94 protein-coding genes, 3 tRNA genes and 1 pseudogene (2 of these 98 cut by a window edge) are annotated in these 115,343 nt (G+C 49.3%); 50 read left to right on the top strand and 48 right to left on the bottom strand.

What is annotated here, in order from left to right:
- From H6F72_RS07570 to H6F72_RS07540, 7 genes are all read left to right on the top strand, one after another.
- Positions 1–1,287: the 3' portion of a TrkH family potassium uptake protein gene (locus tag H6F72_RS07570; protein ID WP_190433368.1), read on the top strand. 48 nt of this gene lie to the left of the window's left edge; only the last 1,287 of its 1,335 coding nucleotides appear in the window; its start codon lies beyond the left edge, outside the window; its stop codon occupies positions 1,285–1,287.
- Positions 1,288–1,404: 117 nt separating this feature from the next.
- Positions 1,405–2,100 carry an NAD-binding protein gene (locus H6F72_RS07565; RefSeq protein ID WP_190433367.1) on the top strand — a complete coding sequence of 232 codons (696 nt, stop codon included), beginning with the start codon at positions 1,405–1,407 and terminating at the stop codon, positions 2,098–2,100.
- Positions 2,101–2,179: 79 nt separating this feature from the next.
- Positions 2,180–2,653 carry a hypothetical protein gene (locus tag H6F72_RS07560; protein WP_190433366.1) on the top strand — a complete coding sequence of 158 codons (474 nt, stop codon included), beginning with the start codon at positions 2,180–2,182 and terminating at the stop codon, positions 2,651–2,653.
- A gap of 81 nt (positions 2,654–2,734) precedes the next feature.
- Entirely contained in the window at positions 2,735–3,442 is a 708-nt protein-coding gene (locus tag H6F72_RS07555) for a hypothetical protein (RefSeq protein ID WP_190433363.1), read from the top strand.
- Positions 3,443–3,459: 17 nt separating this feature from the next.
- Entirely contained in the window at positions 3,460–4,671 is a 1,212-nt protein-coding gene (locus H6F72_RS07550; RefSeq protein ID WP_190433361.1) for an anhydro-N-acetylmuramic acid kinase, read from the top strand.
- A gap of 35 nt (positions 4,672–4,706) precedes the next feature.
- Positions 4,707–5,156 (top strand): hypothetical protein, encoded by a 450-nt coding sequence (locus H6F72_RS07545; protein ID WP_190433359.1) that lies wholly within the window; start codon positions 4,707–4,709, stop codon positions 5,154–5,156.
- Between the two features lie 467 nt (positions 5,157–5,623).
- The gene (locus H6F72_RS07540; RefSeq protein ID WP_190433358.1) at positions 5,624–7,102 is read left to right on the top strand and encodes a serine/threonine-protein kinase; all 1,479 of its coding nucleotides are present in this window, start codon (positions 5,624–5,626) and stop codon (positions 7,100–7,102) included.
- A gap of 11 nt (positions 7,103–7,113) precedes the next feature.
- Here the strand turns inward: H6F72_RS07540 and H6F72_RS07535 are convergent, their stop codons facing one another.
- From H6F72_RS07535 to H6F72_RS07505, 7 genes are all read right to left on the bottom strand, one after another.
- Positions 7,114–7,995, bottom strand: coding sequence for a universal stress protein (locus tag H6F72_RS07535; RefSeq protein WP_190433356.1), 882 nt, complete (start codon positions 7,993–7,995; stop codon positions 7,114–7,116).
- 403 nt (positions 7,996–8,398) lie between these two features.
- Positions 8,399–8,593, bottom strand: coding sequence for an NblA/ycf18 family protein (locus H6F72_RS07530; RefSeq protein ID WP_190433354.1), 195 nt, complete (start codon positions 8,591–8,593; stop codon positions 8,399–8,401).
- 457 nt (positions 8,594–9,050) lie between these two features.
- Positions 9,051–9,815 carry a PP2C family serine/threonine-protein phosphatase gene (locus tag H6F72_RS07525; RefSeq protein ID WP_190433352.1) on the bottom strand — a complete coding sequence of 255 codons (765 nt, stop codon included), beginning with the start codon at positions 9,813–9,815 and terminating at the stop codon, positions 9,051–9,053.
- 34 nt (positions 9,816–9,849) lie between these two features.
- Complete coding sequence (locus H6F72_RS07520; protein WP_190433405.1) at positions 9,850–11,556, bottom strand: AarF/ABC1/UbiB kinase family protein; 1,707 nt, start codon at positions 11,554–11,556, stop codon at positions 9,850–9,852.
- 120 nt (positions 11,557–11,676) lie between these two features.
- Positions 11,677–12,003 carry a DUF6825 family protein gene (locus H6F72_RS07515; RefSeq protein WP_190433350.1) on the bottom strand — a complete coding sequence of 109 codons (327 nt, stop codon included), beginning with the start codon at positions 12,001–12,003 and terminating at the stop codon, positions 11,677–11,679.
- Between the two features lie 73 nt (positions 12,004–12,076).
- Positions 12,077–13,720, bottom strand: coding sequence for a serine/threonine-protein kinase (locus H6F72_RS29635; protein ID WP_199298947.1), 1,644 nt, complete (start codon positions 13,718–13,720; stop codon positions 12,077–12,079).
- Positions 13,721–13,889: 169 nt separating this feature from the next.
- Positions 13,890–16,625, bottom strand: a complete 2,736-nt coding sequence (locus H6F72_RS07505) for a CBS domain-containing protein (protein WP_190433348.1) — start codon at positions 16,623–16,625, stop codon at positions 13,890–13,892.
- Positions 16,626–16,857: 232 nt separating this feature from the next.
- On the opposite strand from H6F72_RS07505, the gene psbZ reads away from it, so the two are divergent.
- The 5 genes from psbZ (at position 16,858) to H6F72_RS07480 (ending at position 19,941) form a co-directional block, all read left to right on the top strand.
- Positions 16,858–17,049: a photosystem II reaction center protein PsbZ gene (psbZ, locus tag H6F72_RS07500; protein ID WP_190433339.1), complete on the top strand. Its 192-nt coding sequence runs from the start codon at positions 16,858–16,860 to the stop codon at positions 17,047–17,049.
- A 68-nt stretch (positions 17,050–17,117) separates the two neighbouring features.
- Complete coding sequence (gene ribH, locus H6F72_RS07495) at positions 17,118–17,717, top strand: 6,7-dimethyl-8-ribityllumazine synthase (RefSeq protein WP_190433337.1); 600 nt, start codon at positions 17,118–17,120, stop codon at positions 17,715–17,717.
- Positions 17,718–17,846: 129 nt separating this feature from the next.
- Positions 17,847–17,918 (top strand) — tRNA-Gly (locus H6F72_RS07490).
- 342 nt (positions 17,919–18,260) lie between these two features.
- On the top strand, positions 18,261–18,671 hold the full coding sequence (locus H6F72_RS07485) for a hypothetical protein (protein ID WP_190433336.1): 411 nt from the start codon (positions 18,261–18,263) through the stop codon (positions 18,669–18,671).
- A gap of 4 nt (positions 18,672–18,675) precedes the next feature.
- Positions 18,676–19,941, top strand: a complete 1,266-nt coding sequence (locus tag H6F72_RS07480; protein ID WP_190433335.1) for a glutamate-5-semialdehyde dehydrogenase — start codon at positions 18,676–18,678, stop codon at positions 19,939–19,941.
- 100 nt (positions 19,942–20,041) lie between these two features.
- Here H6F72_RS07480 and H6F72_RS07475 read toward each other — a convergent pair whose 3' ends face one another.
- The gene (locus H6F72_RS07475) at positions 20,042–20,869 is read right to left on the bottom strand and encodes an acyl-CoA desaturase (RefSeq protein WP_190433334.1); all 828 of its coding nucleotides are present in this window, start codon (positions 20,867–20,869) and stop codon (positions 20,042–20,044) included.
- Positions 20,870–21,013: 144 nt separating this feature from the next.
- Here H6F72_RS07475 and H6F72_RS07470 point away from each other — a divergent pair, with 144 nt between their 5' ends.
- A complete protein-coding gene (locus tag H6F72_RS07470) occupies positions 21,014–22,246 on the top strand; it encodes an aminotransferase class I/II-fold pyridoxal phosphate-dependent enzyme (RefSeq protein ID WP_370527460.1) in 1,233 nt (410 codons plus the stop codon).
- On the opposite strand, the gene H6F72_RS07465 is transcribed toward H6F72_RS07470, so the two are convergent.
- The 3 genes from H6F72_RS07465 to H6F72_RS07455 all read right to left on the bottom strand — a co-directional run bounded on the left by H6F72_RS07465 (position 22,243) and on the right by H6F72_RS07455 (position 25,257).
- Complete coding sequence (locus tag H6F72_RS07465) at positions 22,243–22,413, bottom strand: hypothetical protein (RefSeq protein ID WP_190433332.1); 171 nt, start codon at positions 22,411–22,413, stop codon at positions 22,243–22,245. The two genes, H6F72_RS07470 and H6F72_RS07465, sit on opposite strands and share 4 nt — an antisense overlap.
- Before the next feature lie 231 nt (positions 22,414–22,644).
- Complete coding sequence (locus H6F72_RS07460) at positions 22,645–23,841, bottom strand: Coenzyme F420 hydrogenase/dehydrogenase, beta subunit C-terminal domain (RefSeq protein WP_190433331.1); 1,197 nt, start codon at positions 23,839–23,841, stop codon at positions 22,645–22,647.
- A 117-nt stretch (positions 23,842–23,958) separates the two neighbouring features.
- Positions 23,959–25,257 (bottom strand): tellurite resistance TerB C-terminal domain-containing protein, encoded by a 1,299-nt coding sequence (locus H6F72_RS07455; RefSeq protein ID WP_190433329.1) that lies wholly within the window; start codon positions 25,255–25,257, stop codon positions 23,959–23,961.
- A 281-nt stretch (positions 25,258–25,538) separates the two neighbouring features.
- Between H6F72_RS07455 and H6F72_RS07450 the strand changes: the two genes are divergently transcribed.
- Complete coding sequence (locus H6F72_RS07450) at positions 25,539–26,405, top strand: 6-carboxytetrahydropterin synthase (protein WP_190433327.1); 867 nt, start codon at positions 25,539–25,541, stop codon at positions 26,403–26,405.
- 52 nt (positions 26,406–26,457) lie between these two features.
- On the opposite strand, the gene H6F72_RS07445 is transcribed toward H6F72_RS07450, so the two are convergent.
- Together H6F72_RS07445 and H6F72_RS07440 are read right to left on the bottom strand one after the other, a co-directional pair.
- Complete coding sequence (locus H6F72_RS07445) at positions 26,458–27,447, bottom strand: PrsW family glutamic-type intramembrane protease (protein WP_190433326.1); 990 nt, start codon at positions 27,445–27,447, stop codon at positions 26,458–26,460.
- A gap of 89 nt (positions 27,448–27,536) precedes the next feature.
- Positions 27,537–28,481: a class I SAM-dependent methyltransferase gene (locus tag H6F72_RS07440; RefSeq protein ID WP_190433325.1), complete on the bottom strand. Its 945-nt coding sequence runs from the start codon at positions 28,479–28,481 to the stop codon at positions 27,537–27,539.
- A gap of 156 nt (positions 28,482–28,637) precedes the next feature.
- On the opposite strand from H6F72_RS07440, the gene H6F72_RS07435 reads away from it, so the two are divergent.
- From H6F72_RS07435 to H6F72_RS07420, 4 genes are all read left to right on the top strand, one after another.
- Positions 28,638–29,528 carry a tRNA (5-methylaminomethyl-2-thiouridine)(34)-methyltransferase MnmD gene (locus H6F72_RS07435; protein ID WP_190433324.1) on the top strand — a complete coding sequence of 297 codons (891 nt, stop codon included), beginning with the start codon at positions 28,638–28,640 and terminating at the stop codon, positions 29,526–29,528.
- An 88-nt stretch (positions 29,529–29,616) separates the two neighbouring features.
- A complete protein-coding gene (gene mug, locus H6F72_RS07430) occupies positions 29,617–30,174 on the top strand; it encodes a G/U mismatch-specific DNA glycosylase (RefSeq protein WP_190433323.1) in 558 nt (185 codons plus the stop codon).
- Positions 30,175–30,308: 134 nt separating this feature from the next.
- Positions 30,309–31,667, top strand: a complete 1,359-nt coding sequence (locus H6F72_RS07425; protein ID WP_190433322.1) for an ATP-binding protein — start codon at positions 30,309–30,311, stop codon at positions 31,665–31,667.
- Entirely contained in the window at positions 31,660–35,931 is a 4,272-nt protein-coding gene (locus H6F72_RS07420; RefSeq protein WP_190433321.1) for a WD40 repeat domain-containing protein, read from the top strand. The genes H6F72_RS07425 and H6F72_RS07420 overlap by 8 nt, the downstream gene beginning before the upstream one ends.
- A gap of 22 nt (positions 35,932–35,953) precedes the next feature.
- On the opposite strand, the gene H6F72_RS07415 is transcribed toward H6F72_RS07420, so the two are convergent.
- The 3 genes from H6F72_RS07415 to H6F72_RS07405 all read right to left on the bottom strand — a co-directional run bounded on the left by H6F72_RS07415 (position 35,954) and on the right by H6F72_RS07405 (position 40,867).
- Positions 35,954–37,648, bottom strand: a complete 1,695-nt coding sequence (locus H6F72_RS07415; protein ID WP_190433319.1) for a serine/threonine-protein kinase — start codon at positions 37,646–37,648, stop codon at positions 35,954–35,956.
- A 44-nt stretch (positions 37,649–37,692) separates the two neighbouring features.
- On the bottom strand, positions 37,693–39,873 hold the full coding sequence (locus tag H6F72_RS07410; protein ID WP_190433316.1) for a BamA/TamA family outer membrane protein: 2,181 nt from the start codon (positions 39,871–39,873) through the stop codon (positions 37,693–37,695).
- A gap of 472 nt (positions 39,874–40,345) precedes the next feature.
- Positions 40,346–40,867, bottom strand: coding sequence for a DUF2062 domain-containing protein (locus H6F72_RS07405; protein ID WP_190433314.1), 522 nt, complete (start codon positions 40,865–40,867; stop codon positions 40,346–40,348).
- A gap of 267 nt (positions 40,868–41,134) precedes the next feature.
- Here H6F72_RS07405 and H6F72_RS07400 point away from each other — a divergent pair.
- Positions 41,135–41,216: transfer RNA gene (locus tag H6F72_RS07400), tRNA-Leu, on the top strand.
- Between the two features lie 76 nt (positions 41,217–41,292).
- Here the strand turns inward: H6F72_RS07400 and H6F72_RS07395 are convergent.
- Positions 41,293–43,875 carry a type II CAAX prenyl endopeptidase Rce1 family protein gene (locus tag H6F72_RS07395; protein ID WP_190433312.1) on the bottom strand — a complete coding sequence of 861 codons (2,583 nt, stop codon included), beginning with the start codon at positions 43,873–43,875 and terminating at the stop codon, positions 41,293–41,295.
- 374 nt (positions 43,876–44,249) lie between these two features.
- On the opposite strand from H6F72_RS07395, the gene H6F72_RS07390 reads away from it, so the two are divergent.
- The gene (locus H6F72_RS07390; RefSeq protein WP_199298946.1) at positions 44,250–45,665 is read left to right on the top strand and encodes a glycoside hydrolase 100 family protein; all 1,416 of its coding nucleotides are present in this window, start codon (positions 44,250–44,252) and stop codon (positions 45,663–45,665) included.
- A gap of 66 nt (positions 45,666–45,731) precedes the next feature.
- Here H6F72_RS07390 and H6F72_RS07385 read toward each other — a convergent pair whose 3' ends face one another.
- Genes H6F72_RS07385 through H6F72_RS07375 form a run of 3 tightly spaced genes read right to left on the bottom strand, consistent with a single transcriptional unit; the run spans position 45,732 to position 48,602 of the window.
- On the bottom strand, positions 45,732–47,132 hold the full coding sequence (locus tag H6F72_RS07385) for an NAD(P)(+) transhydrogenase (Re/Si-specific) subunit beta (RefSeq protein WP_190433311.1): 1,401 nt from the start codon (positions 47,130–47,132) through the stop codon (positions 45,732–45,734).
- The gene (locus H6F72_RS07380; RefSeq protein ID WP_190433308.1) at positions 47,129–47,422 is read right to left on the bottom strand and encodes an NAD(P) transhydrogenase subunit alpha; all 294 of its coding nucleotides are present in this window, start codon (positions 47,420–47,422) and stop codon (positions 47,129–47,131) included. Before H6F72_RS07380 ends, H6F72_RS07385 begins: the two co-directional genes overlap by 4 nt.
- A 4-nt stretch (positions 47,423–47,426) precedes the next feature.
- On the bottom strand, positions 47,427–48,602 hold the full coding sequence (locus tag H6F72_RS07375; protein ID WP_190433306.1) for a Re/Si-specific NAD(P)(+) transhydrogenase subunit alpha: 1,176 nt from the start codon (positions 48,600–48,602) through the stop codon (positions 47,427–47,429).
- Between the two features lie 1,071 nt (positions 48,603–49,673).
- Here H6F72_RS07375 and H6F72_RS07370 point away from each other — a divergent pair.
- The 10 genes from H6F72_RS07370 (at position 49,674) to H6F72_RS07325 (ending at position 56,919) form a co-directional block, all read left to right on the top strand.
- Positions 49,674–50,207, top strand: a complete 534-nt coding sequence (locus H6F72_RS07370; RefSeq protein WP_190433304.1) for a DUF2808 domain-containing protein — start codon at positions 49,674–49,676, stop codon at positions 50,205–50,207.
- An 82-nt stretch (positions 50,208–50,289) separates the two neighbouring features.
- Positions 50,290–50,427 carry a 50S ribosomal protein L34 gene (gene rpmH / locus H6F72_RS07365; protein WP_190433302.1) on the top strand — a complete coding sequence of 46 codons (138 nt, stop codon included), beginning with the start codon at positions 50,290–50,292 and terminating at the stop codon, positions 50,425–50,427.
- A 41-nt stretch (positions 50,428–50,468) separates the two neighbouring features.
- Positions 50,469–50,843 (top strand): ribonuclease P protein component, encoded by a 375-nt coding sequence (gene rnpA / locus H6F72_RS07360; protein WP_190433300.1) that lies wholly within the window; start codon positions 50,469–50,471, stop codon positions 50,841–50,843.
- On the top strand, positions 50,843–51,241 hold the full coding sequence (locus H6F72_RS07355; RefSeq protein WP_190433298.1) for a PH domain-containing protein: 399 nt from the start codon (positions 50,843–50,845) through the stop codon (positions 51,239–51,241). Before rnpA ends, H6F72_RS07355 begins: the two co-directional genes overlap by 1 nt.
- 189 nt (positions 51,242–51,430) lie before the next feature.
- Entirely contained in the window at positions 51,431–52,570 is a 1,140-nt protein-coding gene (gene yidC, locus H6F72_RS07350; RefSeq protein WP_190433296.1) for a membrane protein insertase YidC, read from the top strand.
- 43 nt (positions 52,571–52,613) lie between these two features.
- Positions 52,614–53,141, top strand: coding sequence for a R3H domain-containing nucleic acid-binding protein (locus tag H6F72_RS07345; protein ID WP_313930135.1), 528 nt, complete (start codon positions 52,614–52,616; stop codon positions 53,139–53,141).
- A 94-nt stretch (positions 53,142–53,235) separates the two neighbouring features.
- A complete protein-coding gene (locus tag H6F72_RS07340) occupies positions 53,236–53,739 on the top strand; it encodes a DUF177 domain-containing protein (RefSeq protein WP_190433292.1) in 504 nt (167 codons plus the stop codon).
- A 27-nt stretch (positions 53,740–53,766) separates the two neighbouring features.
- Positions 53,767–55,290, top strand: a complete 1,524-nt coding sequence (locus tag H6F72_RS07335) for an AAA family ATPase (protein WP_190433290.1) — start codon at positions 53,767–53,769, stop codon at positions 55,288–55,290.
- A gap of 97 nt (positions 55,291–55,387) precedes the next feature.
- Complete coding sequence (locus tag H6F72_RS07330; RefSeq protein WP_190433288.1) at positions 55,388–55,849, top strand: SH3 domain-containing protein; 462 nt, start codon at positions 55,388–55,390, stop codon at positions 55,847–55,849.
- A gap of 140 nt (positions 55,850–55,989) precedes the next feature.
- A complete protein-coding gene (locus H6F72_RS07325) occupies positions 55,990–56,919 on the top strand; it encodes a peptidoglycan-binding protein (protein WP_190433287.1) in 930 nt (309 codons plus the stop codon).
- Positions 56,920–56,960: 41 nt separating this feature from the next.
- On the opposite strand, the gene H6F72_RS07320 is transcribed toward H6F72_RS07325, so the two are convergent.
- The 4 genes from H6F72_RS07320 to lipA form a co-directional block, all read right to left on the bottom strand.
- A complete protein-coding gene (locus H6F72_RS07320; protein ID WP_190433285.1) occupies positions 56,961–57,416 on the bottom strand; it encodes a Fur family transcriptional regulator in 456 nt (151 codons plus the stop codon).
- Between the two features lie 192 nt (positions 57,417–57,608).
- The gene (gene sigC, locus H6F72_RS07315; protein ID WP_190433283.1) at positions 57,609–58,856 is read right to left on the bottom strand and encodes an RNA polymerase sigma factor SigC; all 1,248 of its coding nucleotides are present in this window, start codon (positions 58,854–58,856) and stop codon (positions 57,609–57,611) included.
- Between the two features lie 503 nt (positions 58,857–59,359).
- Entirely contained in the window at positions 59,360–60,295 is a 936-nt protein-coding gene (locus H6F72_RS07310) for an NAD(P)H-dependent glycerol-3-phosphate dehydrogenase (RefSeq protein WP_190433281.1), read from the bottom strand.
- Between the two features lie 10 nt (positions 60,296–60,305).
- Entirely contained in the window at positions 60,306–61,211 is a 906-nt protein-coding gene (gene lipA / locus H6F72_RS07305) for a lipoyl synthase (RefSeq protein ID WP_190433279.1), read from the bottom strand.
- Positions 61,212–61,318: 107 nt separating this feature from the next.
- Here lipA and H6F72_RS07300 point away from each other — a divergent pair.
- Positions 61,319–61,392, top strand: a tRNA-Pro gene (locus tag H6F72_RS07300).
- 23 nt (positions 61,393–61,415) lie between these two features.
- Here the strand turns inward: H6F72_RS07300 and hetR are convergent.
- From hetR to H6F72_RS07285, 3 genes are all read right to left on the bottom strand, one after another.
- On the bottom strand, positions 61,416–62,342 hold the full coding sequence (gene hetR, locus H6F72_RS07295; RefSeq protein WP_242016827.1) for a heterocyst differentiation master regulator HetR: 927 nt from the start codon (positions 62,340–62,342) through the stop codon (positions 61,416–61,418).
- A 480-nt stretch (positions 62,343–62,822) separates the two neighbouring features.
- A complete protein-coding gene (gene patX, locus H6F72_RS07290) occupies positions 62,823–63,044 on the bottom strand; it encodes a heterocyst-inhibiting protein PatX (protein WP_190433277.1) in 222 nt (73 codons plus the stop codon).
- A 198-nt stretch (positions 63,045–63,242) separates the two neighbouring features.
- The gene (locus H6F72_RS07285; protein WP_190433274.1) at positions 63,243–65,108 is read right to left on the bottom strand and encodes an FAD-dependent oxidoreductase; all 1,866 of its coding nucleotides are present in this window, start codon (positions 65,106–65,108) and stop codon (positions 63,243–63,245) included.
- A 116-nt stretch (positions 65,109–65,224) separates the two neighbouring features.
- Between H6F72_RS07285 and H6F72_RS07280 the strand changes: the two genes are divergently transcribed.
- Complete coding sequence (locus tag H6F72_RS07280; RefSeq protein WP_190433272.1) at positions 65,225–66,271, top strand: zinc-dependent dehydrogenase; 1,047 nt, start codon at positions 65,225–65,227, stop codon at positions 66,269–66,271.
- Between the two features lie 97 nt (positions 66,272–66,368).
- Here the strand turns inward: H6F72_RS07280 and H6F72_RS07275 are convergent, their stop codons facing one another.
- The gene (locus H6F72_RS07275; protein WP_190433270.1) at positions 66,369–67,193 is read right to left on the bottom strand and encodes a DNA adenine methylase; all 825 of its coding nucleotides are present in this window, start codon (positions 67,191–67,193) and stop codon (positions 66,369–66,371) included.
- A gap of 239 nt (positions 67,194–67,432) precedes the next feature.
- Here H6F72_RS07275 and H6F72_RS07270 point away from each other — a divergent pair, with 239 nt between their 5' ends.
- Together H6F72_RS07270 and H6F72_RS07265 are read left to right on the top strand one after the other, a co-directional pair.
- Positions 67,433–68,044 carry a peroxiredoxin gene (locus H6F72_RS07270; protein ID WP_190433268.1) on the top strand — a complete coding sequence of 204 codons (612 nt, stop codon included), beginning with the start codon at positions 67,433–67,435 and terminating at the stop codon, positions 68,042–68,044.
- 122 nt (positions 68,045–68,166) lie between these two features.
- Entirely contained in the window at positions 68,167–68,700 is a 534-nt protein-coding gene (locus H6F72_RS07265) for a peroxiredoxin (protein WP_190433267.1), read from the top strand.
- On the opposite strand, the gene H6F72_RS07260 is transcribed toward H6F72_RS07265, so the two are convergent.
- From H6F72_RS07260 to H6F72_RS07245, 4 genes are all read right to left on the bottom strand, one after another.
- Positions 68,697–69,710, bottom strand: coding sequence for a DnaJ C-terminal domain-containing protein (locus H6F72_RS07260; protein ID WP_190433266.1), 1,014 nt, complete (start codon positions 69,708–69,710; stop codon positions 68,697–68,699). The two genes, H6F72_RS07265 and H6F72_RS07260, sit on opposite strands and share 4 nt — an antisense overlap.
- A 249-nt stretch (positions 69,711–69,959) precedes the next feature.
- Positions 69,960–70,391: an Hsp20/alpha crystallin family protein gene (locus H6F72_RS07255; RefSeq protein WP_190433265.1), complete on the bottom strand. Its 432-nt coding sequence runs from the start codon at positions 70,389–70,391 to the stop codon at positions 69,960–69,962.
- Positions 70,392–70,534: 143 nt separating this feature from the next.
- Positions 70,535–71,098, bottom strand: coding sequence for an AAA family ATPase (locus H6F72_RS07250; protein ID WP_190433264.1), 564 nt, complete (start codon positions 71,096–71,098; stop codon positions 70,535–70,537).
- Positions 71,082–72,371 carry a glucose-1-phosphate adenylyltransferase gene (locus tag H6F72_RS07245; RefSeq protein ID WP_190433263.1) on the bottom strand — a complete coding sequence of 430 codons (1,290 nt, stop codon included), beginning with the start codon at positions 72,369–72,371 and terminating at the stop codon, positions 71,082–71,084. The genes H6F72_RS07250 and H6F72_RS07245 overlap by 17 nt, the downstream gene beginning before the upstream one ends.
- Before the next feature lie 348 nt (positions 72,372–72,719).
- Between H6F72_RS07245 and H6F72_RS07240 the strand changes: the two genes are divergently transcribed.
- Positions 72,720–73,307, top strand: a complete 588-nt coding sequence (locus H6F72_RS07240) for a hypothetical protein (RefSeq protein WP_190433262.1) — start codon at positions 72,720–72,722, stop codon at positions 73,305–73,307.
- On the opposite strand, the gene H6F72_RS07235 is transcribed toward H6F72_RS07240, so the two are convergent.
- From H6F72_RS07235 to H6F72_RS07225, 3 genes are all read right to left on the bottom strand, one after another.
- Positions 73,297–75,141 carry a tetratricopeptide repeat-containing serine protease family protein gene (locus tag H6F72_RS07235; RefSeq protein WP_190433261.1) on the bottom strand — a complete coding sequence of 615 codons (1,845 nt, stop codon included), beginning with the start codon at positions 75,139–75,141 and terminating at the stop codon, positions 73,297–73,299. The two genes, H6F72_RS07240 and H6F72_RS07235, sit on opposite strands and share 11 nt — an antisense overlap.
- Positions 75,142–75,144: 3 nt before the next feature.
- On the bottom strand, positions 75,145–75,474 hold the full coding sequence (locus H6F72_RS07230; RefSeq protein ID WP_190433259.1) for a CU044_2847 family protein: 330 nt from the start codon (positions 75,472–75,474) through the stop codon (positions 75,145–75,147).
- A 137-nt stretch (positions 75,475–75,611) separates the two neighbouring features.
- Positions 75,612–76,424 carry a C39 family peptidase gene (locus tag H6F72_RS07225; RefSeq protein WP_190433257.1) on the bottom strand — a complete coding sequence of 271 codons (813 nt, stop codon included), beginning with the start codon at positions 76,422–76,424 and terminating at the stop codon, positions 75,612–75,614.
- A 193-nt stretch (positions 76,425–76,617) separates the two neighbouring features.
- Between H6F72_RS07225 and H6F72_RS07220 the strand changes: the two genes are divergently transcribed.
- Together H6F72_RS07220 and H6F72_RS07215 are read left to right on the top strand one after the other, a co-directional pair.
- Complete coding sequence (locus H6F72_RS07220; protein WP_190433255.1) at positions 76,618–78,090, top strand: glycoside hydrolase family 13 protein; 1,473 nt, start codon at positions 76,618–76,620, stop codon at positions 78,088–78,090.
- A 259-nt stretch (positions 78,091–78,349) separates the two neighbouring features.
- Entirely contained in the window at positions 78,350–80,749 is a 2,400-nt protein-coding gene (locus H6F72_RS07215) for a GAF domain-containing protein (protein WP_190433252.1), read from the top strand.
- Positions 80,750–80,923: 174 nt separating this feature from the next.
- Here H6F72_RS07215 and H6F72_RS07210 read toward each other — a convergent pair whose 3' ends face one another.
- From H6F72_RS07210 to H6F72_RS07200, 3 genes are all read right to left on the bottom strand, one after another.
- Complete coding sequence (locus tag H6F72_RS07210) at positions 80,924–81,340, bottom strand: fasciclin domain-containing protein (protein ID WP_190433242.1); 417 nt, start codon at positions 81,338–81,340, stop codon at positions 80,924–80,926.
- A gap of 97 nt (positions 81,341–81,437) precedes the next feature.
- Positions 81,438–82,418, bottom strand: a complete 981-nt coding sequence (locus tag H6F72_RS07205) for an ABC transporter ATP-binding protein (protein WP_190433240.1) — start codon at positions 82,416–82,418, stop codon at positions 81,438–81,440.
- 65 nt (positions 82,419–82,483) lie between these two features.
- Positions 82,484–86,401 (bottom strand): DUF2157 domain-containing protein, encoded by a 3,918-nt coding sequence (locus tag H6F72_RS07200; protein WP_190433238.1) that lies wholly within the window; start codon positions 86,399–86,401, stop codon positions 82,484–82,486.
- A gap of 723 nt (positions 86,402–87,124) precedes the next feature.
- Here H6F72_RS07200 and H6F72_RS07195 point away from each other — a divergent pair.
- The gene (locus H6F72_RS07195; protein ID WP_190433236.1) at positions 87,125–87,331 is read left to right on the top strand and encodes a hypothetical protein; all 207 of its coding nucleotides are present in this window, start codon (positions 87,125–87,127) and stop codon (positions 87,329–87,331) included.
- A gap of 116 nt (positions 87,332–87,447) precedes the next feature.
- Here H6F72_RS07195 and H6F72_RS07190 read toward each other — a convergent pair whose 3' ends face one another.
- Positions 87,448–88,866, bottom strand: a complete 1,419-nt coding sequence (locus H6F72_RS07190) for a cell wall metabolism sensor histidine kinase WalK (RefSeq protein ID WP_190433235.1) — start codon at positions 88,864–88,866, stop codon at positions 87,448–87,450.
- Between the two features lie 229 nt (positions 88,867–89,095).
- Between H6F72_RS07190 and H6F72_RS07185 the strand changes: the two genes are divergently transcribed.
- A complete protein-coding gene (locus H6F72_RS07185; RefSeq protein WP_190433233.1) occupies positions 89,096–89,434 on the top strand; it encodes an RNA-binding protein in 339 nt (112 codons plus the stop codon).
- A gap of 140 nt (positions 89,435–89,574) precedes the next feature.
- Positions 89,575–89,763 carry a 30S ribosomal protein S21 gene (gene rpsU / locus H6F72_RS07180; protein WP_190433231.1) on the top strand — a complete coding sequence of 63 codons (189 nt, stop codon included), beginning with the start codon at positions 89,575–89,577 and terminating at the stop codon, positions 89,761–89,763.
- A gap of 87 nt (positions 89,764–89,850) precedes the next feature.
- Here the strand turns inward: rpsU and H6F72_RS07175 are convergent, their stop codons facing one another.
- The gene (locus tag H6F72_RS07175; RefSeq protein WP_190433229.1) at positions 89,851–93,060 is read right to left on the bottom strand and encodes a glycoside hydrolase family 15 protein; all 3,210 of its coding nucleotides are present in this window, start codon (positions 93,058–93,060) and stop codon (positions 89,851–89,853) included.
- A gap of 882 nt (positions 93,061–93,942) precedes the next feature.
- Here H6F72_RS07175 and H6F72_RS07170 point away from each other — a divergent pair.
- The 4 genes from H6F72_RS07170 to H6F72_RS07155 all read left to right on the top strand — a co-directional run bounded on the left by H6F72_RS07170 (position 93,943) and on the right by H6F72_RS07155 (position 98,719).
- Positions 93,943–94,683, top strand: a complete 741-nt coding sequence (locus H6F72_RS07170) for a hypothetical protein (protein ID WP_190433227.1) — start codon at positions 93,943–93,945, stop codon at positions 94,681–94,683.
- A gap of 505 nt (positions 94,684–95,188) precedes the next feature.
- Complete coding sequence (locus tag H6F72_RS07165) at positions 95,189–95,953, top strand: WecB/TagA/CpsF family glycosyltransferase (protein WP_190433225.1); 765 nt, start codon at positions 95,189–95,191, stop codon at positions 95,951–95,953.
- A gap of 44 nt (positions 95,954–95,997) precedes the next feature.
- Positions 95,998–96,810 (top strand): cell division ATP-binding protein FtsE, encoded by an 813-nt coding sequence (ftsE, locus tag H6F72_RS07160; protein ID WP_190433223.1) that lies wholly within the window; start codon positions 95,998–96,000, stop codon positions 96,808–96,810.
- A gap of 199 nt (positions 96,811–97,009) precedes the next feature.
- Positions 97,010–98,719, top strand: a complete 1,710-nt coding sequence (locus H6F72_RS07155) for an ATP-binding protein (protein WP_199298945.1) — start codon at positions 97,010–97,012, stop codon at positions 98,717–98,719.
- On the opposite strand, the gene H6F72_RS07150 is transcribed toward H6F72_RS07155, so the two are convergent.
- The 3 genes from H6F72_RS07150 to H6F72_RS07140 all read right to left on the bottom strand — a co-directional run bounded on the left by H6F72_RS07150 (position 98,716) and on the right by H6F72_RS07140 (position 104,381).
- The gene (locus H6F72_RS07150) at positions 98,716–99,843 is read right to left on the bottom strand and encodes a sister chromatid cohesion protein PDS5 (protein ID WP_190433222.1); all 1,128 of its coding nucleotides are present in this window, start codon (positions 99,841–99,843) and stop codon (positions 98,716–98,718) included. The two genes, H6F72_RS07155 and H6F72_RS07150, sit on opposite strands and share 4 nt — an antisense overlap.
- Before the next feature lie 74 nt (positions 99,844–99,917).
- The gene (locus tag H6F72_RS07145; protein ID WP_190433221.1) at positions 99,918–101,831 is read right to left on the bottom strand and encodes an ABC transporter ATP-binding protein; all 1,914 of its coding nucleotides are present in this window, start codon (positions 101,829–101,831) and stop codon (positions 99,918–99,920) included.
- 93 nt (positions 101,832–101,924) lie between these two features.
- A complete protein-coding gene (locus tag H6F72_RS07140) occupies positions 101,925–104,381 on the bottom strand; it encodes a response regulator (protein ID WP_199298944.1) in 2,457 nt (818 codons plus the stop codon).
- Positions 104,382–104,715: 334 nt separating this feature from the next.
- Between H6F72_RS07140 and H6F72_RS07135 the strand changes: the two genes are divergently transcribed.
- Complete coding sequence (locus H6F72_RS07135; protein ID WP_190433219.1) at positions 104,716–105,318, top strand: 5-formyltetrahydrofolate cyclo-ligase; 603 nt, start codon at positions 104,716–104,718, stop codon at positions 105,316–105,318.
- Positions 105,319–105,339: 21 nt separating this feature from the next.
- Here the strand turns inward: H6F72_RS07135 and alaS are convergent, their stop codons facing one another.
- Positions 105,340–107,970, bottom strand: coding sequence for an alanine--tRNA ligase (gene alaS, locus H6F72_RS07130; RefSeq protein WP_190433218.1), 2,631 nt, complete (start codon positions 107,968–107,970; stop codon positions 105,340–105,342).
- Positions 107,971–108,372: 402 nt separating this feature from the next.
- Here alaS and H6F72_RS07125 point away from each other — a divergent pair, with 402 nt between their 5' ends.
- The 3 genes and pseudogenes from H6F72_RS07125 to H6F72_RS07115 all read left to right on the top strand — a co-directional run bounded on the left by H6F72_RS07125 (position 108,373) and on the right by H6F72_RS07115 (position 111,282).
- A complete protein-coding gene (locus H6F72_RS07125) occupies positions 108,373–109,407 on the top strand; it encodes a diguanylate cyclase (RefSeq protein WP_190433216.1) in 1,035 nt (344 codons plus the stop codon).
- Between the two features lie 405 nt (positions 109,408–109,812).
- Positions 109,813–110,133, top strand: a pseudogene (locus H6F72_RS30120) (IS4 family transposase); the annotation flags it as partial.
- Between the two features lie 234 nt (positions 110,134–110,367).
- Complete coding sequence (locus H6F72_RS07115; protein WP_190433207.1) at positions 110,368–111,282, top strand: hypothetical protein; 915 nt, start codon at positions 110,368–110,370, stop codon at positions 111,280–111,282.
- 45 nt (positions 111,283–111,327) lie between these two features.
- Here the strand turns inward: H6F72_RS07115 and H6F72_RS07110 are convergent, their stop codons facing one another.
- The 3 genes from H6F72_RS07110 to H6F72_RS07100 form a co-directional block, all read right to left on the bottom strand.
- Positions 111,328–111,996 carry an endonuclease III gene (locus H6F72_RS07110; RefSeq protein WP_190433205.1) on the bottom strand — a complete coding sequence of 223 codons (669 nt, stop codon included), beginning with the start codon at positions 111,994–111,996 and terminating at the stop codon, positions 111,328–111,330.
- A 38-nt stretch (positions 111,997–112,034) separates the two neighbouring features.
- Positions 112,035–112,286 carry a hypothetical protein gene (locus H6F72_RS07105; protein ID WP_190433203.1) on the bottom strand — a complete coding sequence of 84 codons (252 nt, stop codon included), beginning with the start codon at positions 112,284–112,286 and terminating at the stop codon, positions 112,035–112,037.
- 80 nt (positions 112,287–112,366) lie between these two features.
- Entirely contained in the window at positions 112,367–113,362 is a 996-nt protein-coding gene (locus H6F72_RS07100) for an alpha/beta fold hydrolase (RefSeq protein WP_242016826.1), read from the bottom strand.
- 342 nt (positions 113,363–113,704) lie between these two features.
- On the opposite strand from H6F72_RS07100, the gene rd reads away from it, so the two are divergent.
- A complete protein-coding gene (gene rd, locus H6F72_RS07095) occupies positions 113,705–113,869 on the top strand; it encodes a rubredoxin (RefSeq protein WP_190433202.1) in 165 nt (54 codons plus the stop codon).
- A 127-nt stretch (positions 113,870–113,996) separates the two neighbouring features.
- On the opposite strand, the gene H6F72_RS07090 is transcribed toward rd, so the two are convergent.
- Positions 113,997–114,590, bottom strand: coding sequence for a PEP-CTERM sorting domain-containing protein (locus tag H6F72_RS07090; protein ID WP_190433200.1), 594 nt, complete (start codon positions 114,588–114,590; stop codon positions 113,997–113,999).
- A gap of 420 nt (positions 114,591–115,010) precedes the next feature.
- On the opposite strand from H6F72_RS07090, the gene H6F72_RS07085 reads away from it, so the two are divergent.
- Positions 115,011–115,343, top strand: partial view of a serine/threonine-protein kinase gene (locus tag H6F72_RS07085; RefSeq protein ID WP_190433198.1) — the 5' end (the start) only. 1,089 nt of this gene lie beyond the right edge of the window; only the first 333 of its 1,422 coding nucleotides appear in the window; it begins with the start codon at positions 115,011–115,013; the stop codon falls past the right edge of the window.

Genomic DNA, 115,343 nt, shown 5'->3' with positions numbered 1-115,343 from the left:
ATAGGAACGTTCCTGTTAATGCTGCCTTTTTCAACCAGCAGCGGCAACTGGAATGATTTTATTGTGGCTCTGTTTACGTCTACATCGGCTGTTTGTGTCACGGGCCACATTGTGGTGGATACAGGCATTTATTTTTCTACAACGGGGCAAGTGATCCTGCTCGCCTTGGTGCAGATTGGCGGGTTGGGCTACATGACCGCCACCACATTTCTCTTGCTACTTTTGGGAAGACGGTTTGGCCTCAGAGACAAAATTGCTCTACAACAGGCGCTCGATCGCCCTGGCATGCAAGGAGCCGCTCAAGTTCTGCGCTCTATCGTTGCCCTCACCCTGATCTTTGAACTCACGGGCGCTTTTTTATTGCTCGCTGTTTTTGTTCCAGATCACGGTTGGAGCAAGGGATTATGGCTCTCTATTTTTCATAGTATTACTGCTTGGAACAATGCTGGATTTAGCCCCTTTAAGGACAACCTAATTGGCTATCAATCTTCGGTGTTATTGAACATCATTATTCCAGCCTTAATTATCTTTGGTGGTATTGGCTACGAAGTGATTTTTGAGTTATTTCTGTGGTTGCGCGATCGCTTGTCCAGAAAACCGGAAAAAATTGTCTTTTCCTTAAATTTCAAAGTTGCAACTAGTACTACAGTCATTCTTTTGGTCATTAGTACGATTGCTATATTTTTTACAGAGTTAGGAAATCCAGCGACCCTCGGAGCAATGGATCTCAAGACTAAGATACTCGCAGCTTGGTTTCAAGCCGTAACACCGCGTACTGTAGGTTTCAATACCGTTGATATTGGCAGAATGACGACTGCCAGCTTATTTATCATGATCGTCCTCATGTTTATTGGAGGTAGTCCAGGCGGTACCGCAGGTGGCATTAAAACTACTACTTTACGAGTTTTAACTAGTTGTACTCGAGCGATCTTACAAGGCAAAGAAGAAGCGACTTTATATGAGCGGCAAATTCCTGTTTCGCTCATTCTCAAAGCAGTGGGAGTTTCGGTTGGTTCACTCGCTGCCGTCATGATTATGACTACTTTAATTGCTATCACTGACACACACGTAGAATTTATTCAAATTCTGTTTGAGGTGATGTCAGGTTTTGGCACAGTTGGCCTCTCCACCGGGATTACGGCAGGTCTTTCCACCTTTGCCAAATTGGTCTTAGTTGCCAGCATGTATATCGGTCGAGTTGGGGTATTGCTGCTAATCGGCGCAATTTTAGGTGATCCCAATCCGAGTACTATCCGTTATCCAGAAGAAAATTTACTCGTAGGGTAGGTTTCTGTAACAAAATAGGGTGGGATTTCCAGAACAGATTTGCACCCGAAATCTTGATAATTTAAAGAGTTATGGATTCTAAATCAGATTTTGGCGCTTAGCGCCTGAGGTTAATTCGTGAATTTATCCTATCTGAGCTTCTTTCGCAGCTTACGAACCGAGAATAAGCAATTTGCTGTCATTGGTTTGGGGCGCTTTGGTCGAGCTGTTTGTGCATCTCTGCATCGTATGGGGTACGAAGCGCTAGGGATTGACTCGGATGAAAAGCGGGTGGCTCAGATTCTGACTGACCAGCTAGCAGCTCATGCAATACAGTTAGATTCAACTGAGGTTGCTGCCCTGAAAGAAGCAGGGGTTTTTGAGTTCGATACCGTGATTGTCGCGATCGGCAATTATGTGGAGGAAAGCGTGATCACCACCATGAACCTGAAAGAGGCTGGAGTACCTCATGTGGTCGCCAAGGCTTCTTCCGAAATTCATGAAAAGCTGCTGCGAAAAGTCGGCGCAGATCATGTGGTTTTTCCAGAGCACGAAATGGGCTGTGCCTTGGCGCGATCGCTGACGAAACCAGGTATCCTCGATCGCTTCGAGCTTGATCCCGACAACAGCATCGTGGAAGTGATTGTTCCTGAAGACTTTGACAGTAAAACGATTTCCGATCTGAGGTTGCGGAGTCGTTTTGGCCTCAACTTGCTGGCAGTTAGCTACAACGGCAAGTTTGAGATCAACCCCGAACCCAACCGCCGCCTCCGCAAGGGGGAAGCAATGGTGGTGATTGGTTCCAATAAGGGAATTGATCAATTACCAATCTAACTTCAAGTTCTGATGGCATTGCATCTTCAAGCGGGTCGGGAAGAATAGAGAGCATTGCTCCATTTTTGCCACCGACATCATGCTTGTATTTTTTATGCACGGAGTTGCCACCCGCAACGTGCAGTATGCCGATTCCTTACAGAGCTTGATTCGAGAAGAGTTTAGCCAACAACAAGTAGCTTTGCCGCTCTTTTATGCGAGCTTTTGGGGTGATGTCTTAAATGACGTTGGCAAACTCTGGAATGCGGTGCATCAAAACTTGCAAGCCTTTCAATCAGCCAATCCTCAGGTTGATGCTCAAGCCGTATTTCGCTATCAAAACTTCAGAAAGGGCTTCTTTTCTGAATTTGTCGGTGATGCTTTCACCTATCTCAATTCAGAGCGCGGCATCAAGATTAGAAAATTAATTGCGGAACAGCTCTCTGATTTCATCAGCCGTAATCCAAACGAGACAGAGCTACACATCGTTTCTCATTCGCTTGGTACGGTTGTTTTGTGGGACGCTTTATTCTCTGAAAGATTTCATTCGGACGATCCAGCCTTTGAGATTTGATCGCTGATTCAGGGGCATCACAGCTCCGATTTTCAGTCGGAATCTTCTCAGCAAAAACTGCAATTAAAAAGCATCACCACAATGGGTTCTCCCATCGCTTTCTTTAACATCATGCTGGGCATTCAGCCTGAACAGGTGAAAGCTTTAGTGAGCCAATATAGCGATCGCGGCTTGAGATGGAGCAATCTGATCCATGCTTCTGACGTCATCGCTTATCCTTTGCAACCCTGCCTTAATCCAGACTTGTCTTGGAAGCTAACCCTTCAGGATCACTATTTGCAAACTGAGGCCAACCCTACAGAGACCGCTGTCCGGAATTTTGTCAGCTCGGATCTGGTCAATCGAGTTGCTAAGGTGGCAGGCTTAGTTAATCCTGGTGTTCAAATCGCGATCGACCACGCTCCGATGGTGGCAGGGGTAGGAGATGCCCACATTAATTACTGGAGCTGCCCTGAAGTGGCCCGTTTAGTTGCTGATAATCTTCTGGTAAGCTCACCCAAAGCCCCAGGAACATCCAGCTTGATGCAAACCGCGATCGCCCAGCTCCAACAAGTTCCTGGCATGACTCATAATTTCATCCCAGTAGGTCAGTTTTTGGAGGAAACCCTCTCAGAACTAAAGTTTAGAGATCGCAGTGGTAGCCTACAACTTACAAAAAACCCTGCTGGCGTGCATCATGTTTGTGTTCTTAACGCTCAAAATGTGGCTCAATTTAGAGGATATGTCGGCTGGCTCCATACTTCAGGCTTGAAGCAAGCTGTGGAGTTTATTAGAAGCAGTTGTTGCTAAGGTTCAGGCCCGAACGCATGATGCACGTAATTGGTTTAATGAGCGGCACCTCCGTAGACGGTATCGATGCTGCCTTAGTCGAAATTTCTGGCTTAGAAACCGACTTGCAAGTCAAATTGCTAGCTGGAGCGACTTACCCCTATCCCGAAATTTTGCAATCGCAAATCCTAGCGGTGGGTGCAGGCAAACCAATATCAATGGCAGAATTTGCCGCCCTAGATGACGCGATCGCCACGCAATTTGCTCAAGCCGCCTTAGCCGTTCAAGCAGGTCACACTCCAGCAGATTTAATTGGCTCGCATGGGCAAACCGTCTATCATCGACCACCAAAAAAGGATCAAAGAACAAACGACAAAGTTGTTTCTTCCTCACCGCTTGGCTACAGTCTCCAACTCGGTCGGGGAGCCGCGATCGCTCACCTGACTGGAATTTCTACCGTGAGCAATTTTCGGGTGGCTGACATTGCTGCGGGAGGACAGGGAGCGCCGCTGGTGCCACGGGTGGATGCTTACTTGTTGGGGCACGCTACCCAGAGCCGCTGTGTACAGAATATCGGTGGCATTGGCAATGTCACTTATTTACCAGCCAGAAGTACAGCTAACTGGGAGCAGCAAGTTCGAGGTTGGGATACAGGCCCTGGCAATATGCTGCTGGATTTGGCTGTGCAGCAACTTTCTCAGGGAGCTAAAACTTACGACCAAGACGGAGCTTGGGCTGCTACCGGAACCCCTTGCCAAGTTTTAGTCGAGCAGTGGCTCCAACAAGATTTTTTTCAGCAAGCACCACCCAAATCAACCGGACGGGAATTATTTGGACTGGATTACCTGAAGGACTGCTTTGCTGATGCTGGACGTTATCAGCTGAGTGATGCTGATTTTCTCGCCACCTTAACGGAACTTACTGCACGTTCGATCGCTCATAGTTATGGGGCTTTTTTGCCACAGCTTCCTGATCAAGTGCTCCTTGGTGGAGGTGGCAGTCGCAACTTGTATCTCAAGCAACGATTGCAAGTGCATTTGCCTTCTGCGTCCGTGATCACCACCGATGAGGTTGGTTTAAGTGCAGACTTTAAGGAGGCGATCGCCTTTGCTGTGCTCGCTTACTGGCGACACCACGGCATACCCGGAAATTTGCCACAAGTTACGGGGGCGGCAAAAGCGATCGCTCTAGGGGAAATCCACCTTGTGGCGACCTCTGGGCGTGATAGCATAGAGTCCCATCCGCATTAGCATGGCGAAACGCAATACAAGTAAGGAATAGCGCTGTGGCTCACACCTTTCTAATGGAGGCAGGACGCTGGACGCTACAGGGCAATTGGCTGGAGCGTGATGGGTTGCCGATCTTGGTTAAAGGCAAGACCTTAGTCGGCTGGAGCCGAGATAATTGGTACACAATGGTGACCAAGTTGGTATTTCCAGGCTCCGAACGCGAAGATATCTCACTACAATATCGGGGCCGCTTAGATGCGGGAGAGCGGCAATATACCTTTGTGCTCCAACACAGCTTGCTGGGGCGGGTCGAGGGCGAAGGCTGGATTGCACCGGAGTCCATTGTGCAACGGTATTGGGTTCTCGGCGACCGCCAGCGGCGTAGTGGGTTTGAAACCCTACATTGCCTCGATCCAGAGCGGTACTATCTCTCTAGCGGCATCATGGCAGGTCACTATCTCACTAGCACGATGGAAGTCACACTAGAGCGGCAACCAGAGCAGTAGCTGCTGTCTCACAGGTCTATTGGCTTGGGTACTCTTAAGTGATAATCCTTTACTTGAGCTTTTAATGAAGCAAGACCGCCAGCCGACTCCTGACTGTAACTAAGCCTCTGCTAGAGAAAAGGCTCAGACCGCTAGAATAGCTTTACGTAAGCTTTACGGAATTTCTAACTCCTTCTCGGTAGGTAAGTGCAAACTACTGAGCGGTCAGCAACTTTGCGCCTGACCCAGGTAGTTTTATTGAGCCTGCTTGAATTCTCAACCGCAAGATTAAGAGATGTCTGCCCTCTTCTCAAGGGTTGGCTTCCGTATCTTTAAATTTACTCAAAGACTAATAATCCTAGTGTATGCCTGTGATTGGTAAGCCGTGGCAGAAATAAGTTACGTTCCTGTTGATTTAACTCAAAGTCGTCAGTTGTGCTGCAACCGGCGCAGATCTACTGGCACCGCGAGAAACGGAGTTTCAATCGATGTCAGACCCTAATCTAGGCCGCTTATTAAACGACCGTTATCAACTAGCAGAGTTGATTGGTAAAGGCGCGATGGGCCGAGTGTATCGGGCTCAAGACGTTTTGCTGGGAGATGTACCAGTTGCAGTAAAGTTTTTGGCCCGCACCCTCCTCAACCAGAAAATGCGGGATCGCTTCAAAAGTGAGGCTAGGACTTGTGCGTTGCTGGGGCAGAAAACCATGCACATCGTGCGAGTCATGGACTATGGCGTTGACGATGATGAAGTGCCCTTCTACGTGATGGAGTATTTGCAGGGAGAGAGCTTGAGCGATGTGATTCGGACGCGATCTCTAGTTCTACCTCGGTTTCTCAGCATATCTCGCCAAATTTGTCTGGGTTTACAGTGCGCTCACCACGATGGAGTAATTCACCGGGATATCAAGCCCGGGAATATTCTCGTGAGTCATGACACGAGTATTGGAGAACTTGTCAAAATCCTAGATTTCGGGATTGCTCGCCTCTTGCAAGCCGATAATGGCCAAACCAACTCTTTCATGGGCACGCTGGCTTACTCTTCGCCAGAGCAGATGGAGGGCAAAGAGCTAGATAACCGCTCTGACATCTATAGCTTAGGCATCATGATGTATGAGATGCTAACGGGCCGCTTGCCGTTGCAGGCTGAAACTCATACCTTTGGTAGCTGGTACAAAGCTCACCATTTTCAACTCCCGCGCTCATTTGATGCCATTACCCCTAGCCTGAAGCTGCCTAAAGCATTAGAAAACCTGGTGATGAGCTGCTTGGCTAAATCCCCGAGCGATCGCCCTCAGAGTGCAGCAGAAGTTCTCAAAGCCTTAGAGCCTTTAGAAGAACGCTTTGGCCCCGGCAGACAGATGGGCCATCGGATTGAAGCTGTGCTCTCAAAGTTTCAAGGGGTCACTGATAGCAAGCGCCAAGACTCAGTCTCCCCCGATGAATTCTGCAAACTTACTTCTTGGCCGAAAAGTAAACCCCTGGCTGAAATCGTTTTTGCTCAACCGTTGAAAACCAGTGATGAGGTTTTGGCAACCCTATGGATGATGATGCCTAAACAAGAAATTCAGCGGCGGTTACTAGCAACCCGGTATAACCAGTTCTTGTTTATGCTGGCTCCTCATCCGATGCTGCTGTGGCTGACTGCCCTGCATAATCGGGAGCATGGGCCTCGCTGGTTACCTTGCTACTTAGACTTAAAAACGCCACAAGGCCAACAAATGACTCGTCTACTAGCAGAAAATGGCTTGTATCGCCTGTTGTTTTTTGCCTTGGAAGAACCTCAACGATGCGTGACTGTGATGAGTTCTAAGATTGCTGACTTACAGCGCGATCGCTTGCGAGAATGGGCTGATATTAGCCGAACTTTTGTCTCCACTGCCCAACCCAATAATACTAAGACTCTCCTCAAGCAAGAACTTGAGAAGGTCAAGCCCAAAATCTTAATGAAACTGGAGGAACGCTAACAGTTAACGACTCAAGGACGGGTGGGGGGAAAAAATAATACTGGATGCCAACTGCGCCGCAAGATTTCCCCGGCAAAGCTAGGAGCTGACCATTCAATTAAGCGGCCTAGACTACCCGATGATATGGCGATCGCACTGATATCAAACGAGGATGCTACTTCCAGAATCTGGGTCACTGAGTTGCCTGAGCGTACCTCAGTCTGCACTTGCAGATTCAGGTTGGCTAAAGCTGCTTGAGGTGCTGCCAGCAGTTCAGCAATTTCTTGATCCTGATTGCTCTTTCTCAGTTCTTTACGGCCACTATCACTGACTACCCAGCAAAGCAGACACTGCTCTAAGGCTTTAGTGGGTTGGTTTTGGCAGTGCTGCTCAATTTGTTGAACTAAATACTTAGCGGGGTCGCTGCCATCATAAGGCAACAACAAATAGCGAAATAAATGGCGACAGCGCAAGTCTAGTTCTTCAGAGGTATAGGCCGAAATCAGTTGGGGGCGTAATACCAGCAAAGGCGTCTTGGTTCGCTGCGCCAAGCCAACTGTCGTGCTACCAAAGAGCTTTTCATTTAATAAGCTACGGGTTGGGGTACCCAAAATGATGACATCTGCCTGGTGGGTTTTAGCGACCTTGAGAATCGTGTCGCTCGCTCGTCCTGACTGCACTTCAACTTTAACTTCAACTCCATCAGGCACCTGCTGTAAGGCCACTGCTAAGCGATCGCGAGCTTGATTGACTTTTTCCGTGTCTTCTCGCGGAATCTCGCCTTCTTCCCACAGCGCTGTCACATGCAAAAACACAATCTGTTGCATTCCCCCAGCGGCTAAGCTAGGCACAAAGTTAGCCAAGCGCTGAATGTTGTCGGAGAAGTCGGTGCAAATTAAAGGACGTTGGAACATAAGTGAGGAGGTGAGAGGATCTGAAGCGCAACTCTCCTAATTAAGCACTTAACTCCAAAGACATCCAATTAAATTTGTGAAAACTTTAGCGGTTAAGTCTGACTCGCTCAAAATTTTGGCCAAGCTAGATCAGCTAGTTTTTTCTAATTCTGGTAGCAAAGCTTTGGATATGGCTGGCTGACTCAGATAAATTACGTTCTCAAGCAGTTATTCTTACGAGCCACATAATCTGACTGAAACAACGCTGTTAATTGAAACTTATAGCTCTGGATTGGTCAACTAAAATTAATGCTTGAGTTTTTTGAGCTTGGTAAAGCGGGTTCGACGCCCCACGACCCCAGCTTCTTTCCCACATTGGAACAAAGCAAGAGATAGAGGTCGCCCTACCGCGACGAGGCATTAACTACACTTGAGGACCCGGTTCCAAGCCCCACTGATGCTTCAGGAAGTGCTTATACATGGTCTCACGCATCATCATTTGCTTGTAGAGGTCAATCAGGAAGTTCTGAGCCTGCTCACGGCTCATTTGTTGAACCTGAGTTTCAAAGGAGCGGATATTGAATTGTTGTTCGAGAGAAAGTTCGATGGGCTGGTTCATATGTAACTCCAAAGTAAGAGAGAGGAGAGTACAGCGAATCTGGAAAAGCAGTATTGCTCTGTGGGCTACTTATTCTCTTCAACTGCTTTACCTGCAAATCCAGTCACCCTGTATTAAAAAAGATAACAATTGTTTGACAAAGTGCACATACCCCTACTGAGGTAACTTAGCTCTAATGTTAGCTATCCCTGACGAAGTAGGTTTTCCAGGATACACATACCACCTCCTACACCAAATAACGGGTTGGAGTATTTTTATCAGGTTACAAATTGTAAAAATGCTCAAAATGAACTAACTTTGTGATAAAGCTTAACTCAGAGAACGCCTAAAACAGCAACCGATGCCCACGTCTTAGCCCAAAGGTCGAGTGGATGGGCGATCGCGGCGATCGCAAAGCTAGACAAATCCTTATTTGCCCTAACAAAAATTTCCTTTAAAGCTGAGTAAATCTGAAGCGTTACGAACCCTGAGTCGGTGGGTCGGGATGGCTGAAGCCATCAAGAGTCACTAGTACTACGGTGATGTTGTCCCGTCCACCCTTATCTTTTGCAGCGTTGACTAGTGCTGCTGCTGCCTTCTCTGAGGCTCGGATTGCCTTGAGGTGCGCAGCGATCGAGTGGTCGGAGAGTTCTTCGGTAAGGCCATCACTGCACAGCAACAGACGATCGCCCGGTTGTACTTCTAGAGCTTGAATATCCATCTGGCGTAAATCTTCACGCCCTAAACACTGGGACAAAACATGTCGCCAAGGATGATTTCGCGCCTGCTCTGGAGTCAAATCCCCCCCTTTCAGAGCTTTGGCAACCCAAGTGTGATCCTCTGTGATCTGCTCAATTTTGGGGCCACGCAAACGGTAAAGCCGGGAGTCACCAATATGGGCGCACCAAGGTTGCTCGTCGCCATCTCGAAAGATCACCACAACCACAGTTGTTCCCATATCAGAACGTTCTGGGTGACTTTGCTGGTCTTGCAAAATGGCTTGGTTAGCCTCTAGCAGTGCTGCTTCCAGTAAGGCGGGTGACGAATCTAGCGAAGGCCAATATTGCTCTAGATAAAATTGAATTGCTTGAGTGGCAATGCGGCTCGCTTCCTGACCGCCAGCATGCCCTCCCATGCCATCCGCCACAATAAAAAATCGACCCTCAGGGTCAATGTAGTAAGCATCCTGATTTACGGAACGAAGGAGTCCCGGATCGGTCAGACCCGTGAAGAGGCGTTTCATAAATTGGCTGCTTTTACCTGAAAGTCAAAAAACATTACAGCATCCGATCAAAGCGATCGAGGCGCATCAACAGGCGGATCAGGGCAAAGGCGAGGGCGGCAGCACCAACAGCAACCAGCAACGCCAGCCAGACATGACCGCTAACATACAAGATTGTGGCTGAAAGTGTAAAGGCACTGACCAACAACGTGTAGTTAGTTCCTATATTAACGCTGCTGAGACGGCGAATGACCCGATCCGTTTCAGTGGAGCGAACCCGGACTCGTAAATCACCCCGTTCCAGTTTTTCTAGCGTATCTTCAATGCGGCGTGGTAAGCCAAAAGCCGTGCTGCCCACTTGAGCCGCTTGACGACCTAATTCGCTCAGGATGCTGCTTTCTGGAGAACTATTGCCATTAGACATAATCTGCATCGCAAAAGGTCTTGCGACCTCCATGAAGTTAAAGTCTGGGTCTAACCCTTTACCCACTCCTTCAAGTGTAGAGAAAGCTCGCATCACAAAGGTGAAGGTAGCTGGAAAGCGAAAGGGCTGGTCGTAAGCAATCTCGTACAAGTCGTCACTGATGTCACTGACCGATTGATTCTCAAACGGTTGATCCATAAAGTGATCCAGCATGTACTGAACCGAGCGGCGCACAGGCCCCATGTCATCCACTGGAGACAAAGCGCCCAGTGCTACCAAAGAAGTCACCACGCGATCGGCATCTTTTTGAGCAATGCCAAAAAACGTATCAAGTAGCTTCTCGCGAGTAATGGGCTGAATGCGGCCCATCATGCCGAAATCGTAGAAGATTAACGAGCCGTCGGGACTAACGGCAATATTACCGGGATGCGGATCGGCATGAAAAAAGCCATCATTTAGCAGTTGTTGCAGATAAGCTCTTGCTCCCAATTGCGCTAAATTCCGGCGATCGAGCCCTGCCGCTTCGATGGCTTCATAGTGGCTAATTTTGATGCCAGGAGCATATTCTAGAGTTATTACCCGGGGAGAAGTGTAACGCCAGTAAACCCGTGGCACAGACACCCAATCCTCGTTGCGGAAGTTACGCCGAAATGTATCCGCGTTACGCCCCTCGTTGAGGTAATCGATTTCTTCCCAAAGAATCCGACAACACTCTTCGTAAATGCCTAGCCAATCTCGGCCTCGACCCCACTCCGGATGGTTTTGGAAATAACGGGTAATCCCTTTGAGAATTTGTAAATCGATTTCAAATAACTGCCGCAAAGCTGGACGTTGCACTTTAGCGACGACTTCTTCGCCAGAGTGCAACTGGGCTTTATGGACTTGGCCCAAGCTAGCCGCTGCCAGGGGAATCGGGTCAAAGCTACGGTAAAGCTCATGCACCTGTTTCCCTAAGTCCTTCTCAATAATGGCTTCAACTTGCTCGTAGCTGAAGGCAGGCACTCGGTCTTGGAGCTTGGACAACTCCTCAACGTATTCAGAGGGAAACAAATCGGCTCGCGTTGAGAACAACTGTCCGATTTTAATAAAGGTTGGCCCCAAATCTAGCAGGGTTTCTCGAATCCAAATTGCTTGATTTCGCCGTCTGACTGCCTTTTTAGCTTCAGTCATACCCCCGCGGTAGCTCCAAGCTTTGTCGTTGAGCCACAGCGAGGTCAGCAGGGTGAGAACAAAAGACCAAATGTCTACAAAGCGACGACGACGAGAGTACTTGTCGCGGCTCCAACGGTAGACTTTTTCCTTACGGGTGCCTCGGCGGAGCCACCCTGTAATCGTCATGTGCTCCTTAGATTCCGGAAGACTAAGAGGATCATCAAAAAGGGCAGACACTTGGATTCCTAAATCAGCTTTTAAATTTGGCAGCCTGAGCAAAGAGAGGGAAAGCAGAATGCTTCAACCTTAAACGGAACTACTCCGGTAGGTTTTTAACTCGGAGCGCAGTTGAGCAATTTCAGCCCGTAGCTCGTCAATGGTAGCCTGCAAGTCAGTGGGTTGAGAGCCTTGAGGCACGATCGCGGTGGTGGTACGGGCTCGCATCACAATCTCTTCTTCTCGCTGAGCCCGTTCTAGAACTTGTTCGGTAAACTGGCGCAGGTGCTCTCGCTGCTCAGCATCAAACTTGCCTAGCTCACTCAAGGCGTTCGTCAGTGAATGTTCTAGCTGCTCACCCAAAGTTTCAGCCAAGGCTCTGCCAACGAAAAAGGCGTGAACTAGCGGATTACTCATGGGAAAATCTCTGCGGGTGTCCGCAAAGATTATAACTTGCTTATTCAATATCCTGCCTCGACCTCAGGGCTGGCTAAGGAGACGGTGCTGGAGGTTCCGGTGCGGCTGGAGGAGCAAACGAGGAAGTAGGGGCAGCGGAGTTATCACTAGGGGGTTCTGGCTCAGGAGCGGGTTCAGGATTATTCGCAGGCGGTTGTGGCTCTGGCTCTACGGCTGGCTCAGGAGCTGGAATAGGGTTGGCTTCTACCGGAGCGGGAACTGGGCTGGGATCTGGAACTGGATTTGGTGCAGGATCTACCTCTACAGGACTCGGAGCAACTTCTACATCTGGAGGGAGAGACGGTGTAGGAGCTAGGTCAAGTGGCGAATCAACGGGTTCGGGTGGAGTTTCATCCGCAGTCGGCTCTGATTGCTCTAAAGGAGGCGCAGCGTTGTCCTGCGGAGCACCTCGCTCAACTGGCACATCTGAAGGCACAGAGGTGGGCACCTCCTGCCCTGGCCAAGCTCTCTCTGGAAAGGATTGATCGTTTTGTAAGAAAGTTGGGCCTGCTTGACCACCACTGATCCGGAGAACTAAACCAAAAGCAACGCCAACGCAGGTGGCGATCGCTGCGGCTCCTAGCAGTGCCTTGGGGAAGGGCGAGTGAGCTGGAGCTGGCTTTGGAGGTGGAGCTTTTCTAGAAGGCGCTGGCGTTGCCGCTGCTTCATTCGCTGCTACAGCCGTAGCCGAGGTGGGAGTAGTTACTGGGGGAGCAACCACTGCTGGAGCAGGGCTATGTCGAGGCACTACTGGTAGAGTGGCGCTGGTGACTGTGGCGGGAATGGGCTGAGGTTGAGAATTGGCGCTAGGTGGGGCTGGGGGCAATTTACTGGCGTGAGCGGTTTCGGAGGCGGAGGTAACAAAATTGCTATTGGGCAAGAGGGCAAACCACTCGGCTATAGTTTGAGGTCTTGCCTCAGCTTCCATCTCCATACCGCGCAGAATAGCTTGTTCTACAGCCGTACTAAGGTGGGGCTGGGATTGCCGCATGTCGAGTAAAGGAATGCGATCGCGTAAAGGAGCGGCGATCGGTGCTTGCCCTGTGACTAAGCTGTAGAGTGTGGCTGCTAAAGCATAGATATCAAGTGCAGGGGTGCGTTTACCTTGAGGCAGATATTGCTCGATTGGCGCATAGCCCGCCGACAACATGCCCGTATGGGTTTGAGTTACCCCTGGAGTAAATTCGCGAGCAATACCAAAGTCGATCAGCACTACAAAGTCGGTATGTTCGCGGCGAATAATGTTGTGAGGTTTCACGTCCCGATGCAGTAAGCCTGCTTGGTGCACTACATTTAGGGCTGCGCCAATCTGCCGAATGTAGTGAATCGCTTTAGCTTCGGGTAGGGCACCTTCGGACTGCACAATATCAGCTAAGGTATCGCCGGGAATGTAGTCCATCACAATGAAGGACAGGCCACCCTCCTCAAAAAAGTCGAACACGCGCACAATGTTGGGATGCTGACAGCGGGCTACACGGCGGGCTTCAGCAATGAATTGTTGTTGAAACTGGGCGAAGTCTGCATGGCGACGCAAATTCTCGTGTAAAACTTTGATGACGACAGGCTGGTCGAAGTAGGCATGGTGCGCCCGATAGGTGATGCCAAAGCCACCTTGACCCAGGATGGCCTCAACGACGTATTTGCCGTTTTGCAGAACTGTTCCAGTCGCCAAGTTCATAGGTATTAACTACCAATTTGTCCACTTATGCTAGCGCCTTGCGAGAAATCTGAGACTTCAATGGCAGAAAAAGCGCATCCTGCCCAAGCCAGATTTTTAGACGCAGTAACGAATTTTTCGTGCCTAATTTTTAACCGAATTCAGTTAGCTTAGCGTACTCGAAAAATTTTTAATCTAGAGGATAATGTTGAGCCAAAAATGCGATGGCTGAGTCGCGATCGCCAATCACACCATCTAAGGTAGCAGCCGTCAAGTCGGACAGGATCTGCTTAAACTGGCGGCTCGGCTTGTAACCCAACGCTTTTAGGTCATTACCATCTAGCAGCGGTTTCACCTGAGCCCAGCAGATTAAGTAACGCCAAATCAGCTGCCGAAGGGCACGAGGCGATCGCGCCGCAATCAAGATTAGAGTTGAGCGATCATATTGGCTCAGCAATTGCACAACTTGGCTAGGCTTTTGAGGTTTTGTTAAATGGCTTGCTAGGTCAGCTTGTGTGGTAGCAAGTTGTTGCAAAGCCTCAATGCTATTAACAGGTAGTTGCAGATTGGCGGCAATCTTACCCCGGTACTCTGGCGCAAGATCAGCAATCAACACCTCTAACAGCATTTGCCAATGAACCAGCGTATTTGAGGAATCGAAGCGCCGCAACCAACGACTCATCAGGCGGATCTGGTGCCAAAGCGCTGGCGTTAAAGTCAAGGTCGGATGAATGCAGCGCAAGGCTCCTAAATGGGACAGTAACTGTAAAGCTGATTGCCAATAGGGAGCAGCCAGAACGTATTTGAGTTCGCTTTTCAATCGGGTTTGTAGCGCTGGTGCCCGACTGTTTTCGTCTTGGACGCGATCGTAAACACCACTCTCGATCGCATGGCGAATATAACCTTCAGTTTGGGGGTCAATCTCGAATCCTAGCCGCACTGCAAAGCGTACTGCTCGATAAATCCGGGTGGGATCTTCAATAAAGCTGTTGGCATGGAGGACACGGATTTGGCGCGATCGCAAATCCAGCAAACCTCCAAAGAAATCAAGCAATTCACCCGACCGGGGAGCCGTAAGGCGAATGGCGAGGGCATTAATCGTGAAGTCACGCCGATAGAGGTCTTGCCGAATTGAACTGGCTTCCACCTCTGGGTTTGCCGCTGGGTAGGGATAAAACTCGGTGCGGGCCGTGGCAATATCTACCCATAGAGAATCTAATTCTGGGTCTTTGTGCCATAACAAAGCAGCAGTTTGAAATTGCCCATGAATGTCGAGCCGAGCCTGCGGATATTGCTGCTGTAAAGCCCGGGCTAGCTCTACGCCCGCTCCCTCTTGCAGCGCTCGGTGGTAGCCATCCACTACCAAATCAATATCATTGAGCAACAAAGCGGCTTCTGGGTCAGCCAGCAGCAGATCCCGCACTGCCCCTCCCACGAGATAAAGATGCCAGCCCCTCGCTTCAGCTTGTTGAGCCGCCACCGCTAGAACAGACCACAACTGCGGCACCAAACGAGCTTTGAGCTGTTCTTGCAAAGGTGCCCGCAGGGGAATTCCTTTGTCTCCAGGCACCACAACGCTAGTCGGGCGTTGCATCTGGTGGAGTTGGCGCAACACATCGGTGCGAGTGACAATACCCACTAACTGGTTCTCTTCCAACACAGGCAGACGGCCAATGTCATAAGTCACCATCAATGACTCAATATCTGGTAGCAGCGTCTCTGGCGTAATCATTTTTAAGTTGGTAGTCATGTAGCCCTTCACGGGGGCATGACCAAAGCCGTGATGCAGCGCAATATCTAGATCCCGCCGAGAAATGATGCCAACGAGTTGGCCTTGAGCATCGACCACCGATAAACCAGAATGACCGTAGCGCAACAAAATTCTCTGCGCCTCATTGATAGTAGTCTCAGGCCGAATGGTGCGCACAGGTGAGGACATCAGTTCGCGAGCCGTGGGAGACTGAGGAATTTGTTGCTGCAACCCTGCTCGTAGTTGTTGCAATACTGACTCCGGGTTCGCTCCTCGTAAAGTTAGCGCTGCCGCCTTTGAGTGGCCACCCCCACCCAGCGGCTTGAACAGCTCGTTCAGGTCAGTGCCCTCAATTTGCGATCGCCCAATCACGCTTAAGCGAGTGTCGTCGAGATCAGTTTCTTCTCGGTCTCCTGGGTCTACCGCCCGGACGGGATAATGAGCGGCTAACAGCAGGGCGTCGCTTTCTGTAAGTTCTGTGATCCGAGAAGCCAAGCTAGACAAACCAGGAATATACGCTCCAGGTTGCAAGAGCACCCAAGCGACCCGATGCCCTTGGAGCTCCTCAGTTTGCAGCCCGTCTAAGGCGATCGCAAACAACTCCTGTAACTGCGGTGACAGCCCCGGATCGATGTACTCCGCGATCATCTTCAGGTTGGCTCCCTGCTCCATCAACCAAGCCAAAGCCAGCGCATCCCTAGCGGTTGCGTGGTCATAAGTCAGCGAACCCGTATCCACATGCACTCCCAAGGCCATCACGGTTGCCTCGGCAGGAGTCAGCTGCACAGCTTGCGCTTGTAGTTGCTCAGCAATCAACGTTGAGGTCGCCCCGACTGGCTCCACCTGAAAGGAAGTTGCTGGAATATCGCTCTCCGTGTTTAGGTGATGGTCGTAGACCGTAATCTCTATATCTGGCAGGTCTAACCACTCAGCAGTCTTGCCAATGCGATCGCGCCGTTGGGCATCTACCACGGCCAAAGAGCGAATCTGCTGCGGACTGACCGATCGCCGTTCAATCAAAGGATATTCATCTCGGTGCAAAGCCAGAAAGTCATGCACCGCCGGATGCGAACCACCACTCAGCACAATCCGTGCCCCTGGTTGTAACCGAGTCAGCCCTACTGCCGCGCCCAGCGTATCAAAATCTGCGGTTGTATGACACAGAATTAAATCCATTTGTCTTGCTTCCAGCGCTGATCGGCAGTGACTATAAATGAACGGCTTTGGCCGCCCCACGTAACCCCGCAAAGCTAATTTGATGTAGTACTTACGATGTTTCTTCAATCGTGGCAGAGAAAGTGCCGAGAGGGGATGAATTTCTGGTAGCGTACTACTCAGGACTGATCAAAAAATTGTCTAAATTCAGCGACAGGTGTAAACCAGTCCACTGCTGTATTGGGAGAAAAAAATGTTTTCAACTCTGTTCCAGCTCGCCTTAGTTGCCTTGGTTGGGTTGTCCTTTGTGATGGTTGTGGGTGTCCCAGTAGCCTATGCTTCTCCTCAAAATTGGGAGCAATCTAAGCGATTGATCCTACTAGGTTCTGGGCTTTGGTTTGCTCTCGTGCTGCTCGTTGGACTACTGAACTATTTAGTGGTTTAGGTTGCCCGCAGATTCAATCCAGCCCCAGAACCCGATTTACCCAACTCACCAGATATCTACAGGCAGCCATGGCAGTTTTTGAGGGAACCTTTACTCAGACAGAACCCCTACGTTTTGCAATTGTGATCGGTCGGTTTAATGACTTGATTACAACCAAGCTGTTAGAGGGCTGTCAAGATTGCTTGAAGCGCCACGGCGTTGATCCAAACCCGCACGGCACTCAAGTGGATTATGTCTGGGTGCCAGGTAGTTTTGAGGTCCCCCTGGTTGCTCGTCAGTTAGCGTTGGCTAATCGGTACGATGCAATTATCTGCCTAGGAGCAATCATTCGGGGCCAAACCCCTCATTTTGACTACGTGGCTGCTGAGGTATCCAAAGGCATTGCTAACGTCGGGTTGCAGACAGGAGTGCCAATCATCTTTGGCATCGTTACCACAGATACTATGCAGCAAGCTTTAGAGCGCGCAGGGATCAAGAGTAATAAAGGTTGGGATTATGCCATGAATGCGCTAGAAATGGCTAGCTTAATGCGCCAGCTGCGCTCTGGAGACGGGATTGTCCCCCAAAACTCCCAGGTCTCTGGCACGACCTCAACTCAGACATTACCTGCGGCTCCAAGCAATACCCTCGCTCCCAGTTTGCATAAAGAGCAAGAGCGGCTGGGTTAAGTATAAGTTCTGCGGAGGGTGAGCCGATCGCATCTGATTGTGACAACAGCCGCTAACTTTCTCAACATTTCTTTCCAAAAAGTGTTGACAAACACATTCAAATCTGAGAAATTATTATCAGTGCGGCTTGCGGGCATAGCTCAGTGGTAGAGCGTCACCTTGCCAAGGTGAATGTCGCGCGTTCGAATCGCGTTGCCCGCTTTGAAAAACAGATAAAAATCAAGAAACTAGCGTTAGTTTCTTACCCTAATCTGGCCTGAGAAATTAAATATCTTCTTGGTTTCTTGGAAACTTGTACCAGTAGATACACCATAAGGTTTATGCCAGTAGGTATAACTCTAGTAAGATTTGCGTCAAATCTGACGGTGATAGGATTTAATGAGTAGCTTAGTCAGTAGGTGTTTTGACCTGAACTGCTCAGGTCGGTCCATCTCATTACAATTACGCTTCTAAAACTACTGAATTATGGCACTCAGTTGTAGCTAAGTAGTTTGAAACTTTAAGTAACTTTTGTCTTAACTATCTTTAACTCTATAGCTGCTTGTGCAATCCCAAAAAGCCCAAAAGATTGAGTTAGACACAGATTACCCATGCCCTTGCCGCCGTCGGGGTCGCCTCTTGCCTATTACTCTGACGGAGGCTTTTGGCTGCAATCGATGTCAGCAGATTTTTGTGGTTGAAGAGAGTGGCTACGTCATTGAGCAACTTTCAACCACCTATCCCTATAAGCGGGCTTGGCGCTGGAGTGGCCAGCAGTGGAACATTGCTCACTCCGGTTTACGTGAAAGCTACTTGCCATTAGCCCTAGGCATTGTAATCGTCTTGCTAGTGCTTTGCTTGCCAATGGCGCTCCATTCGCCCTCAAACCCTAGTAATATTATTCTCTGGGCGGTAGTAATGGTGCTAGCTGCGATGTTGCCAGCGTTTATTCTATGGCTAGCTTATAGACGTTAGCTCAATGTCACCTGATTCTTCTAGTTCCCTTGTTGATCCATTAGCCGGAGTTCATCGCGCTTACCAAGCTTCTCTCGACTTGACTACGACTCAAGGAGCCGATCGCAGTCGAGCAGTGCAAGCTATGGTCCAAGTTTTGAAGCGCTATCAAGACGATATTTTAGAAGCCAATACTTTAGATCTGGAGGCTAGCCGGGAGATGGCAGTGCCAGATCTAATTTTGGAGTGGTTGAAGCTTACTCCAGAACGGCTGCAAGCCACGATTCAAACTTTGCAGAAATTGGCGGAACTATCAGACCCGATTCGGCGAGTCATGAGTGCGGCTTACCAAATTCCTCATTGCCAGACTTATAGCCAGTTGGTGCCTTTGGGCGTGATTGCGCTGGTGTATGAAGCGTTTCCAGATTTAGCTGCGATCGCTGCTGGACTTTGTATTAAAACCGGGAATTGCTTAGTCCTGAAGGGCGGCAGTGAAGCGAGCCATACCAATATTGTGATTGCCCAAGCTCTACAATCAGCCATTTACGACGCTGGCTTACCGGAAGGGTGCCTAGAATTATTGCCTGCCGAGCAAGGAGCCTCGGTGCGAGATTTAATCACGCAAGATCAATATCTCAACCTAATCATTCCCTACGGTCGTCCTAGTTTGGTGCAGCAGGTGGTGCGACAAGCCACAGCCCCCGTGTTGCGATCGGCGATGGGTAACTGCTATCTCTACTGGTCGCCTTCTGGCAGCATAGAAGCGGCTCGCTGGATGATTTTAGATAGCCATCAAAGTGAACCTGATGCGGTCAATGCGATCGAGAAGGTGTTGATTCATCAAGACCAAAATCGTTCGTCCCTAATTATGCTCTGGGACAGCTTGCGAGAAAAAGGCTTTACCTTAAGAGGCAGCCCTGAGCTAGCCGCAGAACACCCAGATCTACTGCTGTCTGAAGATCGCGAATGGAGCCAAGCTTACCTGGACAAAGTAGTGGCGTTTAAGACAGTGAGTAGTATTGAAACCGCGATCGCCTGGATTAACCAATACAGCAGTGGCCATGCAGATTGTTTGGTTACTGAGTCTTACCAGGAGAGCCGACAGTTTGCTTTAGGTGTGAATAGCGCTTCAACCTATATCAACGCCTCCCCTCGCTTTTCACGCAATCCCAAGCAAGGCGATGCGGTGTTCTTGGGCATGTCTAATCAAAAGGGTCATCGTCGTGGCTTAATTGGCTTAGACACGCTGACAACGGTGAAGCATATTGTCCAGGGAAATGGACAGTTTTAACGTCTCACTCCCAAACTAAAGTGGGGCCGCCCCTCAGAGCAACCCCACATCCTCAAATCTGTAGTTTCAACAGCAGCAGTTTTGCTAACCGGAGTTAAGACTAAGCGGCTTGAGCTTCCTTAGGAGGAAGCTTCACCTTTGAAGCCAGACCCAAGGTTTGCAAAAGCTGAATCGTCATCCAGGTCATATCAATTTCCCACCACTGGAGGCCGTGACGAGCGGAATATTGGTAAGCATGGTGATTGTTGTGCCAGCCTTCGCCATAGGTCAGGAGGGCCACCCACCAGCAGTTGGTAGAGCGATCGTCAGACTCATGACTCCGATAACCAAATTTGTGCGTTGCGCTATTCACAAACCAGGTGCAGTGATACACCAACACCAAGCGGACAAAAATGCCCCAGACAACAAAAGGCCAGCCGCCGATGAGATAAAGCACAACTCCTAGGGCAAACTGCACCAGAAGAAAGTAGTCGTCCAAAAACTTGTAAACTGGATCGCCAGAAATATCTTTGGTCAAACGCTCAACTTCGCTTTTGGCTGGAACTTTATGCAGCATCCAACCCATGTGGCTCCACCAAAATCCCTCGTTTGAGTTGTGGTGGTCCACCGCTTCGTCTGAATGCGCATGGTGATGACGGTGCAGGCCAACCCACTCAATCACACCGCCTTCACAGGCTAAGCTGCCACAAAATACGAAGAAGTATTCTAACCATTTAGGGGTTTGGAAACTCCGGTGCGTGACTAAACGATGCCATCCTAAAGTAATTCCTAACCCACCAGTCACCCAATGGAGAAACAGAGCAACACCCACGGCACCCCAGCTAAAGGTGCCAGGTACAAAGGCGAAGAGTGCCCCAATGTGGATTGCCCCCATGAACAAAATAATGGGCCAGGCTAAGGGAGGTTTGGTTGCTTGTGCAATAGTCATGCGGTAATCTCAAAACGAACTTTGATGTCCAATCTGCGCGACAATAAACTTTACATCTGATAAAGGTTAACCAGCTGACAAAGAAAAAACATCAGCCTGGAGGGCTACCAGATCCTACGTATGTCTCCGGAGGAGAACGAAAGCGTGACCAGCAGTGTTGAACTGTTACAGAAAGCAGAGCAAGCACTACTCCAGATTTTTTCTGGAATTGACTCTCAGGTCAAGAAAAATCTGAAACGAGTCTTAACATCGTTCTACCATCATCGCGTAGGAACGCATCACTTTGCAGGTGTTTCTGGCTACGGACATGATGATTTGGGGCGGCAGACGTTAGATCAAGTATTTGCTGAAGTCATGGGAGCCGAGGCAGCAGCGGTGCGGGTGCAGTTTGTCTCTGGTACCCACGCGATCGCCTGTGCCTTATATGGCGTGCTGCGTCCGGGCGATGAAATGCTCGCTGTGGCAGGTGCGCCCTACGATACTTTAGAAGAAGTGATCGGCCTGCGGGGTCATGGTCAAGGCTCGTTGCGCGAGTTTGGTGTGGATTACCGCCAACTAGAACTCACGCCAGAAGGTGCGATCGATTGGCAAGCTTTGGCCCAGGCGGTGAGCGACCGCACTCGCCTAGTGTTGATTCAGCGCTCTTGTGGTTACTCCTGGCGCTCTAGCTTGGCGATCGCCGATATTGAAAAAATTGTCCATTTGGTCAAGCAGCAAAATCCCAACACCGTTTGTTTTGTGGATAACTGCTATGGCGAGTTTATTGAAACCCAAGAACCCACTGCCGTTGGTGCAGATTTAATGGCAGGGTCGCTAATCAAAAATCCTGGCGGCACCATTGTCACGGCGGGAGGTTATGTTGCGGGTCGGGCTGATTTGGTAGAAGCTGCCACTTGTCGCCTGACTGCACCAGGAGTCGGCAGTTCCGGTGGAGCTACTTTTGATCAAAACCGTTTGCTATTTCAAGGCTTGTTTCTAGCCCCTCAAATGGTTGGGGAAGCAATAAAGGGCAATCACTTAACGGCTCATGTCTTTCAGCAACTCGGTTATCCAGTAAATCCTTTACCAGAAGCGCCACGACGGGATGTGATTCAAGCGATTCAACTTGGATCACCGGATAAACTGATTGCTTTTTGTCGCGCCATCCAAAAACATTCACCCATCGGATCTTATCTAGATCCAGTACCTGCGGAAATGCCAGGTTATGAAAGCCAACTAGTTATGGCAGGTGGCACTTTTATTGATGGTAGTACTTCCGAATTTTCTGCTGATGGACCGCTGCGTGAGCCTTATGTGGTGTTCTGTCAGGGTGGAACTCACTGGACCCATGTGGCGATCGCGCTTGAAGCGGCCATTGAGGCGGTTGGCCCCGCTTAGGCGACCCCAGCAGCGGGACGAAAGGAAAACTCGACAAACAAGCGACGGCAAGAAAACAGCGTATAGCCATCCACGGCCATGAGAGAAATGCTGTCTTCGTAGCACTCCACCACCCGATATTGCTTGCCGTTTCTAGAAACTAAAAGCGCGCCCGTCTGAAGTTTCATTTCTTAACAACTGCTAATGATTGGTAACTAAAATCATTTATTTCTTAGTGTACTTAGTATGACTGGATACGACTTTACAAAGTTGGCATTTCTGTAACGAATTTATCAATTTATATAAATTGAGTGTAATGTTTTAACCTTTACTTAAAATTCTTAAGCTAGAGAAAACAGAAGCCAAGAGCAGAGATTGTTCTGACTCCTGGCTTCTAATTCCTGGCTCCTATTTTTCTCTCATTCTGGCAACTTGTACTGCCCTACGATTCGCTTAGCGTACTCCGGTACATGAGCTTCCAGCTTCTCCGGATGTTGGCGCTTCAAATATAGATAGTTACGGGTAAAGTGCGAATCGATGGAGAAGCGAGCGTATTCCAAGCCTTTCGGGCCAATTCTTTCGATTACCACACCCATCAGCTGAGCTGCCCACATGGGTAACGTAACGCCTTTATCATAGGCGGGAATGCTTTGCTGCACTGCGTTACGGCGATCGCCTTGGGACATTACAGGCTGCGTTTCAATCTGGTCATGCACCAAATCCAACATTTCTTGGCCGCGATCGTTCCGTACTACAATCCACTGCCAACCAAAGGGAGCACCCATATAGCCCACAACTAAATCAGCTAAAGAGTTGACGTAGTCGAAGCAGCTCATGCAGGAAGGCGCGAACACATCCTTAAGCTGATTGGTTTTGAGGCCAAAGAAAGGGACTTTTTCAATTGAGCCATCTTCATGCTTGAAGTGGACTCGGAAGTCTTGCATGAACTCGTAATGAACCACCGTTTCCGGCGATCGGCTGGTGGTTTCTAAGAACTTCTGCAAACCTGCGCGGGTGACGTTGTCTACACAAGGCGTTCCCAGCACATAGAGCTTTTCGAGGCCGAGTTGCTTTTCCACCGCCCGCAGCGCTTGGATCTGGCAACCCACACCAATTACTAACAGTCGCTTCATGCCCGACTGCTCGATCTGCTCCAGTACGGAGAGATTTGGAGACAACGTGGGTTTGTTGACTCGTGCCGCCAAAATTTCCTCAGGCGTACGAGCGATTACAGGTTTGGGTTGAAAGCGGTCTTCGTCGGTGTTTTGCACGCAGACCACACCTTCCACAAGGCCACGATTCAGCATCTCGATCGCGATCGTGCTGACAATGCCTGTCCATTGGGCACCCTCGATCGGCTCAGTTTTGCGGGCAGCCATCATGTCTTGGTTGACGCCGAAGTACCACTCGTCTTGGTTCTCTAAGTCACGGCTGCGTCCGTGGATTTCAACCTCTAGCTCAGCAATCTGCTGATTGATAAAGGCACAAGCTTCTTTGACGTAATGAACGTAGTAGGTATCACACAGGCCGCACTCACTACAGAGTTCCTTGGCAGGACGACGGCTAGAAGGTTTGAGGGCTTTAGCTTTTTGGTGAGGACGGACAGAGGCGGTCATGTTATGGCAGCTAATGAATCACAAGCGTAAAGTCTGCTTAAGGTAGCTTAATGCTTTCTTGTGGTTGCCGTTAAAGGATGGTCATGAAACTTTAAGCAAGTCTTGAAGCAAGCTCTGCTATTCGGCTAGAAGGTCTTCGTAGGTTTTGATCAGTTGCTTAACTGCTGGTAAATATTCAGAGGCGATCGCGGGTGGGCTAGAACTTGGCTCCACCACCACATCGCCCACGGTATCCAAGGCTCGTTCATTGATCGAGTCAATCAACAGCTCTGGCATCATAATGTTGGCTTCAGCAATTTGCTTAATGGCAGCGCTGGCGTTTTCCTGTTCCGCGATCGCCTTTAGCACTTGAAACTCAGCCATCGGCAGTTGTAGCAGAAATTCAGTCCACTCAGAGGGTAAAGTTTCCTCGCGGGGTGGTCGGAAGGGAAGGATCGCCCCTTTTTTGTTAGCACTTTTGCGCTTGCGACTGGAAGAGGTTTGAGGTTGAGCGGGTTGAACCTCGTAGGTTTCCGCTTGCAGCTTCAATAGGTTGAGGGTGGCGAGTTCTTCTTCTAAGCTTTCTTTTTGATTGCGTCGTTCTAAGATTTGGGTTTCCAACTGCTCTAGTTCTTTGTGCAGCGAGATTACCTGAGTTTGTAACTGTTGCATGGCAGCTTGGAGCGGATGAGAACTCGCATCTTCTTGCTGTTTCTCAGCTTGCAAAACCGACAGAGATTGGCTGACCTCTAATTTGCGCTGTTCTAACTGTTGAATTTGAGTTTGCAGCCCGTAAACTTCTGGTTCAAGTTGCTGTTTTTGTTGTCGTAGCAGCAGCAGAGCTTGGTCGAGCGAAGCTTCTTGTTGGCGTTGTTCTAGGACTCGTGTTTCTAGCTGGACGAGTTCTGCTCGCCAAGTTACCAAGTTTGCTTCTGTTTGTTCCTTGAGCGTGTCAATGCTAGAAAGCGATCGCTTTAACTCCAATTCTTGCCGTTCTAGGGCTTTGACTTGAGATTGCCGTTGGTTGATTTGCTCTAGTTGGTGTTGTTCTTGAGCATTTAGGGCATTTAACTTCCAAACCAATTCTTCTTTGTGGTTCCAATAATCCGCAAGTTGCAGCTTGGCTTGTTGTGCTTGAGCTTGCAGCGAACTGAGGTGGGCTGCGACTTCCTGCCGTTCGTCAGTTAAATCTAATAGTAGGTCTTGTAAATCTTCACCCTGCCGCTGCAACGCCCGAATCTGAGTGTTGAGAAATGCCAAAGTACTTTTGGCTTGGGAACTGCGGCGATTTTCTACTACGACCATTGCAACCAAGGCAGCAGGCAGCGTGATCAACCCACTGGAAAAGGCTTTTCCCATATGTCGGTTGGTCAAAAAGCTGAGGCCAAAGCTGATACCAAATGCAACAGACCCAACAAGGAACCGATTGTTGACCATAGCTCACTGCGATCGCGCGTCTTAGTTACCTGGATCTGGTTGAACCAGTTCACACTAGTTTAGTTGTGGGGAAGTATATGCGATCGCCCCTTTAATCTCTCAGAAAATTGACTGATTGGACAGGAGATTGTGGCGATCGTTTTTATCTCTTTCAAAGGGAATGTTAGAGCAGTAAGGCTGTTCTAGAAGCAGTAAATACCCAAAATCCTTAAGAAAATTAGTTTATTCTGAAAGGAGGCTGGTTTACGGAACTTAACACAACATCTCCCTCCCCTGTGCCCATGAAATGCATTATCAATCGTCGAGCTGAGTTCTCAGCAAGCCATCGTTACTGGCTGCCTGAACTAAGTGAGGCGGAAAACACAGAGCAGTTTGGTCTCTGCGCCCGTGCTCCTGGACATGGACATAACTATGTCTTTTATGTCTCAATGGCGGGTGAACTCGACGAGTACGGCATGGTGCTGAATTTGTCGGATGTGAAGCATGTGATCAAGCGGGAAGTTACTCATGATCTGAACTTCTCTTACCTCAACGATGCTTGGCCAGAATTTCAGCAAACCTTACCCACTACCGAAAATATTGCGCGGGTAATTTGGCAGCGTCTTGCGCCTCACTTGCCGATCACCAATATTCAACTGCTTGAACATCCTGAACTCTGGGCCGACTACAAAGGAAACGGAATGGAAGCTTACCTCACCATCAGCACTCACTTCAGCGCCGCTCACCGTCTGGCTCTGCCTCACCTCACCTTAGAGCAAAATTCTGAAATCTATGGCAAATGCGCACGGGTCAATGGTCACGGCCATAACTATCACTTAGAAGTCACGATCAAAGGTGAAATGGACCCCCGCACAGGCATGATCGCTGATTTGGTAGCTTTCCAAAAAGCAGTGGATGACTATGTGGTAGAACCGTTTGACCACACGTTTCTGAACAAAGACATCCCTTACTTTGCTGAGGTCGTGCCCACGGCTGAAAATATTGCGGTTCATATTCGCGATCTGCTGCAACAACCCATCCGCGAGATTGGCGCACAGTTGCACAAAATCAAGTTGATCGAAAGTCCCAACAACTCCTGCGAAGTCTTTTGCAGTGAGGCTGATTTCACTCAGGCAGCGGGGCAGCAACGCGAAGCAGCCCTAGCTTAAGATGACCTAACCCCCGGCCCCTTCCCTACGAGGGAAGGGGAGAAAGTGAGAATCAAGATTGAGGGCGATCACCTCTATGCCTGAGATAGCGGTAAATAAACCAGGCGATCGCTGCTGGAATTAAGTTGAGCGCAAAACGGCTGAGCGCAAACTGGAGTAAATCTGGTGTGGCGATTAGTTGTGACCAACTGACACTGCTGAAGCTTCGACCCAATAGAAACCAGCCAAAAATCGCGTTGCCTCCTAGCAGCAGCGCAAATAGAACTAGACCACTCTGCCAGTAACGTTCTGGTTGCGTGGTTCCAGAGATTAGCGTCGGTAGAGGTTGGTTTTGCGATCGCCTCAGCAAATTATTCAGTCGCCACGCCATCCAAAGGAAGAACGGAAAGAGACCGTAGCTCAAGAGCTGAATCGGTGGATCGTAGCGCCATGCAATAGAGAGGGTATTAACGAGGGCATGACAAGCGACTGCGTTTAACCAAGCGATTAGCAGCTCTCTCCAATCTCGCTTAAAAAAGAGACCTAAAGTGTGTCTGCGATGGAGTGTTAAACCTAATACATAACCCCAAGGTGCGGAAAACCAGGCGTGGACAGCAACGCCGATGATGCGATCGAAAATAGACGCGACGCCATTGAAGAGATAAAACAGATTTTCTTCGGCAGTGAATCCTAAAGCGACAGCAATGGTGCAGAGCAGAATGGTGCTGCTTGAGGGCGATCGCGGTTGCCACTTGCGTAGGCCAACCAAAAGTAAGAGCACCCCTGCGAGTTTGCTGCCTTCTTCAATCGGGCCAATTTCTAGCAGTTGTCGTAAACCTGCACCGAGGAGCGATCGTGTGATCTGCTGCCAAGGCAAAATGCTTTGAGCCAAAAATTCAAAACCCCACTCCAGGCCCAGAGCCATAAGGCCAACTGGCCCTCCGAGTAGGAACCCAAGCAACAGTTGGGGTAGGGCGGGAACTGGGCGTACTTGGCGACAGTAGTAAACCAGGGCTAAGAGCGGAGGTGCGATCGCCCAAAAAATTAGTGTATAAACATCCATACATTTTGTAAGGGCGAAGCATTCTCAATAGCCTTAAGTAAAACCGTTCATGAGTTGCCAGAATGCTTCGCCCTTACAGCCCATTGGGGTTATTTGGCTTGGGCGACGATCGTGCGGTGGCGGGGACTGTTGGCGGTGATACTGGGCGAATGAAAGCCTGCTTCGACCATTGCCTTTTCGATATCTAAAGCGAAGTATTGATCGAGATAAGGCTCCGTGCTCTTGAGTAGCGTCAAGATATAGGGTGGCATCTTGGCATAAATTTCGGACTTGGGGTTCATGTCCATGATGGTGAAATGACCACCGGGACGAAGTATCCGTCTCACTTCTTGGAAGATGGCGATCGCGGCACTTTGGGGCAGTTCGTGGAATACCAGGCAAGCCGAAACCAAATCGAATGAGGCAGTGGGTAAGCCTGTCTCTTCGGCTTTAGCGTGAACCCAGTTGATCTGGAGTTGGCGTTTCTGGGCTTTGTAGCGAGCCACCGTCAAGAAGTAGGGAGACAGTTCTAGACCCGTTACCCTGGCTTGTGGATAGGTTTCTTGTAGCGCAAACGTGCTCATGCCGACGCTGCATCCCAAGTCCAAAATATCCTTCGGTTCTGCGAGAATCTGCGACTTCACGGCATTATGGTAACTCTGGCGCAGCATGGCATCTCCCTGCGCTCCTGCTTCGGGCCAAATTCGGGCATGAACCGCGTGGGCTGCCACCTCAACTTCCGTCGCAGGCTCCCAACCCATATTGCCTTCTTCGTAGGCATGGAACGAAGTCAAATAATAATCGGGATAAGCCAGGTTAGGGTTCTGAACTTGCGCCAGCTCTGCTTCCCACTCCGGTGAAAATTCGGCAGTGCTACCTCGTGCTTTGAGTGCTTTCACTTCCTTCGGCCAATAAACCCCAATGGTTTCAGCCCGTTTGATCATCATGTTGCGCGCTCGGTTCTTGGCTAGCTTGGCGAGCGGTTTGATCGAAAGTACTCCATTCACCAAGCGAGAAGCTAAGCGGGGAGCAGTCTTGGCGGCAGTCGCAGTCATAGAGTGATGTCAAAACACAGCTTTCAACAAGCTCAATTATCGCAAACTCCCCGCCTGAGGAAGCGCAGCTTTAAGAACTTCAATAGACGGGTAGGGATAGGTGGCGATCGCACAAGGCACAATTGAAGAGTTGCTTGTCTTGTTTCTGCGGAACTCATGCCTGACGCTGCTACCTGGATGCCTCAACTCACTGATGATGGCTCATTCACCTTCTTTTCTGAGGAATTTAACGAGACGTTTCACAGCAGCCAGGGTGCCAAAGCAGAAGCATTCCTCAAATTTGCCAAAGCGACCGATTTAGTGGAGAAGGCACAGCAAGGTCAAGTGCAGCTCCTCGATGTCTGTTATGGACTGGGCTACAACACCGCTGCCGCTCTAGAAACCATCTGGACAGCTAACCCAGATTGCCAAGTGGAAGTGTACGGGTTGGAACTCGATGCTACTGTTCCCCAAGCCGCGATCGCGCCTCCTTTGATCGAGTCTTGGTCGCCCACTGTCCAAACGATTTTGATTGAGTTAGCGCAGGAACATGAATATAAAAGCGATCGCTTACAAACCAAACTTTTGATCGGAGATGCTCGCCAAACTATCCAATCATTAGCAATATCTCAATTCCAAGCCGATGCAATTTTCTTCGACCCCTTTTCTCCGCGCCGCTGCCCGCAGTTATGGACGGTAGAGTTCTTTACGCAGGTCGTGAATTGTTTGGCTCCAACTGGAAAGTTGGCTACCTACTCGCGGTCGGCCTCAGTGCGATCGGCCATGCAAGCAGCTGGTTTATCTATTGGCACCATTCCCCTTAGTGAAGGTGAAGTTTACGAATCGCATGAATGGTCCCAAGGTACAGTGGGCAGCTTTAATCCTGAAACGCTACATCCTCTCTTGCCAATGGAGCAAGAACATCTACAAACAAGAGCCGCCATTCCTTTCCGTGACCCCGATTTGAGCGATCGCGCCGAAACTATTTTGCAGCGCCAAAAAGACGAGCAATCGCAATCTCAACGAGAATCTACTTCCAGTTGGCGACGGCGTTGGGGCATCAAGTAGGGGCGAAGCATTTGCACCCGATTCCTTGCTCCTTACAACTATTGCTACAAATGCTTCGCCCCTACAGTTGTTAGGGTATTGGAAATAAATGGCATCTCTGCGTAAACCAACTAAGGAAGAAATCCAGGCTGCGATCGGCGAAACGATGATTGATGTCATCGCCCCTGATCTCAAGGTGCTGTTTTGTGGCATCAATCCCAGCCTCTACAGCGCTGTGGTGGGTCATCACTTTGCGCGTCCTGGCAATCGCTTTTGGCCGACTTTACATCAAGCGGGGTTCACCGATCGCCTGTTCAACCCTGCTGAAGACCGTGATCTGCTCAAACTCGGCTATGGCATCACTAATGTCGTCGATCGCGCCACTGCTACAGCCGATGAGTTATCCAAGCAAGAACTATTGATTGGCGGTCAAAATCTAGCAGCCAAGGTAGAACAATATCGCCCCTGCTGCTTAGCAATTTTGGGCATTGGTGCTTATCGAACTGCCTTTGGCAAACCCAAAGCTGTAGTTGGAAGACAGGAAGAAACTATACACAACGCGATCGTTTGGGTATTACCCAATCCCAGTGGTTTGAATGCTCATTATCAACTCAAAGACTTAGCGATCGTCTTTCGAGAATTGTTAATCGCTGTTAGACGTGCCTAATTGCTTGGGATGGCGATCGCTCAACTATTTAAGTGTAGAAACCTGAAAGGAAGTTAACATCCGCTAAAAATCCTCCGTAAGTTCTCTAGGAGAGGATATGGTGGCAGATAGCTTAGCTGTCATTTTGAAATCGCATGCCTCTCGATCTACAACAGTTCTACAAAGCTACCAATCCTAGCCGCACGCTGGATATCAGAAACCCTGAAGACCGCCAGTACTACATTGATTTTGCGACGGTGCGTGGGGGTGAGATTATTCGCGAGTTGAAAGACAACATCACCTTCTTCTCACCAGATGAACCGACTTGTGTGCTATTTACGGGGCATATTGGGTGCGGTAAATCTACGGAATTACTGCGACTAAAAGCAGAGCTCGAAGATGAAGGGTTTCATGTGGTCTATTTCGAGTCCAGCGAAGACTTGGAAATGGCCGATGTAGATATTGGGGATGTGTTGCTCGCGATCGCTCGTCGAGTCAGCCAGAGTCTAGATGCAATCAAAATTGAAGAGCCCAAAAAGCTCAAGGAGTTGTTGCAAGGGGCAGCTAAAGTTTTGAATGCTGATATCCAAGGCATCAAGTTTAAGCCTCCTGGTATTGGGGAAGTAGGAGTTAGCACCCAAGGGGAAACATTTTCGCTTGCGTTTGGCATTGGCGAAATTACAGCCAAGGTAAAGAGTGACGGAACACTACGCGAACGGCTCAACCAATATCTAGGCCCCCAGAAGAATCAGTTGCTGGAGGCTATTAATCAGGAACTCCTAATACCTGCAATCGCTTCTCTGAAGCAGCAGGGTAAGAAGGGCTTGGCAGTTGTAGTCGACAACTTAGATCGGATTGATAACCGCCAAAAAGCCTGGGGACGACCGCAGCAGGAATATCTGTTTGTGGATCAAAGTGAATATTTGGCGCGGCTGAAGTGCCATTTGGTTTACACCATGCCTTTAGCTCTCAAGTTCTCGAATGACTATGGCAACTTGACACAACGCTTCCCTGAAGAACCCAAGGTGTTGCCGATGGTACCAGTGCAGTTGCGAGACAGTAGTGATTGCGCGCCGGGCATAGAACTGCTTAAGCAAATGGTATTGACTAGGGCATTTCCAGAGCTGGATGAGACGCAGCGCCTGGATGCTATTACTCAACTATTTGATAACCCAACCACTCTCCATCGCTTGTGCCAAGTTAGCGGCGGACATGCGCGGGATTTGCTGCGGTTGCTGAACGATTGGATTAAGAAAGAACGCAAGATCCCGCTGACCCGAGACACGCTAGAGGCAGTGATTCGATCGCGACGGAACGAAATGGCGATGCCAATCTCTGACGATGAGTGGGAACTCTTACGGCAGGTGCGACAGCGGAAAAAGGTGAGCGGTGACCAAGGCTATCAAACCCTGATTCGCAGTCGCAATGTGTTTGAGTACCGCGACCCTGAGGGATCGTGGTTTGATGTGAACCCAATTTTGGCAGAAGCGCCAGAGTTACAAGCTAATGGCTGAACCTCTCATACCGGAAGAGATTGATGTAGCAAATACAGAAGCGCTAGAGGAACTGGCTTGGGCAATCGAGGCGGCACAAGGGGAGTTCAAGCTGATTTTGGCGCGGTGCAACTATGTCAACTTGCGCGATCGCCTAGTGCAGCAGTTGCAAAAACTCTGTGCTGTGCCGATGCAAACCTTGACGCTGACGGAAACGGCGCAGACGCTCTATGCCACAATCCGGGCTGAGTTAGGGGAGCAACAGCCAGCCGCCTTAATGGTGTTTGGCTTGGAATCGGTTCGCGACTTGGACCAAGTGCTGACCGCGACGAATCAGGTGCGAGAGGAATTCCGCAAGCACTTCCACTTCCCTTTGGTGCTATGGATTCACGATGATGTGCTGAAAAAGTTGGTGCGGTTAGCCCCCGATTTTGAAAGTTGGGCCACAGTGGCAGAGTTTGCGATCGCCCCTAACACGCTGCTGCAAACCCTGCACCAAGAAACTCAGCAGTTGTTTGCGGCGTTGCTAGACCCGAAATCCAACCGCTCTTTTCAGTCTCGGCTAGAGTTCTTAGCTCATTTAGGGATTTTGCAACCCTCAGAGTTGGAATCGGCCTTACAAGCTTTACAGGGGCAAGGGCAGATAGAACCAGAGCTACAGGCTGGCTTGGATTTTAGCCGAGGGCTGAATGCCGCAGACAAGAGCGTAGGCTTGCAGTATTTCCAGCAGAGTTTGGAATTTTGGCAGCAACAGGCAGCTCATTTTTTGGGCAATACTTCGGCAGAAACAGAGGGCAAGTTCGACCAAACCTTTGCTGATTCTCCCAAGCTCAAAGTAGGGTTGTTGCTGTTTTATATCGGGCTGTATCGGTATGTTTTGGTGGAACAGGCTAGGCAAGGCGAAGCAGATTGGCGATCGGTGCAGGAGCCTTTGCAACGCTCTGTGGAAATTTTTGAGCAAGCGCAGCGGCCCAATCTGGTGGCTCACTGTCTGATTCAACTTGGGCGAGTGCTGCAAAAACTCAAGGCTTGGGATGAGCTAGAAACCGTTGCTAATCGAGCGATCGCGCTGCGGCAGTATTACAACTCCCAGGTGCGCTTTGCTCAAAATTATGGCTTTATCGCCAGACTGGCCTTGGAGCAACAACAGTGGCAAAAAGCTAAACAAGCTGCTCTGGCTGCCCTAGAAATTATGGAGCAACAGCCAGAAAATCAGCGCTGGTTTCAAGGGTTGTATCTGCTGTTTTTGGCTCAGGCGCAGCGAGCTTTGGGTGAAACTTCGCATGCGATCGCGACCTTGGTGCAAGCGAAACAACTGGGCGATCAGGGCTACCCCAAGTTTTATATTCGGGTGTTGAATGAGCTGCGCGATCTGTACCATAGCCAGAAGCAATATCTAGAAGCATTTCAAGCGAAACAAATTCGCCTCTCGGTGGAGCAGCAGTATGGCATCCGCGCCTTTGTGGGGGCTGGTCGCTTACAGCCGAAGCGTGAAGCAGTGGCAGAAGAGGTGGGCACTCGGCAGCATGAGCAGCAAGTGGCAGAGCTGGGCGATGTGGCACCAGAGATTGTTGCCTCTGGACGACAACAAGATTTAGAAGCTTTGCTGCAACGGATTGGGCGGAATGACTGCAAGCTGATTGTGGTGCATGGATTGTCTGGAGTGGGCAAAAGCTCCTTGGTGGCGGCGGGTTTAGTGCCTGCGTTGCAGCATCGGGCGATCGGGACTCAGGAAAATTTGCCTGTCTTGATGCGGAAGTACACTGACTGGGTAGAAGTGTTGGGGCAAGAACTGGCGCAAGCTTTAAGCGCGATCGCTCAGCAGCGGGAACTTGCCACCCTCCAGGGCCGAACGTTTCAGGTAAAACCAACGGCTAAGCACACACTACCCACCATTTTGGAGCGATTGCGGCAAAACGAGCAGGACAACCTCCGCACAATTTTGATCTTTGACCAGTTTGAGGAGTTTTTCTTCGCTTGTACTGAACCCCTACAACGGCGGCAGTTTTTTGAGTTTCTGGGTGAGTGCCTGAATGTTTTGTCGCTGAAGGTGGTTTTGTCGCTGCGGGAGGACTATCTGCACTATTTGCTTGAGTGCAATCGCCTCGAAAGCATGAAGATTATTGAGCAGGATATTTTGGGCTGTCGGGTACTCTATGGCTTAGGTAACTTTACCTCAACCGCTGCCAAAGCCATCATCCAAAACCTGACGGAACGCGCCCAGTTTTACCTGGAGCCAGCGCTGGTGGACAGGGTGGTGGGGGATTTGGCGGGGGAACTGGAGGAGGTGCGCCCGATTGAGTTGCAGATTGTGGGGGCACAACTGCAAACTGAGGCGATTACAACACTGGAGCAATATGACCAGCGTGGCCCGAAGCAAGAACTGGTAAAGCGCTACCTGTCGGAAGTGGTGGAAGACTGCGGCCCAGAAAACCACGATGTGGCAGAGCTGGTGCTGTACTTGCTAACCGACGAAAAAGGCACCCGCCCGCTAAAAACCCGCGCCGAGCTGGAGCGAGATTTACAAGCTTTAGTCACTGAGGCCAACGGTGGGGCTAAGAAGCTCGATTTGGTGCTGCAGATTTTTGTGGAATCTGGGTTGGTGGTGTTGCTGAAGGAATCACCCGCAGACCGCTACCAACTCGTCCACGACTACCTCGCCGCCTTCATTCGCCAACAACAGGAACCCAAGCTACAAGCCCTGATGGCTGAGCTGGAAAAAGAACGTCAACAAAGAAAACTGGGAGAAGACAAACTCAACAAGTTTTTGAAACGGGCGCTGATCGGCTCTGTGGCAGCAGGCTTTTGTTTAGCGGCTTTAGCAACGGTTGCTTTCGTGTCGGCTAGACAAGCCAATGAGCAAAGTCAACAGGCTGAACGGCAACGCCAGCAGGCGGAAGAGCAGCGGCAACGAGCTGAGCTGAGCGAGATTACAGCCTTAAACACTTCATCAGAAGTTTTATTTGCTTCCAATCAAACTTTTGATGCTTTGGTGAAGGGGCTGCAAGCAGCAAGCCAACTACAGCACTCAAACCAGGTGGCTCTTGATCGGCAGATGGAAACAGCTGCAACTCTGCGGCAAGCAATCTATGCGACACAAGAGCGAAATCGTCTAGAGACCCACAACGGTTCTGTCTATAGCGTGAGTTTCAGCCCCGATGGCAAAACCATTGCTTCGGCCAGTGATGACAACACCATCAAGCTGTGGAATCTGCAAGGACAGGAGATTAAATCGCTCAAAGGCCACAACGGTTATGTCTTAAGCGTGAGTTTCAGCCCCGATGGCAAAACCATTGCTTCAGCCAGTGGTGACAACACCATCAAGCTGTGGAATCTGCAAGGACAGGAGATTAAATCGCTCAAAGGCCACAACGGTTCTGTCTATAGCGTGAGTTTCAGCCCCGATGGCAAAACCATTGCTTCAGCCAGTGATGACAACACCATCAAGCTGTGGAATTTTGACTTTCAAGATTTAGTAACTCGAAGTTGTACCTGGTTAGGAAATTACTTAATCACTCATCCTGAATCGCTGCTTGAACTAAAAAGCTGTCAAACTTCTGCTTTAGTAAGGGCAGCAGCCCCAACCCTAGTAGTTCAAGGTGAAGAGTTAGCCAGAAGAGGTAACGTTGGGGATGCAGTTACTAAATTTCAGCAAGCTTTAGCATGGAACTCTGAGTTAAAGTTAGAACCTAAACAAAAAGCACAAGATTTAGCTCAAAGTCAGCAGCTTCTAACTGAAGGTGAAGACCTAGCAAAGCAAGAAAATCTCCAAGGTACGATCGCCAAGTTTAAGGAAGCAGTCAAACTCGATCCAAGCCTAGAGATCAAGCCCGAAAATCAAGCTAAGCAACTTGTCGCTGCTGCATTAACCCAAAAAGCGCAAGCTCTGGTGGAGGAGAAGAAATACAAGGAAGCAAGCAGTACCTACGCAAAAGCCCAAGAACTTGAGCCTGATACAGTCGTCGTAGATTTCTTAAACTCACTCTGTTGGCAAGGCAGCTTAAATGGTGCCGCTCAAGATGTCCTCAAAAGTTGCGAGCAAGTTGCCTCCCTTGCTCCTGAACATGGAGGCATTCGTGATAGCCGTGGGGTTGCAAGAGCCTTGACAGGTAACGCTCAAGGAGCCATTGCAGACTTTCAAGCCTTCATTAATTGGGTTAGTGAGGAAAACCAGGGTAGTGATGCTAAAGAAGTAAAAGCACAACGACAGCGTTGGATTATCGCCCTAAAAGCAGGTAAAAATCCCTTCACCCCTGAAGAACTGAAGAAGTTAAGAGAAGAGTAGCGACTGCACGCTGATACACAACTCAATGCAAATCTGCATCCCACACCCCGATGTAAATCCGATCGCGATCATCTCGCTGGATGATACCCTTCACCCCATTGCGCTCAAACGAATATTGGTTAGTTTGGCGATCGCGCACTTGGCGTAAGGCTGCTTCAATCTCCTCGCTAGACCTGCCACTTAGCATGCCATTCAGTGCCGTTCGCATCACCAACGGGTCAGCCGATGGCGGAAAAGACGCTTCCGTTTGCCGCACTTGGTTGGAGTCGCGATCGTAGATGTAGCCCAAGTTCACGCCATTGCCCAAGTCATACAAAGCCGAGCGGGTGTTGGGCCAATAGCCTGTTTTTAAGCTAGCGGGTGCTCCTAATAATTGTTCCACTTCACTTTTGGACGCGCCCGTGGGAATTCCACGTACAGGTTGGTTGGTTGGAATCGTAGAACTGCGATCGCCCGCCTCGTTTTTTGTTGGTTTCTCATCGGGTTGGTCCAATGGTTCCTCAAAACTGATCGGCGGAGAAGGCTCTATGACTGGAGTAGGAGTAACGGTGGGTGAAGGTTCTGGCGGTGCAGGCTCAGCAGGCGTGATGCTGGGTGAAGGAGGTGCAGGAGTAGGCGTGGTTGTAATCTCTGGACTAGGGGATAGACTCGAAGTCACCGTGGTTTCTGTGGCGGGTTGACGAGACTTCAATGCTACAGTTCCTAGAGCCACCGCAGCGACAGTTGCGATCGCTACGCCTCCCAGGAGCAGAGGTAAAGGCATACCAGTGCGCGTAGCAGGAATTACGGCATTCGTAGCGTTGCCTGCTGGCGTTGGTTGAGGTGTTACCTCACGATTTCGGGGAGCGACTGCCACCGTAGCTACCGTCTGGGTTGCCCCTACAGGAGCGACAGGAGTTGCAGGTGCCACTTCTGGAAGCATTGCTAACCACTCATCGACCGTGGCGGGGCGATAGCGCACTTCCACTGCCATCCCGCGCATCACGGCCTGGTTTACTGCTGGGCTGAGTTCGGGCCGTACATCTCGCGGTGCAGGCATCTGTTGGCGATCGCGCAAAATGGAAGCGACTGGAATTTGCGCTGTCAGCAAAGCATACAGAGTTGCTGCTAAACCATAAACATCCGTAGCTGGGGTGCGCTTTTCGTTGGAAACATATTGCTCAATCGGCGCATAACCCGACGAAATCATACTGGTGTGAGTCTGGGTAACTCCAGGGGTAAACTCCCGCGCAATGCCAAAGTCGATCAGCACCACTTCTTGAGTGTTTTGGCGCAAAATAATGTTTTGCGGCTTAATGTCTCGGTGCAGCATGCCATTGCGATGCACCACTTTCAGCGCTTCACTAATTTGCCGCATGTAGTGCACAGCGATCGCTTCTGGCAACGGATGATCTGGAAAAACTACCGCTTCTAGGGTGGGGCCTGGGATATAGTCCATCACCATATAAGAGCGGTCATCTTCAATGAAAAAGTCGCTCAGCCGCACAATATTGGGATGCACACATAACGCCAATCGCCGCGCTTCATCTTGAAACTTAAGCTCAAACTCGGCATAGTTTGGTTGCTGGCGCATCGATTCATTCAGGGTTTTGATCACCACAGGTTGCCCCAAATAGCGATGGATGGCCTTGAAGGTAATGCCAAAGCCACCCCGCCCTAGTTCTTGCTCTAGGGTATATTTGCCACCCTGTAAGGTTTTTCCGAGAAGTGTGTCCATGTCCAGCAGCTAACCGCCAATCGCGCCTTCTCGTTCACTCTAGCTTAGAAACGCTGACCCAGACCGAACTGTAGGCGATCGTCACCTTGGTCATTAATGCCGTAATCAGCCCGGATAATGCCAAGAGGTGATTTGACTCGCACTCCCACTCCATAGCCAAATCCAGTACCTGGTTTCTCCCGCACTGCTCCTGGATCGCCAGGAACCGTGTTCCCAGAGCCTAAATCGGAGGCGAAGTCAGCAAACACGACTCCACTCACAGGTGAGGTCAGAATTGGAATGCGGTATTCCGCTGAGGCCAAGACATAGCTGCGTCCTGTGGCAACTTCCCCTTGGCCGTAACCTCGCACTGTATTCGGACCACCTAAGTTAAAAGCGCTGTAGGGAGGCAAATCACCAATTGTGGTTCCCCCTTGCAGGTTGAAGGCAAATACTTCTGGCTCTTTCTTACTGGAATTAATGATGCGGGTGGGGACATATTGCGTGTAGTTCGCTTGCAGGCGATTCGAGAGAATATTGCCCTGCCCCACAGGAATTGATTGGGCGGTGCTGAGTGTTAGCACCGAACCATCGGTGGGGTTGACTGGGTTATTCCGGCGATCGCGCGTGGCCCCAAACGAAACCGTCGTCAAGTCATCAATGCCCGTGCCACTAAAGGATAGAGGATTACCCAACTCATCCACTGGCGAAATCTTGCCATCACTATCGCGAATGCTGGTGCGGGTGTAGTTTAGTCCCACCGAACCTTGCCAATCTCCTAGCGGTCTTTGGAGCGTGACACCACCCCCAAATTTGCCTTCGCGAACTTTGTCGCCGTTAGGTAGGCCGATGTCCTCGTTGAAGGTGGAGGAGAGACCCCGTTTGCGGAAGGCATCGACTTGATAGCCAATCTTGTCGGGTTGACTAACTCGGTAAGGGCTCTTGAAGTTGACATCAAACTGCACATCCCGACGACCTACTAGCACATTGCCGCCGACGCTCTGGCCGACGCCACCAATATTTTGGTCTTGGTAGTTGACGGTGCCATAAATGCCGCTATCTTCGCTGTAGCCTGCTCCTACATTCACCGCTCTCGGTGGACGCTCGGTCAGGTTGTAAGTAACATCCACCTGCCGCGAATCACCGTTCAATGTGATTTCGGCGTTGTCAAACAAACCTAGTTGGTACAGTCGTTGTAAATCTTGGCGAACTACGTCTTCTCGGAAGGTTTGCCCTGGCTGTAACTGAATTTCTCGTCTCAGGAACGACTCTTGAGTTCTACCCTGAATCGTTTTGCCTTCCTCATCGACAGTTTCTCCTTTGTCATTGACGAAGAGGAAGTTGATTTTACCAACCGTTCCTTCAGCCACTTCTACGGTAACAACGCCGTTTTGGCTGGGTTCAATGGCAACCACCCGCGCCAAGGAGTAGCCATTTTGCTTGTACCAGTTGTTAATGTTGCGCCCTCCTTGATCGAGCGCGGCAGGGCTAATTTGATTGCCGAGCTGAGTCGCAAACAATTCTTGAGCGATCGCAGGAGTGAGTACCTTCGCCCCAGTCAATTGCAGCGATCGCACCACCACTGGCGTGACTTGATAGGTGACATCTAAGCCTGTGGCATTGCTGCGGCTACTAACATTGGCGTTGGCAAATAACCCACTATTCAAAATGCGGCTGACATCGTCTTGCAACTGACTTTGGCTCGTGGTGCCGCCTGGGCGGGTGCGGATCACGTTGCGTACTACTTGTTGCAGTTCTTCGTTGACCCCTACGATTTTTACATCGGTCGCAGTCACCACCAAATTCCCATTGGCGTTATTGGTTTTGGGTGGCGTAGTCGTTCGGCTGGGTGTGGCAGCGACTTGCGGAGATGGGGCGATCGCGTTGGGGCGAGCCGTGGTTGTAGGAGTTGGCGCAGTTGTAGTTGGCGCAGGGAAACTAGCAGGCCGAGTCTGAGATTCAACGGGTGCCGTTGGAACTACGACAGCAGGTTGATATTGCTGGTAGTACTGGGCGCTGTCACTCGGCTGGGTTGTGCTCTCTGAAAACTGCTGAGCCACCAAGGTTTCTGGCGGAGCGATCGCTTCTACTGGCGTGGGTGCAGTGGTTTCGGCAGGGACGACAAAATTATTCGCTGTAGGCTGTGGGACGACGGCTTTCGGTGCCTGACCAGCACTCGCTTGGTGAGTTAAATCCCAGCCTGCCACAGCAGCTAGGGTACAAAGTGCAAGAGTTGGGACACGCATAACAGTCACTTCGTTTGTCAATCTGGGTTTAATTCGTCACAAAAGGCTTGTCTCGCCATGCCTACAACATTTGCTTGTAATGAATCGGGTTCAGCGTCAACACTGCCCTCTATTTTGCCTTGCTCTTTGCTTTAACCTTTAAAGGCAACCTGTCAGTTTGTATAAGGTTGCAGAAATACATTAATTGCTTCATGAACTGTTGAAAAACTCAAACAAGTCCTGTGATTTAGCAAGGAGCTAAACCTTCACACCACAAAATTAAGTTTGAATGGCAAATGTTGTCTAGTAACCTGAGCGAGCAGGAGTTGTAGCCGTCAACGTCACCGCATAATATCTGGTTGCGTTGGCTGCTTTGTTAACTTTGACTGCAACCCAACTCATCAAGTTCCAGGCTGCTGCGATCGCCGCTCATTTATTACTACGACTGGTTTAATCTCGCGATCGCATCAACCTACGTTTTGGTGACTAACTGTTAGTGCAACTGGGAGCGATCGCGATACTTCAAAGGCTTATAGAAACGTGCCTTCCGTCGCTTTAATCGGCGAGCCGCATTGCGCCGCTGAATTGCATCAACGACTGGAATACCCACGAAATAGCTAACTACTGCAAAGGCCAGCCCGACAATCAAACAGCCCATCAAGTAGCCAGTAATAAAGTCCGTGCCTAAGGCAAGAAAGCTATCGAGCGATCGCAAATTTTCCGTTGGCAAATCTTCCCACTCTCGCCCTAGCACTGACTGTCCAACATGAAAGTTAAATGCAGTTAACGGCAGAGTCGTCAAAGGGTTGCTGAACCAAGTTCCTGCTGCTGCCGCCAATTTACTGCCACGAACAACGGCTGCGCTCACAACTGCGATCGCCATTTGCAATCCGGGTAGCGGAAACATCCCCCAAAAAATCCCCAAGGCGAATCCCCGCGAGATCTGCTCAGGTGTCGCTTGCAACCGGACGAACCTCAGGTAAAGATAACGGAGCCCCCGTTGCCACTGCTTCATGACTTAATGTGTTCCTACGTCCCTAAACAAAAATTACACGGGAGTAGATCAATATTCCGTATCTACTTTAGAGATTGTCCTCTCTATTTTAAGTTATGAAAATTTGGTTCCTCTTGGCTCCTTCTCCAGGTGGAAAGCCGATCCCCCGCCCTAGAGTACTGAAATTTAGGCGATCGCACCTAACTTCCAGCTCCAATTTCAATATTTATTCGCTGCCAGTAGTTGATTTTCGTTCACCTCTGCTATCATAGTTAAGCCAGATAACAGGCGGATGTGGCGGAATTGGCAGACGCGCTAGATTTAGGTTCTAGTTCCTCACGGAGTGAAGGTTCAAGTCCTTTCATCCGCATTAAAAATTAAAAGTGAATTAACTTTGTGACTGAAACCATAACTTGTCCAACCTGGATAAATTATGGTTTCAGTCGTTATAAGGGTTTTATGCCGAGTTTTGCATGTCCACCTAAGGCGATTAGCCAAACCACCACAACCACCCAGTGGACAAAAGCGATCGCCCATAAAGAGCCTGTTACTGCATAGACCACTGTACAAGTCAGCCCCAACAAGCCTGTCAAAGTCAGAAAAATGGGGTCTAAAAAGGTGTTTGCACCAGCCCTATACAGAGTTTTGGCGTTGAGCGGGTGATAGACGATAAACAGCAGCAAACTCAGCGTTGCCCATCCAGCCCAGATATACCAGGCTACTCCCACCGTGGGATGCGGCAGTAGCAATACTCGGAAGCCTAATTCCTCTAATAGCGCTGGCGTGAGTAATGCTCTTAATGCCAGCAAACAATAGCTGAGCCAATTGACAGGCCAAAGGTTGACTTGTAAAAAACCAGAGGCAAAGCCTAGAGGTAAAGCGATCGCTCCATAAAGGAACAGCAGCCCTACTGTAATCAGCCAGCCTCGTAGATCAGAAGGATTCAGAGCACTCAAAACCCGATTGAGCAAAATAGAAGCGATCGGAGCTTTCGCGCCTGGAACGGTCAACTGGCCTAACAAGGCAGTGGGCGCAATGGGGACGATATCTGGGTTCCAGCCGCCGACTTGATTCGTGCGAAGAAACCAGAGCTGTGCTCCATGCTGTAAAAATAGGTTAGCCAATTCATCTTGGGCTTGGCGGGGAATCATAGTCCGCCAACTGGTTAACCCTGCTAACGGGTCGCGGCTACTCGTAAAGTCTGGTTGAGAATTGGTGCCCGCTAAAACAGTTGCGTTTTGTTGCCAGTCCGATCGCAAAATTCCGAGTGGAATCAGCCGCTGTTCGAGATCCTTGGCTAAGGATACGAGCTGCTGAAACCGTAGGGTTTGCTCATCTTTAGGATGGGCGGCTAGCCAACTTTGAATTGCTGGTGTGGAGCTGACTTGCTGCTTGATGTGCAGAATTGTGGCATAGAGCGCTTGGTTAGAGTCTTGCACACAAGAGGTTGCAGGCGTTACGGTAGCGCTCCCTGTCCCATCTCCCACTCGATACCGCGCCATCATTACCTGTAACTGTTGCTGAAATTCTCTTAGGGGCGAGAGCGTGATGCCACCGAAGTCATAGTCGCGTAGCACTGGGTCAAATTTCACCAGGACATCTGAAACAGGCCGAGTTCCCAACCAGCCCCACTGTAAGTTCCCCATGTAATTAGGCCAGGTTGTGGTGCCCGAAATAATGGCATTGGGATTGTGGGCGTAAACCTGCTGATACTGGACATCAAACTGTAACTCTTGGGTCAGCGGCTCACGAACTACTTCAGCTAGCCCATAGGAAAAGTGGCCCGTGACGGTATAACCCAAGGCTGCTTCTGCTTTTCTGCCACCAATACCGCCGAAGGTATGTAAAACGATCGCGCGATCGCCTAGCTTCCACTTGAAAGGTCTTGCTTTAGCCTTCGTGACGGTTGAGCCAGGTTTAACTAAAACTTTCCGAACAGTGCCTTTCTGCGTTTCCACCTTCTGCCAGTTCTGCTGGTTGATGTAAGTGAGCCCTGCTGGATGACCTAAGACGACTCGATCGGACTGCAACTGTACCAGCGATCGCGGCTGAATCGCTTGCACCACAAAAACTCCCTCAGCACTTTTAGCTCCATAAATGTACCAGCCTGCTTTTCCAGCGGGGGAAGTTTCGATGTGGCGGGGAGTTGAGGGCGCAATGCCGCTACGTCCAGCAAGTTGTTGTGGGATGCGAACTGTTTCTAGAACTCCATCAAATTTTTTAGAAGCTGGATTGTAGTGTTGGACGCGAAAAAACTCATGAGCGCAGGTGGGTGATTTTTGGCAGAGGCTGGGTGCTACTTGCTTAGCTGCCTGGTCATCTACGCCTAAAATTTTCACCAACCCGTACAAGCGTCCTGTGGCTAAAACAGGTTCTTGACTAATCTGGAGAATGCTGGGAGAGTCACTTGCTGGGACTACGGTGACATCCTTGAGCGTGACGATGACATCATCATTGGGTCTAGCTCCAGCCAAAGACTGCAACGGTCCTACATCTTTATGACCATTAAGGCGATCGGGATGAATATTGCCTTGCTGTTTACTGGTCTCAGTCCTAGCCGTAAAGCTGACATTCTGCGTGACGGCTCGCACATAAGCTTGGACTTCTAGCTGGGGGCTCCATTCCAACCGGACAACTTTCCCAACTAAGCTTTGCGCCTCACTGGGTGCGTGTTGCACTTCTAGCCAAACCCAATCTGAAGCTGAGGCATTATTTGCTTGAGCAAGCGACTGCTGATCATCTGGTAACTTTGGGTCAGACAAGCTTGGACTCGGTAAGATCAGCCGACCCACCCACTCTCCTACGGGTTGATAGAGAGCGGTTGGTAGTTTTTGGCTCAGAGGATAAAACTGGGGTTGATTGAAGCTTAACTGTGAATGAATTGCGTAATCAGTTGCCTGGATCGCTGGCTTCGGCTTAGGAGCAAGTAGAAAGCAGGCGATCGCGGCCAATGCTGCCAACAAAACAAAAACACCTAAACGGTATTTCCCGCTCTGGCATAACTTTCGTTTGATGCTTCGTAGAGCCATTTTGTTGCAGCCATAATGTTGTGCTTTGGTAGTGGCTCCTGGAAAACCACTTGGGAAAACACTTTAGTTCAAGCATTGTTCCCATCTTCCGACCATTCACCGCTAAATTTCATCGCCCATACTGATTGTTTAAAGAATCAGCTAAGGCGTTTTCTTGCCACAACTCACAAAATTCTGCTCAATGCCATAGCCCTATTGATGCGATCGCTTTCCTAGGTTAGAAGCGAAGGGTTTTGAGTTGCGCTAAGTTGAAACAGCACTTCAACCGAGATAACTCGTAGAATTACACGCAACTCTGCTCCAGCAGCTGAGTCATAGCGCTATTCATAAGTTTTATAGAGATGTAGACAAAGCAATAGGTGAGGGATGGAACATTGAGCAAAGCAACTTTAGACCAACAAGCAGCACCCCAAGTGGCCAAGTCAGCACTCGAAAAACAGGCATGGGAAGCCCTAGAACAATCCATTATTTATTACCAAGACCGTCCTGTAGGCACAGTGGCGGCCCGCGATCCAGAATTAACAGCCCTTAACTACGACCAGTGCTTTATTCGTGACTTTGTTTCTTCCGCCCTCGTCTTCCTGATCAGGGGCAGAACCGACATTGTTCGCAACTTCCTAGAAGAAACCCTCAAGCTGCAACCTAAGAAACGCCAGTTTGACTGCTCCAAGCCAGGCCGTGGTTTGATGCCAGCTAGCTTCAAGGTTGAGTCGTCTCACGGGCACGAACGGCTCAAGGCAGATTTTGGGGAACATGCGATCGCGAGAGTTGCACCCGTTGACTCCTGCCTCTGGTGGCTAATTTTGCTCCGGGCTTACTTCAAAGCCACTCACGACGAAGAATTAATTAACCGGGATGACTTCCAGCAAGGAATTCGGCTGATTGTCGAGCTTTGCCTGGTGGCGCGGTTCGATATGTACCCCACCCTGTTGGTTCCCGACGGCGCTTGCATGATTGACCGTCGGATGGGGCTTTATGGTCACCCGCTAGAAATTCAATCTCTGTTTTACGCCGCGTTGCGTTCTGCTCAAGAGTTGTTGCTGCCCACCAAGCACAATCGCTATTTCGTCGATGCTGTCAATTCTCGCTTAGAGCCAGTCACGAAGCACATCCGCGAAAACTATTGGCTCGATACCCACCGTCTCAACGTCATCTACCGCTACAAAGTGGAAGAGTACGGCGAGCAAGCACTCAACCAGTTCAATATTTATTCTGATTCAATTCCGTTTTATCAACTCACTGAGTGGCTGCCTCCAGAAGGCGGCTACTTAGCGGGTAACTTAGGGCCATCCCAAATTGACTGCCGTTTCTTTGCCGTGGGCAACCTGATGGCTGTGCTGTCTAGCCTGTCGAGTAAGGAGCAGTCCCAAGGAATTTTGCAACTGATTGAGTCTCGCTGGGAAGACCTAGTGGGTGACATGCCAATGAAACTTTGTTACCCGGCGCTGGAGGACCAAGGTTGGAAAATCTTGACTGGTTGTGACCCCAAGAATCGGCCTTGGTCTTATCACAACGGTGGCAGTTGGCCCGTTTTACTTTGGATGCTGGCCGCAGCAGCTCAGAAAACAGGTCGGCCAGAAATTGGTAAGCAAGCCCTCAAAATCGCTGAGCGTCGCTTGGTTGAAGATGAGTGGCCCGAATACTATGACGGCAAAAACGGACGACTAGTGGGCAAGGAAGCCAGACGATACCAAACCTGGACGATCGCGGGTTATTTACTAGCCAAAGAGCTGATTCAGAAACCCAGCAACCTCTCCCTTATTTGCTTTGAGGACTTGGGGATCATCTAAAAATGTCCATAAAAAAGAGGGGCCTGAATTCAGAACCCCTCTTTTTGGCTGTTTAGAGTCTTTGACCTAAAGTTGCTTCACTTCCGAAACCAACTTGTCTACCACTTCTTTGGCACCGCCAAACATCATCATCGTTTTGTCCTTGTAGAACAAATCGTTGTCAACTCCTGCGAAGCCTGCGCTCATGCCCCGCTTGATCACGATGGTGTGTAGTGCCTTGTCTACTTCTAGAATCGGCATGCCATAGATTGGGCTGCTAGCATTGTCCCGTGCGGCTGGATTCACCACATCATTGGCCCCAATCACCAGTGCTACATCTGTGCGATCGAGGTCTGGGTTAATATCTTCCATGTCGCAGAGCTGGGGGTAAGGCACATTCGCTTCTGCTAGCAATACGTTCATGTGACCAGGCATCCGACCTGCTACTGGATGGATGGCGTATTTCACGCTCACATTCAGTCTCTCCAGCTGGTCAGCCAATTCTCGGACCGAGTGTTGAGCTTGGGCGACTGCCATGCCATATCCCGGCACAATCACCACCGAGCGGGCATAGCCCAACATCATCGCGCCTTCTTCTGGGTCGATGGAGTGAACTACCTTGTCACCCTGAGCCCCTTCGGTTGCTGTTGCAGCGGCACCACTGCCAAAAGCGCTGAACAATACATTGGTGATCGATCGGTTCATCGCCTTACACATGATCTGCGTCAGGATGATTCCGGAAGCACCGACTAAGGCACCCGCGATGATCAGCATATTGTTGCCTAGGATGAACCCTGCTGCACTCGCCGCCAAGCCAGAGTAAGAGTTCAGAAGCGAAATCACGACTGGCGTATCTGCTCCACCAATTGGGATTACGAATAGAACACCCAAAAGTAAGGAAATGCTAACTAATCCTAGAAAAATAGGAACGTTATGAGGTTCAACTATTAGGTAGGCACTGCCAGTCAAAAAGATCAGCAAGAGAGAAAGGTTAAAAGGCTGTTGCAACTGGAAAGTAATTGGGGCACCGGGCATAATACCTTGCAACTTGGCAAAAGCAACCAAACTGCCTGTGAGCGTCACCCCGCCAATTAGCACCCCTAAAATCGTGGTGATTGTGGCTTCTAGGGGCACTGCGGCGGCGGTGCCCAGTAGCCGCCAAAACTCAGCCACCGCGACTAGAGCCGAGGCCGCACCACCCAAACCGTTGAGCAAACCTACCATCTGAGGCATTTCGGTCATGGCGACTCTTTGGGCTGCGATCGCCCCAATTACAGAGCCAGCAGCAATGCCCAACAAAATCATTTCGTAGTTGAGCACATTGCGATCGAGCAAGGTAACAACGACAGCGATTAACATCCCAACCGCCGCGATCGTGTTGCCTTGCCGAGCTGTAGCGGGTGACCCTAGACGCTTCAGACCAATAATGAATAGAGAAGAGGCAATTAAGTAGCTTAGTTCAATACCAGTAGGACCAAAGATGCTCATGCCTTCACCTCTTTTTTCTTAAACATTTGCAGCATCCGGTCTGTGACTAGAAAGCCCCCGACGACGTTGATGGTTGCGAGAACGATGGCAATCAAGCCCAAAATGACGCTGAGATTGGAGTCTCTGGGGCCAGCCACTAGTAAGGCACCAATCACAGCAATGCCTGAGATGGCATTAGAGCCAGACATCAGTGGTGTGTGGAGCGTGGGTGGCACTTTGTTGATCACTTCCACCCCGATAAAAGAGGCAAGGACAAAAACGACGAGTCCTGCAATTAATCCTGCTGCCATTGCTTTAGTGGCTCCTTTCCATTACTTGTTCGTTGTTTGCGGCCAAGGCATCTTTAATCCGTTGGTTGCGGATTTCTCCCGCATGGGTAATGCAAGCCGCATCAATAATGTCATCAGCAAAGTTCAGATTCAGTGCCTGGTCTGTCACTAAATACTGCACCAAGGTCAAAACGTTCTTGGCGTACATTTGGCTAGCATGGATGGGAACCGAGGAAGGCAGGTTGATGGGGCCAATTACAGTCACACCATTGACCAGTACGTCCTTTCCTGGCTTCGTACAGGCACAGTTGCCGCCTTGCTCCGCCGCTAAATCGACGATCACCGAGCCTGGTTTCATTTGAGCTACCATTTCTTCGGTAACAAGCAGAGGTGCTTTTCTGCCAGGAACCTGAGCCGTGGTGATCACAGCATCAGCGGTCTTGACATGCTCAGCGACTACTTCACGCGATCGCTGTTTAGCAGCCTCAGAAATTTCTTTGGCGTATCCGCCTGCCGCTACCGTATCTTCTTCGATCGGGACTTCGATAAATTTCGCGCCCAAGCTTTGCACTTCTTCCTTAACCGCAGGACGAATGTCAAATGCTTCTACCACAGCACCTAGGCGGCGAGCAGTGGCGATCGCTTGCAGACCTGCCACACCAGCCCCCATGATGAATACTTTGGCAGGCGGAATTGTGCCCGCTGCTGTCGTCAACATCGGGAAGTATTTAGGCATTGCTGCCGCAGCAATTAGAACAGCTTTATAACCCGCAACGCTGGCTTGAGACGACAAAGCATCCATACTTTGCGCTCGCGTGGTGCGTGGAATCATCTCCATACTGAAAGCAGTAATCTTGCGCTCTGCCAAACGCTGAGCCAAAGTTGGAGTGCCTAAGGGATCGAGGAAACCAATTACCACTTGGCCTTCGTGCAGCAAATCGGCTTCATGCTGCCCGTCTCCTCGCTCTTGGAGAGGCGACACTTTCAGCAGCACGTCAGCTTCTCCCCAGAGAGTCGCTGTATCGCTCACAATTTTGGCTCCAGCGGCTTCGTAGGTAGCATCCGAGAAACAAGCTCGTTCCCCAGCACCCGCTTCTACCAAGACTTCTATTCCCTGCTTCACTAAACGAGCCACCGTATCCGGGATCAGGGCAACCCGACGCTCACCGACTTCACTTTCTTTAGCAACCGCTATTTTCATGAACTCTCCTTCGTAATCAATATCAGTGACTCGTCACTCTTTGAAGTGGCAATTAATGTCGTGAAATTTCGACTGCTACCTGGCTTCAGCCTGGAGCTGAGCCTCGATTTATTAAAAGGTAATTGTGAAACTCAAGCAGTAAAAACTCCAACCCATCAGTTCATTGCCAGCAAAGCAAAAACAAAAAGAGGGCGATCGCTTACTTTTGCTGATAAAACACACATTAGCTACTCTTCACATCTGCTTTACTGCTGATACTAACGACAATAAAGCTATGTCAGCTTTTTCAGCACAGCACCTAGCCTGTTTAGTAAAGGCTAGCCGGATCTATTACTAAGTGGCTGAGAAGCTTTTTTCAGGCTGAGCCTTGTCGTCATGGCAGCAAATCTTTAGGTTTCAAAACCTCAAACAGCAGACTCGTCAACTTAGTTTTGGGTTAAGAGCGACATTTCTACCATAACTAATGTCAAACTTTAACCTCCGAGTGTGATGCTGGTTTCAATAGCACTCCTGCTATTATTTTCCCTTTCAAGCCAGCGATCGGACGTTGTCGAAAGACAAGCTCTACTTCATCTTGGCTATCTTGGCTAACTCGGCCATACTGTCCTGAGCAGTGATAACGGATGCGGTTAGCTTGTAAATTTACTTGACTTAGAACAAACAATTCAAGAAATTCCCAGGTAAGCGTAGAGGTGTATTTCGCATAGTATGTTGATCCCCAAAATCAGATTGGTATCTTTAACTTGTTTTAATAGATTTCAATATTTAAAGACACAACTTTGAAGACATTATTAGTAAAACCAGGCTCTCTAAATCCTGAAAGCAAATTAATTGCTTCTGGGAGTCGTTCTGCTTCGATTAATAGTGCAGTAACCTAAAACCTGAGCAGCCGGATATCAGGCTGTGGTAGCAATTTTTTCTAGTAGATGAGCCTAGGCTTGGGTTAATGGCACTTTTTCTCTTGGCTCGGCGTCACTCAGCCCAGTTGGAACTTCATCAATCCTGGTAAAGTCAATATTGATGAAGTTTTGCAACTGAATCACTCAACCCTATTGTCCACGCACAAAGCTTATGTTCTCTAAGAAATTGATGGCACGAGGCGCTTTCTCAACTCTTGCGATCGCAGGTTGCTTATTGGGGTCAATTCCTGCTGTCACATTAGCTCAAAGCCTACCTGGATTGACCATTTTTAGCGGTGTTAAGCCAGAATATCGGCTCAGTTACCGCTTAGACTTTGGGGGGCATACCAACGGTTGGGATCGCTATCGACTCCGAGTTCCAGCTAAGAAAATGAAATTAGCAGTAGCTCAATTCAGCATTACTTACCCCAACTACTACAAAGGTAAGTTCGATAAAGACGATATGGAGATTCGGGTCAAAGGTAAGAGTGTTCCCCTCCAAGAAGTGAATTGGAATAAAGAGAACCGAGTCATTGAGCTGATTCCCGAAGAACCCATTCCCGCCAACAGCGCTGTTGAATTAGTGTTCTCCAACGTTAAAAACCCTTCCAATCCTGGCATCTTTTACTTCAACTGTCAGATTCTGTCTCCCGGTGATGTGCCGCTGTTACGCTACTTGGGCACTTGGGAACTCAGCGTTAGCTAATCAGTGCAAAATCGATGGTACGATGGTAGACTGTGGCTTTTTTCACGCTTAATCGATTAGCACGTTTGGAGCAACTTGAACTATGACTCAGCGGACTTTGGGTGGTACCTCTCGCAAAAGAAAAAGAACTTCCGGGTTCCGGGCCCGCATGCGTACTAAGAATGGCCAGCGAGTCATCAAGGCCCGCAGACAAAAAGGCCGTCAACGTCTTGCAGTCTAGGCAGTACTTATTGCAATCAACGGAGTGGCTCGAAGACTGAAGTGTCCCTGCCCCAGTCAAATCGGCTTAAACGGCGACAAGACTTTAGTGCCGTTTATCAAGGTGGAATTCGTCGCTCGACGGCGAACATAACCTTACGAGCCTTAAACAAACAAGGTCATCTCAACCATTCCAGCCACTCTCCAGCATTACCAACTCAGATTGGTATTTCTGTTAGTCAAAAAGTCAGTAAACGTGCTGTAGTTCGCAATCGCCTAAAGCGACAAATTCGGGCTGCTCTACGACAGTTTTTGCCCCAGCTACCTCTGGGCTGGCAGCTAGTAGTTGTAGTGCGTCCCCCCGCTGTTCAGTGCGATTATCATCAAGTTCTGCGAGAATTAGAGCAGTTGTTGGTAGATGCTGAGGTTTTAAGGTAATGGCGATTAACGAGGAAGCATACTATGAGGGCGGTCCTCACATTGGCGATCTGATCATCAACTTTTTGCTGGGATTTACTATTATTTGTATCCCCCTGAGCGTTGGTGCTATTGTTCGCGCCCTGTGGGTTCGTTATCGCATTACCAATCGTCGTATTTCTGTCACTGGTGGTTGGATGGGGCGCGATCGCTCCGATATCATCTACTCCGAAATTGCCAAAATCGTCACTGTACCTCGTGGACTGGGTGCTTGGGGCGATATGGTCATCACCTTAAAAGATGGCAGCCGCCTAGAGCTGCGATCGGTGCCTAACTTTAGAGAGGTCTACGACTACATCAATGACAAGCTCTCCACAAGGGCTCAGCAAGCAAGCGGTGCAGTGGGCGCTAAATCCTAACTCCCTGAATGCAGCGATCGAGAGCGACAGAGTGGCTTCCTCAGCATTCAGTAACTAAGTTTGCGATCGCCAAGACTTGCTACCTTCAGCCCTTTAGGGGCTTTATTTATGTCAATGCCTCTCCAGGCTGAATTAATATCAGATAGATTAGATTAGAACATTCAGAGCACGTAGGTTGACTTAGAGCGAATGGACTTCGGTGTAGGATTTCTCTCCAACAATGTCATGCTGCCAATCCTGGACTTTTTCTACGGGATTGTGCCTAGTTACGGTCTAGCCATCGTGGCTCTGACACTAGTAATTCGCTTTGCCCTCTATCCTCTCAGCGCTGGCTCGATCCGGAGTATGCGTCGGATGCGCGTCACCCAACCCGTTATGCAGAAGCGGGTCAAGGAAATTCAAGAGCGTCACAAAGACGATCCTGCTAAGCAGCAGGAGGAAATGAGCAAAATTTACAAAGAGTTTGGCAATCCGCTAGCAGGCTGCTTTCCTGTTTTGCTGCAAATGCCGGTGCTATTTGCCCTCTTTGCAACGCTGCGTGGTTCACCGTTCTCAGATGCTAACTACAGCGTCAATCTGCAAATCCTACCTCAGGAGCAGATTACCCAGGTTCAGCCTCAAGCGTTTGCAACTTCTCCCCAGAACATCTTTATCGCTGACAAGGTCCACGCACCTGTTGTTGCCCTCCTGCCAGGTGGTAACCGGTTAGCCGTTGGAGAAAAAACCAAAATTGAGTTTCAAACCGTAGATGGCAAGCCTCTAGGTACGCTATTAGAAGAGCATCCTGAAACCAAAATCCAACCTAGCTGGAAAATCACCAAAGGCGAAGATCGAGTTCGAATTGATGAGAGTGGCAACTTAGAAGCCCTCCAGCCAGGAGAAGTGAGCGTTCAGGGTGTCGTCCCAGGCTTGGCAGCAGACAAAGGATTTCTGTTCATTGATGCCTTAGGTCGAGTTGGAGCCTTTGATGACGATGGCACAATCCATTGGGACATCGTTGGCATGGTGCTCTTCTTTGGTATCAGCTTGTACATCAACCAAATCTTGTCGGGTCAAGGACCTAATTCCAATCCCCAACAGGCAACGGTCAACAAGATTACGCCAATTATCTTCTCTGGGATGTTCTTGTTCTTCCCGCTTCCAGCTGGTGTCTTGATGTACATGCTGCTAGCTAACATCTTCCAAACCTTCCAAACCTTTATTCTGTCACGGGAGCCTCTACCCGAAAACTTGCAGAAGATTGTGGATGAAGAGGCCAAAACCTCTGGTGGTGGTACAGACAGAGAAGCCCTTCCTTTTGAACCAGGACGGGCTAAGAAAAAGGCCTAACTGGAGTAGTCGGCATATTTACTTTCCGGAGGACGGTCATCGCGTGCAACAAGGTCGAGAGTGGCTTCAGGAATTATTGAGCTTGGTGGATCTACCAGCAGATGTGCAAGTCGCTGAGCAAGCGGCCCATGACCCCACCTCAACACAGTCTGGTACTGAAGCAACCCTAGAAGATAGGGCTAGCTATTGGCTGACCATTGATGAAACAGGCCTGACTCCGGAACAAATTCAACAACTGACGGGGCCTAATGGGGCCGTCTTGGACGCGCTCCAATATCTTGCTAATACTATTCTCAACTTAGGCCAAGCTGAGGATCAGCAAAAAGCCTACACGATTGAGTTGGCAGGATATCGCGCCCGCCGTCAAGCTGAGCTGCAATCTTTGGCAGAGCAGGCAGCGGACCAAGTTCGCCAGACGGGTCAAGAGGTGGAGATGAAAGCGCTCTCTTCAGCCGAGCGACGGCAGATTCACACTTTCCTAAAGGTGTATCCTGACTTGGAAACCTATAGTCGAGGCCGAGAACCTGATCGGCGCTTAGTGGTGAAGCAGACGCAGACAGAACCTAGCTAACTGAGCTGTCTAATCTACCATCGCAGCTAAATTCAAAGCTATAAATTGCTAGGGTAGAGTAACATCTCAACTTTTTGACTGGCACAGAATCTGTATGGACGCCATTTACATCCCTCAGTTAACGAGGGCTCCTGAGCAGACAGAAGTTCTTGAGTTTAAAGAGTTTCTTCCCGATCTGGAAACTTTGACCCCTGTTCAGGGACAGCTAAAGGTCACTCATCGCGGCAATTATTTAGAAGTTTCAGTGCAGGCCGAAACCATTATTACTTTGGCTTGTCATCGTTGCTTGCAAAACTATAATCATCGGTTGGCTGTGGATGCTTCCGAGCTTATCTGGTTGGATGAGTCGGCTGGTGATGCAGATGCAATTATTCTAGACCGCGAAGTGGGGCTAGAAGATTTAGTAGAAAGCTTATCGCCTCAAGGCAACTTCGATGCTGCTAAATGGCTCTACGAACAGCTATGTTTGGCAATTCCTCAGCGCCAGCTATGTGACCCGGCTTGTACCGGCATTAAGTTATCTGACTCACTTTCTTCTTCAGGAACAGATAGTCGTTGGGCTTCTTTGGAGGCCTTGAGAAAACAGCTACCTTCTTGATGCCACTGTTCTGAGTTGGATAGTTTTATGAACTTTAGCAATGAGTTCGAGCTACTGCTACGAGCTCGCTACCCCTTGATCTATATTCCCACTCGCGAAGAAGAGCGGGTAGAAGCGGCGATCGCGCAGTCTGCTAAGCACCAAGGTAATCGCGCAGTTTACATCTGGGATTTTGTCGATGGCTATCAGGGCAACGCTAATGATGCAGGCTTCGGTAAGCGCAATCCTCTACAAGCCCTAGAATTTGTCGAAAAACTACCTGCAACTGCTCCTGCTATCTTCATCTTGCGTGACTTTCATCGCTTTGTAGAAGATGTTTCTGTTTCGCGTAAACTGCGGAATTTGGCTCGATTGCTCAAATCTCAGCCTAAGAATGTCGTTCTCGTCGCGTCGCAGATCACCATTCCAGATGAGCTGAGCGAGGTTATCACTGTTTTAGAGTTTCCATTGCCTGCTCCTGATGATATCCAGGTTGAGATTGAGCGTCTGCTGGTGTCAACAGGTCAATCTCTGGAAGGTCGCACGCTAGATGATTTGGTGCGCTCTTGTCAGGGTCTTTCCATCGAACGAATTCGGCGGGTGTTGGCCCGAGCGATCGCCACACATCGTGAACTGCAACCAGACGATGTGGATTTGATCCTAGAAGAGAAACGGCAGACCATCCGCCAGACGCAAATCTTAGATTTTTACCCTGCTACTGAAAGAATTTCAGACATTGGTGGTTTAGATAACCTTAAAGATTGGTTATTGAGACGGGGAGGTGCCTTTTCTGAGCGAGCCCGACAGTATGGTTTGCCGCATCCTAGAGGTATGCTATTGGCTGGAATTCAGGGGACTGGTAAGTCTTTAACCGCTAAAGCGATCGCCCACCACTGGCATTTGCCCTTACTTAGATTAGATGTAGGACGATTATTTGCTGGGTTGGTGGGTGAATCAGAATCTCGAACTCGGCAAATGATTCAGCTAGCTGAAGCGTTAGCTCCCTGTGTGCTGTGGATTGACGAAATTGACAAAGCTTTTTCAGGATTTGACAGTAAAGGAGACGCTGGGACGACTAGCCGCGTCTTCGGCACTTTCATTACCTGGCTAGCAGAAAAGTCTTCTCCTGTTTTTGTGGTCGCAACTGCCAATAATGTCCAGGCGTTGCCACCTGAAATGTTGCGTAAGGGCCGATTTGACGAAATCTTCTTCGTCGGCTTGCCCAGTCAAGAAGAACGTCGAGCTATTTTCTCGGTGCATTTGTCTCGTTTAAGATCTCACAATCTAAAGAGTTACGACTTGGAGCGCCTCGCCTATGAAACTCCTGACTTCTCAGGCGCAGAGATTGAGCAAACCATCATAGAGGCAATGCATATTGGGTTTAGCCAAAATCGGGACTTTACGACTGACGATATTCTGGAGGCGGCTAGTCAAATGGTTCCTTTGGCTCAAACAGCACGGGAGCAAATTCAATTTCTTCAGGATTGGGCAGCGGCTGGCAAAGCGCGTCTAGCTTCTCGGCATGGTGGCTTAAGTAGCCGGGTCTCTCGCTCCATACAGTCTCCTGACTAAAGCGAACTTGTATTTTAGGATTTGTCGGAATTCCTCATCCAAATCCAGATAAATTTGGGAGCAGCAATGTAGAATACAGTCTGATTTGGTTTTAGCCATGAAGTGGTCTGGCCTGATAAACCTAATAAAATTTCTGCTGGGTTTTGCGCTGGCGATCGCCCTCTTGGGACTAGGAGGAGTGGTGGCTGCTCGGTATCTTGTCACTAAACTCACTGCTCCTCCCCCCAGACCAGCGTTTGCTAATGACAAGCCGCTCACTAATAAAGCCGTTACAGTTTCTAAGCCTGCTGCTGGAAATGCTCAATCTTCTCAGGTGTCCAGCACTGCCTCAGCTCCAGTTTTGGAACCAGGGGCTTATCAAGCTCGTGTCGTACAACCGATTGGCTTAATTTTGCGAGATGGCCCTGGCCGCGATTCCAACCAGATTGGTGGTATCGAATTTAACAGCCGAGTTGTAGTGCTAGAGGAAAGCTCTGATAAGCAATGGCAACGAGTTCGCCTGGAAAACAGCGATCGCGCGGGCTGGGTAAAAGCAGGTAACACAGAGCGCTCGAATTAAGTTATGTAGCAACTGTAAAATCCCTGTAAAAATACTGAACACCAGTAACCAAATCGCATAAGATATTGGAAAAGTTTCTCAGACCCAGAGCCTGAGAACTTTGGATTTTGCTCAGCTTTTCAGTGCATCGCGGGAAAATTATGGAAAACCTCGCTTATCTTCACCTTGTCTCAAGCTACGAAGCACCTCCAAGGGTTGAATTATTTCCCGCTGACAAAACCTCAGAACTGTTCAGCGATCTAAATTGGGCAAAACTTTCGAGTGGGTTTTTAATCCGACTGCTCACTGTGATTTCTGGTTTAGCAGCGCTCACCCTAGCTGACCACGTGTTAGCGTTGCCGCTACAACGTGAAGACGAAGGCCCCGAAGTAGAAGTGTTGCAAAGATGTCTAGTCGATCAAAACTACTTGGACACCAGCACATTTGGTTATTTTGGGTCTAAAACTGAAGCAGCAGTTGTGCAATTTCAGCAAGACAGCGGCTTAACAGCGGATGGTGTGGTTGGTTCTACAACAGCTAGAGCCCTGAATTGTGCTCAACTCAGCTCAACCTCAGTTTCAGCCACTTCCTACTACAGCAGCGAACCGAGCAATTTTGGTTCAGAGTTCTACAATAGCGCTGTTGATCAGGCAACTGTGTCCTTAGGCGATCGCGGTATTACCGTCGAAGATTTGCAAAGACGTCTAAACATATTAGGCTACTATTTTGAGCCGATAGATGGGGTCTTTGGTCCAGCTACTGAGCAGGCCGTAATTCAATTTCAGCGCGATCGTAATTTAACGGGGGATGGTGTGGTTGGTTCTGGCACTTGGGCTAGCTTGGGTAGCTCCTCTAGTTTTGATACGGCTCGTAGCCCTAACTCAGGCCTTGGGCAAGGTGGTTACATTGGGGAGAATGCGCGTCCTGCCCAAAAGTTTAGTGTTTTAGAGTTGCAGCGACGACTCAAGGCTAGAGGCTTTTATCCTGGTGCCTTAGATGGCAGTATGGGACCTACGACCCAAAGAGCGATCGCGGCAGCCCAGCGGTTTTATGGAGTGAGCGATCGCGATGTTCGGAACGGGCGCTTCTAGCGCTTACCCCGATGCTCAAGTCTAGTAACCTAGCTCTGCTTTTAAGCAGGCATTAGTGAACGCTGACAGGTGGGGCAGATCGCATGAATCGACAACTGGCAATCCAGCAAATGATAGCCCTCTTTTTGAGCGGTTTTTGTGCCAATTTTTAGGATCGAGTCACTCTTAAACTCAATCGTCTTATTGCAACGTACGCAAATCAGATGGTGATGGTAATAAGGGTAAGGCTGATTGATTTCATAATGCTTGTGGCCTTCTGCCAACTCTAGCTCACGCAGAATTCCCATCCGAGCCATTAACTTCAGAGTTCGGTAGATGGTAGATAGGCTAATCCGTTCTCCATCTGTTTGTAGTTCGTTATATAGATCTTCGGCACTCAGATGATTCCCTTTGGGAAGGTTCTGAAATACCTGCAAGATTGTCTCTCGTTGGGGTGTAAGACGCCAGCCTCGCTCGTTGAGTTCAGCCTTCAGTGAAGACGTTGTGTAGAGAGACATAAGTAAACTTCCCAATAAAGTCTCTTTATTGAGAATGATACACAATCAACAAGGTGATTATCAAGAGAATCGCCTTGTTGACAATAATGTTTAATTAGGTAGCTAGTACAAACCTACCACTATTTAGAACTTACTCAAAAACCTGAGGAGCAATTGACGAACAAAAGTCTCTCTAGGCTTTCCTAGCAGTCCTTAGCTAAGGGATTCTAAATAGTCTCGCACTCGGTTACGACGCTTAGGCTGACGCAGTTTTTGCAAAGCTTTCGCTTCAATCTGACGGACGCGCTCCCGCGACAAGTCTAAAGCTCGGCCAATTTCAGCCAAGGAATAGGGATGACCGTCGCCTAAACCAAAGCGCATTAAGATCACGTCACGCTCACGGCTAGTCAAGTCTGTAAGCAATTGCTGAAGGTCTCGACGTAGGGCTTCCCGCATCAAAATTTCTTCAGGGGATACATCTTCGGTTTCCAGCAAATCTCCTAGTTCTGTATCTTTCTCTTTGCCTACTTTGGTTTCTAGAGAAACAGAGCGGGGGACTCGCAGTAATACTTCTCTAACTTGCGGAGCCGTCATTTCAAGCTCAGTAGCAATGTCTTCAATAGTGGCCGTCCGACCCTTTTCTTGAGAAATCTTGCGCTGAGCTTTTTTGATCTTGTTCAGTTTTTCAGTGATGTGAACTGGTAGGCGAATCGTGCGGCTCTGAGTTGCGATCGCCCGGGTAATTCCTTGGCGAATCCACCAGTAAGCATAGGTGCTAAAGCGATAACCTTTGGTTGGGTCAAACTTTTCTACCGCTCGCTCTAAGCCGAGGGTGCCTTCTTGAATCAGATCCAGCAGCTCTAGGCCTCGATTCTGGTACTTCTTCGCGACAGATACGACCAAGCGCAAGTTCGCTTTGATCATGTGTTCCTTGGCTCGCAGACCTTCTGTTTGAATCTGCTCCAATTCCGTTACTTCTAAGGCTACAACCTCTGCCCAACGACGTTTTCCTTGGGCTAAAATTGGCTTTAGGTCTGCGACAGTAACGCCTGCTTGGGTAGCCCATCGCTCTAGAGAAGGCCGATGACCTAGCTGAGATGCTAGACAGTCATGGGCTTCAATCAAATCAACATAACGCTTAATTGGTTCATCCCCTGCGGCTGCTACTTCGTTGCGTAACTCTAGCAATCGCATGTAGCGCTGTACCCGCTGCGCTTCTGAAACTTCTTCATCTCGCCCCAATAAGCGAACCCGACCAATTTCCTGGAGATACAAGCGCACTAGATCAGTGGTGCGGCGGCTCACACTTTTACGTAAACCATTAGCTGGATCGGCATACCCCATGTCTAAGTCAACGAGATCATCTGCACTTGGCTCGATGTCTTCATTGTTCAACCGAAAGCTAGTAGCGTTCAGTTGATCGTCATATTCTGCATCAGCGTAAAAAGATGTTGCTGGCATAGTGATCGTCTCAGTCGCTCCGGGTAATTATGGGGCTTGCTAGCTAGGTCTCGCTGCTATTGTTCCCGTCATGTCAGACTTCAGAACGCGGCTGAGAGTTCCAGGGTTAAGTTAGGTCAACTTTTTCTGACATAACTTGGGTCACGATCATCAGCGGCGAATTGAATAGCCAGGCTTTCTGGGTAGCATTCGAGCTTTAACGGCTCAAGGGCTAGCTTCATGCTTCAATTAGGTCTACAGTAGGCACCCATCTTGTTACTTGCACCCAACTTTAGATCTACTTTTTGGTAGATGCAGTTAACCTGTTTAGCTCGTCTATCCAAACTATAAGGAGTGAATAGGAATATACGAGTGACTCAGGTCCGATGCTAAGTTAATCTACATCACCCTACATAGGATTTCCTGATCACTTGCTAAGTTTCACCAGATCTGCAAACAGGTCTACGCTTCAACAAGCTTTGATGTAGGTTTTGCCAACCTAATGATGTTTCTGTCAACTTAGCTTAGAACCTGAGAACGTTATTCTCAGGCTTAGTGTCTCTTAGCATTAGGGCTGCGGTTGCTTGTTGCGGAGTAATCTCACCTTCTAGCAAGCGATACACTTGATGGGAAATAGGTATAGAAATATTGTGCTGCCGAGCGACTTGGATTAGTACTTGAGTGGTGTTGATTCCCTCAGCGGTTCCTTCCAATGTCGCTAGTACTTCTGAGAGCGTTCGGCCCTGAGCTAAGCCATAACCAACGCGATAGTTACGGCTTAGGACACTGTTACAAGTTGCCAGCAGGTCGCCTAAGCCAGAGAGACCATAGAAGGTTTCTGTCTTTGCACCCCAGTGGGTACCAATCCGAATAATTTCTGTCAGACCCCGAGTTACAAGGGCGGCCTTGGCATTGGTGCCTAATTGCAGACCATCGCATACTCCAACTGCGATCGCAATAATATTTTTGAGCGTGCCACCCAATTCGACGCCTAGGGGATCAGGATTCGTATAAACCCGAAAGATTCCAGACGAGAAGACCGCTTGCACAACCTCAGCCGCTACCATCTGTTCACTGGCAACCACAGTGGCCGCAGGCAAACCTGCTTCGATTTCTTTAGATAAGTTGGGTCCAGACAGCACCACAACTGGATGGTCTGGAAAAGCAGCTTGCCAAATTTGGGAAGGAGTGAGTGTGGTGGTTGGATCTAGCCCCTTGGTTGCGGTGATCAAAATCGCTGGCTTGGCGATCGCTAAAGATTGCATCTGTTCAACTACGGCTCTCACGCCCTGCATGGAAATCGCAGACACAATCAGGTCAGCACTTTCTACTACCTCTCTCAAGCTTTGAGCTTGATGGCGTGACCATAGGCGCACAGAGTGACCATTTTTGGCTGCTAAATTTGCCAAAGCTGAACCCCACGCGCCTGCCCCAAGTACTGCCAGCGTTACAGTTTGCACAACCCTTTGCTCAATCTAGTGGTGAGGAATTAGCAGAGGGCGCAGCAGTGCGGGGGTAGCGTTCCATTAATACCCTCACTTGCTCCGCATGGTAAGAACTGCGGGTTAAGGGGGAGGACACGACTTGCAAAAAGCCAATAGATTCGCCAAATTGTCGCCAAGCCTCAAATTGCTCTGGCGGCACAAAGTTGGTTACGCCTAAGTGTTTTTGGCTGGGCTGTAGATACTGCCCAATCGTAAGGATGTCACAGTCTACAGTTCGCAGATCCTGCATGGCTGCCCGCACTTCCGCGTCGGTTTCTCCTAAGCCCACCATGATGCCAGACTTGGTGTAAACCCAAGGGGCAAGTTCTCGCGATCGCTTGAGAAGCTCTAAACTGCGCTCGTACTGGCCTTGAGGACGTACCCGCCGATAAAGCCGAGGTACGGTTTCTGTATTGTGGTTCAGCACCTCTGGTTGTGCTTGCAAGATGGTTGCTAGTGCCTGCCAATTGCCACACAGATCTGGAATCAAAACTTCGATGGTGGTGCTGGGAGAAGTTTCTCGAATTGCCTGAATACACCGGACGAACTGAGATGCACCGCCATCGGGCAGATCATCTCGGTTTACAGAGGTGATCACAACGTGATTCAAGCGCAATCGCTGCACTGCCTCAGCCAAGCGATCGGGTTCAGTAGGATCGAGTGGTTTGGGCTTTTTCTCAAAATCAATATCACAGTAAGGACAAGCTCTTGTACAAGCTGGTCCCATGATCAAAAACGTTGCTGTGCCATGATTAAAGCACTCACCGATGTTGGGACAAGACGCTTCCTCACACACCGTATTTAGTGCTAAATCCCGGAGGATTTCTTTGACACTACCAACTCGCTCCCACTGGGGAGCTTTTACCCGTAACCACTCTGGCTTAACAACCACGCTGAGTTTTGATTGCTGAAGTTATGTATGCTTAATCTTAACAAGTAGCGGCGCATCACAATATATTTGTGCTGTGATAGGCTAAACTTGGTTAGTTGAGACTACGACGGGATGTAGCGCAGCTTGGTAGCGCACTTCGTTCGGGACGAAGGGGCCGCTGGTTCGAATCCAGTCATCCCGATTTTTAACTTGATAAAAAGGAAACTACCAAGAGGAGCCTTCTTCCTCGCGGGGACCGAGTACCATTTGCAGAATCATGGATTGTCCGCCTACCTTATGGTAGCGATCGGCCCAAGCCCGGATGACTTCATCTAGTTCTTCCAGTGCTTGATCCACTTTTTCGGTAGGAATATCGAGTTCCTCAAGCACTCGCATGACACGAGGTTGCTGATCAGCCCAATCTTTCATCAAGCGAAAATAGCGAGCTGTGTCCTCTACCATGATGTAGGTACGCTCCTCATCATCGGCGGGGGAGTAGGAAGAACGGGTCAACGCATAAAATGGCATGCCCCAGGGCGACTCAATGCGTGTGACAGTGCCAGAGTAAATTAAACGGCGTTTAATGTGTTCTGCCAATGCCTCACTTAAAGGCATCTGACGATCTGCGCTGAGGTCTTCTTGAGATCGCGTATGCAGAAACTCGATCAAGTCCATGAATTGAAAGGAATTGATCAGTTGAGCGTCTGGCAAATTGTCGGGTAGTTTCTGCTCAATCTGGCGCTTTTCTTCGGAGGTGAGGCTTGTCCCAGGAATGCGTGATCGCCCAGGCTGCCAAGGATATTGCTCTAACCAAACGTAGGGAAACTGAATCAGATACCGAGGTTCCTGAGACCCCAGCATTTTCAGGAGTTTGCCTTCCGTTAGGGCTTGTCTGACTTCCTCAACAATTACTTTGACCCGTTTGGGTTCAATGTGGTGCAAGTGACCTGTCATACGCAGGTTCTGTCCTTGCTCCAAATAAGTCATGTAAATAGCACACTTGGCAGCAGTTGCAGCCGCATCTAGAAATGCCCCATGCCGATGTCCGCTGGTGCGCATGGCACTAAAGGCCAAGTAAAGCATGATCTGATCCATTGCACTGGGGCTAAGACGTTTGATCAGATCTAAGTCGTTAGTCATAGCAGTAGCCATGCTCCGCAGGAGCGACTAGGTGAATATACAATTTGTGTATAAAAGTTTGAGCACTTATTGATAGCTCTATCTCTATTGCAGAACAATCGATTTACTCTCTTCATCGAACACCCTTAAGCTTAAAGCATGCAGGTATTTTAAGCACTAGTGATTTTTCCTAAACCAAGGATTATGGATCAGCCATTTGAGAATAGCTGAATTTCCTTTCCTAGAGACGCATTTCAAGAAATTCTCTTGCTCCACTATTGCCATTCAGGCCGACAAAATCGAGCCGCTTCAATCACCCTGGCTGAGCGGTCTGAGAAATCCTGATTTGGCATTAAGTTCCTTTGATTGCAAGAGTTATGACAGCAGGCTTACCCTTACAAATTACCTGTCTTTTTGTCACCTATCTCTTGATGCGGAAAAGCAGCTCTAGGTTGTTTGTATCCTCACCCAAAGCTGGTTATAATTTATACTCTAATGTCGCGCTTGAACTAGTTAAATTTGAGGCTGAAACGAGCGAGCAATTTGGCCTAGGCTACGACGTCCACTACCACGATGAGGGGCGACGTCAGTGCTTCGACTTGCTTGAGCGGCTAAAGTTGCTTGAGTTTGAGCAGAAGGCGGAGAATTGTGTAAGCTATAGCTAGTAGGCTGCCAGCCAAATGCCAAAACAACTGTCAGCAATTGAACTGCAATGACAGATTGATAAATGTGCATGGGAAGTATCCATCTCAGAGCTGCTACTTTCTGATACGGAACTTCTGACCTCGGATCAGGAAAAAAATTGTGGTAGCCAGGCTTGCTTTGGCTAAATTCTGAAGAAAAAGTTGATTTTTAGCAGTTGGTTTTCGTTAACTAGTATGGCTGCAATCAAATGCTGGAGAGCCCGATAGAGCTGTTAGCAATTTTTTCTGCTCATTCTGATCCCGCCAATGGGGAAACTTGCTCAACTAACAGCCAATTGCCCGCTGAGTTCAATCGCCCTAATATTTGTATCGGTTGTTGATGTGGATAAGATTCTAGTTGCTGGTTAATCTGAGGGCATAGGGTGACCAGGCTAGTAGTGGCAGCTAAAGGGTGATCTGACGGTGCCGTTGGGCTGAACGGAATCAAATCATACTCTTGAGGGCGATCGCGGCAAAAAACACCACTCAGCACCATTGAGGTGGCGCTAGTTGACTCAGAGCTAGAACTTGCTGCAATTTGTTGTTCTTTTGGGGGCTCGGTTCGACTGCATTGACCATCGGTGGGGTACGTCTCTGGATGAGCCAGATAGTGAGCTTGCCGCCGGAGCCAGTCAGGATGATCAGGTAGCGAATTGAAGAGGGGAACGATCGCAGCAGGTGCAGTAGGCTCTTCCAGTAAAGCAGTTTGCAGCGATCGCACTTTGAGTTCTCTGGGTTGACAGTTGTGCTCTACACACAATGCAGCAGCCATGCCTGCGGCTTGACCAATATTCATCACTGTAGGCTGCAAACGGGTGGCACCATTGGCCATGTGAGAGACAGAAATATTCTTTTCACAGACCAATAAGCCATCCGCTGCTAGCGGTATCAAGGAACCGTAAGGAATAGTGAAAGGAGTTCCTGTCCAGCGTCCACCCCATCGAATTGACTTAGGCTTAAGGTTGACGCTCGGTAAAGCTTGGCCGTTGATATGCGTCGGGTAGTGGTGGTCATTTGCATAGTTGCCGATCGCGATCGCCGTGACTTGACCTTGCTCATCTACAGGTAAAGCAGCTACTTGCCCTCCGGGCACAGGCAAAATATCTTGCTCGCGTACAGTCACCAGTCCTTGGAGGCGGCGAGCTTCGCGATAGTAGGGATGCAGGGCGTAAGCTCCACCTCCCAAATTTCCAGGTAGGTCGGGAAAAATATCAGCGGCTAAACCGTAGCGATCGCCAAGTTGCGTTTGGATAAAATGAGCAAAACCTTGAGTATGCCAGCGAGCTTCTTGCAAAAACTCCTGTTGCGCTTGCGCCGATTGAACCAGGCGATCCACACCTAGGCCGTAATCATTGCCGCACTGGGGCCAGTTGAGCATGAAGCGATCGCCAGGTAAGCGACCGTAGTTGAGAAACTGCTCTGGGCTATAACCTTCCCAAGCTCCAGCAAATTGGGCTGGATCGTAATTGGGTGGAGGGGCGATCGCTGGGGCATGATTGCCCGCACCAAAGTCTTGTAGAATCACTACCCAAGTAGGCGACTGTACTGGGCAGAGCTGAGTTAAGGCATTGGCAGAGGGTGGAGCGCTCGGTTCCTGCCATTCAGATTGCAGTTCCCAACCCCAACGGTAAGGCACTTCTGCCAAAGCCAATAAATCGCCTAGTTCGGTGGCATCTAGGGTAATTTGGGCCTTGACTGTCACCTCTGCAAACCGCACGCCCATAACGCGATCGCCTTGGTGTAGAACTTCTACAGGTGTTTGACCGCTAATCCACTGCAAGTTAGGCAGCGATCGCACCCAATCGGCGAAAATCTGGGCACCAATGCGAGGGTCATAGGTAAAGAAGCTGACCCAGCCATGATCTAAGCCACCCGGTTGCCGTTTTTGTAATTCTCGGAGAAAAGCTCCCCAAATTCCGGTTTGAAACGCAGCCAGCTCATTGCCATCTGGGGCACAAACTCCTGCACTGGTCAGCATGCCACCCAGCCAAGGAAACTCGCTGACTAAAACGGTTTTGGCTCCTCGTCGGGCCGACTGTATGGCTGCAACTGTGCCGCCTGTGCCTCCACCCACAACTAAAACATCAGCGGTTAATTCTTCTAAGGTGAGTGGCATGCGATTGACTTTGCCGGCGTGACGAATAACGAGTCTTGGTAAAGTTTATGATCATTGGGTCTGCAAAAACCTAATTTCGGCACTTTAGCGGCAGATTAGCAGCATTAGAGGGGAGTATGAAAGCACAAGTGTTTCGTGGGGTAAAGCAGCTAAGTTACGAGGAACTGCCTGTGCCTGAATTAGGCGCAGATGAAGTGCTCGTGCAAGTCAAAGTTGTGGGGCTATGCCAATCTGACATTAAAAAAATTCTCTATCCTCTCTACGAACCACCCAGAATTTTTGGTCATGAAACTGCTGGCACGATCGCGGCTGTCGGGGCTGAAGTCAAAAATTGGCAAGTGGGCGATCGCGTCGTCGTAATGCACCACATTCCCTGTATGCATTGCAACTATTGCCTTAATGACAACTTCTCCATGTGCGATGTCTACAAAAACGTCACGACAACAGCAGGATTTGCTCCCAGCGGTGGCGGTTTTGCCGAATATGTCAAAGTGCCGGGGCACATTGTCCGAAACGGTGGCTTGATTCCCATCCCCAACGACATTAGTTTTGAGCAAGCCAGCTTTGTCGAACCGACTAACTGCTGCCTCAAAGCCGTTAAAAAAGCCCAAATTGCCCCCGGTCAAACCGTACTGATCACCGGCGCAGGCCCAATTGGGCTGATGTTCATCATGCTGGTGAAGTACTTCGGTGCTAGAGCGATCGCCACAGATCTAATTCCTGCTCGGATTGAAAAAGCTCTGAGTGTAGGGGCAGATGCCGCGTTTGATGCCCGCGATCCTGAAATTGCTCAGAAGGTTCAGGCATTAACCCAAGGCATGGGTGTGGATGTGAGTCTGCTCGCGGTGCCCAGCGACAAAGCCTTCTTCCAAGCCCTAGATTGCACGCGCAAAGGCGGCAAAATCTTGTTCTTCGCAGAGTTTCCCGATGAGGTTGAAATTCCCATTAATCCCAATATTCTCTATCGCCGGGAAATTGACTTGATGGGGAGTTACAGCTCTTCTTTCCGGGTACAGAATTTGGCTGCGGATATTGTGTTTAATCGTCGCATTGATGTCGAAGCATTGATTAGCGATCGCTATCCCCTAGAGGATCTATCTCAAGCTGTCGAACAAGCCGTTTCACCGGGACCAGAAACCTACAAAATTCTGATATATCCGTAAACTAATTCAGTTGAAAAATCCAGAAGGCGATTGGGTGTTGCCTTCTGGATATTAAGAAAACCAAATTTTCTTTTTCTTCGCTCAATTACTCTATGAATTAATAGGAAGTCACCAAAACCTCTGTGATTTTTCCTCGCTTGCTTGCTTTAGAGTTAATCGATCGAGCAGCGGTGATCGCGTTGATATTAAAGCCTGCGTATAGCTCCCGAATAAACTCACAATCTGAATTAGAAAGCATCACCTTCACACCTCGGCTTGCCAGCTTTGCAAATACATCTCTTAGTCTTATTTGATGCTCTTGATCAAAGGCGTAGCGACTGTAAGCAGTGAAGTTACTGGTCGAACTAAGAGGATAATAGGGCGGATCAAAATAGATGAAATCCTCACGATTAGCGCAATCTAAAATTGCCTCAAAAGGCTTGATTACAATTACAGTTGATCGCAAGGCTAGTGATACTGAGCGCAATAACTCTGCATTGCAAATCCCAGGATTTTTATAGCGCCCAATGGGTACATTGAAATTCCCTTTGGAATTTTCTCGATATAAGCCATTGAAGCAAGTTTTGTTCAAATAGATTAGACGAGCTGCTCGCTCCAAATCAGTCGTAGGCTTCTCAGCTCTTACTTGGTAATAGTAGTCATGGGAATGCTGTTTCTGATACTCTTGCAAGCGCAGGATCAAAGGTTCAACTTGGTCTCGAACGCAGCAATAAACATTCACTAATTCTGGATTAATATCTGTAAGAATGGCTTGCTTTGGTAAGAGGTGAAAGAAAACAGCCCCCCCTCCTAAAAAAGGTTCGTAGTAAGTGGCAAACTCTTGAGGAAAGTAAGGCTGATACTGAGAAATGAGTTGGCTCTTTCCGCCTGCCCATTTCAAGAAGGGACGGGGAGAGATAGACGGAGCAGTTTGAGGTGGCATCAAAACAGGCTGTGAAGCAGAAGCAGACTCAATATTATGTCAAACAAGCCTTACTTAGCGCTCCCAAGGTTGTGGCAAACCTGCCACAGGCCCTACTCAAAATCGTTATGACTATGATATATTGCGTAACAGTTCTTAAATAATCAGTCGTTGCCTGCGTAGGAGAAAGTGAGTTGCTCACTGCTTACCTATGACTCAGCAAATGTAGACCTGTAGACTCTTCAAGGAGAATCAAGTACATGACCTTGACCTACAATACCGAAGGTTGCCTCCGGGTTGGTCGCCCTGCCCCCGACTTCACTGCAACGGCTGTGGTCGATCAAGAGTTCAAGACCATCAAGCTGTCTGACTACCGAGGCAAATATGTTGTCTTGTTCTTCTACCCCCTAGACTTTACCTTCGTTTGCCCCACTGAAATCACTGCTTTCAGCGATCGCTTCGACGAATTTAAGCAAATTGGGACTGAGATTCTAGGCGTGTCTGTAGACAGTGAATTCTCTCACCTCGCTTGGACTCAAAGCGATCGCAAACAAGGTGGAGTGGGTGACCTCAACTATCCTCTTGTTTCCGACATCAAGAAAGAAATCAGCGCTGCTTACAACGTGCTCGACCCTGAAGCAGGCGTGGCACTACGCGGTCTCTTCATCATCGACAAAGATGGCGTGATCCAGCACTCCACCATTAACAACCTGTCTTTCGGTCGTAGTGTGGATGAAACTCTGCGGACCTTGCAGGCAATTCAGTACGTGCAGTCTCACCCCGATGAAGTCTGCCCCGCTGGTTGGAAGCCTGGTGATGCCACCATGAATCCTGACCCTGTGAAGTCCAAGAATTACTTCGCAGCGGTATAGTTGCTAGCGATTAGCAATTAGCGATTCTGTGTAATTTGTTGATAGGGTGGGCAATGCTCACCCTTTTTTATGGTTGACTGTAGTTCCGAACCTTACTTCACAGACATCAGTTATAGCTAGCGATGCTAACCTCAACAGACTTTAGCGGCCTGCTGAATCAGCGCTTTTTCAACAACTTTTTCCCGATTCCAGCAACGAGTTCCTTGAAGTTAGGCCAGCAAACTCCTGATTTTGAGTTGCCAGATATTACTCAGGGTCAGCGGATTAAATTAGCGGCTTACCGGGGAAAGCAACCCGTAATTTTGGCTTTTACGCGCATCTTTACCGAAAAGCAATACTGTCCTTTTTGCTTCCCTCACATCAAGGCGCTAAACGAGAACTACGAGAAGTTTACGAGTTGCGGTGCGGAAGTTTTGATGATTACCAGTACTGATGAGCGCCAGAGCCAAATTGTGGTGCGTGATTTGGGTCTAAAGATGCCACTTCTTAGTGATCCTAGCTGCCAAATATTTCGCGCTTACCGAGTTGGGCAAGCTCTAGGCGCACCCCTTCCAGCACAGTTTGTTTTGGACTCTCAAGGCAACCTGCGCTTCCGACATATGTTCTCGTTTTTGTCGCACAACGCCGATGTGGAGGAGTTGTTGGCGGCGCTCTAGAGCTGCATGCTTTGGATTTGGCTGCGAGGATTGAAGCTGCGGATAGCTCGAATTTTCTCGTAGTACTCACGCTCTTGGGGGCTGAGTTCCTTGGGGGAGGCGATCGCAATCTTGACGATTTGATCACTGCGTCCACCCTTGGGATTGGGCCAGCCTTTGCCTCGTAAGCGTAGAGATTGCCCTGCCCGCACGCCAGCAGGCACATTCATGGTGACGCTGCCATCGGGAGTAGGGATTTCAATCTGTGCCCCTAACACTGCTTCATCCGGCGCAATCGGCACCTCGCAGACTAGATTGTCGCCCTCAAACTGAAAGAAGGGATGGGGTTGAATGTTGACGACCAGATAGAGATCGCCGCGTTGTTGGTTATAGGGACTCGCTGGCCCTTTGCCTTTGACGCGGATGCGGCTACCGGGTTTCGCCCCTGGAGGAATGCGGACATCAATCACTTCGTTGCCTAGATTGAGGCGTTTCTGCACACCTTGGAAGGCTTCTCTCAGGGTGAGAGCGATCGCAGCTTCGCTGTCTTGAGTTGGAGCGGTAGCAGTGTCGCCAAAACCCCCAAAGCCGCCGAAGTCCCCAAAGCCTGGGCCACCCGGAGTGGTGCGATAACTATAGGCTTGTCGTCCAGCGCCGGGGCTAGGGCCAGCACCAGGGCTGCCAAAGCGACCTAACAGCTCGTTGATAAAGTCATCAAAACTGCCGTATTGGCTAAAGTCAAAGTTGCCAAAGTCAACATTGGGGCTACTTCCACCACCTGGCCACCCGCCACCCGCTTGTTTCCAGTACTGGCCAAACTGGTCGTACTTCTGGCGTTTCTCTGGGTCAGATAGCACTTCGTAGGCTTCATTGACTTCCTTAAAACGCGCTTCCGCGTCTTGGTTGCCTGGATTAACGTCTGGATGGTACTTGCGGGCTAGTTTACGAAATGCTTTTTTAATGTCGTCGGCAGTGGCGGTTTTATTCACTCCCAAGACAGCGTAGTAATCTTTATAGTCGGTTGCAGCCATCCACCTACCTCCTCTAATAGTTTCAGTTTATGTCTTTATATCTATGATCGTCTGCTTTAGCCGCGCCGCAATCTGGATGCGGTAAGGGGCAAAGCTAAACTCCAATAGCTTATACATAGATTCAGGGCAGAGCGATGCTGACTCACGCCCTCCCCTGAACTATGACCGAATTAAGTGCGGATTTAGGCAACCAGCTTGCCAAGCACCTGATTTAATCAGGCATCTAAGCAGTAGCGATCGCCACTCCAATCACCCTGCTAGATTCACCTTAACGACCTTGTTGCGTTCTTCTTCAGCCTTGGGTAGGTGGAGATGCAAAATGCCGTTTTTGAACTCAGCCTGCACTTGGGTATTCTGAACCCGAGTGGGGAGGGGAATGACTCGTTGGAAGCGCCCGTAACGAAACTCGGAACGAAAGACAGCTCTCTCTTCGCTGGGGACAGTAGCTTTCCGCTCTCCACTAACTGAGACCGCTTCTGCGGTTACTTGCACGTCCAAGTCTTTGACTTCAATCCCAGGTACTTCAATTTTTAGCTGAATGGCTTCTGAGGTTTCCTGCATTTCTGCGGCAGGAACAAAGGCAGTATGGTTGACTTCGGGAGCGAGGCGATCGAATAACCGATTCATTTCCCGCTGTAGGGTGTCAACTTCACGGAAGGGTTCCCAACGAATGAGTGCCATAACTCTAACCTCTCAAAACCTCTCAATGTCTATCTAGTCCCTTGCTGTGGGTCTTTCAACTAGATTTAAGGTATCAGAGGTTGCGTTAGCGCAGAGTTCGGTTCTTGCGCGAGATGCGATCGCAATTTCCGCCATTGCCTGTTTTACTGATGCCAAGACTGACGAATCAAGCTCGTGAATTCTTCCTCTAGCGCTGGAGGCGCACCTAAAAGCTGTCGGTGCATTCGCAGCATTACAGCTTCTGGAACCACGCGATCGCGCTGACGGTTTCTGGCTAAACACACTTCCAAAGGCAAATCTAGCCAAAAACCGACAACCTCCTGAAAGCCCAGCGATCGCGCCAACGTTAACACCCGTCGCCGTTGCTTGCGAGCCGTATTGGTAGCGTCGTAGATCGCATCGGGAATGTGGCCTTGGGAGATCTGCTCAACTGCTTGCTGTAGGTGATGTTGGACTTCGCGCCATACTTGCAACCACGGCCCCTGGACTGCTTCATCGCCAAACAATTGAGCCCGGATTGCATCAGTAGAAATCAACCGACGCTCCGGGCTAGCTGTGAGTAAATGTTGAGCCAGGGTGGTTTTGCCGCTTCCTGGCAGCCCCATGAAAATAATTAGGCGAGTAGTAGTCGGCGTGGGATGTGGAGTTGACAGGTAATCTTCCCCTAACTCCACACCCCTAGCTTCTTGCCTAGATGATGGTTCCATCCGGAATCACGGCATTTTTCATCACTACGATGATGCCGTTGCGGATGTAGAACCCTAGGTCCTCGCGCTCAGCTTCTTCTATCCGATCTTTGTTGATGATTTGCACATCACAACCAATGTGGGCATTTTTGTCGATAATCGCCCGTCGAATGGTGGTGTTGGCTCCAATCCCCATCGGTACTGTGCGAGTTTCGCAGTTGGTATTGCGCTCGGCAAAGGGTTGATAGAAGTCAGCACCCATTAACAGGGAGTTGTCGATGACGCATCCGGATTCTACGCGCGATCGCACACCCAAGACAGAGTGTTGAATCTGGCAGTTTTTCAGAATGCACCCTTCCCCAATGATTGACTCGGTGACGTGGCAATCCAGAAGTTTGCTAGGAGGCAGGTAACGGGCACGAGTGTAGATCGGTGCTTGCTCGTCGTAGAAGCTAAAGCGTGGCTGCGGTTGTTGAGTTAGCGACAAATTAGCTTCGTAGAAAGCTTCAATCGTTCCGATGTCTTCCCAATAGTCATCGAACAAATAAGCTTGGACGTTGTGGTCTGCGGCGGAAGCTGGAATGATCTCCTTACCAAAGTCAGTGCGATCGGGCGACTGCTTCAGCAGGTTCATCAAGACATCGCGCTTAAAGACATAAATGCCCATTGAGGCAATATAAGGCCGTTCTTGAGCTTGCTTGGCATCCAACCCTAGAATGCTGGTATCTACCTGCATCTGTTTCAGCGCTTCACCTTTGGGCTTCTCGCTAAAGTCTACAACTCGGCCAGAAGCATCAATCTTCATCAAGCCAAAGTCAGACGCTCGTCGCTCATCCATTGGCACGACTGAGATCGTGATGTCGGCTCCTGTATCCCGGTGGCGCTGCACAAACTGACGGTAGTCCATGCGGTACAGGTGATCTCCGGAGAGAATCAGGTACTCATCGACCTCCCACTCTTCAAACAACCACATGTACTGACGAACTGCGTCGGCCGTACCTTGAAACCAGTTGGGGTTTTCGGGGGTTTGCTGAGCTGCAAGTACCTCAACAAATCCTTCAGTAAAGCCAGCAAAGTTGTAAGCGCGGGCAATGTGGCGGTTAAGGGAGGCTGAGTTGAACTGAGTCAGAACGTAAATCTTGAATATTTCAGAATTAATGCAATTACTAACAGGAATGTCAATTAAACGGTACTTGCCTGCGAGGGGCACCGCAGGCTTCGCACGAGGCTTGGTCAATGGATAAAGGCGGGTTCCGGCTCCCCCACCGAGAATAATCGATAATACTCTTTTCACAAAAGACCTCTAAACTGCCAGTCAACTCCCAAGATAAGTGTCGGTCTGAGTGTGGCAGTTTGCAAGAGGGGATCGGAAGATAACAGAGAGGTTTGTCGATCCGCCCAAAGGCAGAGGAGGTTTAGCTTAAGGCGAGATTAAGAGCAGGAGAGCGCGATCGCACTTATGGAGTGAGGAAGGCGATCGCTATAATCACTTCTTTTAAGGAGAAATAAAGCATTAATTTGTATAACCTAAAAGTAAAAAATTACTAAAGCCTCTAATCATTCCTACACCAAAGTGATTAGATTATGATGTTGAACAAACACAGTGATAGAAATTAGAGGGAAACCCTTGAGAAAACAGTCAATGATAATTGACCTAGAACAGCCTCTAACAGAACAGGAGTCAGTTAAGGAATTGTTGAATTTGTCTGAAGGTAAGGTTGGAAGGCTTGGGCTTGACCAACTACTAGAGATTGCCAAGGTAGCAATAAAAAATGAACTAGTAGCTTGTGGATCTTCCGCAGATGAGCTTGTTGGATTGCGCCTTGAATTTCATTGTTTTGGAGAGAGTGACGAAGGATTAAGAGAGACTTATGTGCTTGAGTGGGGCCAAAAAAATCAACAGAAAGAGGACAATCCGCATCAACTAGAAAAAACCGAATCGGAGAAGTTGCAATCAGCCAATAAGCCTTCACTTCCTCCGATGGAGTATATTCATAAGCTATCTGAAAGACTGAATAGTGAAACTAGAGAGAGAGCTAGATTGGCGGGAACTACGATTAGCTTTAGAACAAGTTCTGATACTGGCGTTCAATATCCTTGCGTTGATGGCGGAAATAACAAATACTACTTGAAACTCATTGAAAATGGAGAAGACAAAGGTTGGTATATTAGGCTCGGCAAGAAAGTTGAATGCAATCCGGATGATTTGACAAATATTCCTACTGAATAATAGAAGCTACAGTATTGATGCTAGAAGCTAGTTTAGGTTGTTCTTTTGCAAGTCTTTTCAGTTCTTCAATTACTTCAGATTTTTTTGCTTTATTATCATTCAAGTAGCGGTTAATTTTCTCATAGGTTTCTTTGGACTCCTGTATCTTTTCAGCCCGTAATTGAGCTAGCCCTAAGCGACGTAAAAAAAACGTATTTCGAGGCTCCTGCTGAAGAGTAGATTGCCAATCGGTGATTGCTTTTATATAGTTTCTTTCTCTAAGATATACTTCTGCCCTGCTCGCGTAAGCAATAATCTTTTGCTCGTTTTGATGTTCAGGTATAGAAGTGATTACTTGCGTATACACTTGCTCGGCCTCAGTAAGTCTACCTAATTGATTTAAAAGAACTCCTTGACTCATTAGTGCCTGATATTTTGTTGGATTCCAGCGGAAAGATGCTTTGTACATTGCTAAAGCATTCTCACAGTTATCTTCGCTGCTAGGACAACTAAGCTTTTCGATTGGAGAATACAAATCTCCTAGTTGATAGTAGGCACTGGAGAAAACTTTCATCGTCAGTAAGTTTTGAGAGTCAGGCAATCTGTTTTCTGCCTCAATCAAAGTCTGATAAAGCATGTCAATAGCTTCACTGATGTGTCCTTCTTCTTTGGTAAGGCGACTCAACTTAGAAATCGTCAGAATTAAGATTAAATCTGGCCAATCTTTGGTTCTATCGTCAAAGTCCTTAGCTGTATCAGCAGATAATGGTAGTCTGCTGGTAGATTTTGATTTTATTAAAGACACACTAGCTTCTAAAGTTGCTCCACTACGGGTTCCCCAAACAACAATTGCTGCCCTCTGTTGAGTCCCTAATACTTCGGCTTCGGTTCTTGATCTAACTCTGTTAGTGATTAGACAAACTCTCGATCTAGGTACTGGCTTATTGTTAAGCCGATAAAGAATTCGATCCTCAAGCAAGGGTGTCATAATAGGTGTTCCTGGTTCGTTGTAGAACTTACCAACAACAGCGATCGCCTTTTCCCCTTTTCTCTCTGCTTCCCTAAAACAGGCTGCTTCTCCTAAGCCCAAGCGATCACGAACTTGAGGAATTAATAGAGTGCTTGCTCCTAAGGCAGCCAAACCAAATAAACTTGCGAGTATCCATTGAAGAGAACGGTTGGATTTTTTGCTCGCCAAAATTAACGGAGGAATTGTCAATTCTGCTAAAGCTGTCCAGGTAGTTGCCATCAATCTTGTTGGAATGATGAAACCGATTTTGGCCTCAGTTCGCTTCAAGTCAGCAGCAACTGCCATTCCGACAACACCGTTAAGTTTTTCATCCCATATAGGTGTTCCACTATAGCCTGACTCTAGCCGTCCACCTGGCGATTTTGTATCCTCAACTTGTACCCATCCAGTACCTTGCTTTGCCCTCAGAACTCCTGTGGACCACAACCCATCATCATGACCTGCGGGAAATCCAAAGGCCTGGAAGGGATGATCCCACAGATCATCTTCTAGCAATAGTCGTGCAGGTTTTGCGGCGGGAGGTGGAAAGCTGTTAAGTTCTAGAGCAGCAATATCCTCGTGGCCTTGGTTGGAAGCGCCCTTAACTGGAGCGGGTCGCCAAAGAACCACCTGTGCTGTCAGTTGCACAGCAGGATCAATGAGTGGAAAGTCGAGGTGAACAGATTCTGAAGGGCTTTGAGGCGTTGATTCCGCAATGCCTAGGGCTTGTGCAATGACGTGAGCGCAAGTCAAAACATATTTTTCGTGAACCAGGAACCCTGCTCCAACGATCGCTCCACTTGATTTGCGAATTCGGACGATTGCATATTGAAGAGGTGCAACCATTGGTTACTGGTTTTGACTCCATTTCAATGTAATTTCATAGTTACCCTCAATGCTGGCTGATGCAATCACTGCGCCTGCTTCTGCACTCATTTTTAATCCAAATTTGACCTGAACTTCATCTGCAGGTTGATTGAGACTCCGAAGTTTATTGATTAGCGTGCTAGCAATTGGTTTAATTCCATCTAGAGCCGCCTCAAAGGTTTGTTGCGACTTCTGCAAAAGCTCATCTTCTCGCCCAATTCGCCCTACACTATCGGATGCTTCTGATTCTGCAACTTCAACCAGAACATAACCGCCGCCTTCTAAGGGAAATTCAATCAAACGTTTCGCCATAAAAAATGATTGGTTGTGACTTGCTAAAATATTTTCTTGATTGCCTTGCCAAAAGTTGGCTTTGTAAACTTGACTAGGCGATCGCCTTCCCTCCTTCAAAGCTAGGAAAGCGATTGCCTTTTATTAACAAGCAAGAGCTACTTAGCAATAAAGTGGCACCACATATTGCCTGGGCCTTCGGGGGAGCAGGTGCGCTCAATTAAGCTGTAGGAGTAAACCAAGCCTTTGCCTTTAGTTTTATCCCAATCAGTGTTCATGTCGTAGCCACTATCCCAATACTCACCGTAGGGATCGTGGACGATGAAACCTTCGGAGTTATAGCCCACCAAGACAATGATGTGACCAAAGCGAGTAAAGTACCCATGCAAAATCACGGGTTTATCTTGAGAAATCCACTTCTTCACATCTTGAATCGAAGCAGTTTCGCGGAAGTCATCTTTATACCCTTTTTGCTCCACTAACCACTTCAAGTCGTAGGGATCGTGTCTGGAGCGACCTTGCTCGATTAAGAAATCGTAGTACTCATCTTCGAGTTGGGCTTCCCTAGTGGGTTTAGCACCAAAGAAAGAAAGACACATTGCTACGCTGGTGACATTGCAGGAGCCGCCTGGATTGTAGCGATTATCAGTTTGGGCCAGATAAGGAAAGTCTTTAATGCGGTGTTGGCGGGGTAGTTCCCCCGGTGTCGGAGGTGAAAGCTGTTGTTGTGTAGCGACCACATCTTCTTGAGAAGTCACTAAGCGGACATGATCGGCAAAGGCGTACCAAGTATTGCGCCCTTTGAACTCAACATTTTTAAAGGAAACTTTGATGAGCTTGCCTTCAACTTTGTAGGAGTGTAGATCGAGCAATTGGCCAGCGGTGATTTCTTCTTTTTGGTCAGCGGGTAGATCGGATGCCTGAGCAGTTTGTAATTTGAAAACGGTATTTTGCAGGATTTTGAGCTTCATAACAAATCACCTAAAGATATATGGTTCCAGTCGGGGGATAAGGAACCTCTAGATTGGTCTGAGTTATATCAACAAGGCTAGGAGTCAAGTTTTCGTCATCGAATCACAATTAATCGCTGACTTTCTACCAGGGGAAAGAATTGCGAAATGGCTTGTGCCTGTACCTTGTCAGTGGAGGCTTAGAGAGCTACTTATGCAGATTTATACGCCAGACTGGGTCAAGCACGCAGTTTTCTACCAAATTTTCCCCGATCGCTTTGCCAAAAGCCACCATCCACACAAAAAATTGTTAAAAAATGCCAGTTGGGAAGCCTGGGACGAGCTGCCAACGCTGCAAGGCTACAAAGGTGGCGACTTGTGGGGGGTGATAGAGAAGTTGGACTATCTCAAAGATCTGGGGATTAATGCTATCTACTTCACCCCTATTTTTCAATCTGCGAGTAACCACCGCTATCACACCCACGATTACTACCAAGTGGACCCGATGCTGGGGGGAAATGCAGCCTTTCGGGATTTGCTAGAAGCGGCTCACGAGCGCGATATTCGGGTGGTGCTAGATGGTGTATTTAACCACGCGAGTCGAGGCTTTTTCTTCTTTCACGATGTGCTGGAAAACGGGCCACATTCTCCTTGGGTGGATTGGTTCAAGATTCACGATTGGCCTGTGTCCCCCTATAACGGGGAGTACCCAGCGAATTACGAAGGCTGGGATAATAACCGAGCTTTGCCCGTCTTCAACCATGACAATCCAGAAGTACGGGAATACATTATGGAGGTGGCGGAATATTGGATTAAATTTGGCATTGATGGTTGGCGTTTGGATGTGCCTTTTGAGGTGAAAGCGCCCGGATTTTGGCAAGAGTTTCGCGATCGCGTCAAAGCAATTAATCCAGAAGCCTACATTGTCGGCGAAGTTTGGGAAGATTCCCGCGAGTGGCTGGATGGCACGCAGTTTGATGGCGTGATGAATTATCTTTTTGCTGCTCCTACGATCGCATTTGCCGCAGGCGATCGCGTGGTGATGGAGCAGGTGCAAGGCCGAGCCTATCATCCTTATCCACCGCTGTTTGCCAAGGAATACGCTGAGAAAATTCAGGAAGTGTTAGCGCTGTATCCTTGGGAAATTCAGCTAACTCAGTTGAATTTGTTAGCCAGTCACGATACGGCTCGTTTGCTCTCGATTGCGGGGGGCGATCGCGCCAGTGTAGAACTTGCCACCATTCTTCTAATGACGTATCCAGGCGCTCCTAGTATCTACTACGGCGATGAAGTGGGGCTGCCAGGGGCACTCGATCCGGATTCACGACGAGCTTTCCCCATGGAAGACAAGTGGGAGCAAGATGTTCTCAGTTACCACCGCTACCTGATTGATTTGCGGAACCGCTACGCAGCTTTGCGAACAGGAGCCTATCAGGTGTTGTTTGCCGAAACCACCGTCTATGTCTTTGCCAGAGTTCTGGGTGGCGAAGAGGTGATTGTCGCTGTGAATGTGGGGACCGCTTCTGGGAAGGCGCATATTGATTGGGATGAGACAGGATTGCGATCGCGTCCTAGCGAGATTCTCTACGGCTCCGCTGAACTGGAGTGGGGTGAAGAGAATCCTTCCCAGTTGAGCTTGACCATTCCTGCTCGGACAGGCTGTATTCTGACTGCGGCTTCGTCATAAAGTAGCTTCGTGATCAAACAGATGAAATTCTGGTTCAACTGCTGGCAAGAAGACATTCGACCAACGTTGCTTGATTGAACATCATCTCCATATAGGGATGATATTTAAGCCAGTTTGAGAGCTAATGTTAAGCGAGGGGCAGCTGGGGTTCCGGTTGCCTCATTTTGCTATTCACGAAAAAAGTTGCATTAGATGATCTGCACTCAATTGATGCACGAATCAAGTTAGCTTAAAGATTAAAAAGTACTAGGAGTTCGGTGTGGAACTGCATAGTTTTGAGCAACGGATGGAGACAATTCAGGAACGAATTTCCTCCTTAGCTCAATTCGCTGAGCAACTCTCTGCCGATCAAGCAGCCATTCTAAAAACATCACTGGATGAGCTTTCGAGCCTCACAAAAGCGCTGCCGACCCCTTCAAATAATGACATAAGTTCTAATAATCAAGACGCGCAGTTCCTAATTTGTCAATCAGAGGAAAAGCTTTCGAAAATATTTCAAGCGAGTCCTATCGCAATTAGCATTTCTACCATCACTGAGGGACGTTTTATTGACGTAAATAATAGCTTTGTAGACTTGGTGGGCTATAGCCGTGAAGAACTGATTAATCATACGGTTTTAGAACTGGCTATCTGGCCCAGTGCGGAGGATAGAAAAAGGCTAATCGAATTGATAAACCGTCAAGGCTTGGTTCGCAGCTTAGAAGCTAAATATGCCAAGAAGTCGGGTGAGATGCGAGATGCTTTAGTCTCTGTAGATGTTTTGGAGATAGACGGGGAAAGATGTGCTCTTGCTTTCTTGAATGACATTACCGAGCGCAAACAAGCAGAAACGCAGCTTCAACAGCTCTACCAACAAACGCAGTATCAGGTGCAACGGGAGCGAGCCTTAAATCGTTTTACTCAAGCGGTTCGTAACTCTCTCGACATCGATTGTATCTTTGCGACCGCAGCCCAAGAAATTGGTCAGATGCTGCAAATTGATTATGTTTCGATTTTGCAGTATGTACCGCAGCGGCAAATTTGGCTGAATGTCGCTGAGTACGAGCAACAGCTTGGTTTGGTGCCTACAGGTGTAGGAATGGAGATTCCGGATGCGGATAACCCCTTGGCAGCTCGCCTGAAGCAATTAGAAGTGGTACGAATTGACAATACTCAGGTGCTCAATGATCCGATCAACAGCTCTCTAGCAGAAGAGTTTCCAGGTGCCTGGTTGCTGATTCCTTTGCAGTATCAAGGCAATCTCTGGGGCAGCTTGACTTTATCGCAAAGAAACTCGCCTCACACTTGGCAAGACTCGGAAGTGGCTTTAGGTTGTGCGATCGCCGACCAACTCGCCCTAGCCATTCAGCAGTCAGAACTGTACCAACAGGTGCAGCAACTGAATGCCAATCTAGAGCAACAGGTGCAAGAGCGCACCCAACAACTGCAACGAGCCTTGAGTTTTGAGTCGTTACTCAAGCGCATTACAGACAAAGTACGGGACAGCCTGGATGAAGGGCAGATTTTGCAAACTGCGGTGCAAGAACTCGGCTTAGGACTACAAGTGAAGCGCTGTGAAACCGCTCTGCATGACTTAGCGCAACAAACTTCTGCGATCGCCTATGAATTTACAGCAGTCCCACATACTTACTCAGGTCAGGTAGTGCCGATCGCCGAGTATCCCGATGTATATGAGCAGTTGCTACAAGGTCAAGGCGTGCAATTTTGCCCCATCTATTCCCGCTCCCAAACCAATGGCGAACCGGAAGCAATTTTCAGTTACCCCATCAGCGATGATCACGAGGTTTTAGGGAGCCTGCATTTGTGCAAAACTCCCCAAGCATATTTCGATGAGGCAGAGGTGCGGATTGTGCAGCAGGTTGCCAACCAATGTGCGATCGCTATGCGGCAAGCTCGGCTGTATCAAGCTGCTCAAGCCCAAGTCCAGGCTTTAGAAGCGCTGAACCAACTCAAGGATGACTTTTTAAGCACGGTTTCCCACGAACTGCGAACCCCTGTCTCCAACATGAAGATGGCGATTCAAATGCTCAAAATTGCACCCAGCATAGAGCGGCGGCAGCGCTATCTGGAAATTTTGCAAATGGAGTGTACGCGGGAAATTGAGCTGATCAATGATCTGCTTGATCTACAGCGCCTAGAGTCGCAAGCTGATGGCATTGCCTTAGAAGAAACGATTCTGCTACCCGATTGGTTACCGAGCGTGATTGAACCGTTTCGCTCCCGCATCCAAGAACGCCAACAAATCCTGCACATGGACGTGCCCGCCGATTTACCACCGCTGATTTCGGACCATACCAACTTAGGGCGCGTCTTAGCCGAACTAATTAACAATGCTTGCAAGTACACCCCGGCAGGTCATCAGATTATTCTGAGTACTTGGTGTGAATCTGAGTCTTTAGCGATCGCCCCAACTCCCCAGCCTGTCATTGCTTTAAGGGTTCGAAATCAAGCCAACATTCCTGCCGCTCAACTAGATCGAGTTTTTGAGAAGTTCTACCGAGTCCCTCACGCCGATCCTTGGCAACAAGGGGGCACAGGCTTGGGACTGGCGCTAGTGCAGAAGCTAGTGGAGCAGTTACAGGGAGTTTTGCAAGTAGAGAGTAACAACGGTTGGACCACTTTCACCGTTCAACTACCCGCTCAACCTCAAATTCTCTAGAACTCACTCACAAGCTTTACCTAACCGACCTCTCCCCAAACTCCTCGCCGACGCGGCGAGGGGCTTTGAATTTGGCTACCCTTCCTTACCAGGGAAGGGTCTGGGGGTTAGGTCTCAATGCAATTAGCACCCAGCAAGCCAGTGACCTAAACACCCACAGCACTATTGGAAAGGCTACTCCGCCATCGCCAAAGTCGGCATCAGCACCGTATCAATCACATGGATGACGCCGTTATCAGCCAAGATATCGGTTTTCAGGACATTGGCATCATTTACCCTCAAGCCTCCCTCCTGCCCTACCGCCACAATCGAGCCTTCCATCGTCGGTGCTTCATCGATCTGAGCCAAGTCATCCGAGCGGACATCGCCAGAGATCACGTGGTAAGTCAAGAGCCGCTTTAGCTTCAACGGTTCTTGCAATAACCCATCGATGGTGCCTTCTGGCAGTTTGGCAAAGGCTTCATCCGTGGGTGCCAAAACCGTTATGGGGCCAGGGTTTCTTAGTACGTCGTTTAAATTAGCCGCTTCAAGCGCACTCAGTAGTTGAGTAAACGATCCAGCCTGGGTAGCAGTTTCTAAGAGGTCAGCCATAGTTGCTTATTTAGCTTCTCGATAAAGTAGGTCTCTTGTTAAGAGATAGAAGCCAGAAACCGACTCGGCATCTTGCTACAGGCTGACTCGGCTAGGTTTAATGAGTGGATTGAATATTGCGCTGGCGCAACTGCTCCATAAAGAACTCTTCTAAAGTAGGCCGAGCTAAGCTGACCGTGATGATTTGCGCGCCCATGAGGCTGAGGCTGGCTAAGAAATCGTAAGGATCGCCCCGCAGGTTCCCTTCCCAGAAGCCGTCTTCAAACTCTAGATTGAGCATGCGCTTCTTTAGCACATCCAAGCTGCCACCTTTACCCTTGACGTAGTAAGTGTCAGCCGTACCCAGCAGCTCATTCAAGGAGCCGACACAGATTAACTCGCCCTCAGCCAAGATGGCGACGCGATCGCAAATTTGCTCTACATCCGACAAAACGTGGCTGTTGAAAAAAATCGTTTTGCCTTGCTCTTTCAGCGACAGAATAATCTCTCGAATTTGGTAACGCCCCATCGGGTCTAGCCCAGACATCGGTTCATCGAGAAACACCACGTCCGGGTCGTTGATCAAGGCTTGCGCCATGCCAATGCGCTGCAACATACCCTTGGAATATTGCCGTAGTGGTTTCTTGCGGGTCGTTTTTTGCGACAAACCGACGAGTTCGAGCAATTGCGGAATTCGTTGCCGCTGCACTGAGCGCGGAATTTGGAAGAGGCCCGCGACAAACTGCAAGAACTCCCAGCCCGTCAGGTAGTCGTAGTAGTAGGCGTTTTCTGGCAGGTAACCGACTTTTTGCTTCACCAAGCGATCGCCTAATGGCCGCTCTAATAAAAAAGCCTTACCAGAAGTGGGACGAACAATGCCCAACAAGGTTTTAAGCAGAGTGGTTTTGCCTGCGCCATTTGGCCCCAACAAGCCAAAGGTTTCTCCCTGATAGACCGTAAGGGAGCAGCCTTTTAAGGATTCCACGCGCTGATTGAACCAGAACCCAGTGCGATAGACTTTGCGGAGGTTATTGGTTTCTACTACCGTCGGGCGATCGTATACGACTAGTTCGCCTGGTGAATCTGTTGCAGCAGTCATTACAGTTCCACTGAATATCCTAGTCTTCTAGATTAGCTTGGTCTTGGCTTCTCACAGCTACAGGGTTACTGCCATTCGTTGAGTGCTGTCACCCAATGTTGCAACAAAGCCGAAACTTGGCTGCGCCGCGCCTCAAAGGTGGCCGCAATCCAAATTAAAGCTAAACCCAAAACAATCAGCAACGCCCACAGCAGCAAAGAGTAGTTGTCAATTAGGAGCCAAACTTGCCGCAAAACTTGAATCATGAAGCTGGCTGTACCGACGTAGAGAAAAGCGCGGACTTGCAAGGTTAGTCCCGCCAAAATCAGCCCAATACTAAAGCCCAGCGTTCCTAAGGCGATCGCTAAGCTAGTTTCCGATTGATAGATTGCGGTTAAACAAATCAGACCTACGGCTAAACTCCGCAACCAATGGCGTTTCTCGCGTTCCGTGGGCGATCGCAAAGCTGGGTCAACTTGTGCTACATAGAGCAGCGACCCACCCAAAACGGCGGCATACCACAATGGTTCCTCTAGGGCGCGATCGCTGAAAAAGCGCAGAATCGCCCAGTCTGCCAGCAGAATACTGAGATAACTGAGCCGTGCTTGATTGCGAGTTTTGGCCACCCACGCATAAAAAGCTGCCACAATCAGCAAACTTTGCAAATTCACCCCACCCGCATTGGCAACCGCGATCACCCCAGGCAGCAGAATGGCTGATTGCTGCCAAGGCTCCAACGCCCAACCTCCGCGTTGCCAAGGTAGAACGTACATTCCATAAGCTATAGCACTGGCGATCGCAGCTCCCCAAGCGATTAGAGTGGCATCCGATAGCCACAGACTAAGCAGATAGCCAATCGCTAGCAAACTGGCGACAATTCCGGTGTAAGTCCAAGACTCACTGTTTCGACCTTCCCGGAGAGCATAGACGGCGAGCACAGCCGTAATCCCTACCCACAGCAGTTCTCCGGTGGAGCTGAGCGAATTGAACAACGCTAGCAGCATGAGACCGCTACTGATAATCCAGTGTAAGTGAGCGATCGCGTGAATTCGGGGCGCGTCAAGGCGGAGGTAGGGCACCAACCACCGGGACAGCAGGCGCTCGCCAATCGCAATTACAGCTGCCAAAGCCCCCAGCAATAAGATGCCATCGCCCGCATTGCCGCCTGTCGCTTGCATGAGCTGGTAGATCAGCAACTCGTAGGCCGCGATCGAGACACCCACAAGCGAGAGGTAGGTTAATGCGAGTCGAGGTTGTTGTCGGCCTACGCCAATGCCAATGAGAGCGGCACCGAAGCTATACAAGCCTGTGGTAGCCGTGAAGGTAGTGTGAGCGCCCATCAGAGCCAAAGCCGCATAAACCACCGGAATCACATGCCAACTGATGAGATAAGGCTGCTGAGTTCGCCTCACCCACCAATCACTGGCTAGTTGCGCGATCAATCCCAAAGCCAGATTTGCGATCGCCAACCGTTCCAGCAGGGTAGGAACTAAAGAGACATCCGGCGACCATAGCAGGCGAACCACCAGTAACTCGATGCCCCAAGCCAAGCCATAAAATCCTACATTGCTCGCTTGCTGCCAAATGCGGTAGCCAATCGCCAGCGTCGTCAAAGCGATCGCAACGGTGTAACCCACAGAGCGATCGCCGAACCTACCGTAAAGAGCTAAATCATAACCAGTCAGAATTAAAAGATTGGTAATACTGAGCGCGATCGCCCAACCGTTACTGGCTTGAGCATAGATCTTGGCTAAAGTCTGAGTTTGTCTACGGCCAATATCGTGGACCAACCACAGGATCAGCGTCGCGATCGCCACCAAGTTCAGCGCGCTCGGCAGTGTAAGCTGAGTCGAGAAACCTTGCCAAATCACCGCGATCGCCAAACCCAAGCTGAAACCCACGGTGAGAATGGCTGCGCCCAAATGCTGCAAGCGGTAAGTGTTTACCAGCATCAAACTAGTCGCCACACCTAAGCCGATTAAGCGAGGAGTCGCAAAGCCGAGTGTCAAAGGTTGCACGACCACAAGTGCGAATGTGCTCAACCAGCTTGCTTGGCGGATATGAGCCCACTGTCTGCGAGTTGCCAAACCAGTCATGGCAGCGGGAGCCAGCAACCAAAAACGCCCTACTGCACTCGATTCACTCAACCAAAGGCTGCCAAACAGTGTGTAGCTGATCGCGGCTAAGAGTAAGCCGAAATACCAAGCACTGCGTTTCCAGACAGGCCAACGAGGAACCAATGTAAAACTCCACTCCAATAGCGCTCCCGCCAGTAACACGCCTGCCCAAAGTTGAGTGGATAGGTTTGGAAATCCCAGGTCAATTACAGAGGCGATCGCCGTTAAACCCGTGACATGGGTCAAGTAAATTAGCCCAGAAGAAGCCTGAGGTCGCTGACGCACCACCACCGCTAACGTCAAGGTCGAGAAAGCTAGATTGAGCGATCGCAGCAGGGGATTGGTCAGACTAAACAAAGTCAAAGCAATGCCCAAGCCTAAAGCTAAGGCTTCGCTCCAGTCAGCTAGTTGCGGTTGTTGCCGTTGTCGCCAATACTGGGCAGCTACTAACGTCAACGCTAAATAGGGAAAGAATCCGATTCCAACTAAACTCGCTGCTGTAAATGAACTGCCTGCGATTTGCTCGTTCCAACTTAGAAAAGCTTGCCTCCCCTCTACCGGGATTAACCACCACAGCAACCAGTAACCTTGTAGCCCTACTAGAAAAGCAGCGGTGAGCAAGGCAGCTTGAGGCAAGCGCCGTAAGCGATCGCTAAGCAGCCATAAGGCCAAGCCACTAATGGCGATCGCCTGCCACGGCGGTTGTACCGATACTGTGACTAACCATCCCAGTAGCAACAAAGCTGCGCCTGCCTGAGTCCACAAAACTCTGCCCGGATTTTGTCTCGCCAGCCAGCACAACAGCCAGCCACAAATTCCCACCGCCAAACCTAGTCGATGGATTGGAACTTGGGCGACCAAAACAGCTCTGGCAATTAATAGCAAGGCTGAGGCTGCAACCGCAATGATGCTAGGAGCTAGCCATGTCTGTCCCGTCATCGAAGACGAAACGGTTTCTAAGTCAGGCGATCGCGCTTCTGAACTTGTCTGAGCCGTGATAGCTGCTGAAGCTTGGTCTTGCTGCAACAAGACAAACGCCGTGCCGAGCGTGCCCAGATAGGTGGCAATTAGCGGAAATCCAGACCACCCCCAGCCCCAATGCAGCCAGCTCAAGGCCACAGCATCTAGCAAGAGCCAACGTGAAGTAGCTACAGGGTGGACCGAGTTGCGTCTAAATCCCAAAAGTTGCAGCAGCAAGGCCGTCAGACCAAAGGCTGCAATAACCGCGATCGCTCCACCTCCAGGTTGTTGCCACAACTTAAACCCATCCATCATCCAGAAGTTGACCGGAATGATCAGCAACGTCGCCGTCTGCAACATCCGAGCTGTGAGCTGTAAGTTGGGTTGTTTCGTAGCCCATAAACCTGCAACCCAAAAGGCCAAAGTATAAGCAAATAAAATGCAGTACTGCCCGGTAGGAGGAAAGTTGCGCCACTGGCTCGCAGCTAGCACTCCCGACGAAACCACCACCATAAACACGCCCAAGAATAGCAGCCAGATGACGCTAATCTCAGCCATCAATGATTGCAGGCGTTCGGCTAAGAAGTTGCTTTGTCTGATAGTCGTGCCACCAACGCTAGTGGAACTAGCAGCACTGTCAGAGCGAACTGGGGAAGAGCGAGCGCCTGTTCTAATCCGGGGTCTTCGCGACGATCGCTCAACTGGTTCAATCAGAAAGTCTGAGTCAGGTTCAGCATCCCTCACTGAAGCATCGGTAACTGGAATGGGCTCCGGTAAGGCACAGGTGAGATAGCGATCGCCGATCTGCTTAACTTGCTCTTCTGAGAGTAGACCTAAGTCTTGCCATACCTCCAATCCTTCCAGCAAGGCAGAGTTCGCCTGGACGCTGAGTTCAATCCTAATCAAGCGATCGGAGCCAGATGCCATGCTTCACTGCCCTCCCAGTCCAAGTTCGAGATAGCTAGCAAGATAACAAGCTTTTTCTACCTGGCTGCTCAGTACTCGCACTTTATTAAGCATCATCCCTTCAGAGGTGGGTTACTTAGAGCGATCGCCTATAAACCAACTCCAAAAACTAATGAAGTGTAGGCTGCAAAGCCAGGTCTTTGAGGACTAATCCAACGCTCAGCAATGCGACACTAAAGCAACGGCTACTTGGGCTTAAATGCGTCCCCCAAGCTATTTGAAAGTCTGCTTTCATGGTCTAAAACAACAAGAATTAAGCAGATAAACTTTTTAATTGAGAATAAATACCTAGCTGGTTCAAACCGTAACGTTGAGTTTTGTAAGCGGCATCTCTCTTGAATAAATTGCTGCGTTACTTTCTGTAGCAATTTTGGCTGAATTTAGTCCTTTAAATTGACTGAAACCCTTTAAGCTCTAGGAGATTTGGCTTCCTCCTCTACCTAAAGATAGAGAGCATAGAACCCTCAAATCACTTGGTTAAATCGCTCGTTCTTGACAGGTTAACGTCGATTCTTGATGATCCCTAAATTGTGTAACAAACACTGCTTTATCTTTTAGTAAATTCTTAAATAACTTAATGATCACTCTCTCTATCTAGTGATAAGCTTTTAGGAATCAAGCGAAGATGTGAACCAAACACATCGATAGTGAATTTAAAAAAGCTTAATGCCGGGGAGAAAAACCATGTCTATTACAGACAAGTATAATGTTCAAGTTGAATCAGGAACCCGTAACCACAAGGGCTTCTTTGTTGAAGATACAGACTATAAATTAGTTGGAATCGACCAATCAGGCTGGGCGCTGATTTGCATGAATGACGCTGTGTGCCACTATGTTGATCCCGACAACCTCACGATCTTGGCAGATGGCTCGGTAGAAATTGCCGAGTAAACGCAGTTAAGCAATAGTCTTATAGACTCATTCCTGTTAATCGGCTGTCCACAAGGGCAGCCTCTATTTTTTGGAGCTTTAATCTCGTCTTCTCTACTAGATACCGAGGAACAGCTTTAAACTCTGGCACTCGAAGCGTTATGACCAGTTAAAGCAACGACAAACGTGGTTCCTTGCTCAGGTTTACTCTCAACAACAATATTGCCTTGATGATTTTCCACAATGGCTTGCGCGATCGCGAGTCCTAGACCAGAACCCGTAGTGGCAGGTTTGGCAATGCTAATTTCAGCGTTTTCGTGGGTGCGGGCAGGGTCAACTCGATAGAAGCGATCGAAAATATGCGGCAGCGCCTCCAACGGAATGCCAATACCTGTATCCCGCACCTGCACTTGCAACTGCACGATATGATTGCGCTTCACTTGCTGTAGCATCACTTCAACTCGTCCACCCACGGGCGTGTACTGTACGGCATTGCCTACCAAGTTGGTAAATAGTCGGGCCAACTGATCGCGATCGCCTTGTAATGTAAAAGGTTCGGGAGGAATTTCGCCTTTACTGCCATTGCGGGGACGATGCTCTGGTGGGTTTTCTGCGGGTTCCTCTAAATCTAGAGATAAACTCACTCCTTTTTCTAAGGCGATCGCTTGTTGTTCTTCCACGACGTCAATCAACAGTGCATCCAACGCCACCGTTGTCCAACGGGGCTGCACTATGCCACTGTCTTGCCGCGCCAAAAATAGCAAATCATCGACTAAGCGTCCCAAGCGGCGAGTGAGACGCTCCACTACTTTCAACTGCTGTTGCTGCCATTGCGGATCAGGATTGGGGTCGGAGAGGGCAACTTGCACATTAGTCTGAATCGTGGCGATCGGGTTTCTGAGTTCGTGGGAAGCGTCGGCGGTAAATTGTTTTAGTTGTTGGTAGGAAGCTTGCACTGGTTGCATTGCTAGCCCAGAGAGTAACCAGCCAATGGCTGCTACTGCCACAACCATCAGGCCAGTCCCCAAGCTCAGGTCAAAAATTAGTTGCCGAATTGGTTTCGTAACTTCAAACCAGGGATGACTGACCCGCAAATACCCCAGCACTTGCCGTCCTACCTGGACTCGTTGCGTCACTTGCCGCAGCAGATCGGGTTCCTGCACCCCATCACTAGGCTGCGATGGGAGATGTACTGTTTCACCGGTACTGTTGGGATGCAGAGCTACATTCAATGGTGCCGAAAGAGTAGACCAAAGCAGGTCTCCCTCAGGGCTAAACCACTCTAAGTCAATATGATCATCTTCAACCGTGTCGGCATTGTTGCGGAAACTCGCTTCTATATTGATCCGTAAAGGACCACCCTCTTTATGGAAATCCACAGGTTCTAGAACTAGCGATCGCTGCACCACTTCTACAACATGGTTGAGCGTGTCATCAATCCGCTCAATTAAGGTACTGCGGACATAAAGATAGAAACCACTTGCAAATAGCAGCAGCAGTACAGCAGTTACTGTGGTGTACCACAAAGCTAATCGCCGCCGAGTAGTTTGAAACATCGTAAGTAAGTTAATACAAATTAATGTTAAAGAAGCAAAACCTAGACTCAGTAACGAAAACGAGCTTTGCCATTTTTGTCAACGGAACAAGAGATGGCCTGGAAGGGCTAAAGATTCTGTGCTACCGTGTCTAGTGAGCATTAAGTTTCGGCTGACGGGTTTGTTCTTAGATTGACAGGCATCTCTCCGAATCTCAATCTCTACACTTTTTCTGATTCTGGAGTTTTCCATGTCAATCTACATCGGCAACCTATCTTATGAAGTTACCCAAGAGGATGTGAGTGACATCTTCTCCGAATACGGTACCGTAAAGCGAGTTCAACTCCCTGTAGACCGCGAAACAGGCCGCATGCGTGGCTTTGGCTTCGTTGAGATGTCAACCGAAGCTGAAGAAACCGCGGCCATCGAAGCTCTGGACGGAGCAGAATGGATGGGCCGTGATCTTAAGGTCAATAAAGCTAAACCCCGTGAAGAGAGAAGCCCCGGCGGTGGTGGCGGTGGTAACCGCAGAAGTGGCGGTGGCGGCGGTGGTGGTGGCAGCAGAGATGGATTCTCTCGCCGCTACTAAACCTCAGTCTTAAAGCAAGGCTTTTAACTTTAGAGTTGTGAGCGAGTGAGGCAGAGGCCAGCCCTTGTCTCACTCTGCTGAAGATGCACTGGGGTGATTCACAACCACCTAGCAAGTAGTCAAGCTCAGGAGGCAATCGCATGACCCAGGTGACTGTTGGCGAAAACGAAGGAATTGAGTCGGCGCTGCGCCGATTTAAGCGTCAGGTCTCGAAAGCAGGAATCTTTTCGGATATTAGACGACGACGGCACTTTGAGACTCCGATCGAGAAGAAGAAGCGCAAGGCGATCGCTCGAAGACGGAAGAGACGGTTTAATTCAGCTAGTTAAACAACCGATTTTATGTATAGCGGTTGAAGTATAGGAGTGTAGTGATTCGTTGCTACACTCCTACTGCTTTAAATGCACCTCACGCTGCTAGACCGGGTTGGCTTGGCCTAACTGAGCTAAGAACTGGAGAGCCTTAACTACATAGCTGGCACAGAGATAGGGTGAGGTGTCATAGAACGATCGCCAAGCTGAGGCTTTGTATTGTGGGTATTGGTCGGCGCGATCGGGAAATTTGTCTAGCCAAGCGAGGCGCACTGCGTGACCGATCAACACATCAAGTGCGATCGCTTCTTCAATTTGTAGGTTGGGGTTGCGTTCTGCGATCGCGGCTAATTCCATTAAGGTTTCGATATTCACTTGGCGGTACTCTGGCGCTGGAATCTTGTTTAGCAAGTGCTCTACCCGCAAAGCAAAGTTGGGTTCTCCAGGCGTCATCTCCGCCAAGATTAAATGACTATCCAAGCGGTTGCGACGCTCTAGCTTGTCGCCAATCACCAAGCCTTTGCAGTGCTTCAGCATTCGCCAAACTTTGAAGTAAAAGTCTTCCGGCACGCGATTGAGGGCTCCATCCAATTGACGTTTTTGTAACCAACTACCAGTAGGTGACTCGGATTCGGATTGCTCTGGCAACACCACCCACTCGATCGCCTGTTGTTGTTTGACATGCAACGATTCTTGCTGGAACAAGGTCTGATTCAAACCTTCGTATCCCGCTAAAACTTGGCGGAGGCGCATTTTTAGCTCGAAGGGGCTGAGTTCCATCAAGTGTTCGTAAGCTTCGTCTTGGGTGACTTGCAATTCACGGGACAAAGCAGTGGTAATTAATAAGATTAGATAGCCCACTCGCAGCGTCAGCAAACCATCAAAAAGTTGTGGCTCCGATTGGATCAGCAACCCGCAGTAGATCAAAATTTCTTGAGTGAGGACGCGATCGCGAATGTCTTCACCGCAGAACTCCTTGATTTTGTCGATCACCTCAGTGTAAGACATGGGACGGGTGATTAAAGAAGCCTCACTGTAGGACTTGCCCACCGTAATTTGCTTTTGCCGCACCAAAATATCAGTCACCGCATCCGATAAACCAATATCTACTTTATTGAGCAAACCCGCTGCCCGGCGAACTACCGCCCACAACTGCAACGTTCCAGCCTTGGTGTAGACCTCATTGAGGAGATCAACTACTGTCACCAAGCGTTGCGGGCCTTCAAAACCCGTCTCAAACTCTAACCCTCGCAACCTTACCAAGGTTTGTAAGAGTTCAATTTGCTCGTAGATGTTTTCCGTCTCTCGCAACCTGCTCAGCAGCAAATCGATGTTGGTTTCACATTCCAAGACAAATTCCTGAGTGTAGCCCAAGGGGCCGCTCTTCTCTGGATTGAGCGCCAAGTACGAGCAAACAGGCGAAGCATCTTGAACTGAAGTGCTAGAAAACTCAAAATTATGCAGAAAATCAATCCGCTCAACTCCTGCCGTCAGGATCAGTTGGTTTAGTCGTCCCAATCGAACAGCAATGCCATTGCAGTACCCATTCTGCAACTCTTGTATCAAATCCAGAAGCGCTCCGCGACCTGTTTCTAGCATTGCTTTGGTGATTAGCAATGTGAGAGTGGGTCTACCAAGTTGACACCAATGGGATTGAATATAGGCCAACTCACTTTTGATCTGAGCGACTAAAAAGTGGTAGTCCAGTGTTAGATAAAACTGTTGCGAATCGAGGCAAGAAGGCAAAAAGGCAATCGTTTCGCCACAAATGCGGAAGACGCGGCAAGTGGTGAGACTGCGGAGCCGTCGTATAGGCCGACCACTCAGAGCAAGTTTATCGTTGCGACCAATCTGGGTGTACGCTGCCGATAACTCAGTGGCATGACGAACTTGTAGCGGTTCTACCTGCTTCGGAGTTTGGGTGGCAATACCATAGGCCGCGAGTTTCTCCTGAATGGCTTCATCCTCAGCCAGCATTGCAATCTGAATCAGCGGTTCGCGATGCCGCCCGACGCACAGATGCCGTCCTAGAGGATCAATGTCTCCTAAGGCAATTAAACCGTCGCTGACCATACAGCCGAGAAAATAGAGACTCTGTGCCCAAACCAGAGGGATGTTTTCATTGGGTAAACGTTTCTGGCTCTGGGGATTCTGGCGCTCGGCATCAATACTTTCCTGGGGGACGTAGTACAGTTCTGGCAGCAGTTGCAAACCATCCTGCTCGACGAGCAATGTTTTCAGCTTGGCTTGGTAGTCTTCTACTTGAGCGCGATCGCCTTGGAACAAGCCATCCAGCAGCAGATAGGTGAAGAATAACGGCCACTCACATTCCACATGCTCGAATTGCTGCAACTCCCAAGGTTCGTAGTGCAAGCGGGTGGTGTCTTCCAAAACTGTCTGATGACCATCTCGCAAGAAACGCTTACAGCCGTACTTGCCTTGCAGCTTTTTAATGATGGCGTTGCGAGTGCGCTCCATCAACGGGCGATCTTCCACAGCGAACGCAGGAAAACCAATCACACTCAACAAAGCCGCATCAATTTCTTTAGAACCAGATTCCCGTGGCAATAGGGATTCTAGGGTAATTCGCGCCCGCGCAATCTCGTCGGGTAACACGTGAATGACTGACGCTTGGCTACCCCGCACGCCAAACAAATCTAGACCATTGATCGCCTCCAGCGCCGCCTTCGCCATGCCGATGGAACTAGCATTTAGCTCTGGATTGCCGTGGTTAGTTTTGTTGCCCCGTTCCCAAATGCCGTAGTCTGGGGTGCGGTAAGCGCGTCCAATGTAGTAGACCAAGTTCTGAATAAAGTTGACTTCGTCAATGCTGTAGACGATGGACAGTCCAGAAGCGGTCATTTGGGCCAAGATCAACAAAAACAAGGAGGTAGCATCGAGCTGTAGGTGGCCCCATTCCCCATCTCCTACGACCGTATCGCCAGTGTGAGTGTCGTACTTGGCATGGAGTGCATCTAGCGCTGATTGCGTTGCCTTAAACTTCTCGACTTTGTGGGTCTGCCGCATCATGGCGAACAACAAACCCCGCATCAACTTGACGACGCTGTGCTCTAGTTCGTAAGTGCGACCTTGATCTTCGTCTACTTTGCGGTAAGCCAGCGCTAACCCCCACACGGCCAGAATGCTATAGACGTTATCCCGCACCCAGGCATCGGTGTAGTCGCCGTGGGCATTGACCGCTGTACTGGCGGGTAGCAGCCCTGTAATGGGATTTTGGCGCGTCAGGATGATGGTGTTGATTTGGCGGTAATAGTCATCTAAGCGCGCTTGCAAATCAAGGGATGCGGTTGCCATGTTTCGGTTACTTGGAGAACTGAGCCTAAAGTTGTAGAAGTTAATTTTAGTCTTTCGGCCACGCTTGAGTGATGCGATCGCGAGGTTGCCAAAGCCTGCTGAGCTACAGGCTGAGTGCCTTTATTATCTCCGGTTTAAGAGAGATTTAGTCCAAAAGTGCGATCGCTGCCTCTGGTGCGCTTGATCCCAGTAATTTCACCATATCTTCATTGGAATATTTGAGGTCATGTCCGTATCTTTACGAGGAATCCGGTAGAACAAGAGTTAGGGCAAAAGAACGAGACGGAATCGATCATTTGGCAGAAGTAGTCTGCTCGGCCAATTGGATACGTTGAAGCTAGGAGCAGACAAATTACTCATTTCTTACTCCTATTACGAGGTGGTTTGTATGTCCCGTCGCTGCAATCAAAATAAATCCCCTTTTCTTAAAATTGTTTACTCCCAAGTAAAAGTAAACGGTAAGCTTGAACTCGTCCCAATGGAAATGTATGCTGATGGCTCTCTAAAGCGCTGCGAGTTCTAAAACTATGAAATCGTGTTTCTGAATTGTTTTCTGTAATTTAAGTTTCATTCAAGCGATCGCTTTTCTTGGTTTTTGAGCAATTTATTTTGTGGAATCCTAAGGCCAAACTAATTTCTTTCCTCTTTATCTGGCGAGATTACAATTTTTCTAGGAAACAAGACTTTTATTAGGCGCCAATACTCTTCAAAATTTAGTTTCTCTTGACGCTCAAGCTGTATTATTCTACAGATACCCTATCGCCAACCACCAAACTTCTGCTCCAGGATCTTAAGTGAAATACTCACTTGGACTTATATCTTAGGTTGTTAACCGGAAACGTTTGGGCATCCTAAGCGGAGGTTTATACTGGTTTGGAGCCAATGAAGACTCTATTTTTAGATATGGAATGGGGGCAAGTTTACGGTTCTTACAAGAGACATTTTATTCCAATAGAGATCGGTGCAGTCATCTTTAGTTCAAAGAATGATGCGCTCATTCTAGAGGGTAAGAAGCTTCGCTATGACATAGATCTCGTTATAAGAAGGAACATTATTAACCATGTTGGTAAAACAGTTGGATTTTCAGAGACAGTTGTAAATCTTGCAAAAGGAGAATATCAGAAGCCATTTACCCGCAGTTATAAGTTGCAGAAGTCTCACAAGGTAGCAGCAATAAAGTTAGCTCAAAGATCTTTAAGTGATCTACGTCACTATATTTATGCTTTATTCAAAAAATATAATATTTCTCAGATTATGTTATTTGGGGGAAATGAAGATCTCAATTTATTAAGATTGGCAGGTGTAAATACATCAAACATCAAAATTATTGATATACAGCGTGCTATTAGAAAAGAGATACGATATTTGTTCTCTCTTGACAAAATTTCGTTAATTATTGGTTTCTACTCCAACAATAAGTTCTTTGGTTCTAATAACTTTCGATATCCTTTGCCAGAGCGCTACAAGTACCTCATCAAGCCTCATCGAGCCATCGGAGATGCGTGCAGAATTTTTGTGGTCTATCAAGAGTTCTATGAAGCCAAGGCTCAATTTGTGCAACGGTGTAGTAGCTATTTTCAAGACAATCAGTCTCACAAATCAATAGCGGATGCAGTTAACTAATCGTCATGGTTGTCGAATAGTAATCACCATACAGAACTTTTGTCGAAGGTTGATGGTTGTGATGTATAGATTAGGTGCGATGATAATGCTCAATGTTAGCAATCCGAGCACTCCTACACGATTAGCCTTTCACTAAGTACAAAAGTACAAGTACTTGCAATAAGTTGAGTATCTTTAGACTTGAATTTAGTCACCTACTGAGCCCTGACCATCCTTAAATAATTGAGTTGACAAAACCTGATCTTTCCTCTGGGAATTGGGTAATTCGCTTCACTTGAAATACCTTGCACTTCAGTATATTGATCTAGTTTTTGTGTATAAAGTTAACCTGTCAGAAATTCGTCAGGATCTGTTGCGATCGCTCCTGTAATGGGTAGTTGAAACGAAAACTGCGAAACCAGCAGCAATTTAGTAGCGCTCTGGGCTAGAGTGCGGTAAAATCTAGCGCCTGAGAGGGCTACTCAACAACCATTACTAGATGCGTGAGGCAGTGCAAGTGCGGTCCATGTCTGAAGCACTCAAACCATTTCCTGTACTGGGCCTTCCAGTTCACCTATCGAACGACTATGCAGGTTGGCTTGCCGCTCGGCTGCAAGAAAAACGAGGGGTACATGTCGTCACGCTCAATGCGGAAATGACCATGCAGGCAGAAGATTCTCCTGCTTTAGCTAACATTATTCGCCAAGCCGAGCTAGTGATTCCCGATGGCGCTGGGGTAGTGCTGTACCTGCGATCGCAAGGGCGACGGATAGAACGGTGTCCAGGGATTGAACTTGCAGAAGCCCTCTTACAGCGCGCAGGACAAGCAGCCGAGCCTTGGTCTGTGTTCTTTTACGGCGGTGCTCCTGGTGTTGCGGAAACTGCGGCGAATCATTGGCAACAGCGAGTTCCAGGTTTAGCGATCGCGGGAGTGCAAAATGGTTTTCTTCCCGCCGAAGCTCAGCCAGAGTTTCGACAAATGCTGGAAACCTTACAACCTCGCTTAATTTTTGTCGGCTTGGGCGTGCCTCGTCAAGAGTTGTGGATTGCCGAGCATCGTCACCTCTGCCCAGAAGCCGTTTGGATTGGGGTGGGTGGTAGCTTCGACATTTGGGCAGGGGAGAAAGTGCGAGCCCCCGCTTGGTTGCGAGACAATCATTTGGAGTGGGTTTATCGGCTATATAAAGAACCTTGGCGGTGGCGACGGATGCTAGCGTTACCAAAATTTGCAATTCGAGCCCTAATTTATCGCTTGACCCAGAGACATCCAGTCAGCCAACAGCTACCATAATCTCTACGTCACAATCACGCTGCTCAAAGGCACTGTTTTTCTCTATGCCCCAGGTTTTGCACGGCAAATCTCCCCAGGCTGCTGCTAATAGTTCTGGTTCCCCAGCCAACGATGTTTATGCCCACCTCCAGGCACCGCTCAGTGACACTCAGACCCAAGACAACTCCACGCCGCAACCTGCTGCTACCAAGCCGATCATTCAGTTGCAAAGCGTCACGAAAACTTATCCCAATGGCAGTCGTGGCTTGTTAGGCGTGAATTTAGAAGTTAAGCGGGGCAGCTTCTTGTTTGTGACTGGCCCGTCTGGTTCCGGTAAAACTACGTTTTTGAAGCTGCTTTACGGTGCAGAACGTCCGAACCAAGGCGATGTAGTAGTGGATGACTACAATTTATCCAAGCTGCGGGGCGATCGCTTGTCGCTGCTGCGGCGGCGGATTGGCATTGTCTTTCAAGACTACAAGCTGATTCCTCGTCGGACAGTGGCTGAGAATGTGGCCTTTGTCCTGCAAGCTCAAGGCTATACCCGCAAGGAAATTCAGCGACGGTTGCAGCCCACGCTCCGGATGGTGGGTCTGCAAGACAAAGCCGACTGCTTCCCCGATGAACTATCTGGGGGAGAACAGCAGCGGGTGAGCATTGCCCGTGCTGTGGTTAGTACACCACCGCTATTGCTGGCCGATGAGCCTACAGGTAACTTGGATTCAGAGAATTCTTGGCAGGTGATCAAGATTCTGAAAAAGCTCAATGGGATTGGAATTACGGTGATCGTGACCACTCATGATGAGCAACTGGTGAGAATGTCTAACCACCCCGTCGTGCAAATCAAAAATGGCAGGTTAAGCTCCGTAAAATCTTAATGAGTTGACCAAGCGTGTGGCATAGGCAGCGATCGCAACTTCAATAGTCCCGCCATGAAGGACTTACTGCGAAACATTAGGTATTAAAATTTACCAGGAATAGATTCTGCTGTATTAGCAGAGCCAATAGCGATTAAGCGCAAGGGCACTATCGGGAATACTGATAGGAGATACTTGCTAGCAAGCGCAACCCTAATTCATGCCCACCAGCTTAAATCGCCTCGGTACCCAGGAAAATCGTATGCCAGCCTTCCTGAATAACCTATTTTCTTCAGGACCCTTCATTCCCCACGGACATTGTTATTTATGGCAGCCAGGTTTGGTATGGCTTCACTTATTAGCTGATGCTCTAATTGCTTTAGCCTATTATTCAATTCCCATTACGTTGCTTTACTTTGTCCGCAAGCGAGATGACTTACCGTTTAGCTGGGTCTTTCTCCTGTTCGGCTCGTTTATCATTGCCTGCGGTACTACGCATTTAATGGAGATTTGGACGCTGTGGCACCCTACCTACTGGCTCTCAGGCACGCTCAAGGCTGCCACAGCAATGGTGTCGGTTTACACAGCGCTCGAACTTATTCCTTTGGTGCCTCAAGCCTTAGCATTGCCCAGTCCAGCCCAACTAAAGGCAGCAAATCAGGCTTTGCAACAGCAGATTTTAGAGCGAGAGCAAGCCGAGAAGCAGATTCAAGCGCTGAATGCCGAACTTGAGCAACGGGTTTCGGCACGGACTGAACAACTAGAGGCAGCAAATCGGGCCAAGGATGAGTTTCTCTCTATTCTTTCTCATGAGTTGCGGACTCCGCTGAATGCCATGCTGGGGTGGGCTAGGCTACTGCGATCGCGCCAGCTCAACGAAGCTAAGGCAGAGCATGCGATCGAGACGATTGAGCGTAACGCAAAGCTTCAGGCCCAACTAATTGACGATATCTTAGACATTTCGCGCATCATCCAAGGTAAGCTGCGCCTCAACGTTCGTCCTGTAGAACTTGCTGCTGTAGTAGAGGCCGCGATCGATGTCGTCCGTCCTGCTGCTGATGCCAAAGCGATTCGGATTCAGACTATTCTTGATCCGTCCGCAGGCTCAGTTTCTGGAGACTCCGATCGACTCCAGCAGGTGATGTGGAATTTGCTCTCTAACGCCGTGAAGTTTACGCCGGGGGGAGGCCAAGTTCAAGTCTGTCTAGAGCGTATTAATTCCCACGTAGAAATTACAGTTAGCGATACAGGTCAAGGAATTACTGCTGATTTTCTACCTTATATTTTTGACCGCTTTAGTCAGTCGGATAGTTCTACCACGAGAGTGCAAAACGGGCTGGGTTTGGGGTTAGCTATTGTGCGTACCCTGGTTGAGCTACATGGGGGCAGTGTCTATGCGGAAAGCACAGGCGACGGTAAGGGAGCTACTTTTAAGGTGAGCTTGCCTTTAATGATGATTCCCGGAGAACTGAAGCATTTAGATAAGCTCCGCTCTACTGCGGGCGATGATGTCGGGTTTCCAGGTACTGCTGCTCTAAATGGCTTGCAGGTGCTAGTGGTGGATGATGAAGTGGATGCACGCAGATTAGTGACGGCTGTCCTAGAGCAATGCGGTGCTAGCGTTACGTCTGTCGCTTCTGCTAGTGAAGCATTAGAGGCCATTGAGCGCCTCCAGCCGCATGTCTTACTGAGTGACATTGGCATGCCTCATGAAGATGGCTATGCCCTCATTCGTAAAGTGAGGGAACTGGCGTTGGAGCAAGGGGGTACCATTCCGGCGATCGCCCTAACTGCCTATGCCAGGTTGGAAGATCGCATCCAGGCACTCTCAGCCGGGTTCCAAATGCATATTCCTAAGCCCATTGAACCCGCTGAGCTAGTAGCAGCCGTGGTCAACGTCGCTGGACGCACAGGCCAAATCAGGACTTAAGACCACTGACGATAACGAGCGATCGCTTCCTTAGCTTCGGGGGTGGCAATTTCGGCTAAAGCTCTGGCAGCACTTTGGCTGACTCGTTCCACTTCATCCCTAAAGGCTTCGATCAAGGCAGGCACAGCGACTTCCGCATGCTTGCCCATGAGTTGCAGGGCATAAGCTGTACTAGCTCGCACTGATGCCGCTTCATCCTGTAACAACGGCATGAGCAGCTCCGCGATCGCCGTGTTCTCCGACTCAATTTCTCCTAAGGCTTTCGCCGCCATTGCCTTGACCTCATCCGATTTGTCTTCCAACGCCACAATCAAGTTGGGGACAGCAGCGGTGGCGACAGGGCCAAGACCTTGAAGCGCTTCAGCCGCTGCTCGGCGGAGACCTGCATCTTCCTGCTGCAAAAATTTGATTAATGCAGGTACGGCGGCAGCAGAACCAATTTCTCCAATCGCTTCAGCCGCCCGCGCTCTCAGATCTTCATGCCCTCGCTCAAGCGCTTCTAAAAGACGCGGGATGGCTGCTTGCGCTCCAGGGCCAATGCTGCCTAGCGCCGAAGCTGCGTAAACCTCAATGTCATGCCAAAAGGCATCGATCAGGTGAGGCACGGCTGCCTCGGCTTCATCTCCAAAGCACTGAATCGCGATCGCGGCATCTTGACGAACTTCTGCTTCTGCGTCGGCTAAGCCCGCGATCAAAATCGGCAGCACTTCATCTACAGGAGCCAACTCACCCAGCGTCGCCATCACCGTAGAACGAACAAACCAACTACGGTTATTTACGGCTTGGGCTAGAGCTTGAAACACCTGCTGTTTGGTCGAAGCTGGCAACTCGAAGCGCTCGACCATCGTAGAAATGCCTCTAGCGGCACTGGTCCGCACCCGATCGTCTTCATCCTCCAAATTCTGAATCAGAGCTGAAACTGTGGAGCCGAGGTTGATTTTGCTGAGAGAGGCGATCGCACAGTCTCTGACTGCCGCAGAGCGATCGTTAACAGCCTTGAGTAAAGCGGGAACCGCTGCTTTGGCGGTTGCACCATGTTCACCTAACGTTTTGGCAGCGCCAGCCCGAACCTCAACGGCTGGATCGCTGAGGTTCTGAATCAGCTCAGATATAGTCTCACTCATGGTCTGGGTCTCGCTGGGTCTGGGTCTCGCTGGCTGGAAAAGCAATTTGGCTTCAAGAAACGCTGCATACGAGATTAACCTACTGCAATGCCTCGCTCGACTTGACGTTCTCGGATGCGTTCTAGACTACCGACTGGAATCGCTGCAATCAACTGACGAGTATAAGGTTGTTTCGGTTCGCGGTAGATCGCCTCCGCTGGGCCAATTTCTTCAATCTTGCCGCGATTCATCACCATGATGCGATCGCTCATAAACTTCACCACACTCAAGTCATGAGAGATAAAGATGTAGGTGAGGCCAAATTCGCCTTGCAGTTCTTTGAGTAGGTTTAGGACTTGGGCTTGCACCGATACGTCTAGCGCAGAAACCGATTCATCGCAAATAATGAACTTGGGGTTTAAGGCCAATGCTCGCGCGATCGCAATCCGTTGCCGTTGTCCACCCGAAAATTCATGGGGATAACGGTGCATTAATTGTGGATCTAAGCCGACCCGCTCTAGTAGGTAAGCGGCTCTTTCCCGGTTCTGCCGCTGATTGCCCCGACGATGGATTTTGAGTGGTTCGATCACCGCCGCGCCAACAGTCATGCGCGGGTCCAGCGAACCAAAGGGATTTTGGAAAATAATCTGCATTTCTTGCCGCAGTTGCCGTAAGGCTTGACCCTCCAGGCTGTGGGCAGGTCGCCCTTCAAATAGAATTTGGCCTTGGGTGGGCTCGATCAAGCGCAACAAGGTGCGGGCCAGGGTGGTTTTGCCACAACCCGATTCTCCCACCAAGCCCAGAGTTTCCCCCGGATAAACATCAAAGGAGACACCATTCACAGCCATGACGTAGCGCTTGGTTTCTCCCCAAACTCCTCGCACAGGGAACGCGACTTGTAAGTCTCGCACCGATAACAAAGGTGATTGCTGTTGCAGTTCGGTGAGCCGATGGTCTAGGTCAAAATCACTCATCTCGGCCGCGTTCCGCACCGCTTGGAACATATCCGTTGGCTTTTCTTGGATGACAGTCTCGCCGCTGGGAGTGGTGACTACTTCCATAAAGTCGGAGACGGTAGGGAGTAATTGCAAACGGCGATCGGGTCTGGGGCGACAAGTGAGCAAGCTCTTGGTATATGGATGCTGGGGGCTAGAGAAAATCTGCCAGACCGAGCCATACTCCACAATTCTGCCTTGATACATCACCGCCACCGTGTCGGCAATATCCGCAATCACGCCCAAGTCGTGGGTAATGAACATGATGGACATGTTGCGGCGATCGCGCAGTTCCCGCAGCAAATCTAGAATAGTGGCTTGCACCGTGACATCTAAGGCTGTGGTAGGTTCATCGGCAATCAACAAGCTGGGGTTGCAGCTAATTGCCATTGCAATCATCACTCGCTGAATCTGACCGCCCGAGAGTTCGTGAGGGTAGCGGTCTAAGATGCTTTGCTTTTGCTGATTAATATGACGATTTAGCTCAGCTTCACTCGAGGGATGTGCTAACTCACTTTGAGGCAGTTCTTCTAAGTAACGCTGTTTCAGTTCTTCGTCACTGGGTAACAGCTTCACTTCTTGCAAGAGGGCGATCGCTTGCCGTCGAGCTTCTGCCTCAGAAATGTTTTGATGCAGGCGGATCGCTTCGGTGAGCTGAAATCCACAGGTATAGACTGGATTCAGCGAACTCATCGGTTCCTGGAAAATCATGGAAATTTGGTTGCCCCGATAAGTGCGGCGATGGCTGGGCGGCACCTTGACCAAATCGATCGCCCCTGTATCGCTCTCTGCCGCTTGGAACCAAAGTTCGCCACCTGCCACTCTACCCGGTGAAGGCACCAACCCCATCACTGCTAGAGACGTGACCGATTTGCCTGACCCTGACTCTCCCACAATCCCTAGGGTTTGTCCGCGTTTAACCTCAAAGGAAATTCCATCTACTGCTTTAATCAACCGTTCATCGGTCTGAAACTGAACGTGCAAGTTGCGAACGTCGAGGATGGTGTCAGTCATGGAGTCGTAGGCCACAGGCTCACTGAATCTAAATGAAAATTAGCTGCATCATAACAACACTGAGGAAGGGATGGTGACAGTTAGTCTGGTTTTTTAGTAAGTCGTCAGTACAACTCGTAAGTTTTGCAGTAACTCTTCTGAGGTGTAAGGCTTGGGTAAAAAGCTCTTGACGTTGTTGCTATTGGCAAACTCAGTCATCGGGCAATGAGAAATCAGCCCGCTGACGCCAATGATCTTGACTTGAGGATTAATTTTTTGCAGCGTCCGAATCGTGGTGGGGCCATCCATCGACGGCATCATCATATCGACGAGCACCACATTAATTTCGCTTTGGTGACGTACATATATGGCGATCGCTTCTACTCCATCTTTGGCCGTCAAAACCTTATAACCGTAGTACTCCAGGGAAGTTTTGGTGACTTCACAAATTGCCTCTTCGTCGTCAACTACTAGTACAACTTCACCATGCCCAGCTTTGAGTTCGTCGTACTCAGTTGCGTCCGGTTTGAGGTCATAAGTTTGGGCGATCGGCAAGTACAACTTAAACTCTGTGCCTTGACCAACTCGGCTCTGAACTTGGACAAACCCACCGTGACCTTTCACAATTCCCACGACGGTTGATAACCCTAGTCCTGTGCCTTGACCCACCTCTTTCGTGGTGAAAAAAGGTTCAAACACACGATCAATAATGGCGGGAGGAATCCCAGTTCCCGTGTCAGTTACGGTAATGAGAACGTAAGGCCCCACTTTGGCATCAATATTGAGCTGGGCGTATTCTTCATCTAGCCAGATATTAGTAGCCGCAATCTTCAAGATGCCTCCATTGGGCATGGCATCGCGGGCATTGACGCAGAGGTTGAGCAGGGCTTGATGCAGTTGAGTCGTGTCGCCAGATACCATCCAGAGGTTTGGGTCTACCTCGACTTCAACTTCAATCCATCTAGGAAAGGTTTCTTGAGTAATTTGTCTAATTTCTGTAATGAGGTGAGACATTTGCAGGGTAATGCGCTTACCTTCTACGCCCCTCGCAAACAGCAGCACTTGCTTGACCAGAGCAGCGGCTCGCTTGGTGCTAGCTTCCATTGTTTTTAGCAATTGCTGCTTTTTAGCTTCTGGCAGCTTTGTCGGCATGAGGAGCAGTTGGGCCGACGACAGAATAGGAGTAAGCAAGTTGTTGAGGTCGTGAGCAATGCCGCTGGCTAAAGTACCAATGCTTTCCATCCGCTGGGCTCGGAGGGCTTGAGACTCCAATTGTTTTTTGGCAGTGACATCTAGCAACATAGCAATCACGCCCGTCACTTCACCTTGTGCATTGCGGAGTGGGGCGGCAGAGAGGTTGAGTTCTAGAAAGGAACCATCTCGCTTTTGGCGACTTACCTCTACGCCTGTAAAAGATTCTCCTTGGAACACCCGTTGCCGAAATGCCCGAAATTCTCCTTGCTTAGCCGCAGGTACGATGGGCAAAATTTCGCCCAAAACTTCTGATTCGCTCCAGTCAAAAATTTCTTGGGCGGCTGGGTTCCACACTTGCACTCGTCCTTCTGGATCAAGCACGACGATCGCCAAAGGAGATGCTTGGATCAGTGCTTGGAGCATCTGGCTGGTTTCACGCAACGCTTCTTCGTGGCGCTTGCGATCGCTAATATCTACAATGAACCCTGCCATCTGGCTTGCCTGACCATCGCTGTCAGCAAAGAAATAACCCTTGCTCTCGACTGTGATGTAAGTACCGTCTTGGCGAGCAACCTGAAATTCTTGGTGAAAGGGCTGTTTCGTGACGATGACGCGATCGATTTCTGCGTGAAAGCGGCTACGGTCTTCAGGATGGATGAGAGTGACCCAGCGATCGAGCCCACCTGCCATTTCCTCTGGCGAGTAGCCCAAGATAGCAGTTAAGTTGCCGCCGTAAGTGACTTCGTGGGTCTGCGAATTCCAGTCAAAGAGAATTTGCCCACTGGCTTGAATGATCGCTTCGTAACGATTTTTCCACTCGGCCAACTCAGCGGTATGATGACGCAAATCTGCTTCGATCCGTTTGCGCTCAACCACTTCCTGCTCTAACTGTAGATTTTGGGCTTGCAACTGCTTCGTTAAATTCCGCAAGTTGAGATGCAATTTCACCCGTGCCAACACTTCTTCGTGTTGTAGTGGCTTGGTGATGTAATCGACCGCTCCTAAATTTAGACCTTTGACTTTATCGATGGTCTCGGTCAGGGCCGTCATAAAGATGACCGGAATGTCTTGGGTGGCGTAGTTCAACTTCAACCGACGGCAAGTTTCAAAACCGTCAATTTCTGGCATCAGTACATCGAGTAGGATTAAATCGGGAGAGGCATACTCAGCGGTTTGCAAAGCACTTTCGCCATCCTCAGCGATTAAGACTTGAAACCCAGTATCGGCCAGAAAATCGAATAAAACTCCCAAATTAGCGGGGATGTCATCCACGATCAAGATCACGCCCGACGCGGTAGTATCAACCTTCATGGATGCCTCTTGTTCATACTCTTGGATGAACGCTTGAATGGGTTGGGCTTGGCCTGCTCGGACCAAGGGAGCTGAGAGGAAAGAAGAACCAATGGAATAATTGCACCAGTGCTAAATTTTGATGGAGACTGACAAAATATGGGATTTGCACCATAACAACACTGTGCCCAAGGCAACAGACTGCCACCCAAAGAGTAGCAATTCTATATCTACCTCTATAGGATGACAAACCCCTCAATAAAGCGTCTCTTGTGCAACCTTTATTTACGAGTCTCAGTAGCTTCTAGTATCAGTTTAACGATTCAGCTATAGGAGCGATCGCCGCGACTGTCAGGCTGGTTAGATTAAGCTGCTGCTACTGAGCTGTTGTCGCCGATCTGGATGTAAGGAATCTTTAACTGTGAAGTCTGAGAGCGACTCACGCAATCAAAAAGTAGAGTTACGGCGACTTTTGTTGCAACAGCGACAAGCGATCAAAACTCAGGATTGGCGAGCCAAGAGCGATCGCCTATGTCTCCAAATACAAGCAGCTTCTCTATTTGCTAAAGCCCAAACTATCTTGGCTTACTTCAGTTTTCGCCAAGAACCAGATTTGATGCCTTTAATCAATCAGGCTAGCGATCGCGTTTGGGGCTTTCCGCGCTGTGTCGGTAAGTCTCTGTTCTGGCATGCTTGGTCCGCTACCAGCAATTTGCCTTTGCAGTCGGGAGCTTATGGAATTAAAGAGCCTCATCCCGACTGCCCCGCTCTAGAACCTGAGCAAGTTGATTTGATTTTGGTCCCTGCTGTAGCTTGCGATCGCCAAGGGTATCGGCTCGGTTATGGCGGTGGTTTTTACGATCGCCTGCTGAGTGACCCAGCCTGGGCTACCAAACCTACAATTGGCATTGTGTTCGAGTTTGCTTGCCTAGCAAACTTACCTGTTGATGCTTGGGACCAGCCTCTATCAGCGGTTTGTACAGAAGCTGGCCTGTTTGACGTACCAGAGATACCAGGAGTCTAACCTCTGATATCTTCTGGCTTGTTAGTTGGCATTGCTTAAACTGCGATGCAACTGCTCGCGGGCTTCAGCAAGGGCTTCAGGTAGTTTGCTAGCATCCCGTCCGCCTGCCTGCGCTAGGTTAGGTCGGCCACCACCACCACCGCCACAGAGTTTGGCGATCGCGCCAATAAATTTACCTGCCTGCAAACCAGACTTGACCACGCCAGGGCTAAACGCGGCGACCAAACTAACTTTGTCGGGTTCAGGCACTGAAGCTAGCACGACTGCACCCTCACCAAGTTTCTGCGCTAAGCGCTCTGCCGCAGTCTTCAGCGATTCCGGATCTACACCTTCTAGTTGCGCCACCAAGAGCTTGAAGGTCCCAACAGATTCAGCTTGGCCCAGCAATTGATCTGATTTGGCGAGCGCCAGTTCAGCTTTAGCGGTTTCCAGTTGCTTCTGGGTGTTTTTCAGTTCATTCTGCAAACTGGTGACACGATCGGTGAGTTCTTCTGGCTTGGCTTTGAAGCGATCGCTCAGATCCCGCACCACGCGATCGCGGACATTCAGGTAGTCCAACACGGAGGGACCTGCCACCGCCTCAATCCGCCGCACGCCGGAGGCAACCCCCGTTTCCGAAATGATTTTGAACACGCCGATTTCTGCGGTGTTGCTGACATGGGTACCGCCACACAACTCCATCGAAACACCAGGGAAATCCAGCACGCGAACTTGATCGCCGTACTTCTCGCCAAACATCGCGATCGCCCCTTTGGCTTTGGCTTCAGCGATGGGTACCACCTCAATTTGGGCTGTATGCGCTTCGGCCACCCAGAGGTTGACTTGCTCCTCAACTTGTTGCACTTCTTCTGGAGTCAGAGGGCGAGGGCAGTTGAAGTCAAAGCGCAAGCGATCGAAGGCCACAAGAGAACCTGCTTGAGAAATTGAGTCATCCACCAATTTCCTCAACGCAGCTTGCAATAAATGGGTGGCGGAGTGGTTGGCTTGGGCGCGCCGCCGACAAGCTTGGTCAATTTGCGCTGTGACCGTACCGCCCACTTGCAGCGTGCCTCGCTCAATCCGCCCGAAGTGGACAAAGAAATCTGATTCTTTCTTCACATCATGGACGCGCACGAGCACTGCATCCCCCGAAAGATAGCCGCGATCGCCTACCTGTCCCCCGGATTCGGCGTAGAAGGGCGTTTTGTCTAAGATGATCTGGACTTCGGTGCCTGCTTCTGCGGCTTCAGCCGATTTGCCATCGACTAGCAATACGGCAACTTGAGCCGTGGCCGAGCGTTCCACATAACCCAGAAACTCGGTGGCATGCACATGCTCAGCCAGAGTATCCAGAGAGCCTTGGACAGTCAGGTCAATGGTTTCGTGGGCTTCACGAGAGCGATCGCGCTGCTTCTCCATTTCGGCCTCAAACCCTTCTAGATCCACGGTGAGGTTTTTCTCCTCAGCAATCTCTTGGGTAAGTTCGACCGGGAAGCCGTAGGTGTCGTAGAGCTTGAAGGCATCGGGACCAGAAACTTGAGTTTTCTCCCGCTCCAAAATTTCTGCCAGCAGTTTCTCCCCGCGATCGAGGGTTTTGAGGAATTGGGCTTCTTCGCGCTGCAACTCTGCTTTGATGCTGTTTTCCTTCAGCCGTACATTCGGATAGGCGGCTTCTGCCAAGGCGATCGCAGCTTCTGCGACTCGTGTGGTGAATTCACCTTCAATGCCAATCAGTCGGCCATGTCGCACTACCCGACGAATCAAGCGCCGCAAAACATAACCCCGACCGATATTAGAAGCGGTAATGCCATCCGTGATCATGTGGACAACTGACCGGACGTGATCCCCGATTACCTTCAGCGAGACTTTGGTAGACTCGTCGGCCTGAGCGTAATCAATCCCCGCGATTTCTGCAGCGGCTTTAATAATGGGAAAAATTAAATCAGTTTCATAGTTGTTCGGGACTTGCTGAAGGATTTGAGCCATTCGTTCTAGGCCCAACCCGGTATCAATGTTCTGGTTTTGCAGTGGGGTCAGTTTGCCTTCGGCGTCCCGGTTGTACTGCATGAACACCAGGTTGTAGAACTCGATAAACCGAGTGTCATCTTCGAGGTCAATGTGGGCATCGCCCTTTTCTGGGTGGAAGTCGTAGTAGATTTCTGAGCAGGGGCCGCAAGGTCCGGTGGGGCCAGATACCCAGAAGTTGTCCTTCTCACCCATACGCTGAATCCGATACGCCGGAATGCCGATTTTGTCCCGCCACAGCGCAAACGCTTCATCGTCTTCCTCAAACACACTCACGACTAAGCGTTCTGGAGGCAACCCAAAGACTTCAGTCGCCAGTTCCCAGGCCCAAGCGATCGCTTGCTCTTTGAAATAATCGCCAAAGCTGAAGTTGCCCAACATTTCAAAGAAAGTGTGGTGGCGGGCGGTCCGACCCACGTTCTCAATATCATTAGTGCGGATACACTTTTGAGATGTCGTCGCTCTGCGAAACTCAGGCGATCGCTGTCCCAAAAAAATCGGCTTAAAGGGCAACATACCCGCGATCGTCAGCAGCACCGTCGGATCTTCGGGAACCAACGAGGCACTCGGTAGTATCTGATGGCCTCTGGCTGCATAAAAATCAAGAAACTTTTGCCGAATTTGAGTGCCGCTGAGGGGGGTAAACATGGAACCTTTTTAAAGCGAATTCAGACTGAACAATGACCTCTCATCTATGATGCCGCATGATTCGCCCAACTCTAGGCTTGGTAGCATCAAGATTCTCAAGAGGAATGTTGTGAGCATGGAACCCAAGTACACCTGATCATTTGTCTTCCCCGGGAAATATACGGCTTCAGCTTAGGCTGAAAGCCCTAACCTATCAAGGGAATCAGTAATTCAACTGCTGGTTGCGGATGGTCGTTAATGGTAGGTGTAGATAGTTTCAGCCTGAGTATACTCAATAACACTTAGAGGTGGGATGCCACTCCTAAGGCGGATTTGCGAGATCTAGGCGTTAACAGCAGTAGCAAAGTCTTGGCTTTGCTAAGGTTACGGCCTTGATTTTTTCACTAGGCTTCTAAAACGCCAATGACTGCTTCGATCCTGATAGTTGGAGAAAATTATTTTCTAGCCGCCCTGCTAGATCGGGTTGGCGATTTGGCAGACTGCACCATCGAAACAGCAACGAGCGCCAACGAGGCAATTCCGCTGATTCAGGCTCAGCAGCCCGATTTGCTAATCTTACAGGCTAGTTCCGACAGCCTCTATTTATGCCAGCAAATTAAGGAACAGTCTCGGCTGGCCTGGATTTATTGTCTGTTGCTAGCAGATGATGCCCCAAGGCTGAGTGAGGCCGTTTCCCAGATTTCTAGTCAAGCGGTGGAGTGTTCGGCAGAGGCCTTAGAACGAGGAGCCGATGCTTACTTAGTGATGAATTTGAGTGTTCAGCATGGCAGCTTGGTTGTGGCAGAATTGTCGGCGAGACAAAATCGTCTCCTCCAAGCTCAAGTCCAAGCGGGATTGCGAGTGGTACGAAATCATCGAGAGTTGATGCGGGCCAATGATTTACTGTCAGCGATCGCCCTTTCCGACCCTCTGACTGAACTCAATAACCGTCGAGCGTTGGAGTGGGAGTTGCCACGCCAAATCCAGAACGCCCGAACTCGCACGTTGCCTTTGAGCTTGGTGATGTTGGACGTGGATTATTTCAAAGCGATCAATGACACCTATGGACATTTGGTGGGCGATCGCATGCTGAAGCTGCTTTCGGCTCGTCTGCGGCATAATCTCCGCTTCTATGACACCCCTTTTCGTTACGGCGGCGAAGAATTCGTCATTATTTTGAGCAACACCGATGGTCATGAAGCTCCTATCGTGGGGCAACGCATTTGCCGTCTGATTAGTGAGCAAACTTTTAGAATCGATCCAACCTTAGAAATCCACGCCACGATTAGCGCTGGTATTGCTTCCTTAGAAGCAGAGGATGACTCTAAAGGCATTAGTTTGCTGCGACGGGCCGATCAAAATTTGTTGCGAGCAAAATCTGAGGGTAGAAACCGAGCGATCAGTAGTGCTCCAGATTGCTCTCGATCGCTGGCTTCAGATTCAGCTCCTTCGGTTTAACGCAGCTATCACCCACTCTGGGTCACCCAGCTCAGCGCCATCTTACAGTAGTTATTGCTTGAGTAAGCCACAGCTTGGTAGCCTAAGTCAGTCTGGCAAGATGAGGAAATAGCCACTCATGCCTGCCCCCTGTCTGTGGATTTACGGCAACGAATTCTTAACGCCTATGAGGCAAAAGAAGGCTCGCAGCGCCAACTAGCAAAGCGCTTCAAGGTCAGCTTATCCTTTGGCAGAGACTTGATGCGACACTATCGTGCAACAGGAACGGTGCAACCCAAACCTCATGGAGGAGGAACCGTTGCCAAGTTGGGTCAGGAGCACTTACCCATCGTTGCAGTCTTAGTCCAGGCTCAACCCGATGCCCTTTTGGCAGAGCTCTGTGAGCGCTTTTGCCAACAAACTGGAATTACAGATTATGCCAAGCACTGGGGGATTGAAACCCTGTTTGGCATCTTCAAGAGTCGAGGGTTCTGCTTGGAATCGACCCACCTCAGCGATGGAGAGCGACTCAATAAGCTGCTGGCGTTGCTCTCCTTAGTGCTCTGCTGGATCTTCCTGACGGGGGAGTGGTTGCATCAGCTCAAGCCATTGGTGGTTAAGAAGCATGGGCGCAGAGCCAAGAGCCTGTTTCGCTATGGATTTGACCATCTGCGTCACATCGTCCTCAACTTGGAACACAAAGGAGATCAGTTTTCCGAGGCTCTACAATTTTTGTTCTGTACTTAGCCCCCGACCTTTCCCCAATCGAGTTATGTTGGTCGAAACTCAAGCAACTGTTACGCTCGGCGAAAGCTCGAACTAGCGAAGCACTCGACCAAGCATTAAGCAAGGTGCTCAACGAGTGCATTTCTGATGAGGATGCTCTTGGCTGGTTCGCTCACTGTGGTCTATATCATCTGAGAACTGCTGTAAGTGGAGAAAACCCCAGGTAGCCTATTAGTCAAGTGAGGTCTATAACAAGTGCTTGTATTCTTCATCCACGGTGTTGCTACAAAAGATGCTGACTATTCCAAGCATCTACAAAATCTCTTGAAAAGAGAGTTTACGCGGCGAAACGAAGCCTTGCCACATTTTTACTCAAGCTTCTGGGGTGTTGTGTACAAGCAAACAGGACAACTATGGCACTGGATTCATCAAGATTTACAAGAACTCAAAAAGAATTATCCACAAGTAGATGTGGGAGATGTCTTTCGCTATCAAGAATTTAGAGAAGATTTTATCTCTCAATTTTTTGGCGACATTCTCACCTACTTCAACACCAGCAAGGGCAAGGATATTAGAGAGATTATTGCTGAGCAACTTTATAAGTTTGTCAGGGCGCATCCTGAAGATGATGAAATTCACATTGTTACTCACTCACTAGGCAGCGTAGTTCTATGGGATGTTTTGTTTTCTGAGCAAAACTTTGAATCTGATGATCCAGCCTATGAAATTCGTGCCTTGCTGGGAGTCGTAAAAAATGAGGAGCCAAAGCTTAGAAGCATTACAAAAATGGGCTCGCCCATCTTGTTTTTTAATATGATGCTTAACGTTAAGTTTGAAACAATAGAAAATTTTGCTCGGAAGTATCAAGCTAGCCCTTTAAGGTGGACTAATATTATTCATTCCTCAGATATTATTGCTTATCCCATTCAAGCCAGCCTCAATAGCAAATCTATTCCAGGCCTATTTTTTCGCGATAAATATATTTGGGCTGATGCCAATGCTGCGGAGCGAGGCGCACGGACTTTCGGCCAAGCCCAGGCAGCGATGGCTATAGGAGTGACTGATGCTCATGGTGCTTACTGGCATAGCTCCGGTACTGCTCGTTTAATTACCGCTAATTTGCTAGGTGACGTAACAGCGATCGATTCTTCAACCATAGATACTCAATAAGCACTTGTAGTCAGGTCTTCAACTTCTCTCTAATTAAAGCCGTTATTAACGGTGGGCCTCTACGCCAAACTGCTGGCACATTTCCAGAACTGGGCAAGTAGAACAACGGGGGCGATCGCCTGTACAAATATGTTTGCCAAAGGGCACCAGCAATCGATTAATTTCGATCCAGTATTCGGGTGGTAGCTGCTTCTCTAGTGCTGCCAAGGTTTTTTCTGGCGTGCGGGTGTGGACATAGCCCCAGCGGTTGGTGATGCGATGGACGTGAATATCCACGCTGATGTAAGGCTGGTTGCAAGCAATCCCCAAAACCAAATGAGCGCATTTAGGGCCAACGCCGTTGAAAGAAAGTAGGGTGTTGAGGTCGCAGGGTAACACTCCGTTATGTTCCGCTACGGCTTGTTGGGCGATCGCGTGAATCTGAGGAGCTTTGCCTTCGTGAAAAGTGGAGTCGCTAATCAGTTGGTCAATTTCGGCGATCGCGAGTTGGCTCACTTCTGCGGGAGTCCGAGCTTGTTGGAAGAGGCGACGTGATACGGGTAAGGTGGTTTCGTCGCGAGTGCGAATCGAGATCATGCAAGCCAGCAAAAGCTCGAAGACAGAGTTATAGCCTTCCTCAGCGAGTTCAAACAATGCAGCTTTAGGTAAAGGTTCTACAGCTTGCCGAATCTGGGCGATCGCTACCTCAATCTCAAACGGTTGCTTCTCAGCCACTAAGCGTTACCTCTGGCACTCCCGTAAACCGCGATCGCTTAACTCTCTGCTTGCCGCTGTTTTGCAATCTCTTGCAGCAGTTGATCATCAGAGTAAGAGCTTTCCCAATCGCCTTGTAACTCTAGCCGTACCGATTGTGCTCCACCACTCGGAGTGCAGACCACTCGATAGGTATCTTTGTCTTCGTTGACTTTCGCGGCTTCCTGATTCTCGGCGGTTTGGGAAAGACCCGCATAAGCTTGAATACAGCTCCAGGTAATTCCCTCAGCATCAGTAACTTCTCTTGGCATAAACGCTCTCGCACTCAGTTTTACGGTTTGTAGAGAGAATTATGGCTGAGCGATCGCGTTAAGGGCTTCTATCACAAGCATTAAGCTGGTGAGGAACTTGTGGGTTGTGGTAGGTGAGAATCACTCAAAAAGTGAAGAATTGCGTCACTAATAGCATCTGGGCAGCATACAGCCGCGTCGTGTCCACAATTGATAATGACTTGAAATTGAGCATGAGGCAGGCGAGCATGCAGTTCCTCCCCATTACTCAGGGGAAACCAGCGATCGTCTTTGCCCCAAAGAATCAAAGTTGGACAAGTGATCGCGCCTAGATTATCTTGAATCGGTGTAATTTGGTTCGGCTGTCCTGCCAGCAGTGCCTGAATTTCGCGGGCAGATTGGCGCATATCTACGGCAAATTGCGTCATGGCCCCTGGAATCTCAGTGTAAGGGTAGGTCAACCAATAAATTTCCTCTGGAGATGTAGAGGTGGGGTCTACCATTACTTCGAGGCGAGCAATTTTTACTAGTAAATGCACCAGTGGCCTGACTGGACGCGCTAGCTGCAATTCATCTACCCATTGCACCAACGGCAGCGGGATATCGGCCATCCACTGCATCCCCCAAGTCGGCAAGCGCTTTGGAAAAATGGGGACATTGATCACCACCAACTGAGCGACTAATTCTGGATAGGTTTCCGCTAAAGCGATCGCAGTTAAAGCTCCTAATGACTGGCCCACGACAATCGCAGGTTCGGGACACAACGCTTGAATAATTCGCGCCAACTCCACAAGTTGATGTCCTGGAACTTCAGAGTGGCGAATCTGCTCAGAAAAACCATAACCTTTGGCATCAAAACAAATGACCCGAAAGTGCTGCGATAACGGATCAATCAAATCTCGCCAAGCATAACTCCAGCTAGCAGCGCCATGCACCAAAATTAGGGGTGGGCCGCTGCCTTTTTCTCCATAGGCGATCGCTACTGGATAACCATTCGCATCTAAAATCTGGATTTGCTGTCGGCCCTGTGGAAAGGTTACTTGCCACCAATCCTGTACCATTTCTGCCTCTTTGCCTGGATAACTTTGCCAAAACATGAGTTTGGATTAACTAGGCCATCCATTACTAGCCCAGTCATCCTTAGCTCTTGTCCTTAAATCCTAGCAATCCCAAAACTGCCTAGGATTCATAGCTGTTTTGGCAAAGTCTTGTCGCAAAGTTTTAGCGATCGCAAAACTTAGAAAACTCCTTTCAGCGCAAATTTTTGAAAATCCTTCAAAAAGCCAGTTGCAACACTTCTGCTGCGTCTCATAGCCATGAGTTTTTCGGACTGCTAGCTGGATGCAGGAATTGTATCACTCTAGAATTTTGCCGCTTCTTTATGCAAGTAAATGCGATGAGCTTGTACGATGGCAGCACAGTGATTGGCAGGAGTGAAGATGCAGCGCTACGTCTGTACAGTTTGTAACTACGTTTATGATCCAGCCGTAGGTGATCCAGACTCAGGAATTGCTCCCGGTACCGCCTTTGCCGATTTACCAGAGGATTGGATTTGCCCGCTATGTGGAGCTACTAAAGACGATTTTGAGCCACAGGAATCTTAAACCTCAACAATTTAGGGCATTCAGGGCACTGTGGCAAATTAATGAGGAAAAGCCAGCGATCGCTAGAACTCGATCACATCAAATATTAGTGGACTTGATGTCTTGGGAACTGGCTCAACCCGGCGTTCTAACTCTGCTTGTGCTTAAGCCATGCGAAGGTACCAATCGCAACCAATCCAAGCGCTGCAGTTGCGGAAGGTTCCGGGACACTGGTGGGTTCTTCTGGGGTCTTGACCACAGCTCGATAAATTGTGGCGTGCGATAGGTCTTGAGCGATGCCTTTGCGATTTGTAGACACTCCAGCTGTGGACCACTTGCCACTCAGCACGGAAAAAGGATCGCTGGAGCCATCGAAGAAATAAGCGCTCCAGGAATTGGAAGCTTTCAAGCTGAGCACAAACGGACCTGTTAAAGCGGTATCAACGCTCCAAGTGCCAGAGTTGCCAGAGGTAACATCAAAGGCCCCCGCATCTGATTTGCCGACAAAGGCCCAATCCGTAATTCCTGCAAAAACTCCGGTTGATAACTTACCAAAGAGTGCTCCTGAGCCATCTCCTTGAGCATCATTACCATCGAATGAGCCGATACAAGAGGTGGAAGTACCAAGGCCAAAGGCAGTGACTGTGCCAGCGGAGCAATTTGCGGCTTGGGCAGGAATCGCCGAAAGTGCCAGTAGGCTAACTGCCAGTAGAGGAAGCTTCGTGAAGGAAGTGAATCGCATGGTTATTCTCTGATATCCCAAGGATGATAGACGCTAGTGATTGGGCCGTCTCAGTTGTATAAGTATTTACAGAGAGATGACGGCTTTACTAAGCTAGCAAGCACAAGGATGAAGAGCTTTCGGACAAAAAAATCTTTAACAGCCCTTGAAAATAGGAAGTCCGAGCTGTATTTCTACGTAGCAGAAGTGGAGTTCAACAATTAGGAATGCTAGTGTGCTGACGTAGTAAAGGCAACCTCAAATGGTCAGATGAGTGGGATTACGGCAGCTTGATTTCAGCTAGTCGGCTTCGCTGGAGTTTATCGCTGCAATTTCACTAGGTTAGTCGAAGAACATTCAGTAATTATGAGGCTAGTGTTTAGAGTCAGCGATCGCAGGTTAGGCTGATTGAGGTCGCAGGTTTGTGGTTCTAAACGCGGTATGAGCACTCTAGTTGGTAGTCACCTCCAAAACGGCAAGTATACAGTTGAACAAGAGCTGGGGCGCGGCGGATTTGGCGTTACCTATAAAGCCATCCTGCACTCGCTGGCGCAACCTGTGGTGATCAAAACGCTTGATGCGTCTCTCCGCCGAGATCCCAACTTTGCTCAATCGCAACAGCAGTTTCAGGATGAGGCGAAAAGGCTAGCGTTGTGTATCCATCCCAATATTGTTCGGGTCATGGACTTCTTCACAGAAAACGGTCTGCCCTTCATTGTGATGGAGTATATTCCCGGAGCTACCTTGGATGCTGTCGTTCTGCCGAATACGCCC

Source organism: Trichocoleus sp. FACHB-46, assembly GCF_014695385.1.
Taxonomy (GTDB): Bacteria; Cyanobacteriota; Cyanobacteriia; order FACHB-46; family FACHB-46; genus Trichocoleus.
This window is presented reverse-complemented; position numbering and strand designations above follow the sequence as displayed.

Excerpts from the sequence above, each read along its gene's own strand:
- H6F72_RS07560 (WP_190433366.1), top strand. The coding sequence starts at position 2,180 with ATGCTTGTATTTTTTATGCACGGAGTTGCCACCCGCAACGTGCAGTAT.
- H6F72_RS07555 (WP_190433363.1), top strand. The coding sequence starts at position 2,735 with ATGGGTTCTCCCATCGCTTTCTTTAACATCATGCTGGGCATTCAGCCT.
- H6F72_RS07550 (WP_190433361.1), top strand. The coding sequence starts at position 3,460 with ATGATGCACGTAATTGGTTTAATGAGCGGCACCTCCGTAGACGGTATC.
- H6F72_RS07540 (WP_190433358.1), top strand. The coding sequence starts at position 5,624 with ATGTCAGACCCTAATCTAGGCCGCTTATTAAACGACCGTTATCAACTA.
- H6F72_RS07535 (WP_190433356.1), bottom strand. The coding sequence starts at position 7,995 with ATGTTCCAACGTCCTTTAATTTGCACCGACTTCTCCGACAACATTCAG.
- H6F72_RS07530 (WP_190433354.1), bottom strand. The coding sequence starts at position 8,593 with ATGAACCAGCCCATCGAACTTTCTCTCGAACAACAATTCAATATCCGC.
- H6F72_RS07525 (WP_190433352.1), bottom strand. The coding sequence starts at position 9,815 with ATGAAACGCCTCTTCACGGGTCTGACCGATCCGGGACTCCTTCGTTCC.
- H6F72_RS07520 (WP_190433405.1), bottom strand. The coding sequence starts at position 11,556 with ATGACGATTACAGGGTGGCTCCGCCGAGGCACCCGTAAGGAAAAAGTC.
- H6F72_RS07515 (WP_190433350.1), bottom strand. The coding sequence starts at position 12,003 with ATGAGTAATCCGCTAGTTCACGCCTTTTTCGTTGGCAGAGCCTTGGCT.
- H6F72_RS29635 (WP_199298947.1), bottom strand. The coding sequence starts at position 13,720 with ATGAACTTGGCGACTGGAACAGTTCTGCAAAACGGCAAATACGTCGTT.
- H6F72_RS07505 (WP_190433348.1), bottom strand. The coding sequence starts at position 16,625 with ATGGATTTAATTCTGTGTCATACAACCGCAGATTTTGATACGCTGGGC.
- psbZ (WP_190433339.1), top strand. The coding sequence starts at position 16,858 with ATGTTTTCAACTCTGTTCCAGCTCGCCTTAGTTGCCTTGGTTGGGTTG.
- ribH (WP_190433337.1), top strand. The coding sequence starts at position 17,118 with ATGGCAGTTTTTGAGGGAACCTTTACTCAGACAGAACCCCTACGTTTT.
- H6F72_RS07480 (WP_190433335.1), top strand. The coding sequence starts at position 18,676 with ATGTCACCTGATTCTTCTAGTTCCCTTGTTGATCCATTAGCCGGAGTT.
- H6F72_RS07475 (WP_190433334.1), bottom strand. The coding sequence starts at position 20,869 with ATGACTATTGCACAAGCAACCAAACCTCCCTTAGCCTGGCCCATTATT.
- H6F72_RS07465 (WP_190433332.1), bottom strand. The coding sequence starts at position 22,413 with ATGAAACTTCAGACGGGCGCGCTTTTAGTTTCTAGAAACGGCAAGCAA.
- H6F72_RS07460 (WP_190433331.1), bottom strand. The coding sequence starts at position 23,841 with ATGACCGCCTCTGTCCGTCCTCACCAAAAAGCTAAAGCCCTCAAACCT.
- H6F72_RS07455 (WP_190433329.1), bottom strand. The coding sequence starts at position 25,257 with ATGGTCAACAATCGGTTCCTTGTTGGGTCTGTTGCATTTGGTATCAGC.
- H6F72_RS07450 (WP_190433327.1), top strand. The coding sequence starts at position 25,539 with ATGAAATGCATTATCAATCGTCGAGCTGAGTTCTCAGCAAGCCATCGT.
- H6F72_RS07445 (WP_190433326.1), bottom strand. The coding sequence starts at position 27,447 with ATGGATGTTTATACACTAATTTTTTGGGCGATCGCACCTCCGCTCTTA.
- H6F72_RS07440 (WP_190433325.1), bottom strand. The coding sequence starts at position 28,481 with ATGACTGCGACTGCCGCCAAGACTGCTCCCCGCTTAGCTTCTCGCTTG.
- H6F72_RS07435 (WP_190433324.1), top strand. The coding sequence starts at position 28,638 with ATGCCTGACGCTGCTACCTGGATGCCTCAACTCACTGATGATGGCTCA.
- mug (WP_190433323.1), top strand. The coding sequence starts at position 29,617 with ATGGCATCTCTGCGTAAACCAACTAAGGAAGAAATCCAGGCTGCGATC.
- H6F72_RS07425 (WP_190433322.1), top strand. The coding sequence starts at position 30,309 with ATGCCTCTCGATCTACAACAGTTCTACAAAGCTACCAATCCTAGCCGC.
- H6F72_RS07420 (WP_190433321.1), top strand. The coding sequence starts at position 31,660 with ATGGCTGAACCTCTCATACCGGAAGAGATTGATGTAGCAAATACAGAA.
- H6F72_RS07415 (WP_190433319.1), bottom strand. The coding sequence starts at position 37,648 with ATGGACACACTTCTCGGAAAAACCTTACAGGGTGGCAAATATACCCTA.
- H6F72_RS07410 (WP_190433316.1), bottom strand. The coding sequence starts at position 39,873 with ATGCGTGTCCCAACTCTTGCACTTTGTACCCTAGCTGCTGTGGCAGGC.
- H6F72_RS07405 (WP_190433314.1), bottom strand. The coding sequence starts at position 40,867 with ATGAAGCAGTGGCAACGGGGGCTCCGTTATCTTTACCTGAGGTTCGTC.
- H6F72_RS07395 (WP_190433312.1), bottom strand. The coding sequence starts at position 43,875 with ATGGCTCTACGAAGCATCAAACGAAAGTTATGCCAGAGCGGGAAATAC.
- H6F72_RS07385 (WP_190433311.1), bottom strand. The coding sequence starts at position 47,132 with ATGAGCATCTTTGGTCCTACTGGTATTGAACTAAGCTACTTAATTGCC.
- H6F72_RS07380 (WP_190433308.1), bottom strand. The coding sequence starts at position 47,422 with ATGGCAGCAGGATTAATTGCAGGACTCGTCGTTTTTGTCCTTGCCTCT.
- H6F72_RS07375 (WP_190433306.1), bottom strand. The coding sequence starts at position 48,602 with ATGAAAATAGCGGTTGCTAAAGAAAGTGAAGTCGGTGAGCGTCGGGTT.
- H6F72_RS07370 (WP_190433304.1), top strand. The coding sequence starts at position 49,674 with ATGTTCTCTAAGAAATTGATGGCACGAGGCGCTTTCTCAACTCTTGCG.
- rpmH (WP_190433302.1), top strand. The coding sequence starts at position 50,290 with ATGACTCAGCGGACTTTGGGTGGTACCTCTCGCAAAAGAAAAAGAACT.
- H6F72_RS07355 (WP_190433298.1), top strand. The coding sequence starts at position 50,843 with ATGGCGATTAACGAGGAAGCATACTATGAGGGCGGTCCTCACATTGGC.
- yidC (WP_190433296.1), top strand. The coding sequence starts at position 51,431 with ATGGACTTCGGTGTAGGATTTCTCTCCAACAATGTCATGCTGCCAATC.
- H6F72_RS07340 (WP_190433292.1), top strand. The coding sequence starts at position 53,236 with ATGGACGCCATTTACATCCCTCAGTTAACGAGGGCTCCTGAGCAGACA.
- H6F72_RS07335 (WP_190433290.1), top strand. The coding sequence starts at position 53,767 with ATGAACTTTAGCAATGAGTTCGAGCTACTGCTACGAGCTCGCTACCCC.
- H6F72_RS07330 (WP_190433288.1), top strand. The coding sequence starts at position 55,388 with ATGAAGTGGTCTGGCCTGATAAACCTAATAAAATTTCTGCTGGGTTTT.
- H6F72_RS07325 (WP_190433287.1), top strand. The coding sequence starts at position 55,990 with ATGGAAAACCTCGCTTATCTTCACCTTGTCTCAAGCTACGAAGCACCT.
- H6F72_RS07320 (WP_190433285.1), bottom strand. The coding sequence starts at position 57,416 with ATGTCTCTCTACACAACGTCTTCACTGAAGGCTGAACTCAACGAGCGA.
- sigC (WP_190433283.1), bottom strand. The coding sequence starts at position 58,856 with ATGCCAGCAACATCTTTTTACGCTGATGCAGAATATGACGATCAACTG.
- hetR (WP_242016827.1), bottom strand. The coding sequence starts at position 62,342 with ATGGCTACTGCTATGACTAACGACTTAGATCTGATCAAACGTCTTAGC.
- patX (WP_190433277.1), bottom strand. The coding sequence starts at position 63,044 with ATGCACATTTATCAATCTGTCATTGCAGTTCAATTGCTGACAGTTGTT.
- H6F72_RS07285 (WP_190433274.1), bottom strand. The coding sequence starts at position 65,108 with ATGCCACTCACCTTAGAAGAATTAACCGCTGATGTTTTAGTTGTGGGT.
- H6F72_RS07280 (WP_190433272.1), top strand. The coding sequence starts at position 65,225 with ATGAAAGCACAAGTGTTTCGTGGGGTAAAGCAGCTAAGTTACGAGGAA.
- H6F72_RS07275 (WP_190433270.1), bottom strand. The coding sequence starts at position 67,193 with ATGCCACCTCAAACTGCTCCGTCTATCTCTCCCCGTCCCTTCTTGAAA.
- H6F72_RS07270 (WP_190433268.1), top strand. The coding sequence starts at position 67,433 with ATGACCTTGACCTACAATACCGAAGGTTGCCTCCGGGTTGGTCGCCCT.
- H6F72_RS07265 (WP_190433267.1), top strand. The coding sequence starts at position 68,167 with ATGCTAACCTCAACAGACTTTAGCGGCCTGCTGAATCAGCGCTTTTTC.
- H6F72_RS07260 (WP_190433266.1), bottom strand. The coding sequence starts at position 69,710 with ATGGCTGCAACCGACTATAAAGATTACTACGCTGTCTTGGGAGTGAAT.
- H6F72_RS07255 (WP_190433265.1), bottom strand. The coding sequence starts at position 70,391 with ATGGCACTCATTCGTTGGGAACCCTTCCGTGAAGTTGACACCCTACAG.
- H6F72_RS07250 (WP_190433264.1), bottom strand. The coding sequence starts at position 71,098 with ATGGAACCATCATCTAGGCAAGAAGCTAGGGGTGTGGAGTTAGGGGAA.
- H6F72_RS07240 (WP_190433262.1), top strand. The coding sequence starts at position 72,720 with ATGATAATTGACCTAGAACAGCCTCTAACAGAACAGGAGTCAGTTAAG.
- H6F72_RS07235 (WP_190433261.1), bottom strand. The coding sequence starts at position 75,141 with ATGGTTGCACCTCTTCAATATGCAATCGTCCGAATTCGCAAATCAAGT.
- H6F72_RS07230 (WP_190433259.1), bottom strand. The coding sequence starts at position 75,474 with ATGGCGAAACGTTTGATTGAATTTCCCTTAGAAGGCGGCGGTTATGTT.
- H6F72_RS07225 (WP_190433257.1), bottom strand. The coding sequence starts at position 76,424 with ATGAAGCTCAAAATCCTGCAAAATACCGTTTTCAAATTACAAACTGCT.
- H6F72_RS07220 (WP_190433255.1), top strand. The coding sequence starts at position 76,618 with ATGCAGATTTATACGCCAGACTGGGTCAAGCACGCAGTTTTCTACCAA.
- H6F72_RS07210 (WP_190433242.1), bottom strand. The coding sequence starts at position 81,340 with ATGGCTGACCTCTTAGAAACTGCTACCCAGGCTGGATCGTTTACTCAA.
- H6F72_RS07205 (WP_190433240.1), bottom strand. The coding sequence starts at position 82,418 with ATGACTGCTGCAACAGATTCACCAGGCGAACTAGTCGTATACGATCGC.
- H6F72_RS07200 (WP_190433238.1), bottom strand. The coding sequence starts at position 86,401 with ATGGCATCTGGCTCCGATCGCTTGATTAGGATTGAACTCAGCGTCCAG.
- H6F72_RS07195 (WP_190433236.1), top strand. The coding sequence starts at position 87,125 with ATGTCTATTACAGACAAGTATAATGTTCAAGTTGAATCAGGAACCCGT.
- H6F72_RS07190 (WP_190433235.1), bottom strand. The coding sequence starts at position 88,866 with ATGTTTCAAACTACTCGGCGGCGATTAGCTTTGTGGTACACCACAGTA.
- H6F72_RS07185 (WP_190433233.1), top strand. The coding sequence starts at position 89,096 with ATGTCAATCTACATCGGCAACCTATCTTATGAAGTTACCCAAGAGGAT.
- rpsU (WP_190433231.1), top strand. The coding sequence starts at position 89,575 with ATGACCCAGGTGACTGTTGGCGAAAACGAAGGAATTGAGTCGGCGCTG.
- H6F72_RS07175 (WP_190433229.1), bottom strand. The coding sequence starts at position 93,060 with ATGGCAACCGCATCCCTTGATTTGCAAGCGCGCTTAGATGACTATTAC.
- H6F72_RS07170 (WP_190433227.1), top strand. The coding sequence starts at position 93,943 with ATGAAGACTCTATTTTTAGATATGGAATGGGGGCAAGTTTACGGTTCT.
- H6F72_RS07165 (WP_190433225.1), top strand. The coding sequence starts at position 95,189 with ATGTCTGAAGCACTCAAACCATTTCCTGTACTGGGCCTTCCAGTTCAC.
- ftsE (WP_190433223.1), top strand. The coding sequence starts at position 95,998 with ATGCCCCAGGTTTTGCACGGCAAATCTCCCCAGGCTGCTGCTAATAGT.
- H6F72_RS07155 (WP_199298945.1), top strand. The coding sequence starts at position 97,010 with ATGCCCACCAGCTTAAATCGCCTCGGTACCCAGGAAAATCGTATGCCA.
- H6F72_RS07150 (WP_190433222.1), bottom strand. The coding sequence starts at position 99,843 with ATGAGTGAGACTATATCTGAGCTGATTCAGAACCTCAGCGATCCAGCC.
- H6F72_RS07145 (WP_190433221.1), bottom strand. The coding sequence starts at position 101,831 with ATGACTGACACCATCCTCGACGTTCGCAACTTGCACGTTCAGTTTCAG.
- alaS (WP_190433218.1), bottom strand. The coding sequence starts at position 107,970 with ATGTTTACCCCCCTCAGCGGCACTCAAATTCGGCAAAAGTTTCTTGAT.
- H6F72_RS07125 (WP_190433216.1), top strand. The coding sequence starts at position 108,373 with ATGACTGCTTCGATCCTGATAGTTGGAGAAAATTATTTTCTAGCCGCC.
- H6F72_RS07105 (WP_190433203.1), bottom strand. The coding sequence starts at position 112,286 with ATGCCAAGAGAAGTTACTGATGCTGAGGGAATTACCTGGAGCTGTATT.
- H6F72_RS07100 (WP_242016826.1), bottom strand. The coding sequence starts at position 113,362 with ATGTTTTGGCAAAGTTATCCAGGCAAAGAGGCAGAAATGGTACAGGAT.
- rd (WP_190433202.1), top strand. The coding sequence starts at position 113,705 with ATGCAGCGCTACGTCTGTACAGTTTGTAACTACGTTTATGATCCAGCC.
- H6F72_RS07090 (WP_190433200.1), bottom strand. The coding sequence starts at position 114,590 with ATGCGATTCACTTCCTTCACGAAGCTTCCTCTACTGGCAGTTAGCCTA.